Origin of the sequence: Bacillus sp. MYb78 (genome assembly GCF_002975115.1) — a bacterium.
GTDB lineage: Bacteria > Bacillota > Bacilli > Bacillales > Bacillaceae_G > Bacillus_A > Bacillus_A cereus.
This window is the reverse complement of record NZ_PCOB01000001.1, coordinates 173,015-288,357: the sequence shown is the minus strand read 5'-3', so window position 1 is coordinate 288,357 and position 115,343 is coordinate 173,015. Positions and strand designations below refer to the sequence as shown.

Sequence of the window (115,343 nt, the reverse complement as noted above, 5' to 3'; positions counted from 1 at the left end):
AAAAATGTTACAATACACTCAAATTTATACTATAAAATCATTTTAATATGAAAAATTGGAATGAAAAGAAAGGAGAGGAATATGAATAAAGATGTCGCTTTGAAATGATTAGTATCATTTCATTAGGAGTTGATGTAAAAAGATGAAGAGATACGAAGAATTGGACTCTATAAGAGGGATTTCTTCATTAGTAGTAATGATTGGTCATCATTTAATGATTTTTTCAGCATTTCAAAATTACAGTTATGAAGATAATAAACCATTTGTTGTGTATCTATTAAAAGAAACGCCTGCTCGTCTAATTTTTAGTAGTGGTAACGAATCAGTTATTATCTTTTTTGTTTTGAGCGGATTTGTTTTGTATGAATCTATTCAAAAAAACTATAGTAGCTATGGGTCATACCTTTTAAAACGTATATGCAGAATATATATTCCTTATATTGTGGCAATAATTATAGCGATTATATGCCAGACTACAATTAGTGAATATGGTATTTCTTATTTAAGTGAATGGTTTAATCGCTCATGGACGATTGAAAGTTCTTCAAGCTTAATCGCACAACATATTTTATTGGTTGGGAAATATAATACAGATGCATATAACGGTGTGATTTGGTCGCTTGTCCATGAAATGCGAATATCAATAATTTTCCCGTTAATTTTGATGATTTGCTTACGAAAAACGTTAAGGGGTTCATTACTATTATTGTTTAGTTTTAGTATATGTTCTGTCATCATATTATTTTTGTTTCGTTCGGGCTTAACATTAACAAGCTATGCATTAACTTTGCATTATACGGTGCTATTTTTACTAGGAGCACTAGTTGCGAAGTATAAAAATAATTTAATAGTTTTTTATAGTAATTGTACTAAAAACACGAAAATTGCATGGTTTTTATTTGCGATTTTACTTTTTATGTATGAAGGGCTTATTGGAGAAATGAAAGTGCTCAATAATTTTATATTTCGAGACTATGTAGTGGCGATAAGCGCATGTCTATTTGTCATATTAAGCTTGTCAATATCAACTTTGTCGTCCTTACTACGTAATAAATACTTGTTATATTTGGGGAAGATTTCTTACAGTCTTTATTTATATCATATTATATCGTTATTTTCCCTTATATACATGCTCCATAAAATATTACCGTTGCCTATTATTTTAATTTTTTCACTTGTTTTTTCGTTTATATTTGCAATGCTTTCGTATATATATGTAGAAAAATTTGCATTCAGAGTCGGAAAGTATGTAACAAAACAAGTGGATAGAAAGAAGAGAGGGGTATCTGTAAAGAGTGACTTGCAGGATGTTATTCAGAAAAGGGCGGTGAAATAATTGAAGCAAGAAATGAGTATAAAAGATTTTCAACAATTATTGAAAAGAAGATTCGTAACGATTATTTTAACGATGTGTTGTTTAACCGCTTCTTTAGTTCTTATCTCTATGTATGTTTTAAAGCCGTCATATCAATATTCAACGCAAATTCTTGTTGGGAATTTAGATGAGTTTAATAAGGAAAATTCAACAAATAAAACACAAGAAAATAAGCAACTAGTAACATCGTATGTCGATATTTTAAAAAGCCCATTAATTATATCAACAGTCAAAAAAACTTTGAAATTAGAGCAATCAAGTTATGAATTAGCACAAAAAATCTCGGTGGTGAATACAGACAACTCACAAATTGTAACTGTTACAGTAAAAGATTCCAATCCGAAAGTCGTGAAAGACATTGTAAAGACATTGGCAGAGCAATCACAACAAAGTTTTCAACAGTACACAAATGTACAAGGTGTGAAAGTGTTGACGGATCCTGAGTTACAGGAACAGGCTGAAAAATTGTTTCCGAAATTTCAACTGATCATTCCTATTTCTTTAATTGTTAGTTTTTTTGTTGGGATAGGTTTAGCTGTATTTCGAGATTATTTTGATGAACGTATATACACGGAACAAGATTTAGAGAAAATAACAACAGTCTCTGTTATTGGTCACATAAATGTGAAACCGAATAGAAAACAGAAATCTACAGAGATTGATAAACAATCATCTATATATCGAGGTGAACATGTCGATGTTTAGAACAAAGAAACAGCTGCCATTCGATTTGCATGATGATCTGATGAAAGAGCAGTTTTATACGGTGTATCACGAGCTGAGAAAATCTGGAAAACAACTATTCACAGTTAGTTCAACGAAGGACAGAGGGGTTGTTGCCTCACTTATAGTAAATATGGGTCTAGTGTTTGCAGAAATGAAGAAAAAGGTGTTACTTATTGATGTGAATTTTTCTGACCCTAAATTACATGTATTATTACAAAGTGATCACATGATAACCGTAAACGATATAATAAGCTCTTTCCCCTGCAATTATGAATCTTTTTCTAGTAATTTGTCTAAATACTTATATTGTATTCCTGCAAAAAAAACAGTACACACAGGGACGCCCTTAGTTGCTATGGATGAATTTGATAATGCGATTGCTAAGTGGAAAGAAGACTTTGATTACATTTTCTTTTATTGTTCTGAAGTATTTGATCTTCCTGCTACGCACATTATTGCAGAGAAATGCGATGGAATGGTCTTAGCAGTTAAAAAGCGAAAAGATTCACTACGTACAGTGCAAAAAGTAATAGCGGATATAAATAGGAAAGAATGTGAATTAATAGGTATAATTTTATATTCTTGAATGTGGGGGTAACGATCCATGATTCGTGAAACAAATCAAGCCAAGTTGTATACGATTCCGGCTCAAGAAAAGCCTAGCATATTGAATCGAAGTGTAAAACGCTTGTTTGATATTATATTTTCAATCATATTGTTACTATTAACGATACCAATTATGTTGTTCTTTTGTATTATGATTACTTTAGAAACATCAGGGGCTCCAATTTACTTTCAAGAACGTTTAGGTATAAACGGGAAGAAGTTTAATGTATTTAAATTAAGATCAATGGTAAAGGATGCTGAAATAAATGGCCCACAATGGGCAAAAGAACATGATTCAAGAATTACAAAAGTTGGATTGTTTATAAGAAAAACGAGAATTGATGAATTACCACAACTTTTAAATATTTTAAGAGGAGATATGTCTTTTGTAGGCCCTAGACCAGAGAGAGAGTTTTTTTATAATGAGTTTGATACGTTTATTCCAGAATTTAAGGATCGTTTAATGGTAAAACCAGGATTAACAGGATGGGCACAAATAAATGGAGGATATAATCTTGATCCAAAGGAAAAGTTGAGGCTGGACATGGAGTATATTGAAATGAAAACATTTCGGCTGGACATCCGTATTTTATGTAAAACCGTTTTAATTGTATTGAACGGTAATGGTGCAAGATAAATATATATGTAAACAAACAACATATGTAAGTAGGTTACTTGCAAAGGAGAACTTGTATGGGTAGATCTATTCTAAACAATATTATCCATCTATTTTATAGTACGATTTTAGCTAACCTTCTTCAGGCCGTCAGTTTAATTGTTTTAGCAAACTTTTTTAACGCACAACATTATGGGATGTTTAGTGTTGCCATAGCAGTGACGTTTGTTATGTTATTTTTTACAGACTTAGGACTTAGTAATACGTTTCTTCGAGAAGGGGCAAAGGATGGAGCAGATTTAGAGAAGATTTTATCATCGTATATAAAAATAAGGATGATTCTACTTATTCTTATTTCTATAATCGGTTATATTGTTATTCATTATATGTATGCGGATAAAAATTTAATTTATATGATGATAAACGTAATGTTTTTCATGTTAATAGGATTAACTTGGCAAAACATAGGAATTGCCTATTTTCAACTGACGGAACGTATGAAGTATATAGCGCTCATTAAAGTTGTATCAGCATCGGTTGTCATTATAATTACATGTTTTTGTATTTTCGGAGAGTTACCGGTGTATGTAACGGCTCGCTTATATGCTTTTGGGTATATGATCGGTGGTTTATTCAGTATATATATCATGAGAAGAAAGACGAAAATGAATATGAAAGTCGTAATTCATAAAGCTTTATTTTGGCAATTAACTCCCTTTATTATTAGCGGTTTTTTAATAATGAGTACGCCACAATTAGCACCTATCTTGCTTAACTATACATTGCCATTAAGTATGGTAGGTGTTTTTGCAGTGGCGTACCGGATGCCGGCAGCTTTATATCAAGTACCAGGGGTAATTGCAGGTGCATTTTTTCCAGTGCTCTTTAAGCATTATAACCAGAATAATATAGAAGAGCATACGAAATTAAATTTGCTTCAAATTAAATCAATGGCGATTGTAGGAATATGTATGACGATCGGTTTATATCATTTAGCACCATACTTTATTTCTATATTTTTTCATGAAGAATGGAGCAATGCAGTAGAGCCACTCCAAATATTATCATTTCTTATTGTGCTACAAAGTTTAAATATTGCTATTGCTGACGGTTTAACGACGAGTGGATGTCAAAATAAGAGAACTGTTGTGCAGTGTGTAGCATTGGTGATCGGTGGAGTTATGCTTTATAGCTTTAGTAGTCTTGGTGGAGTGATAGGAGCGGCATACGCTATGGTTTTATTTGAAATAGTCGCTTTAGTGGGATATATAGCGGTAAGTGTAGTGAAGAAAAAAATTGTATTCCAAATTGTAATACCGTATACAATTTATTTTGGTGTAACCTTTATTGGAGTGCAATATATATTACATACATATCATTTAATTGCGCTTGTTCTTAATATACTAATTGTAGTAGCTGCCATATTCCTATATGATTATGAGCTAAAAAAACTTCTTCTTTCTTTTATAAGAAAAATACGCAAAAAGGATTATATTACGAAACAGGGGATATAGCCTATGGAAAATAATATGAAAGTATCGATGGGATGGATTATTCTTCTAATATTATTTGTTATGTTAAGTAAATACAATTTATATATTGGATTTTCATTGAAAATATATATGATTTTTTTAGTCATATATTTTTGTTTAACAATTAAAGACTTTCATATTCAAAAGTTATATTTTCATGAAGTTATATTTTTACTGTTTTATTTCATTTATTGTTTGAGTGGAATTCTTTCTATGTATTTAAATGCTAGTATTCGTATGATTTTTGGCGTGCTACTTGTTTTAGGATGCTATTTTATAATGAGGAATTTATTGGGAAATACTGAAATAGTGGTACTTGAATCATCTATTGCTTATGTAGGAGTAGTATTTAATGTAGTAAGTCTAATACTCTATATAATCGGTTTACAATACTTTAGTTTATACGGTGGAGAAGAGAGAGAAATTTTTGCCGGGTTATTAGTTGATAGAGGATATCCACGGTTAATTGGATTGCTAGATGATCCTAACATTTTTATTTTCTATAATACAATATTTTTTATGTACTATATGACGAATTTACAAAATATTACTAACATCCTAGGGTTAATTTTATGTGTTACGACGAGTTTATTAACCTTTTCAAGGGGCGGTATATTAGCGCTTGTACTTGTCGTATTTGTATATATATGTATATCTAGTTTCGCCAAAAAAATAAAAATAATTATGAGTTTAGTATTGTTTAGTGTAGTTATTTTTAGTTTATCGAATAGTGTAATGGGGGGCCAATTAGATGACATATTAAATAAACGAATTTCTGATTTTTCCCATGATAATGGAAGTGGTAGATTTACATTATGGGAAGCTGCTTTTAAATATTATTTATCCAATCCATATATCGGAATCGGTGCTTTTAACTTTTCGAATTATTATGAGTATCAATTTAATGAAAAATTATATGTACACAATACATTTTTAGAAATTTTGTCTGAATCGGGTACAATTGGTTTTCTTCTATATAGTGCGTTTTTATTCATATTAATGTTCAAGCTAGCGCAGCATACTTTGTTTCGTGAAAAACCATATCTTCTATTGACTATGATTGCATTTTTATTTCAGATGATGTCATTGTCACTCATTATTAACGAAGCGTTCTTTTTATTTTTAGCAGTTGTTGTGAAGTATATTTCAATATATGAAGGAAGGGGAAAGATAGATGGTAAAATGTCTATCAGCACATAACGAGCCGCCTTATGTTTCTGTAATAACACCTTCTTATAATAGTATACGATTTATAGGTGAGACAATTTCATCTGTACAGAATCAATCGTATGAAAACTGGGAAATGATTATCGTTGATGACGGTTCAACCGACCAATCTGCCGCAAAAATTAAAGAGATAATAGAAGGAGACTCACGAATTAGGTTATTATCATTAAAAGAAAATGTTGGTGCTGCTAAAGCTCGGAATTTAGCGATCCAAGAGGCAAGAGGAAGGTATATTGCCTTTTTAGATAGTGATGATATATGGTTGCCGCATAAATTGAAGACACAATTGTTATTTATGGAAGAAATGAATATAGCTTTTTCATATGCGTCGTATAGTTTAATTGATGAAAATGGTAATGAACTAAATTGCGAAGTGAGTGTACCAAAATCTGTTGACTATCATTATTTAGTAGGAAATACAATTATCGGTTGTTTAACAGTGATGATTGATCGTGAAAAAATTCCATATGTCGAAATGCCTAGTATACAGCCGGAAGATACAGCGTTATGGCTGAACTTATTACATGAAGGGTATGAAGCAAAAGGGATACAGCAAGTGTTAGCAAAATATAGAATTGTTACAAATTCTGTTTCTAGAAATAAAATTAGAGCAGCTTTCCGGTATTGGAAATTGTTAAGGGAACAAGAACGACTGAATTCGATGCAAATTTTTTACTATTTTAGTAAGTATGCTTATCATGCTTATAAAAAAAATAAAATCAATGTAGTTGGGAAGACGCAATTATGAATATACTGTTGATGACAGATAAATTGATAACTGGCGGAGCCGAGAGCTATTTCTGTAAATTGGAAAGTAATTTGCGTTATGATGATTTTAAGATTTATACAGCTGCAGGTGATGGAGAACTATATGAATCTCTTACTAGAAAAGAAAATTTTATATTACTTAGTCGATGGAATCATTTGAGAAATATTTATTATTTACGAAACGAAATTTGTAAACGAAAGATAGAACTTATTCATGCAAATAGTTTGCGAATGGTATTATATGCTTTTCTAATTCAAAAGTTTATTAAAAAAAAGATGAAAATTGTTTATACGAAACATAATGTAACGATATTAGAAAAGAAAATGCCAACGCTTTTTCGTTATTTCATGAATAAATATGTAAACAATATTATTACAGTAAGTGAGTTTGAAAAGAATAATTTAATTTCAATTCATGTAGCAGAAGAAAAAATAAATACAATTTATAACGGTGTCGATATTGAAAAGTTTTTATTCCAGCAGAAGAAGAAAGAATCTACATATAAAATAGGGATATTAGCTAGATTATCCAAAGAGAAAAACCATCAACTATTTGTCAAAATTGCAAATGTGTTGAAAAAGAGAAATGATTTTATGTTTTATATTGCTGGTGATGGACCAGAGAAAGAATCGATTATGAAAGAAATAGAAAAATATGGATTGCAGCAAAGGGTGAAGATGCTAGGGAATATTTCAGAGCCGCATGAGTTTATAGGGAATATGGATGCCTTACTTTTATTATCTTTTCGTGAAGTGTTTCCAATGGTAGTAATTGAAGCGATGGCTACAGGGACACCAATTGTTTCAATTGATGTTGGCGGAATACATGAAGCGGTAATAGATGGAGAATCAGGCATTTTGATATCTGAATATTGCGAATCTGAATTCGCAAGTGCACTTGAAGAACTACAAGGGAATGAAGAAAGGGTAAATGATATTAGATTGAAAGCACGAGAGAAAGCAGTGAGGTATTTCTCGTTAACTAAAATGATAGAAGAAACGAAAAATATATATGAGTTAAACAAATGACCGGGTAGGTCGTTTGTTTTTTTTATTATAGAAACTTTTAAGAGAGAACTCACATATTATATGAAAAAAGGTAATATGAGGAGTGAATTTATTTTGTCAGAATATATTTCTTCCCAAGAAGATTGTGCGCCAGAAAGTAGCGTTCACATTGATTGTTTTGGCGCAGTTCCAAACTCGGGAAATGATAGCTCATTAGCAATTCAGCAAGCTATTGATTATTGTGTAGCGAATCGAATTTCGACGGTTAGAATTACAGGGGTAAATACGTACAAAATTGTAAAGCCGATTGTTATTAAATCAAACGTAAGATTAGAGTTAGATCCTACCGTAACGCTGCAAATTGATGGGGATTTTAATGCATTTGAGCTACAAAGTAACGCTTCGATAGTTGGTGGTACTATTCAAGTTATAAATTCATTGTTTCAATCTGCTGTTATTTATGTTTCTGGTTCACAACAAATCGAAGTACCTAATCAATCTGTTATATCAAATATAAATATAATAAATACAACTCCATCGTATAAAGGAAAAGCTATACATTTTTATTGTCAAAAGGCATGGGATTATATTAGTTTCTTTCAAGTTAAATTTATTCAAATTAAAAACTTTCAAACTGCAATATATTTGAAAACAGAGTATATAGATGATATCAATACACCTTGCTGGATTAACGCCAATGTATTTCAATCTATATTTATTGATGGATGTGTGTATGGGATTGAAGTAGATGGAAATAGTGATTTGCCAAATGAAAGTTCAGGAAATACGTTTCATGATATTCAAGTGCAATGTAGACAACAAACGAAAAAAGCAATTCGTTGCTCAGGTGCGTATAATACATTTGATTGTATGATTTGGGATACGTACCGGATGAGTAGTGAACAGATTGTCATTGAATTTTCTTCTAATTCGCATCGTAACTACCTTTTTTCAAATTTACTTTCTACAACTATTGTAGATAAAGGACAATACAATGTTTGTAAGTCTACCTATGAAGAATCTCTTCGAATTCAGTTACCGATTACGTTAAATAAACCACATTTAATAGGGAATCAAGATGATATTTTAGTAAATGCTCAGCAGAAGTATACGATTAAGCAAGTAAGTGGGAAAGTGCCTTACGGGGGGAATCTCGCAAATTGCTTTAATTTAATAGATGAACAAAGTGTAAACTATATTGACGTTCCAGATAGTAATCCAGTTGTAATTGAACTGGATTTTACGAAAAAACCAATACAAATGTTAAATTGTTTTGGAATGTATTTTGGGTGGGGAGAGAGCCCAAAGAAAATTAAAATTGAATATGCATTAAGCGCAACTGGAAGTTGGGTTATCGCGTTGGATGTTCCGTTAAATGTTGGCGATACAATTATATCGAATATGAAGGCGAGTCAGATATATAAAGTTAGAATTACATTAAGTGGTTATTCTCAAGATCATAAGCGTTTTCGAATTAATCGTATTTTTGCAAGGTCTTCTATGGAAAACGGGAACGCTTGGTTAGCGACAACTGGTGGAAGAATGTTTGGAGATATTGAAATAGAGGCAAGTAAAGGTATAATCATGAAGACTGCTAGTGGAGTGAAATGGAAAGTTACTATTAATGAAGCTGGCCAACTTATTACGACTAAGATAACTTGAGATGTTGTTTAATTGTATATCCTTGGACGAGTTACAACGTAGTGGGATATAGGTAATGAAAAAGAGATTGTAATTTGGTTTCAACCAAACTACAATCTCTTTTTTGTTTCAATTACTTCCACCAAATCCAAGTCCAAAGGTAATTTCGTACATTTCGAGGAGTAATGCGAATGAAGCGTTCACCGTCAAAGAAGCAATTTAAATTTGGAAGTGTTTCATCTGGATTTTCTGGAACAAAAGTGACGATGTTTTCGTTACTTGTAACGGTTACTGTAATTGGTGGGTCGGTAGGCGAGACTTGAAGTTGTAACGAAATATTGGCCGTATTTTTAAATTCATTATTAACAGGTGGACTTATTACTTGTACTGTGAATAATACGATAATTGTTTCGTTTGGTTCCAAATTAGTGGCAACTAGGAAACCGATATTCGGATTCGCTAGTGGAGAGCGTTCACCGTTAATAAAGACAGTGCCGTTTATAAATTGTAAACCTGCTGGAATGGTATCTTGTAAAGAAATATTTGAGAGTGAAATTTTGGAAGTATTTGTAATGCGTACCGTGTAATCAAAATATTGATTTAAATAAGCTGAGCTGACGGAAGCATTTTTCGTGACTGTTACAGTTATAAATTGAATTGGTATACGAACGATATTTGAATTAACAATGAAAGTAATAATTGGATCCTGTGGTGTCAATTGAAAGGCAGCGGTAACTGTTGCAGAATTTATAATTGTACTGTTTGAAGGAATAGAAGTTACGAGAACTTGAAATGTTATAGTTGCTACTGAATCTGCAGGTAAAGAGCCGATATTAATACCAGTGTCTGGACGAACATTTGGAACGGGAGTACCGTTAATTGTTACGCTGTTTTCTATAAATGTTGTACAAGCTGGAATTGTGTCTATAACAGAAGTACTGATTGTCGGAATTGGGGAGTGATTAAATACCGCTAATGTGAATGTAATGATATCTCCTATAACGACAATAGATTTGTCAGCTGTTTTTTCAATGTCAACCATCGGCTCAACGACTGTCGTTGTAACGGTATTTGTTTGCTTTGTAATCGTGATAGGTGATTGGATTGGACCGACAATAGGCGTATAGGAAATAGTAGCATCGTTATTGATTGTAGATTGAAGAGTAGAAGAAGAAATTGTCACTTGGAATGTAATAATAACAGATTCATTTGGAGCAAGATTTCCTAACGTAATACCATTTTCCGGATTCGCATTAGGTTGATTGATTCCGTTAATCGTAACACTACCAATAACAAATGTCGTATCTGCTGGTGCTGTGTCTACTAAAAGAAGGTCTTCGATAATGATATTACCATTATTAGTAATCGTGATGGTATACGTTAAAGTTTGACCGGGTAAGGCACTTGTGAAATCAACAGCTTTTATCGCAATGACATTATCATTTTGGACAGTAGTTGTGACGGTGTTTGTTGTAGTCGTATTTGTAACAGGTACGTTATTTGGGTTGACTATATAGTTAAAAGTAGTAATTGCGTTGTTGTTTAGTTCATTTGGTGTTGGAATAGAAGTCACAGTTACTTGGAATGAAACGATAGCATCTTCACCAATAGTTATAGTACCAATTGGTATGCCGCTTACTGGAGTCACTCCTGGAAGAGTTTCTCCGTTTACAATGACGCTATTTTCTATAAACGTAGTACCTTGAGGAATAATATCTTGAATGATTACATCATTTACTGCAACATTACCGGTTTGATTTAGTGTAATCGTATACGTTAACGTATCACCAACCGTTGCAAATGCAAGGTCAACAGCTTTATTACTATTCAAATTTGCGTGATTAATTTCTGTTGCGGCAGCTGATGAAATAATAGTTTCGGTAATAGGTGGTCGATCTGGTACCGTGTATTCATATTCAATTGTACTCGTGTTAGAGATTGGATTTGTTTGTGGAATCGAAGTAACCCGTACTTGGAATAGAATGGTTGCTGTCGTATTAGGTGGAATAGTATCAATTTGTATACCGTTAAGAGGGTTGTCATTTGGCCGAGCGTTGCCGTTCACAATAACACTATTCTCTATAAAGCTCGTATTTGCCGGGATAATATCTGTAACAATAATGTTTTCGACTTGTATATTTCCGTTATTTATGATGGAAATTGTATAAGGGATGATAGTTTGTAAGTCAGCATATTGGATAGGTGTTGTTTTTGTCGCAATTACATTAGCGGAAATAACTTCAGTGAAGGTAATATTGCTAGTCGATATTTGTTCTTCCACGTTTATTGTATAACGAGAAGTTGATTGATTTTGAACATGACCGCTAGCAGGAAGAGCTACGACGGTAACAGAAAATGTGACTGGGATAGAAATGTTAGGAGCAATCGTTCCTACAAGTATACCTACACTTGGATTGGCGTTAAGCTGAGGAATGTTATTTACTAAAACGCTACCGTCAATAAAGGTTGTTCCATCAGGTATATTGTCTGTAAATACAACAGCAGTGGCATCCGTATTCCCTGTATTCGTTAAAGTTGTTGTATAAGTTAAAATGTCACCAATCGTTACAGAGGTTAAATCAACAGTTTTAAGTGAAACGATATCAGCATCATTAATTTGAACGAAAGTAGTATTGGAAGTAGTAGATTTTTGAATTGGTGCAAAGTCAGGATTGAAAATAAAGTCGTAGACGATGTTTGCAGTATTAGGTGTTGGATTTACAGTAGGTAAATTCGTAACGGAAACTTGGAATGTTATTGTAGTCATTTGACCTGCTGCGACATTAGGAATGGAAAAGCCGATATTCGGATCTGCTGCAGGAAGTACAGTATTATTAACTATTACACTTCCTGGAATAAATACTGTTCCATCTGCTATAGTATCTGTAAAAAAGATGGAGTTAGTTGTAGCCGATCCATTATTTTGAATGAATACTGTATATTCAATGGTTTCATCAATAGTAGCTAATACAGTATTAGCAGATTTTGTAGCAATAAGAATAGCATCAATAAATTGTATGTTTGTAGCATTGGAAGAGGTCGTTTCTGAAATTGGTGGTGTGCTTGGGTCTGGTCGATACTCATAGTGAATGACGGCGATATTATTAATGTTATTTTGTGGCGGTATAGAAACTACGCTTACTTGGAACGTAACAATAATCGTATTATTTGGAAGAATTATATCAAGATTGATACCGGTAATTGGATTTTCGTTAGGTCTTGGTACGCCATCTACAAGAATGCTATTTGGAACGAATGTGGTGCCAGAAGCAATTGCGTCAAGTAGGAGAGTATTTGTAATAGGTATTGTACCGGCGTTTGTAACTGCGACTGTATATGTGATGATTTGACCGATACGTGTAATGGATCTGTTAGCGGATTTAATTGCACTAACATTTGCCGTTCGCACTTCAGTATTTACGGCATTTGATAACGATCTACGCTGAATAATTGGAGAACTAGGTTCAATTTGGTATTCGTACGAAGTGTCTGAAATATTAATGACTGTATTGCCCTCTGGTATATTTGTAAGTTGTACTTGGAATGAAATAGTGACTGTTTCATTTGGTTGTATCGTGCCGAGAGTTACTCCGTTTTCAGGATTCACGCCAGGCTGAATTACATTATTTATTGCTAAGCTATCTTCAATGAATATAGTACCCTCTGGAATGTTATCAATGAACACGATATTGTTAGCCGGAACGGTTCCTATATTTTGTAGTGTATTTGTGTAGGTAATCATTTGCCCGATTGATACGAAATTTACATCCGCACTTTTAACAGAAATAATATTTGCATTTTGAAGTGATGTTGTAACAATGTTAGAATTTGCAGAGCGATTTACTGGTGGGGCTGTAGGAATACTTACATATTGGTAAGTTGCTAAAGATTGATTTACAATTTCAGTTTCATTCGGTGGATTATTTGTTTGCACTTGAAATAGTATCGTTTTGGAACTGTTTGCTGGAATTGTTCCAATCGGTATACCGTTTTCAGGATTTACATCTGGCTGAAGGACACCGTTAATTGTGACACTATCGGGAACGAATGTAGTCCCAGCTGGGATAGAATCTGTGAAATTAATATTTATTGCGTCAACATTACCGATATTTTTCACTTCAGAAATATAAAGTATAGTTCCACCGATATCTACAGTTGTTGGATTGGATGTTTTTGTAATTGTCAATTGTGCTTGCACGAAATTTGTAATGACGATATTACTAGTAGATGTTTCAGTAATAGGCGGTTGCCCTGGGTCTGGTTGGATTGTATATGTTGTATTGGATTGATTTGTAATCGATTTTTGGGAGAATGAATCGTTAATAAGAATTTGGAACGAAATAAGGTGAGTAGCGTTTGCTGCTAAAGTAGGTAAAGTAACACCTACATTTGGATTGGCATCAAGTATAGTTGTTCCGTTAAGTGTAAAACTATTTTCTACGAATGTAGTATCTTGGGGGATCGTATCTGAAAATATGAGATTAGTAGCTGGAATATTTCCGGTATTTTCTAGTGTTATTGTGTAAGTCAAAATATCACCTGTTGTTGCTTGCTGTGCATTGACTGCTTTTAAAGAAAGGATAGTCGCATCCGAAATTTGTGTGAAAGCAGGATTAGACGTAATTGTTCGAGAGATGATAGGAGCAGTTGGATCAGCGATAAAAGTATAGTCAATACGGGCTGTATTAGAAATTGGGTTTACGCTTGGAATAGATTGAACGATAACCTGGAATGTTACAGTGACGATTTCTGACGGTGTGATGGAGTTTAATGGTATTCCTACGTTAGGATCAGCATCTGGAACGGAAACGCTATTAATAGTTACGCTATTCGGAATAAAGGCAGTTCCTTCGGGGACCAAATCTGTTAAAGTAACTGTATTTGCAGTAGTATTTCCGTTATTTTGAACGACTACTGTGTAAGTGATTGTACCGTCAGTAGATTGTACGAGAGAATCTGTACTTTTAATTACGGATAACGATGCATCAACAACAGCTGTATTAATCGTATTAGACGAGGATGTTGCTGTAACAGGAGGTTGACTTGGATCGACAATATACGTGTAACTTGTAAGTGCTTGATTTATAATTGCTCCTTGTGGTGGAATAGAACTTGCAAGAAATTGGAACGTAATAGTAGCGGAATCACCTGGTGCGATAATACCAACGGGAATACCGAGAGTTGGACTTGCATCTGGAAGTGAAATCCCGTTGAGCGTAACACTATTTGGAACAAATAATGCTCCTTCAGGAACTCCGTTAATGAGTAATACAGAGTTTGCAGGGAAGTTTCCAGTATTTGTTAATGTTGCTGTATACGTAATTACATCCCCGATAGACACAATTGAACGATTTGCTTGTAAAACAGTTGTAACAGTCGCGTTATTAATTTGTGTTGAAGCGCTATTAGAATTTATCGTGCCTGTAACAGGAGGAGAGGCCAGATCAACGATGAATGTGTATTGAATAGATGCTACGTTTGTAATCGGATTTGAAGGTGGAGTTGATGTAACTATGACTTGGAAAGTAACGGTTAAGGAACTATCCGAGCTAATTGTTCCGATATTCACTCCGTTATTTGGATTTGCACCTGGAATTGTACTCCCATTTACAGCAAAACTATTTTCAACAAAGGTTGTTCCTGCTGGAACTGGGTCTGAGAAATTTACATTCGTAGCGTTTGTATTGCCGCTATTTTGAATCAAAACTGTATAAGTGATCGTATCTCCAATATTTGCAAAGGCTGTATTAGCAGTTTTTACAGCTGAAAGTATTGCTGTATTAATAGAAGTAACGAAGACATTCGTTTCCACATTGCCAGGCTGAGCCAGTAATGCATTGCCTACGTTATATTGGAAGTTAACAAATCCTAAGTTTTGGAGTTCAGGTGTGAACGTTGTTGGATTACTTACGATTTGTACTTGGAATATGATTGTAACAGTTTGATTTGGATTGATTGTATTTATGCCAACACCGTTAATAACCGAAGCGGATGGTAATGGAGTGCCATCAACAATAACTGATCCTGCAACAAATTGTGTCCACGATGGTAAAGGGTCTGAGAATATAGCGTTGTTAGCAGGAATATTGCCTGTGTTCGTAATAGTCGTTGCATACGTAATCGTATCACCAATCGTTGCAAAAGTTTTATCTCCTATTTTAATAGTATTTAAAATAGCACTTTCAATTTTTGTTGTAACGTTGTTAGAAATAATATTTTTTGAAACTGGAGGATTAGCTGGATTAACGATATGTTGAAAGCTAACGCTAGCTTGATTAGTAATTGGATTTATAGGCGGAATTTCATTGGCGATAATGTTAAATGCTACGATGACAGATTCGTTTGGCGCGATATCACCGATTGGAACGCCTGTAATGATATCTGCATTTGGGATGCTAGTTCCGTTCAGTGTAAAGCTATTCGGTTCAAAGGAAGTTCCGTCTGGAATAAGGTCGGTAAAAATAACATTCGTTGCACTCACATTTCCGCTATTTGTAATTGTAACGGTGTAGGTAATATCCTGCCCGATATCTACCGTAGATACATTTGAATTTTTTTGTGCAGTAAGGATAGCGCTATTAATTTGTGTTGTCGTTGTATTAGATTGATTGGAAGTTGTAATAAGTGGCTGGCTAGGATCAACGACATAATGATATGTGGTTGAAGCAGAGTTAGAAATGGGATTCAGTGTTGGAAGTGTAATAACAGTTGCTTGGAATGTAACGATTGCTGTATTACCACCATTAATGGAACCAATATTTACACCAGTTGATAAATCGGCGTTTGGAATGGTTTGCCCATTAGCTGTGAAACTATTTGGAACGAAACTTAAATTGCTATCAAGAATATCGATAATAGTTACATCAGTTGCGGTCACATTTCCGGTATTAGGAAGGTTAAGTGTAAATGTTATTGTATTACCAACATCCGCAAAAGTAAGGTTTGCTGTTTTGGTACTAATAATAGTTGCGTTGTTTATTTGAAGGAGTGTAGTGTTGGAAGTAGTTGCACTTGAAACGGGAGGATTAACAGGATCAACAGTAAATTCATACGTCGTTGATGCTGTATCTGGTGCTGGGTTATTAGGGGGAATATTGTTTACTGTAACTGGAAAGACGATACTATATATTTCATTTGGTGGAAGTGTTGCAAGTAATACACCTGTATTTGGATCCGCGTTAGGTTGTAAAACGCCATCGACAGTTAATGTGTTAGGAACAAATGTGAGTCCACTTGGTAATGTATCTGTGAATACAATATTAGTTGCATCGGTATTGCCTACATTGGTAATAGAAGTAGTATAAAAAGCAGTTTGCCCGATATCTGCAAAGGATACACTTTCATTTTTCGTCATAGACAATATTGCTTCGTTAATTTGGGTTGAAACAGGATTACTAATTGAAGTTTCTGCATCAGGTGGTGAGACTAATTGATACGATGTTGATGAGAAATTTACAATTGGGTTTTGGTTTGGTAATGATGTTACAGTAACTTGGAACGAAACTGTTACTGTAGTCCCGGCTGTTATTGTCCCAATATTCACACCGTTCGATGGATCCGCCCCACTTTGAGGAACTCCATTAATAGAAAATGTGTTTGCAATAAATGTAGTGACGCTTGGCACTGTATCTGTAAATATAACATTTTGTGCAGATGAGTTTCCATTGTTTGTTAAAACGACAGTATAAGTGAGTGTGTCTCCAATACGACTAAAGGATTTATCGACTTGTTTTAATGAAAGAATGTTAGCTGTATTAATCGTAGTAAACACTGTGTTTGAAGTAACGTTTCTTGAAACAATCGGTGCATTTGGATCAGCGATAAATGTGTAAGAAGCAGTAGCGGAATTGGCTACAGGATTTTGGTTTGGTGTAGAAGTAGCAGTAACTTGGAATGCGATAGATATTGAGTTGTTAGGAGCAATTGATCCGATTGTTATACCTGTATTAGGATCGAGTCCGATGTGTGTACTGCCATTGATTGTGACACTATTCGGAATGAAAGTTGTGCCGTCTGGAATAAGATCAGTGAAAGTAATATTAGTTGCATTTGTATTGCCATTATTCGTTAAAATGGTTGTATAGGTAATAGTATCACCTAGTGTAACAATTGTTTGATCGACCGATTTTACCATCGTTATCATAGCATCTAGTACCGGGTTTGTAACGATATTCGTGGAAGTAGAAGTTGTAATAGGAGTTCCGTTTGGATCGACAGTATAAGAATATAAAATTGTGTCATTACCCATAATTGAACTTGAAGGGGGAACAGAAAGAACATTTGCTTGGAAAGTAACGGTTACTGTTTTACCAGGAGCGATATTTGGTATAGTTACTCCAAGTGCTGGTTGCGCACCAGATTGCTGAACCCCATTTATTTTGACTGAGTTTGGTATAAAGGTAGTGTTAGCTGGAATTGCGCTCGTGAACGTTATATTCGTTGCAGTCGTATTTCCTGTATTTGTAATAGTTGTTGTATACGTAATCGTATCTCCAACAGAAATGATAGATTTATCAACGCTTTTTTTGGTCGTTAATATTGCACTATTAATTGTTGTCGAAACAGCATTAGATACGTTCGTTTGTGTTACGGCAGGTTGGCTAGGATCAACTACATGTGCAAATTGTACAGAACTAAAATTAGAAATTGGATTTATACTTGGAATGTTTGTAACAAGTACGTTGAGAGTAATTACGGCCGTTCCATTTGGGTTTATATTTCCAATCTGAATCCCGTTAGATGGATTTCCGATTTGCTGTGTACCAGAATCGTTTGTAAGAGTGCCAGATATGAATGTCGTCCCATCAGGTAAAGTATCCGTGAAAATTATATTTTGTGAAGTGACATTTCCAGGGTTACTTAATGTAATTGTATAAGAAATTGTATCACCAATCGTTGCGAAAGTTTTATCTACAGATTTGATTGCCACAATTTCCCCAGAATTTATTTGTGTCGAAACAGAATTAGATGTCGTATTTCGTGAAACAAGTGGTAAATTAGGTCCTGTCATAAATTTATAATCAATAGAAGCGCCGTTTACAACCGGTGAGTTTGGTCCGCCTGGTCCAATTGTGAAAATTGGATTTGGAATGCTAACTACTTGCACACGGAAGGTAACATTTATAAAATCTCCTGCAATAATATCCCCAATTGGTATCCCGTTCGCTGGATTTACTCCAGGTAATAAAACTCCGCCTACTCGAACGCTATCGTCTATAAATACTGCGTTATTTGGAATCGGATCTGTAAAAATGATATTCGTAGCAGTTGTGTTTCCTACATTTTCTAATAAAACTGTATACGTTAAAAATGAATTTCCAGGTGCTATGTCAGAAAATAGCCGATCCACACTTTTCGTTGCTTGAATAATCGCTTCGTTAATTTGAACTAAAGTTGGATTACTTGTAGCTGTTTCTGTCACCGGCGGCTGGGTAGGATCAACAATGATCGAGTATGTCGTGCTAGACTGGTTCAAAGTTGGATTTATAACTGGTATTGAGCCAACGATAGCTTGAAAGCTAATTGTTGTCGTTCCTCCAACTGGAATTGAGTCTAAAGAAATCCCGCTATCTGGTCTAAATCCAAGTTGTGGGATGGTATTAATTTGTACGCTATCAGGAACGAATGAAAGTTCAGGTGGTAATATATCGATAAAAACAGGTGTGTTTGCGGTAGTATTTCCGCTATTGGTGAGGGTAGTTGTATACGTAATTGTATCTCCAACAGCAGCAAAAGCACTGCTTGCAGTTTTTGTTGCGATAACAGAAGCAGTATTTACTTGTGTAAAGGTTTTATTAGATTGAACTGTTCGTGAAACTGGCGGTTCATTTATATCTACAATAAAGCTATATTGAAGCGATGATTTATTCGGGATTGGATTAGGGTTTGGAAGTGTTGTAATGTTAACTTGAAAACTGAGTGTAGCAGATGCATTTGAATTCAAGTTACCAATATTGATACCGTTTTGTGGATTTGCATTCGGAACGGTTACACCATTTATCTTAAAGCTATTTGGGATAAAGGTAGTACCGTTTGGAATTGTATCAGTAAAAATAATGTTGTTCGCAGTAGTATTTCCGTTGTTTGTAACAGCTGAAGAGAATGTAATTGTATCACCAATTGTAGCGAAAGTTGTACTAGCGCTTTTATTTATTACTAAAGTAGCGTCAATAATTGGTGTAACTGTTGTATTTGTTACGGTGCTACCAACAGCAGGAGATTGGTTTGGATTTACGGTATATTCATAATTTACAAGAGCATTATTTGTTAATGTGCCACTAGGTGGTATCGCTAAAATTTGTGCTTGAAAAGTAATGAATACAGTATCTCCTGGCGAAATATCTGCCAAGTGAACACCAAGTGATGGATCTAATCCTGGTTGTGGAACATTATTGATAGTTACGGAGTTCTGGATAAATGAAGCTCCTGCGCCAAGCCCATCTGTTAAAACAGTTGCACTAGCAGGGATATTACCTGTATTTGTTACTGCAATCGTATAAGTAACAATATCACCAATTGCAGCTGTCGGTGTATTCACAGACTTAGTAGCGACAATAGTAGCGTTATTAATTTGAGTTGTTATTACGTTACTTAACGTATTGGCGGATGCTGGAGGTAAGTTAGGATCTACGACATACTGGTACGTTGTATTACTTTGGTTCGGGATTGGATTTGGATTTGGGATAGAATTTACTTGTACTTGGAATGAGATGATTGTATTTGCATTCGGATTTATTGGGTCGATTGCAATTCCGCTTGCTGGATTGACATTAGGCAGTGTATTCCCATTTACAGTAACACTATTAGGAATAAACGATGTTCCGTTTGGAATTACATCTGTAAATATTACATTTGATGCAAGTGTGTTCCCGTTATTCGTTAAAGTAGTCGTGTACGTAATAATATCATTTACGTTAGCAAACTGTTTATCTGCAGATTTAGTAGCGGCAATTGAGGCGTTATTAATAGTTGTCTGTACAGTGTTAGAAGCAACCATCTGCATCACAGCAGGTTTGGATGGATCATACGTATATTGGAATGTTGTGCTTGATTGATTTGTAATTGGGTTTACAGCAGGGATAGTTGGTACAAAAACTTGGAATGCAACGGTGCTTGATGAACTCGCTCCTATCGTACCAATTGAAATGCCGTTAGCAGGATTTGCATTAGCTATAGGGACATTATTAATCGTTACAGTATTAGGAATGAAGAGGGTACCCGCTGGAATGATATCTGTAAATGTTACATTAGCAGCAGGGGTATTCCCGTTATTCGTTAAAATAGTCGCATATAGTATGACATCACCAATATCAGCGAAGTTTGTACTCGTTAGTTTTGTAGCAACGATATTAGCAGTATTAATTTGTGTAGTTACTATATTGCTAGCAGTGTTTCTAACAAGAGCAGGTAAGTTTGGATCAGCGATAAAGCTATATTGAAGTGCAGCGCTGTTTTGAATTGGGTTTGGTGAAGGTAGCCCATTTGTACTTATTTGAAAAACAATCGTTGTAAAACCACCTGAAGGAATGGAGCCGACTTGAAGACCGGTACTAGGGTCTGCACCTTGTTGTAAAGTACCACCTATAAAAATACTATTTGGTACGATAGTGGAGCCATTAGGGATTATATCGGTAACAATAACATTATTTGCTGTAGTATTGCCAAGATTAGCTAAAGAAATTGTATATGTGATTGGTTGCCCGACATCGGCGATAGTTAAATCTACTTCTTTGACAATCACTACATTTGCTAAATTAATTTGTGTACTTACAGTGTTACTTACAGATGTTTCTATAGTTGGTGGATCGCCCGGATTTAGAATAAAGCTATACTGTGTACTAGATGAATTTAATGTTGGGTTTTGTGTTGGTAAAGAGTTGACGGTTACTTGATAAGAGACAGTAAGTGAGCCATTAGCAGCAATGGAAGGTAGCGGAACACCTATATTTGGATCTGCGTTATTTTGAAGTACACCATTAATAAGAAAAGTATTTGGAATAAAGGTAGTACCGTCTGGATTCGTATCTACGAAAGTAGGACTATCAGCAGAAACACTTCCTGCATTCGTCAAAGTAACAGTATAAGTTAATATATCCCCTACGGTAGCGAACTCTCGATCCACTGTTTTGGCTGAAATGACATTTGCATCGTTTACTTGAGTAAATGTAGTGGTTGAAGTAGTGTTCTTACTTACAGGTGAAGTGTTTGGATCAACGATAAAGTTATAGGAGATGGAAGCGCTATTTGAAATAGGGTTTGGATTTGGAATGCTAGTTATTACTACTTGGAATGAAGCTGTAATTGTAGTATTAGCATTGATGCTACCAATATTGATGCTAGCTGGTGTAACGCCTGGCTGAGTAACACTGTTAACTATAACGCTGTTTGGGACAAAGGCGGTTCCATTCACAATTGAATCAGATAGTAATACATTGTTCGCTGCAACATTTCCATCGTTAGTAAGAGCAAAGGTGTAAGTTAATACATCGCCAACTTCCGCAAACGTTTTATCTACAGATTTATTAACATGGAGATTTGCTAGTCTAATTGTTGATGTAACAGAATTAGAATTTGCTGTTTTTGAAGTCGGTGGCAAACTTGGATTTACAGTGTAAATATAAGAGGCGAAAGCGTTATTAATAATAGGGTTTTGGGCAGTAATGTTAATGACTGTTACTTGAAAGGATAAGGTAAAAGTAGCTCCACCAGGAATTGTGCCGATAGGTAAAGCAACGAGAGAATCTACATTTTGTAAAACTCCGTTTAGTGTTACAGTACCAGGAGTCAATATCGTTCCGTTTGGAAGTGGATCAGTTAGTTGCACGTTATTAGCGGCTGCATTTCCACTGTTTGTAATAAGGATTGTATAACTTATCGTTTCGCCAATTGTGGCAAATTGTTTGTTAGTTGATTTTGTTAATGTTACATTCGCATTGTTAATTTGAGTGGAAACGAGATTCGAAGAAATATTTTTTGTAACAGGTGATTGGCTAGGATTGACAGTATATTGATAAGAAGCGCTTGATCCATTAGATACGACATTTGACGTGGGTATTGTGTTTACTACTACTTGAAATGCAACATTTTTTGTTGTGCCGCTTGTTATGGATCCAATGTTCACGCCGGTAGCGGGATTTGCGCCCACTTGTGTCGTGCCATCTATTGTTAAACTGTTTAGAACGAAAGTTGTTCCAGTAGGGATGACATCTGTAAAAATAACATTGTTCGCATTTGTATTACCTGTACCTGTAAAGGAAACAGTGTACGTTAGTGTATCACCAATATCTGCAAAATTTTTATCTACTGCTTTCGTCATTGTTACAGTAGCATTATTCACTTGAGTGGAGACAATATTTGTCGTATCAGTCCCACTTACTGCTGGTTGATTAGGTACAGGAATGTATTGATATGTTGTTGTTCCACTATTTAATATTGGGTTTGTTTGAGGGATAGAAGGAACGAGCACTTGGAATGAAATAGTAGTAGTGGAATTTGCGGCAATTGAACCAATTGGTATACCATTAGCGGGATTTGCGCCAGCTTGAGTAACTCCGTTCACAGTTACACTCCCTGGAATGAAAGTAGTCCCGCTAGGAATCGGATCCGTATATATCACATTCGTTGCAGCGATATTTCCTATATTAGCTAAGGCAATACTGTAAGTTAATGTTTCACCAATATCGGTAAAAAGTTTGTTAACTGATTTTGTTCCATTAATATCTGCAAGGTTAATTTGTGTTCCAGCAGAGTTACTTGTTGCAAGACCATTAAAAGTTGTTCCTCCGGCGATTGGTGTATATTGAAATGTAATATTAGCAGTGTTAGAGATAGGATTTTGACTTGGAAGAGAAACGACAGTAGCTTGGAAAGTTACTATACGAGAAGCACCATTATTAATTGTTCCAAGAGATATACCAGCGGTAGGATTTGCATTTGTTTGTGGTACGTTATCTACTGTTACAGTGCCGGGTATAAAAGAAGTACCGTTAGGGAGACTATCTATAAAAATAGCGTTATTGGCAGGAAGAAGCCCGGTGTTAGGGATAGTAACTGTATAAGTGAGAATGTCTCCAATTGCAGCAACGCTTTTATTCACGCTTTTCGTTGCTTGAATATTTGGTGAGTTTATATTAATTTGTAAGCCGACTGTATTTAACATGTATGCATCTCCGTTAGTAGTTAAACGGATTGCGGCGGATACTTGTGAGTTTGTTAAATAAGAGGAAATATCAATGGAAGTAATGTCCCAGCCCTGTCTTCCTGCGGAAATGTTTGTACTTGTAGAAGCACTTTGATTTCGCGTTCCAAATGTCCCTGTTGTATCTAAGTTTCCTGCAGCATTATTAACTTGAGAACCGAAGAAATTATTTATGGCATTGTTTGGTCCAGATAAAGCATTTAACGAACTGAAATTTGGTCCAAATAAAGCTTGATCCCCGGTTAAATCTGCATCTCCTTCGGTAGAACTTAAAAATAATCTCCCGCTTACTGGTCCACCTGAAGGTGTTAAAAATCCAGAAACAGATACATCAGCACTACCAGTTTCTGCAGAAACACGGTTACCAGCTACATAAATGGTTAAGTTTCTTGCTGGCAATGTCCCGTTTTGATAAGCGACGATAAGCGTCCATCCAGCCGAATTAATTGTTCCATTAGAAGCATCTATAGGATCTACAAGTCCAGGAACCGCTCCTGTAGTATAGGAGCCAGAACCGCCCGCTTGAATAAGAGTTGTTACGTCTGCTGAACGAGTGTAAAAGCCAAATGTAATAGAGTTTGAAACGAATGTTTGATTTGAAGCTGTAACAGCTGAAGGAGTAATCGAGTATGTTGAAACAGGTGTTGTAAAAGAAACTGGGTTTCCTAATACACTCGTAATGTTTTGATCACGAGATAAATAGTTTCCACCCCAAACGAGTTCTGCGTAAAGAATAGTACTACCAGCAGGGATATTTAAAATAGCGGTAGAACTATTTTGTGTATAGTTTAACGTTGTACCAGCAGGAAAAGTAGTTACTTGTAAAGCAGTATTCGTAGTTACGAATGCACCAATTGCCCCGATTGTACCAGCACGGTTTTGATTACTAATTTTACTTAAGCCTAAAGTATTGCCTGTAATAGCGAGTGCGCCGTTAGTGGTGGTAGAAAATCGATTCGTAATGGGCATGTTGTCACCTCATTTACAATATAGTCTTGGTCAAAATAACATATGTGTGTGACAAATAAAGGGAAACATGTACAAGTTGATTTCGTAATAATGATTTAAATGTCTAGATAAGGGGATGGAGTATGGTTGAATTAGAAATTAGGGTGGAGTGTCTTAGGAAAGAACAAATAGGCGATATTGTAGCATTATCTTCTTATATTGGATGGGATTATAACAGAGAAGAAGTTGAAACAATTTTCAACTCAGGTATTGTATACGGTGTATGGAATGAGAGAAAAGAACTTATTGCTAGCGCAGCAATAATATTATATGGGGAGGCGTTAGCATCTATCGGAATGGTAATTGTACATTCAGATTATAAGGGAAGAGGAATTGGAAAGATGATAACAGATTCATGTATTAAGAGTGTACTAGCTCATACTCCCATTATGTTGATTGCTACGGATGAGGGAAAGCCTTTATACGAAAAGTTAGGATTCAGGGAAGTAAGCTATGTTTCTAAATATATATGTAACTCGTACAATGCGAATAATCATTGTATAAAAAATGAAGATTATATGATGAATTATGAAGAGTGTGATTTAGAAAAAATAATAAAAATAGATGAAAATGCGTTTGGAACAAATCGAAAGGTGTTTTTAAAGAAAAGGATTATGCAAAGTGAACAATGCAATGTTGTGAAAGATAAGGAGCAAAATGTACTAGGATATGGTTTGAGTATACAAACGCCAGAAAATAAAATAATAGGACCAGTCGTTGCTAAAAATAATGCGATGGCAATGAGAATAGTACATGATTTAGCAAGAGGGCATAATGGAAAATTAAGAATGGATGTACCAGAAGGAAAGAACGATTTTATGAAAGAATTAGAGATTGCTGGTTTTAAAAAGGTGAATACACCACCAATTATGATGAAAAATAGTAATCGGTTATTAAAAAGAAATGGTGAACTATATAGTATTGCAGCACAAATTTTTGGATAAAAAAAGAATCCTTTTAAATGAAGGATTCTTTTTTTATCCCGCTATTTGCCGGGCAGTAAGACTCCCACCCAAAAAAATCAGCGGAAGCAAAGAAGTTAGGTGGGGGATCAACAAACCACCACTGATTAAAGTTTCACTTTATCCAATTTAATCACGATATTGGTCATGAGTTGGCTGAAAGAGGTCTTCCTCGATATCTCTCACCATAGAAAAATTATCAACGTTATAATGACCGTGTAAAGTTTTATTGTGATGACCAATAATTTGTTCTGCAGACAATACGTTAGAATCAGTTGTTGAATGCCCGTTTTTAATTAATGTAACGTCAAATCCTTGTACAGTTGCTGTCCTAACCGCAGTGTCAATGCAATGTTCGGTTTTACATCCGCCTATAACAATATGATTAATGTTTTCTTCTTTTAAAAGTTCAAGTAAAGAAGTGCCGTAGAATGAATTGGTTGCTGCTTTATTAATAAGGATTGCAGACTGGGGTACTTGAATTTGATTATGTACTTCAAATCCTTCGCCACTACCAGAAGCAACATCGATATCTCTTACGAAAACAATAAGAGCATTTGAATCTATTGCTTTCTGCAGTGCTATATTTAGTGTAGATAATAGCTCGGTTTTACGAAAAACTGCATTTTCTTGCTCATTTCCATCAATTAATTCTTGTTGAGCGTCGATAATTAATAGTGCTTGTTTCATCGTGTCTCCCCTTTAATATGAAATAAGTTCCACTTTACATATTCCTTCAGATTGTTAGAAAATCCTCCATTGTAAGCGAAGTAGAAGATTGATTTACAAAGTTGTCAAAGAAATTTCATTCTCATAGTGTGTAAAAACATGTATGATAGGAGATGGAGAATTTTTGAGTAGGTGGGAATAACATGCAAACAGTAGAAGATTATCTTTCATTCTTACATACGAAAGGATTTAAATTATCAGAGGAAGCGCAAGGGTTTATTATGTTCGGACAAGGATATACTGGTGCGTCTGATGGGATTGTGAACGCAGCAATAGAAGCGACAATTAAACATCAATTGCAGTTTGATGGTAGTTATTTCGTTGCGTTATTAGAACGATTGAAAGAAGAAGAAATTACAGATAAAAAAAGCGCTAAGGCTTTTATGCGGAAGTTACAAGCGTAACTTCACGCAGCCTGCGCTTCTTTTTTTGTTTTGGAAGGTAATTCAACAAAAATCATGCCTAGGAAAATACATAGACATCCGATAATAGCAGAAATAGAAAGTTGTTCATTTGCAACGAGAACGCCTGTTAAGGCAGCAAAAACGGGCTCCATTGCGAAAATAATTGCTACTCTCGTTGGAGAAGTGTGTTTTTGTGCCGATGTTTGAATGAAAAAAGCAATAGATGTTGCAAACAGGGCAGTTAGAAAGAGTGCGAATAAAAAGGATTGATTCGTCCATAGTGATACTGAAAATAACTTTTCCCAATCTTCAAACAAGAAAGCGCAAATAGAAGAAAATATACCAACAGCTAATACTTGAGATGTGCTTAATAATAAAGGTGATATTTTCTTAGAAAAGAAGCCGTTAATAAGAATATGGGCAGCGAAAGCGACTGCACAACCGAGAACAAGTATATCTCCTATATTTAATTGGAAAGAATCAGCAGCTGTTAATAAGTACAAACCTGTTGTAGCTACAGCAATACCAAGTACGATGAAAATGGTAGCTTTTTGTTTTAAAAAGATAAATGATAAGATTGGGACCATAACAATGCTTAGCCCAGTTAAGAAACCTGCTTTTGAAGATGTTGTATAGAGTAAGCCAAATGTTTGCAATAAATAACCGACAAATAAGAAAAAACCAACGATTATCCCTGCCGTGCTACTATGTTTTATATCTTGTTTTGAAGTTTTTTGTGAGAAAATAATTTGAACGAATAATAAAATAATTCCAGCGAATAAAAAGCGAATACCATTAAACGTAAATGGACCAACGAAAGACATAGCGTTTTGAACGACAACAAACGTAGCTCCCCAAATAAAAGAGACAAATAATAAAGCAAGAGGAGCAATCCACTCTTTTTTCACACTCATACCCCCGTTAATTTTGTAAGATAGCTTTTCTAGCTAATTCATCAGCTACTTTATTTTGACTACTTGGAATCCACTTAATAAAAAAGAGATCGAAGTTTTTTATGTACTGCAGCGCTTCATCTAAAAGAGGTGCAAATATTTTATTTTTTGCGTATTCCTTTTCAACAGCCCGTTCGACAAGCTGGGAATCTGTACGAAAAGAGACAGTGCTATAATTATGCTCGATGCAATATTTTAATGCTAGAAGTAAAGCGCGGTATTCTGCTTCATGATTGGACATTGTTCCAAGTGGTAATGATAATTGTACAGGCGGCTGAACGCCTTTAATAAACACTCCTGCACCAGAAGGACCAGGATTTCCTTTTGATGCACCATCAATATATACTTCAATCAAAATGAGAAACCTCCAAATTATAAGATTATCCCCTACTTAAATATTTTTTGAAGTAGGGGATAGAGTAGTTATCCGATTGTGATGCTATAACGACATGTAAATGTTTCATTCGCTTGTAAAGATTGAATTCCCTTTTTGTCCTTGAAATCTTTTGCTGGATTTATTTCATCAGCGATTCCATACCAAGGTTCAATACATAAGAAAGGTGCGTTATCCCCTGGTGTCCATACGCCAACAAATGGGAAGCCATCAAATTCTACTTTTACAAATTTATTATGTTTATGAGAACGGATCGAAATTTCATTCGTATTCATATTTTCAAAAATAAGCGCATCATTTTTGAATAAATCATATGTAAGTGGCAATTCAGTTGTATTTTCAGCGATTAATTGCTTTTTGTTTGAAAGATAAGGTCCTTCTAATACGCTTGTTTCTAAGCGTTCCGAACCATTAAATGATAAATGATAATCTGTAAATGATTCACTGTCCAATAAGGGGAAGTTGAATCCAGGATGTGCTCCGATTGAGAAGAACATCTCTTTAGAAGTAGGATTGTTTACTTCATATGTTACATGAACGCTTTGTCCATCTAGCTCATAAGAAACGAGTAATTCGAATTCGTATGGGTATTTTTTTAATGTTTCTTCATTACTAGTAACGATATAAGTGATTTTTGTTTCGCTTTGTTCTTTCACAGAGAAAGTAAGATCACGAGCGAAACCGTGTTGTGTTAATGAATATGGTTTATCGTCTACGTAGTATGTATTATCTACTAATCGGCCGACAATTGGGAACAAAATTGGTGCACGGCGTCCCCAATAAGTAGAATCACCTTGCCATAAATATTCTGTGTTGTCTTCTTTTAAGCGAACGCTCTGTAATTCTGCACCTTTGTCAGAAATGGAAACGATCACTTTTTCATTTTGAATTGTTGCTGTCATGAAGTGAAACCTCCTAAATCTTTCATATGTTTCATTATACGTTGTCTAAAAGGAAAAAGGTAGTTTATGATAGGAATCTATTGACGAAAGAGGGGCTACCACGTAAAATATAATCTTGTTGCTTAAAAAACGAATAACGTGGTTCGAAACCATCCCACGTAAAAAAACTAAGGAGATTTTGTCATGAATATTAGAACTTTAGTCGGTAATGGTATTTTAGCGGCATTATATATTGCTGTTTCTATGCTTATTCAGCCATTTGGCTTTACGAATGTACAATTTCGTATTTCAGAGATGTTTAATCATCTCGTTGTATTTAACAAGAAAGCAATTTACGGAATTGTATTAGGTGTATTTTTAACGAATCTCTTTTTCTCACCTATGATCGCTTACGATTTAGTATTTGGAGTAGGGCAATCTATTCTTGCGTTAGTTGCAACGATTATTTCTATGCGATTTATTAAAGGTGTTTGGGCTCGTATGATTTTTAATACAGTTATCTTTACAATTACAATGTTTATGATTGCAATTGAACTTCATCTTGCATTGGGTTTACCATTTATGTTGTCTTGGTTAACTTGTGCAATTGGTGAATTTGTTGTCATGGCGATTGGTATGCCTGTAATGTACTGGATTAATAAGCGAGTACAATTTGAAAGATTTATGTAATAGATGAAAGAGCTATTCCTATAGGGATAGCTCTTTTTGTATGTAATCATATTGAATATAATGCTGTGACTCTAGATAAAATATAATAAAATAAAGTGAGGCTTCAATTAGCCGGATATATATAAGAAGTCTTACATAAGGGGAATGTAGTATGAAATATAAAATTCATTGGTTGTATAAAACGAAGCGTGGATTGCAGACGGAATTAACAACAGAGTATATGAACATAGAAGAAGTACTTCAATTTGCAGAGGATTTTGAGAAAACAGGAAGAGCTAAGGAACTTTTATTTTACGATGAAATGGACGCAGAATGGTCATTAAAAGAGATGAAAAAGTTAAGTAAGCAAGTAGAGGAAGAGCCCCAAGAAATACTAGTTTATTTTGATGGGGGGTATGATGTGCAAACGAAAGAAGCTGGCGTTGGTATATGTGTGTATTATAAAAAAGGAAATACAAACTACCGCATTCGCCGCAATGCATATATAGAAGGTATATATGATAATAATGAAGCGGAATATGCATCATTATTATACGGTATGAATATACTCGAGGAACTAGGGATTAAGTATGAAGCAGTTACACTTCACGGAGACTCACAAGTGGTACTGCAGCAATTAGCCGGAGAATGGCCTTGTTATGATGAGCATTTAAACCATTATTTAGATCAAATTGAACAAAAGGCGAAGCAAATGAAATTAAAACTTGTATGTGAACCGATATCTAGAAAACAAAATAAAGAAGCACATCAATTAGCAACGCAAGCATTAGAAGGGACAGTCATTGATAGTCATAAAGAAATAACCGAATAGAGAGGTGCAAAGGTGGATAAAAAGCAACTCATTACAGAGGTAAATGACTTATTAGAAACATATTGTGAAGGATGTTTCTTGCGAGAACATAATCGAAAGACAAATAGTAAATATTATGCTCATTCATTTTGTATAAGACAATGTACAGTTGGAGAAACATTGAAAAAGTATGGAGAACAGTTGTCATAAAAAAACATCCAGAGAAAATTCTCTGGATGTTTTTTTAGTGCTTTGCTTCGTTTAATTGCTGCTCGCATTTGCTTAGTTTCTTTTCCTCGTTCATTAAAAATGGTTCATCTAAATCTACTGCAACAGATTTCATAATTTCAAGCTGTGAGCGAGCTGCTGCTACTGCAGTAGTAGCATGCTCTAATGTATCTGGATCCATTGAAATTGTTGCTGATCCTACCATTTTTTGTGCTGTTTCTACACGGAATTTTACTTCTTCAAAATCATTTACTTCTGATCCCATTGTTACTGCCTCCTTTGTATATTGCGCATTTCACATAGTTTTTGCTCTGTAAAACGGAAATATACAAAGGAATAATAAAGGAGGTTACCAAGTAAGGTAACCTCCTGTTATATGTTGGATTAAAGTTTTACTACGTTAGCAGCTTGAGGTCCGCGGTTACCTTCAGTAATGTCGAAAGATACTTCTTGACCTTCTTCTAAAGCTTTGTAGCCGTCTCCTTGAATAGCAGAGAAATGTACGAATACATCGTCAGCGCCTTCCATTTCGATAAATCCAAAACCTTTTTCGTTGTTAAACCATTTTACTTTTCCTTGCATGTTATAATTCCTCCTAAAAGCGTTTACTATTTTCATTTAGTGAAATTCATTTAAAAAATAATATAAACTAAAAATGCTATATTCTTGAATATTCTGCTAAATGATTAATTTAAATATACACGAATTGGGAGAATTTAGTCAAGTAAGCGATTTTATTTTTTGTATTTTTAAATAATTTTTCAGTCAAATTTTTAAATAGGTATAGGACAGGCCGAGTATGTAATATTCTTAATTGAATGCTATACATAATGAGGTGAAAGAATGAATAAGTCTTATTTATTAGATAATGAAGGAATAAGAACGAGAACCGACATACCGGATTGGGTTGCAAAAGAATTTGAGATTTTTTCAAGTGTCGTGTTAGAACCAACTTTTCCATGTTATTTCGGTTTAACAGCTTTGAAAAAGAATGAACTTCGTTATTCATTTCTTTCTCATAATGATTGGAGTCATTTGCCGCATACAATGTTATCTTTTTTAGAGTTAATGAAAGAGAGGCCGATTGTAAGAAGGGGCTTTTTCCTTTTTATAGAACCGGAATGTGAAGAACAATCACTCGAATATTACCGCGATTATTTTTGGAAAGTGCTACAGTATTTGCATGAGAACGATGATCAAGCATGGCCAAAGCAAATTCCTGAAGAGCCAGACCATTATTTATGGGAATTTTCATTTGGTGGTGAGCCAATATTCTCATTTGGAAATGCGCCAGCTTATAAACAACGAAAAACTAGACATTTAGGGAATGCTCTCGTTATTGGGTTTCAGCCACGCACTATTTTTGATGGATTAGAGGGAGATCGTCCTAAAGGAGCATATTCAAGACAAATGGTCCGTGAGCGAGTTGAAAAGTGGGATCAATTGCCGAAACATCCTAACATTAGTCATTATGGTGACCCAGAGCATCGTGAATGGAAACAATATTTCATAGGAGACGATGTAGAACCAATAAAAGGGAAATGCCCTTTTCTTCATAAGATAAAAAAGTAAGAGCCATCACCTAGATGGCTCTTTTGTATATTTTGGATAAAAAAGGGTATTTTATTACGAAAGCTAGTCTATTTCTTCAAATTATATCATTAACTAGTAATAAAGAGAGTAGAAAGGATAGAGCGATGTTTGGAGCAATTATACAGCAAATCGTATTAGGTATTTCATTAGCTGCACCAGTAGGGCCGATTAATATTGAAATGTTAAAACGAGGAATTGAACGTGGGTTTTGGCATGCTTGGGTTGTTGGAATTGGTGGAATGACTGCAGATGTTTTATTTATGTTACTCATTTATTTCGGTTTATCTTCTGTGTTTATGTATACATATGTACAAGCCTTCATGTATTGCACGGGTTTTTTCTTGTTATTTTATTTAGGATTTCAAAGTGTAAAACAAGGAATTTTCCACTCGAATATGGAATATAAAAAAGAAGAGGTAGGTGGCCTTAAGCAATCGTTTATGGCAGGATTTTTAATTGCGATATCCAATCCATTAAATCTTGTTTTTTGGTTTGGTATATACGGAAGTACACTTAGCTCATTACTTACGAAGGTAACGAAACAAGAAGCTTTTTTGTACAGTCTTTGCATTATTGCTGGCATTATTTTATGGAATTTAAATATTGCTTTTTCTGTACATTTTGGAAGAACTTTATTAAAACCAAAAGCACTTGGCTACATAACAGCTGGAGCAGGTATTATTTTAGTAGGTTACTCTATACATTTTGCATACAAAGCTTTACAGTTGTTCACATAAGATTGAAGGGGAGATTTTTATGTATCGAACCACTATTGACGGAAAAGAAATTATCATTACGTTAGCGCCAAAAATCCGAAAAGAAATTACTGATAGAAATCCACTATATGAAGCGGTATTTCATAATGCTGCAAGATTGCTACAAACAAAGCAACCGACGTTTGCAGTAAATCATGAAATATTTGGTCTCATTATTGGAGAAGTGCAAAGAGGAGAAGTAACAGTGTTTGCAGTGGAACATATTATTCCGAAGCAAAATATATTTGGACCAAATAATTTTTTCTCGACAATAGAACAGCAGGCAAATTTGTAAAGTGAATAGAATAAGAATAGAAAAGAAATAGTCGTAACGATATGTTGCGGCTGTTTTTTGGGAAAAGGGGGAAACAAGATGAAGAAAGTGGGGAAAGAGTTCTTTTTACAACATGATATCGTTATTATGTATAGCATTCTATTTATTTTCATTATTATTTTAAAAATGCAATTTTTCTCTTGGGTTGGCATGTTAGCATGTATGTTTGGGATTGTTTTCTATACACTTAATGAATATATGACACATCGTTTTTTATTCCATATAAAGCCACCTAAAAACACATTTCTATTAAAAATGTTAAGAAGATTACATTATGATCACCACGTATATCCAGAGGATTTAAAACTTTTGTTTTTACCTGTATGGTTTAGTATACCTAGTTTTACTATTTATTTGCTTATAGCATATGGTATTACAAAAAGTGTTACTATTACACTTTCATTTGGAATCGGAATGATTATCATGCTGCTCGTTTACGAATGGAAACATTATATTGCCCATAGACCGATTCGTCCCGTCACTAAGTTTGGAAGATGGCTAAAAAAACAACATATATTACACCATTATAAAAACGAAAAGTTTTGGTTCGGTGTTTCAAATCCAGTATTCGATTTTATATTTGGAACACTTAAAGACGGAAAAGATGTTGAGTTAAGCGAAACAGCTCGTAATTTGGAAAAGGAAAAAAAGACAAAAGTAGTGCGTTAAGCGCTGCTTTTGTCTTAATGAAGAAAAAAAGTAAGGTGTCACTTTATTTTGAAAAAGTATATTAAAAATTTGGGGGGAATTGCCGAAAAATGTCTATCGAAAAATCTTTGCATGAATGTATGGATTGTCTAAAATAAGTATAAGTTTCTGAATATTTATAAAATTTAGTCTTTAGGTATGCAAGGGGGAAGTGTATTTCAAGTAAGAGAGGGGATCGGTTAATGAAACGAGATGATACGTCAGCACGTAAGTTGCAAAATGAGGTGAATTATACAGAGGTTGTTCAGTCGGAAGAATTTCAATTGTTATTAAATACGAAAAAGAAGTTTATCATTCCAATGAGTATTTTCTTTTTTAGTTTTTTTATCGCATTACCTATTTTAACGTCGTATTCAAAGGTGCTTAATACACCTGCATTTGGTGACGTTACATGGGCGTGGGTATTTGCTTTTTCCCAATTTCTTATGACATGGGCACTATGTATGATTTATAGCAAAAAAGCAGAGTCATTTGATGAAATCTCCCAAAAAATTCTGCAAGATATGCAAAAAAGGAGGGGCTGAACTTGAATACTACTGCATTTGCACTATTTTTAATTATTGTTCTTGGTACGCTCGTCATAACATATTTTGCATCGAAAAAAACGAAAAATGCGAGTGAATTTTATACGGCCGGAGGGGGATTAACTGGTTGGCAAAATGGTTTGGCCATCGCTGGAGATTACATGTCTGCTGCTTCATTTCTTGGTATAGCCGGAGCAATCGCATTAACTGGGTTTGATGGATTCTTTTATAGTATCGGTTTTTTAGTTGCTTATTTAGTTGTACTGTATCTTGTGGCAGAACCGCTTAGAAATTTAGGAAAGTACACTTTGGCGGATATGATTGCAGCACGCTTTGATGCGAAAAAAGTTCGCGGAGTTGCAGCTCTTAATACGATGACGATTTCTATCTTTTATATGATTGCACAATTAGTTGGCGCGGGTGCACTTATTAAATTATTATTAGGGATTGAATATACGACATCTGTATTAATCGTTGGAACACTTATGACGGTGTATGTTATTTTTGGAGGTATGACAGCAACGAGCTGGGTACAAATCGTAAAGGCTGTATTACTTATGGCTGGTACGTTTATTATTTCTGTTATCGTTTTCGCAAAATTCAACTTCAGCGTGACTGAAATGTTCGCTCAAATGAAAACAGCTACACCTTTAAAAGATTCATTTTTAAATCCAGGTGTAAAGTATAAGGATGGTCTTGATACACTTTCTTTAAATTTAGGGCTAGTACTTGGTACAGCTGGATTACCACATATACTTGTCCGCTTTTTTACAGTACGTGATGCAAAAACTGCGCGTCAATCTGTCGTATATGCGACGTGGTTAATTGGTGCATTTTATATTATGACGATTTTCTTAGGATTTGGTGCGGCAGCGTTTGTAGGAAATGAAGCGATTATTAAAGCGAACCCAGCTGGTAATATGGCGGCACCTTTATTAGCCAAAGCGTTAGGTGGAGACTTCTTATTTGCTTTCGTATCAGCAATTGCTTTTGCAACGATTTTGGCTGTAGTGGCAGGTCTTGTATTAACAGCAGCATCAGCATTCGCTCATGATTTTTATAATGAAATCATTCGTAAAGGAAAATCAACGGAAAAAGAGCAAGTATCCATGGCTCGTTATGCATCTATTGGAGTAGCGATACTATCTATCATACTTGCATTATTTGCCCAAACATTAAACGTAGCATTTTTAGTATCATTAGCATTTGCAGTTGCAGCGAGTGCAAATCTACCAGTAACTTTATTTACAATATATTGGAAGCGTTTTAATACAACGGGTGCTATTTCGGGTATGATTGTAGGTCTCGTATCAGCAATTGTTCTCGTAGCGTTGAGTCCGAATGTTTGGAACCCTGTAGCTGGAAAAGCTATTTTTGTTGGGGAAGCGTTATTCCCATATACGACACCAGGAATTATTTCAATTCCACTCGGATTTCTTGCAGCATATTTAGGAACGGTTTTATCTAGTAAGAAAGAAGATGAAGCGAAATTTGATGAAATTCTAGTGAAATCTAATACTGGTCATGGCATTAGCGATGCGTCTTCACATTAAATAAAAGAGGAGCTTTTCGATAGATAAGAAAAGCTCTTTTTTCTTTTGTCATTTTCTTGTAAATATTACTGATTTGTAAGTAGGATTTGTCTTAATTTTGTGGAATGAAAATAGCAGGGAGAAATTTAAGTCATCATGGCACCAGCGCAGCTTTTGTGAAAAATAAGTTGTTATGGAAGGTGGAAGTAATGATGAAAACGAAGCAAACTGATGAATTATTAGCAAAAGATGAGCAATATGTTTGGCACGGAATGCGTCCTTTTAGTCCAAATAGTACAATGGTAGGGGCAAAAGCTGAAGGGTGCTGGGTTGAAGATATACAAGGAAAAAGATATTTAGATGGTATGAGTGGCCTTTGGTGTGTGAATAGTGGATATGGAAGAAAAGAGCTCGCAGAAGCGGCTTATAAGCAATTACAAACATTATCATACTTTCCAATGTCACAATCCCATGAGCCAGCTATAAAGCTTGCTGAAAAGTTAAATGAGTGGCTTGGGGGAGAGTATGTTATTTTCTTCTCAAATAGTGGTTCAGAAGCGAACGAAACAGCTTTTAAAATAGCAAGACAATACTATGCTCAAAAAGGTGAACCACATCGTTATAAATTTATGTCACGTTACCGTGGGTATCACGGGAATACAATGGCGACAATGGCAGCGACGGGACAAGCGCAGCGTAGATATCAATATGAGCCGTTTGCTTCAGGTTTTTTACATGTAACACCACCGGATTGTTACCGTATGCCTGAAATTGAAGGACAGCATATTTATGATGTAGAATGTGTGAAAGAAGTCGATCGTGTTATGACGTGGGAATTAAGTGAAACAATTGCTGCGTTTATTATGGAACCTATTATTACAGGCGGGGGCATATTAATGCCACCACAAGACTATATGAAAGCTGTTCATGAGACGTGTCAAAAACACGGTGCCTTGCTTATTAGTGATGAAGTGATTTGCGGTTTTGGACGTACAGGAAAAGCATTCGGATTTATGAATTATGATGTGAAGCCAGATATTATTACAATGGCAAAAGGTATTACGAGCGCATATTTACCATTATCTGCAACAGCTGTGAAAAAAGAAATATATGAGGCTTTTAAAGGTAAAGGAGAATATGAATTTTTCCGCCATATTAATACATTTGGTGGAAATCCAGCAGCTTGTGCATTAGCACTTAAAAATTTAGAGATTATGGAAAATGAAAATTTAATTGAGCGATCTGCACAAATGGGTTCCCTTTTATTAGAGCAACTAAAAGATGAAATTGGGGAACATCCACTTGTTGGGAATATTAGAGGAAAAGGTCTATTAGTTGGGATTGAATTAGTAAATGATAAAGAGACGAAAGAGCCAATTGATAATGATAAAATAGCAAGTGTTGTAAATGCTTGTAAAGAAAAGGGCTTAATTATAGGACGAAACGGTATGACAACAGCAGGATATAATAACGTTTTAACATTAGCTCCGCCTCTTGTTATTTCAAGTGAAGAGATTGCTTTCGTTGTTGGAACGTTGAAGACAGCGATGGAGCGTATTTAATAAATAGAGAGAGGAGCGAGCTGTAATATAAGGCTCGCTCTTGTTTAGTAGGAGGGGACTTTTAATGGAGAAATATGATCCTAACAAACATTATCACATCGGATATTATGAAGACGGATATGATTTAGAAGTGACGGCGTACAAAAGAATAAATGAACCAGTTTGGGATGCTTATATTCCGCACTATGAGGCAGACGATTTTTATAAGAAAGTGGAGGGAATGAAGCTAGGTAAATATATAGATGATTATGGCATTATGGTGTATTCATTTGGGAATGATATTGATGATGATGAAGCACGAATTATTTTTGAAAAATGGTTAAAAAAGAACGGGATTGTTTAAAGATAAAACAAAAAGGAGATTGCTATCTTATAAAATAGCAATCTCCTTTTATTATAGTAAATTTATTTACTTGCTTTCATTGCTTTATCTTTTGCACCAAAAGTGTATTTTAACATTGGTGGTGTAATCATTGTAGTTAAAATAACGACAATAACGATTGCTGTAAAGTAATCTTGTGCCAATAGACCTGAAGAAAGTCCTGTTCCTGCGATGATAAGTGCAACTTCACCACGAGAAACCATTCCAGCACCGATAATTGCAGAAGACTTAGCGTCAAATCCAGTCATTCGTGCACCGAATCCACAGCCGATTAATTTCGTTAATACAGCGATAACAGTTAATGCTAAGATGAACCAAATTTGATTGCCGATACCGTCAAATGTAATATTCATACCGATACTAACGAAGAATACGGGAACGAACATAGCGTAAGCAATTGGTTCTACTTTCTTTTCTACTTCATGTTTGTAGTTTGTTTGAGAAATTGCAATACCAGCAGCGAAAGCACCGATAATACCAGCAATTCCTAATAATTCGCCGAAATATGCGAATGAGAAACAGATGATAAGAGCCGCGCTCACGATAGACTCAGATACGCGCAGTGGTGATAACCAGCGCATAATCGCAGGAACACCTTTCCATCCGATTAAAATAATAGAAGCGAAGAATACTACTTTCTTCAAGATAACCATTGTTAAGTTAACATCATCAGTACCTAAGAAGCTCATTGCAAATGCTAATAAAATAACAACAAGAATATCATCAAATACAGCGGCTCCAAGCATCGTCGTACTTTCACGTGTTTTCATTTTACCTAAATCACGAAGTGTTTGTACGGAAATACTAACACTTGTCGCACATAGAAGTAATCCTAAGAATACAGCGTTTCCTTGTTCCATTCCCATCACAAGACCGGAAACGTAACCACCTACGAATGGAAGAATGATACCTCCGAGTGCAACTGCTAAAGAAGAATTACGATTTGCGTTTAATTCTTCTAAGTCTGTTTCAAGTCCAGCCATAAACATTAAAAGAATAACTCCGACATTACTTAATTGAGTTAGAAGCTCTGAATTTTCAATCCAACCTAATACAGCTGGACCGATAACGATACCGACAATTAATTTACCTAGTACAGAAGGTTGACCTAATCTAACACTAAGATCACCAGCAAGCTTTGTACTTAATAAAATAAGTGCAATCTGAAAGAAAAATTCGAATTCCATCTGATCCTCTCCTCGTCATTTTTAATTTTATCATACGATTTCTCGGAATTTGCCTAATGAAAATATGTAAAACCCATTAAACAAAAGGGTCTGATTACAAGTTCTTTTGAACTCGTAATTTGAACCTGTAATTAATATATAATAAAATTTATTAAAAATCAATGAAAAAATAGCAGATTTTCATGATGGAATTTGATTTAGGTATGAAGGGAATGGCTATATAATAAGAAGAAATAAGGCAATATTTTTAATGAATTGGAGAAGGAAACATGTTATTAAATAAACGCTTTACAATTGGAGAAATGGCAAAAATGCATAATATCGCAGAATCTACATTGAGGTATTATGATGAAAAAGGAATTTTTCATCCGTCCATTGTTGATCCTCAAACGAATTATCGTTATTATACAATCGATCAATTTTCACTGTTAGATACGATTAAATTTTTACGCCAGTTAAATATTCCGTTAAAGGAAATTAAGAAATATATTGATGAAAGAAATCCAACATACGCACTCAATTTACTGGAAAAACAACAAGAAATGATGCTGAAGAAACAAAGAGAAATTGAATATGCCTTAGCAAAAATGGAACATAGAATTCATTTAATTAAGGAAGCAACAAAAGCAAAAGCTGAACAAATGGTAATTAAAGAGATCCCGCAGCGGAAAATTACAGCAATTGCGGTTGCTCCAAATACGACGGATGATATGTTTGAGTACTACATCCATTCGTTGCAAAAAAATATGAGGCAAATGGATGATAGTTTATTTTCTGGAGATATTGGTGTAACTGTTGCGAAAAAAGGATTAATGCAAAATGAGTTTCAAGCATATAGTAGTGTTTTCATTCTTTTGGATTACATGCCCTTTCAAGTGAATAGTTCAGATGAAATTAAAGCAGGTATATTTGCCTGTGTATATCACCACGGGCCATATGAAGAAACTGATGAAACATATAAGAAATTAATAAAATATATTGATCAAGAAGGATATGAAATAGACGGAGATTCGATTGAGATTGCATTAATTGATTGGTCTGTAACAGAAAATCCAGAGGAGCAAGTAACAGAAATTCAAATTCCTATAATGAAAAAACAAAGCAATAAGTTATAGGACTCGTATAATTACAAATGAGCATCAAACGCGATAATTAAGTTACCTATTTTTTAATTCTCTATTGACCTTCAAGTTACTTGAAGGTTTAAACTGAGGAAAGAGAGTTGAAAAAAGGAGCATATTAGAGTATGGAAGCAACAGAAAAATTAAGAGAAAAACCGATAAAAAGTTTATTTATTTCTTATTTAATACCAGCTGTTCTAGGAATGGTATTAATGTCAGTTAATATTGTAATTGATGCGGTCATGATTAGTAGAGGAGTTGGGGCGAATGGTTTAGCAGGAGTAAACGTGGCTATTCCAGCGTTTTCGATTTTTTTCTCTATTTCATTATGGATCGGAATGGGCGGGGCAACGTTATATTCCATTGCATTAGGTGAAAATAAACGAGAAAGAGCAAGGTCTATTTTTACTCAATCCATGACGGTAGCAGTTGTTATCGTAGGTGTTTTAGCGGCTATTTGTTTATGGAGAATAGAAGATTTAGCGTACTTATTTGGTGCAAATGAAGTGATTTTACCATATGCGTTAGACTATTTACACGTATTATTAACATTTGGAATGATATACGTTTTAGAAAATATTTTAAGTACATTTATACGAAATGATGGAAATCCTAATTTAGCAATGGCAGGTCTTGTTGTAACGGCTGTATTAAATATAGTATTTGACTATATCTTTATTTTTATCTTTGGATGGGGGGTAACAGGTGCTGCTTCAGCGACTATTCTTTCGGCAGCGATTGGTTTTCTTGTATTATTAACTCATTTCTTTAGAAAAAGTAGTATTTTAAAATGGACGAAATTCCATTTTGAATGGGATACTGTCAAACAAATTATGGTGATTGGTTTCCCAAGTTTTACAGCAGAAAGTACGGTTGCAATCGTAACGATTGGTTTTAATATCGCATTCGTCCAATATGCAGGAGAAGTAGGAGTAGCTTCCTATGCGATGGTGAATAGTATTCATGCAATGGCATTACTATTATTCTTCGGTGTAGGTGCTGCATTGCAACCGATTGCTAGTTTCCATTACGGGGCAAACTTATCAGAAAGATTGCGTGAAGGATTGCAGTTTGCTGTGAAAATTGCTGTTGTACTTGGGGGCATTGCGATAATTGTCGGATTATTCTTCGGGAAATATATCATTGGTCTATTTGATGTCCAATCTCCAGAATTATTGGAGTTAACATTAACGGGTATTAGCTTATTCTTTATTCAATACGTATTTTTAGGCTATAACATTGTGTATGGAGAGTACTTCCAATCAGTGCGACAAACGAAGAAATCAGTACTGATTATAATGAGCCGAGGGTTACTATTTATCATTCCATTGTTATGGATTATGCCGAAATTATTTGGGATAAACGGAATTTGGCTCGTTATGCCAGTTGCTGAAGTAATGACAGCAATTATCGTATTTACGATGAATCGTATGAAACATCCTGTTCCATTAAATATGGCAGGAGAGAAAGAAGCGATATGATGAAGAAAATCCCCTTAAGCAATTAAGGGGATTTTTTTATTCCTTTAAACTAATCGCAAAAGATCCATCCGTTTCTTGAACAGAAGCGAAAGCAACGTTTTTAATATTTGTAATTCCTTTTTCTTTTAATTCTTTATATAACCATTTTTCATCTTTATGGATTAACTTTAAGTTATCGTATTGAATTTGTGAATCGACGATAAGTGCAATTGGTAATCCAGCATACTTAACATCTATGTTTAAATCTTTTGGAGTTAATGGTACAAGTTCTCTTTTTGGTAAAATACTAATAGCTCCGTTCGCTTCTAAAATGGCGTATTCAATTTCATGAACACTCGGATATCCTGCAACGCGAAGATTAGAAAGTAGTTCGGCAATGGGATATCTACTTTTTTGTAAGTTCTCAAAAATAATATCACCATGTTTAATTAAAATGATAGGGTGTCCGAGGATAAAACGATTTAGTTTGTTGAATAGGCTTAATTTTGTAAGGAGTAAATGTAAACATGTAATAACAACCATACCGAGAAATGCTTGTAAAGCACCAGAGACGGGTATGGCCTGGAAAGCTAAATAAGATAAAAAGATTATAGCCCCAAAATCATGAGGAGTTAGTTGTGCTAACGCGGATTTACCGAGTAACTTAAGCGATAGTAAAAATAAGATGAAAAAGAACGACACGTTACATAAAAAGAGAAGCAATAGAGACACTCCTTGGTGTAAAGTTGTACTTACTATTCCCGAAAGTAATATAAATATTACCTTTCAGAGGATAATTTAGGGTTTATTGGAATTTGTCTGTATACAAACAAATAAATGGATATTATCATGAAGGAAGTAAAAGAAAATAGGAGTATATGAGTATGAGAAAGAAGAAAATAATAAAGTGTATTTTAGTTGTTATAATGATTTGCGCCGTATATGCGGGGTTTTTACAATATCACATTTATAAGCATGGACATATGAATGCAAGTGAAGATGCTGAGTACATAATTGTACTAGGATCGAAAGTAAATGGAACGAAACCATCTTATTCATTGCAATATCGTATTGATAAAGCAGCTGAATATTTAAAATCACATGAGAAAACAATCGCTATCGTATCTGGAGGACAAGGAAAAGGTGAAGACATTTCAGAAGCATTAGCAATGAAACAAGGACTAATAAAACAAAACATCGCAGAAGACCGTATTATAATGGAGGACAAATCTACGAGTACAGATGAGAATATTACATTCTCAAAACCGTTAATTCCAGCCGATATGAAAAAAGGTATGATCGTAACAAACGATTTTCATATGTTTAGAGCGAAAAAAATAGCTGCCAAACAAGGTTTACAATTAGAAGGTCTTCCGGCAAAAACACCGAGACCAATCATCATTCCATCGAATGTACGAGAATATTTAGCCATTACACAGTATTGGTTTATGAATCGAATATAGTGAAAGTGATCCCGTCTGAAACTTCAGACGGGATTTAATTTGAGGAAAATCTTACAAATATGTCACGTTAGTGAAAGGTAAAGCGATAGTTTCTAGAATGATTTCCTGACATAATGAAAGTAACAAAAACTATTTAGAGGTGAATCGGATGAAAGGAAATAATATTTTATCTTCGTTATGTTACTTTAGTATCTTTTTTGCACCATTTTTACTACCAATTATCGTGTACTTTGTTGCAGAAGATGAAGTGAAGTATCACGCGAAAAAAGCATTTTGGTCACATGTTTTCCCATACGCAATCTTATTTGGAGGACTAGCAGTATCAGGAATGTACGGTTTAGGTTTCAATCAATCTGACGGTGCTGGAATTGGAATGATTATCACATATACAGTGTTCATTCTTGTAGGAATGTACTACTTCATTTGGAATATCGTAAAAGGTATTAAAGTCTTGAAAACGGCGTAATAAGACAAGAAAAAATTTCATTTAAATTACCGTTAATATAATTTCATTTACCGTATTCATAGACGTTTTAAAAAAAGAGCACTTCAAAAAGAATTGCTCTTTTTGTGCTTATAAGTTGTGAATATTGAAAAAGATGTGTTAATTTTTCATTATGAAGAGAAAAAGGAGTGATTTTCATGAATGAGATAATACATAAGATAGAGCAACACGTTTCAGTTCGTAAATATAAAGAAGAATCAATTCCGAAAGATGTAGTAGAAAAAATGGTGCACGCTGCACAGCATGCGGCTTCATCACATTTTGTACAGGCGTATTCTGTCATATATGTAACAAATCAGGAATTAAAGGCTAAATTAGCAGAGTTATCCGGAAATCGCCATGTGAAAGACTGCGCAGCATTCTTTGTTTGTTGTGCAGATTTAAAACGACTTGAAATTGCATGTGAAAAACATGGTACAGAGATAAAGCATGAAGGGGTGGAAGACTTTATCGTTGCGACGGTAGATGCTTCACTTTTTGCGCAAAACTTAGCGTTAGCAGCAGAGTCATTAGGATACGGTATTTGTTATATTGGTGGTATTCGTAATAATCCGAGAGAAGTGAGCGAATTGCTTCATTTACCAGATAAAGTATATCCTGTATTCGGAATGACAGTCGGTGTACCAGATGAAGAACATGGAGTTAAACCACGCTTACCGGTAGCAGCGGTTCTTCATGAAAATGGATATGATGAAAAGAAATATGATGAATTATTAAATGAATATGATGAAACGATGAACTCGTATTACAAAGAAAGATCATCAAACAAGAAAAGCGTAACATGGACGGAATCAATGAGTTCGTTTATGTCTAAAGAAAAAAGAATGCATATGAAAGAGTTTTTAAGTGAAAAAGGATTAAATAAGAAGTGAGTAAAAGGGTAAACCTGAATGCGGGTTTGCCTTTTTTGAAAGGAGAAATACCTAAGATCAGAAAGTTGTCTATTCTTTCTGATCTTAGGTATTTCGTTTGTTATCATATATATAGAAATAAAAGTTAATAAATTTTTACAAAAGTGATAGAAAATGAGAATGAAATACCAATAGTAAGTAAAGGCAGCTGCTAAAGGGGAACTGAGGAAGGAAGATGCATATGATTTTCGATTCTGAAGAGGATTTAATTATAGCTATGAAAAAACATGATCAAGATGCTTTGAAAGAAGTGATTGATCAATATGGAAAATTAATTTTATACATTATTCATAAATCATTAAGTACCCCTACTGAAAAACAATATGTGGATGATTGTTATAACGATGTATTTACTGTTATTTGGTTTAATATCGACCAATTTGATACAGAAAAGGGAAACTTAAAATCTTGGATGATTGGTATTACTAAATTGAAGGCATTGGAATATAAAAAGAAAGTATATAAAGAGAATAAAATCGATAAGGACGTAGAAATAGATACAAGTGTCCATGATAGGTATGAAATAGAACAAGAAGAAGAGATTATGGAAATTGTTCAAGATTTAAATAAGAAAGATCGATATATCTTTTTAAAGAGGTATATTGATGGATATTCCATTGACGATATTGCAAAAGAATTAAAAGTAACGGCAGATTATATATACAATCGAATTTCTCGTGGGAAGAAAAAACTTCAAAAACTGTGGAAAGGGAGTGTGTAATATGGATAAAAGATTATTATCGATGTTAAATGAGCTCCAATATTCAGAGGAAGAAATTACACGTTTAGAGAAAGAAGCGAATGAATCTATAAATATAGATAAGTATTATGTGAAAAACGGGGAGTTATTGAAGAAATTAACGGTGCAAATGTTGGAAGAATCAGTTCGGAAAGAGTTGCAAGAAGGAGAGGAAATACAATGTGAAATATTAGTGGAAGAAGGAAGTCTTGTAAATTCTAAAGTTATACCTAATATATTAACCACAGGTGCTACATTTTATTATTACATTGTTTTAACTAATACAAGGTTACAAATTATAGCGTTAGATTGTTATTTTAAAAAGTTAAATGAATACAGTGTATTAGTAAACTCAATTCAAGCAGTTTCGCAACATAAAAAAATGAAAAATGTATATGGAATTAAAATAAATAACAATTATATACAATTAGGAAGTAAAGAGTATAATCAAGAATTAACAGTTTTAATTGGAAAGCTAAAACAATGTGGAGTGAAAGAAGAGAGATATAAAGATTTCGAAAAAAGTTGGATGATTTTTTTCAATGTGTTTGTAATAGCGATAGCTGGGCTTCTAGTTTTAAAATATTTAATGTGAAAATAAAAAGCGGCATAATAGCCGCTTTTTATCGTTTGGTTAGTATTTTATTTATGATTTTGTATTTTGAAAAACTTACTTATAATAAATGCAAACTTTCAATAAGAAGATACATACCCGTGCAACTTAAAAGGATGTACGTAAATATTTTGAAAATTCGTTGATTAAGCCATTTGAAAATAATTTGCCCTATATACAAACCTAGAAATACGATTGGAATAGCGTAAAAACTTGATTCCCAAATTGTTTTGTTTGTGCCAGTAAAGAGTATTTGAGTTAGTAGGCTAATGAAATATATAAATAGATAAAAAGCTAAAGTAGTTGCTCTCAATTTCTCTTTTTTCGTATCAGTTCCTGTAAAGTAAAGTAACAGGGGTGGTCCTGGCATACCGATACTTGTCGTTAAAAGACCGGATAATCCGCCCACTAAGAAATCTCTAGATTTTGTTGATTTAATCTTAAAGTTGCATATTAGCATCAACGTTAATAGTAAAAGCAGGATGCTAATTGCTAATTTAAAAGTGTTGATGTTAATGGAAGTGAAAATGAAAATGCCAAAAGGAACACCAACTATACTTCCGAAAATTAATCTTTTCAGTAGTATAAAATCAATATCTATTCTTATTTTCCAAATGAGTGATATGGAAATAATTAATGATAAAATGATATTTATTTGTATAGCTTCTTGTGGTAGAAATAACATGAGTAAGAAAGGTGTTGCCATAATAGAAAAGCCAAAACCTGTACTTGTTTGTAAAATAGAAGCTACTAATATAATACATATGAAAATGAATATAATTTCCAAAATAGCCCCCCTACATAATCAAATTTAATAAATATTTTAACATAAAGTGAAACTTTAATCAGTGGGAGGCTTACTGCACGGCAAATAGCCGCTTTTTATGTTGCATTTAATATTCTAATGATGATCCTGTAGTTTTAAAGTATTTTTCTCGTGAAGGAGTCATTACCCGGATTGCTAATAAACAGGAAAGGAAAAGAATGAGTAACGAGCTACTTATTACAGTAAATTGAACGGAAAGAAATTGTGCGGATGCCCCAATTGCTAAAACGAAAAAGATTTGGATGAAATTTTTTATGGAATCAAACACGCTATCGATACGTCCTATCATATATATAGGGATGTTATTTTGATAAAATGTTATAAAGCCAGTACCAGCAAATGATGAAGAAATACCAAGTAAAATGAAACCACCTGCTGCGACTATAAATGAATTTGAAAAGGCGAAAATTACATAGCCTATTGCTGTGAAAATCATACCTAATCCGATACAATGTTGAATTGGTAATCGTTTGGCAAAGAGAGAGACGAGAAATGAACCGGAAACGTAAGCAGCGCCAGTTATACTAACAAGCATACTGTATTCTATATCGGTTAAAAACAGTACTTGCCTCGTAAAAACAACTTCTTGTGAATCGAGTGCCATAGAAACAAGCATAGTCGCTTGAAATAAAACGAATATGAGAATAATGTACGTTTCTGTTCGAGCGAACGAAAAAACTTGTTTCCAATCACTTCGTAATGTTTGTACAAAAGTATTTGCAACTTCTTCGTTTTGCTTTGTTTGTAATGTAATGTTTGGCAAGAAGTAAATGAGAATGGTAGAAAGTAGAAATGAAAGTGAGTTGCAGTAAATAACAAAGGCTGCTGAGTACGTGGTGAGAAGTATTCCAGCAAGAGCTGGACCGATAATAAAAGCCCCGTTTGTACATAGGCTATTCCATGCATTAAATTGAGCGCGCTCTTCAGCTCGTATGAGCATTGTTTTATAAGTAAATGAAGCTGGATCGAAAAATGATGTAGCGATGCGAGTTAAAAAGATGAACATATAAATGGCCCAAATAGAATCAAATAATGGAATACAGCCAATGAGAGCTGCTCGAATTATATCTGTGATGAGCATAATGGACCGTTTGTTTAATCGATCTACTATACTACCAGACCATATTTTTGTAACAACAGTGGCGATTGGACCAACAATCCATAATCCTGCTACAGCAGCAGGTGAGTTTGTGCTATTTAACACCATTAAGTTTAGAGCGATGAGATACATAAAATCACCTAAACGAGAAATTCCTGTTCCCGACAATAATAATAATTTATTTTTCATGAATAAATGGTCCTTTCTTTCATTGTTTTTTAATCCTGCAGGAAATAGCGTATTCCTCTTCAGAGTTTGATTGACGAGCGGTTTTGTTTTCCCAGCGTAATAAAACTTGTGTAATCTCCCAAGTAAGCTGTTGTAATTCCTCTGGAGTTAAAAATAAATGAGATACAATATGACTACCTGTATTCGTTCCTTCTGTGCCGCTTTCTTCAATATAGAAATGAGCAGCTTTTGCTTTATAATATTTTTCAATAATCCCTCGTTTTTCCTTCGTTTCTACTAATTCAAGCAACCCTCCATCATATAAAATTTGAACGTGATAATGTACGCTTCCAGCAGATTTATTTAGTTTAGTAGCAACTTGTTTTGCAGTAAGTGCTTCATCTTTTAAAAGGTGAAGAATTTGAATGCGAGTTGCATTGGAAATGAGCTTCTGCTGCTCAGCTGAAATAGTAAGTCTATCGTCAAACATTATGGCACCCCTTTTCTTATAATCTAAATTTATTGTACATTCTAAAAAATTAGAACGTAAGGAAAATAAATCGTCTTTTTCCTCTGTATTTCGACATAAATAAAAATAGCATGTTTATAAACATGCTATTAAGTAGAAGGAGATTCTTCATTAAATTCCCCGCGATAAAATAAAAACAGCCATATAAAACTTACAAAAATACAACATATAGCTAATAAACTGCCAATCATTTGAGGAGAAAGAATTTCTAACAGCCCTCCTGTAAAAAACATCGATAACTGAATAAGAGATCCGTAAATAGAATAATGGAATGAAAAAACTTTACCTATCATATTTTCGTGTGTGTAAGTTTGAAGTAATGTCGTATCAAGTGGAACGATGATTCCTCCTGCTATACGCATACAGAATAAAGTAATGATACCGATAATAAGTTGATCGGATAGAATGAATCCGAGAAAGAAAATTCCTTGTAATAAGTAGGCCCAACCGAATACTTTTTTCATTTTTTCTTTATTATGGGATATATAAAGATTAACGAGAAGGCTTCCTATCATAAGTCCAGCCCCTTGAACCGTATATAAAATCCCAATGTTCGTATGGAAAATTTTTCCGGCATAGATCGTTAGAAGTAGTTGATAAGCGCCTCCAATAATCCCCCATGAAATGCCGACAAGAATTAATGTTAAAATGATTTTTGTTTGTAATATGTATGTATAACCACCTTTTATATCAGTGAAAAATGCATTGTTCTTGTTACAAGTATCATGAGCAGGAATACTCATATTATAAATAAAATAGGCTGAAAGAAAGTATGATAGGCTATTTACTAAAAAAGCGAACTCAATATGTAAAGATTGTGCAATTACTCCGCCCAAAGAGGCCCCCATAATAGACATAAAACCATTAATTGTACTAGAAAGAGAGTTAGCAGTTACGAAATGATTTTGGTGTACGATATTTTTTAGGGTTGCTTGTTTAGCCGGTTCAAATAAACAAGCAAGTACAGATAAACATATATTAGCAATGAAAATAATCTCAATTTTATAGCCTGCGAGTAAGTATGTAAGGACTAGAATTCCCCGTGTAATATCGGTAAAAATCATAATATTCTTTTTAGAGAAACGATCTACAATTCCGCCTATGAATGGACTAAGAAGAAGCTGTGGTAAACCTTTACTTATAAAAGTAAGTGCGATTATAAACGGCGATTCCGTTATGCTGTAGACAAATGTTAATAAAGCTACCGTATGGAACCAATCCCCAAGTACACTTAATGTTTGCCCATAAAATAGTTTATTGAAGTTTTTATTTGTTTTAAGAAGTGTGGAATAAGAAACGGACATAAATAGATTATTCCTTATGTAATGACGATGTTTGAATTTGTTCTTTCCACTCACTCAAATACACTTTTTCCGCTGTAGGAAGTCCAACAGGTAATTGTGCAATCAATTCTAAACTATTTCCATCAGGGTCGTTAAAGTATACGGCTGCATGTGCTAATTCCGGAAAAACAATCGGTTCAATTGGTTCCATTCCAAAGTCTTTTCGTGCTGAAATTCCTTTTTGATTTAGCCAATGAATCGCATTTTCTAAATCATGTAAACTTACTTGAAAGGTGATATGTCGTAAAGAGGGGTGATAATTCACTTTGTATTCTGTGCCTTCCCAAAGGCCGAGCCAACTCTCATTTTCTTTAATCCAAAAGAAAGCAATATTATCTCCTCTTTTATATAATTTTAGCCCTAGTGATTCATAGAAAGGTATTGATACTTTTAAGTTGCGGACAGGTAAATGTGCTTCGTAAAGACCTCTAATCATTGTAATCCCCCTTAGTAAAAATGTTTCTTATTCCATAGTAAACAATATGTTGCTAGTTGAAATCGCAAATAAGAGGGATATAAATTCATACGAAAGTATGAAAAAAACAGCTCAAATATGAGCTGTTTTTCTATAGTTTTTAGTTCATTTGTCAAGGATAGGATATATTAATATCCGTATCCGCCGCCACCCCAACAGCTACATCCGATGATGATTAGAAGGATGAATAGTACGATAAGCAAAGCAAATCCACCGCCGAAACCAGCGCAACTTCCACCATAACTCATATGTTTTCCTCCTTTTTAGTAAGTTAATCTATATGGTTCATGGACTACTATATACAGTATGTTTTTTGTATAGAAAACGAGCCAGTCTCATTTATAATTAGACAAATGCCTGTAGATTCATTAGGATTGTATGTTAGTGATTTGTAAATAAACCTTTACATGATTCGTAATTTAGGCATAGAAAAATAAAAAATTGTAAAAAAAACCATTTTTTTATTTTTTTATGAGAGAATATGTACTATAATTTTACAAGTAATATTATGGGAAAAGGGAGTTTTAGTATAGAGATGGAGATGGGACAATTACAAAATAAAATAGAAAACAAAAAGAAAGAATTAATTCAACTTGTTGCGAGACACGGATTGGATCATGATAAAGTTTTGTTATTTAGTCGTGATTTAGATATACTAATTAATAAGTTTATGAATATAAAAGACAAAGTGCATAAATAAAAAATTTATAGTTTTTTATATTAAGATGTTTCACAGAAAGGAGAGGACAGTAATTGGAACATTTACAGGAAGAATTGTATAAACAAATAAAAGAAGAAAAAGGTACAGTTACAATTTTCTTAAAGAGTGGCGTTAGAATAGTAGGAGAAGTTGTTGGAGTAGATAAATTTACAGTTTTAATTTTAGTGGATGGAAAACAACAGCTTATTTATAAGCAGGCTATATCAACAATAATGAAATAAGACACTCTTGTTGAGTGTCTTATTTCATTATTGCTTGCATGCCCCAACATCAATGCCGGCAGCAATTAACTTCTTTTCTCCATCTTGTTCAATAATTTTTTGTAATTTAGATAGGAAAGAATCAAAGTTTGTATGCTTTGCTACTTGGAATGTCATTTTATGTTCAATTGGTAGCCACGTATCAATATCAGCTTCGTTATGCTGGATTTTCACCTCAAGTTTATCGAGTGCATTAGCAACTTTTGCTTCGTACGTTTCTTTTGCTTCAAACTCCATCCATAAGTCATATAATTCCTCACCGAGAGAACCTGTTAACGTTTGTTTAATATTTAAAATAGCTTCTAGTTCATTTTTTTGTTTTTGTAGCTGTAATTCGTGACTATTCATCGTATCAAATGCAGGGATATCACCAGCTTCGGCTTCGACTAGGTCGTGAATAATAACCATTTTAAGTAATTTCTCAATATTTACTTTTTGATCCAAATAAGGTTCAACTAAAATGGCCATTAGAGACATACGCCATGTATGTTCGGCAACACTTTCTTGACGCCCGTTGGAAAGCCAGCTATGTCGCATTTCATATTTTAGTTTTTCTGCTAATGCAATGACTTGTAAAATGTTGTGTTCCATCGTGAGCCTCCTCATGTTTTTATACCATAATTCTAATATAGAAATGAAATGTGTCAATTTCATGAGTATATTGCGATAAACAGATGATAAGCGTATAATACATGTTATATGTGAAAACGTATTATTAAAATAAAAAAATGTTATATGAAAATGGAAAGGAAAGGGCAGAAATATGGGAGAAAAAAATCAAGTATTAGCTAGACCACAAAGAAGAAAAAGGAAGTTTGATATTTCTAGCCCAGTGGGCATTATAGTAGGTTTCATCATAGTGATAGCGGCGATTATGCTTGGCGGCGGTGGAATAAAAGCTTTCAAAAACTTTTTAGATATTTCATCTATTTTAATTGTCATAGGGGGAACAACAGCGACAATTGTTGTGGCATATCGATTTGGAGAAATAAAAAAATATACGAAAAGTATTTTCACTGTTTTACATAGAAGAGAAGAAGATTTAGAACAGTTAACGAATTTGTTTGTTGATTTTTCGAAAAAGTCTAAAAAGAACGGCTTGCTTTCTTTAGAGGTTGATGGAGAGCAAGTAGACAATCCTTTTATTCAAAAAGGAATTCGATTAATGTTAAGCGGTTACGATGAAGATGAATTAAAAGAAGTGTTATTGAAAGATATTGAAACGGAAGTGTATGAGTTAAGAAAAGGAGCGGCATTATTAGATAAAATTGGTGATTTTGCTCCAGCTTGGGGAATGATTGGTACGTTAATCGGTCTTATCATTATGCTCCAAAACTTACAAGATACATCGCAAATTGGTACAGGGATGGCAGTTGCGATGTTAACGACATTATATGGGTCTGTACTTGCGAATATGATTGCAATCCCTCTGTCGGAAAAAGTATACCGTGGTATTGAAGATTTATATACAGAGAAGAAGTTTGTAATAGAAGCAATTTCAGAATTGTATCGCGGACAAATCCCTTCTAAATTAAAGTTGAAACTGGATACATACGTATACGAAACAAAGGTAAAAAAGGTAAAAGGAGCAGCCTAATATTTCAAGGAGTGGTATGATGAGTAAAGGACCGCAAAAGGGATCGCCTCGTTGGATGACGACTTTTACAGATTTAACGATGTTATTATTAACTTTCTTCGTATTACTAGTTGCTACATCAAAGCAAGATGCAGTAAAATTGTCAAAGATGCTTGAAAAGTTTAGTGATACGGGGCAAGTAGATGCAAAAGTAATGGAAAATACAATACCAGATATTTCACATGAAAAAAATGATGAAAAAATGATTTCAAAAAAGAGAATGGATGAATTATATAAGAAGTTGAAAGCGTATGTAGATAATAACGGTATTAGTCAAGTGAATGTATATCGAGAGGATACAGGGGTAAGCGTCGTTATAGTAGATAATTTAATATTTGATACAGGCGATGCGAACGTTAAGCCCGAAGCGAAAGGGATAATAAGTCAATTAGTTGGATTTTTTCAATCCGTACCTAACCCAATTGTTGTAGAGGGACATACAGATAGTAGACCTATTCATAACGAGAAATTCCCTTCTAATTGGGAGTTATCTTCAGCACGAGCGGCAAATATGATTCACCATTTAATTGAAGTGTATAATGTGGATGATAAAAGGCTAGCTGCAGTAGGATATGCAGACACAAAGCCAATTGTACCAAATGATTCACCGCAAAACTGGGAAAAAAACCGTCGCGTTGTTATTTATATAAAAGAGTAGTATATTATTATTTTAATAATAAAATAATAAAAATACGAAAATTCTTTTAAAAAAATATTAAATTTTATCATTTTATTTTGTATAATGAGTGAGAATGATAAGGTGAAATATTAAGATATATTTATACATAGAAGGAGAGAATTAAAAAGAATGGCACATAAAATTTTAGTAGTAGACGATGCGATGTTTATGCGAACGATGATTAAAAACTTATTAAAAAGTAATGCTGAATTTGAAGTTATCGGCGAAGCAGAGAATGGGGTAGAAGCAATTCAAAAGTATAAAGAACTTCAACCTGATATTGTAACATTAGATATTACTATGCCAGAAATGGACGGGCTTGAAGCATTAAAAGAAATTATTAAAATTGATTCAAGTGCAAAGGTTGTTATTTGTTCTGCAATGGGACAACAAGGTATGGTATTAGATGCAATTAAGGGCGGGGCAAAAGACTTTATTGTAAAGCCATTCCAAGCGGATCGTGTAATTGAAGCTTTAACAAAAGTAGCAAATAGTTAATATAGAAGGGGTGCCACAAGGAATCAAAACAGTGATAGCGGATCGACGTGTGGCCCCCTTTTTTCTCATTGTAAAACACTAAATTGTTATACATAAATGAAATGTTTGTTAGACAGGTAGGGGATAAAAATGCAAACAGATCTATTAAATATATTTTTCGAAGAGTCAGAAGAACATTTACAGTCGCTAAATGAAAATGTGCTAGTGTTAGAACAAAATCCTGCTGATATGGATGTTGTAGGAGAAATATTCCGATCCGCTCATACATTCAAAGGTATGTCTGCGAGCATGGAATTTACGGAAATGGCTGATTTAACGCATAAGATGGAAAATGTGTTAGATGAAATTCGTCATGGAAATATAGTTGTAAATGCGGATATTATTGATGTGATTTTTGAGTGCATTGATAATTTGGAGAAGATGGTTGCAGATGTGCAACAAGGTGGAATGGGCAATATTGATGTAGCCTCAACTAAACAGAAATTAGAAGCATTATTGAACGGTAATGTAGAAACTCCTACGGAACATATAGAGCAAAATCATATAGACACCGATGATGGAGTTTCGCATGAAGTGCATATAACAGTTGAACAGCAAGCGATTTTAAAAGCAGTACGTGCCATTATGTGTATTGAAGCATTGCAAAATGTAGGGAATATACAAAAAACAGCTCCGAGTATTGAAGAAATTGAAGCAGATGCTTTCGGATTTGAATTTACAGTATTTATGGATACGGATTGTAGTATAGAAGAGTTGAAACAAGTAGTACTTCATGTTTCTGAAATTGAGAAAGTGGAAGTAAAGCAAGGAGAACCTATATCGAAGGAAGTAGCTTCTAAAAAAGTCGTGACACAAGAAGTTGTGCAAGTAGAAGAAAAGCTACAACCTGCTGTGGTTACGCAAGTAAAATCACCGATAGAGGCAACGAATCAACCTTCAAGTACTATGCCAGCTAAAAGTACTACAAAAACGAAAAATGCTAAAGTGGAGAATCGTTCAATTCGTGTTCAATTAGAGAAAATCGAAAGATTAATGAATATGTTTGAAGAAAGTGTAATTGAACGTGGGCGCATTGATGAATTGGCTCAAATAATTCAAAACAAGGAGCTAATTGAACATTTAAATCGATTAGGCGATATTTCAAAAGATATTCAAAATGTACTATTAAATATGCGTATGGTGCCGATTGAAACTGTGTTCAATCGTTTCCCGCGTATGGTACGTATGTTAGCGAAAGATTTAGGGAAAAAAATCGATTTACAAATTACAGGTGAAGATACTGAAGTAGATAAAATTGTTATTGATGAAATCGGCGATCCGCTCGTTCATTTAATTCGAAATGCAATCGATCACGGTGTTGAAACTGTTGAAAAACGACGTGATGCAGGTAAAAATGAGACAGGTACGATTAAATTAGAAGCCTTTCATAGTGGAAATCATGTCGTTATTCAAATTACGGATGATGGAAACGGTATTAATAAAGGGAAAGTATTAGAAAAAGCGATTAAAAATGGCGTTGTAACTGAAGCGGATGCGAATAGATTAACAGATCGTGAAGTGTTTGATCTTATTTTCCAACCGGGATTTAGTACAGCTGAAGTTGTATCAGATCTTTCTGGACGCGGTGTCGGATTAGATGTTGTAAAACATACGATTCATAGTTTAGGTGGACATTTAATTATTGATTCTGAGGAAGGAAAGGGAAGTACATTTAGAATTGAACTTCCATTAACGTTATCTATTATTCAATCTATGCTTGTTCAAACGAATGATAAGCGTTATGCTTTACCTCTTGGAAATATCGTTGAAGCAATTCGAATTAAGAGAGAAGACATCCAATCCTTACAAGGAAAAGATGTGTTAAATTATCGTAATCAAATTATTGAAGTGAAACATTTAAGTACTGTATTTGGTGAAAAAACAGTAGATGAGGCGTTTGCGTCATATGATGGTCAAATGGTTCCTGTGTTAATTGTTCGTAATACACATCGCAGCTATGGACTTATTGTAAACACAATTATCGGTCAAAGAGAAATAGTCTTAAAGTCATTAGGTGACTTCTTTGCAGAGAGTTCTAACTATTTCTCTGGTGCGACGATTCTCGGTGATGGACGAGTGGTCCTCATTTTAAACCCAGAAGGTTTATAATAGGAATGAAGGAAAGCTCCCCACTTGTATACAATTGGGGAGCTTTTTGGCTAATCGTTACTAATCTAATAATGGGAATACATACATATTAACGTTTTATATAATAAGTTTGCTAAAATCAAATGAGAGTTTATATTATTTGATAGAAAAACAGAAATGAGGAGGCAGGGAAAATGCCTGAGCAACACACAAAAGGGGATACGAGCACGATTGTGCTAGAAAAAGAAAATGAGCATTTAACGCCTCAAGAATGTGATATTCTTGGCGAAATTGCAAATATATCATTTGGTTCAGCTTCGACTGTATTATCAACGATTTTAAATAGGCAAGTAAGCATTACTGCTCCTCGCATAGAGTTGGTAGATTTATATGATTCAAGAGATGTCGAAGTTCCACATGTTGTATTAAACATTCATTTTACAAAAGGATTAGATATGGAAAATCTTCTTGTTCTTAAACAAGATGTTGCATTGTCCATTGCTGATTTAATGATGATGGGAACAGGTGAAGTGGAGGATGGAAAAGAACTTGGTGAATTAGAACTAAGTGCTGTACAAGAAGCGATGAATCAAATGATGGGATTCGCAGCTACATCTATGTCTGAATTCTTCCAAGATACAGTAGATATGTCTCCGCCGACGATTAATGTTGTAAAGTTATCAGAAGAAATGGAGAAAATCTCTGAAATCGATGGGAATCATACGATTGTTAAAGTGTCGTTTGATTTAAAGATAGATAATCTTGTAAACTCTAAACTTGTACAAATTGTTTCAGTTGAGCATGCGAAACAAATGGTAAATAAATTAATGCAATTATCTGGTGGAGTAGAAGAAAAAGACGAGCCAGCAGAAGTAGTGGAAACTGAGATTGTAGAAGAAGTTGAAAAAGAGCATTTAACACAAGAAGAGAAAGATGTGCTTGGTGAAATTGCAAATATTTCAATTGGTTCCGCTTCAACAGTATTGTCAACGCTTTTAAATCAGCCAGTTACAATTAGTACACCAAATGTGGAAGCAATCAATGTTCGTCATTATGATGGAGTACCAGTGCCATTTGTTATTTTAAATGTTGACTTTGTTGAAGGGCTAAAGAATGAGAATGTATTCGTATTTACGAAAGATGTCGCCTTAACAATGGTAGATTTAATGATGATGGGAACAGGGGAAGTTGATCCGGAAAAAGAGCTTACTGAATTAGAACTGAGCGGTATTAAAGAAATTATGAACCAAATGATGGGTCACGCTGCTACGGCGATGTCAGAAATGTTCCAAGAAAAAATGGACATGACGCCGCCAAATGTTAAATTTGTAACGTTAAAAGAAGAAATGGAGTATTTGGGAGAGTCAATGGAAGTGGACGAACTCGTTCAAATTACGTTCAATCTTGAAATTGGTGATCTGCTTCAATCGAAAATGTATCAAATTTTGCCAATTTCTGAAGCGAAAGAAATGGTAAGGCGACTTCTGTATCCAATGGTGGAAGAAGAAGAGATTGCCACAGAAGAAATTGAAGAAGAAAAAATTGTAGAACCAGTTGTGCAACCTATTGAATTTAAAGAAGTAAAACAAATGGAACCAGTATATATGGACACGTCCATTCTACAAAATGTAGAAATGAACGTGAAATTTGTATTTGGAAGTACAGTGAAAACGATTCAAGATATATTAAGTTTACAAGAAAATGAAGCAGTTGTACTAGATGAGGATATTGATGAACCAATTCGTATTTATGTAAATGATGTATTAGTGGCGTATGGTGAACTTGTAAATGTAGATGGATTTTTCGGAGTAAAAGTGACGAAATCACTATAAGGCATTGAAATAGGAGTTTGAACTAGTAGATGAAAAACGTAAAGTTTTTTCTAATGAGTTGGCTATGCATACATGTGTGCTTGTTCTTCCCCTTGCAAAGTCAGGCTGAGGAACAAATTGAGCCAGATCAAAAAATAAGTGAAGTGAATGTACAAGAAGAAAATAAGGAATCTCAAGAACCGCCAGAGCAAGTGGAAACGAAACAAGATGAAGAGAAACAAAAAGAAGCAGAACAACAAGAAGTAGCAAATAAACAATTGAGTGAAAGAAAGATAGAAACAGAACAGGGAATTATTACAGTAAATAAGCTGGAGCTTAAAGTTGGCGAAGAGGTGCGAATTGCTGTAGAACCAAATGGGAAAAACATTCAAAGTATGAAAGGTATATTGCAGTTACAAAAAAATGGCGAGCAATATGCGCAAGAAAGAATGTTATCTTTTGAGTATGATGAAGGAACGAAGAGCTGGGTTGCTAACTATAAAGCAGGGGATTTTGATTTGCAAGGTGATTGGAATCTTCAGCTCGTTCAAAGTTACAAAGAGAATGAGAAAGAAGAGCTCATAAAAAATGAAGTGAAAGTCCCGCTCATTCGTATTAAAAATGAAACGCCAACTATAGATAAAGAATTGCCAAAGTTACAGAAAGTTACTATTGATGAAGTAAAAGAGAACTTAGTTGAACGAAAACAGGGAGATTCTATACATATACGAGTAAAAGCGTCAGATATAGAATCGGTTGTAAAAGAAGTGCGCGTTACATTAAAAGGGAAAGAAAATAAAGAGCTTTCCTTTTTATTAGACTACAACAAGCATGATATGGATTGGCAAAAAGTATTTGAAATAACAGAAGCATTGCCGGCTGGGCCATACGAATTACTTGTAGAGATAATAGATGCAGCAGGTAATAAACTTGTTGAGGAAAGTGAATATACCATTTCTGTTTTGGTGCCAAAAAACGAAGATGATAAAAAGATAGAAGAGAAAGAAAAAGAAGAAAAATTAGATAATAAACTAGAAAATGAATTAGAAGATAAGAAAGAAAATGAGAAACAAGAAGATTCGAAAGTCAAAAACCCGCTTCCAGAAGAAAATTTGCCAGTTGTTCAAATTCCGAAGCAAGATGAGATAGTAAATAAGTTTATAAAAGAACCGTTGAAAGAGAAAGAGGAATTTACTTACGTTATAAAAGAGCCGTTCGAAGACAACAAGGAAGTACATAAGGGGAAGGACCAAAAAGAGAAAAATAACAAACAAGTTGCCTCTAAAAAGAAAGAACAAAAAGAAGAACCGAAAGACAAGAAAGAAGAAAAAGGTGAACAGGGAGTGCAAGCTTCTGATGTGTTTACTATCATGTCAGGTTTATTCGTACTGTTTTTAGTTTTAAAGAGTAATAAAGAATGGGGCTAATTATTTCATAGTAGTGGAGGCGCTTAAATGGAGATTAAACGTACGACAATTGAAGATAAGGCGTTACAACCATTAAAACAGCCTGCAGCTATTTCGGAGCATGAAATCCAGAAAGAACGAAAGCGTAGCAATTTAGTGTTTACTGGACAGTCTAAAATTATTTCGAAAAATAATGAAATAGGTATTTTACTTGCAAGTTTAAGTGATGGAAAGATTATGAAGGAAATGCTTTCTAAAGAGATGGATACAGTGTTACAACTTTTTAAAAAGCTACATACGTTATCTGGAGAAGGTAAGCAAACAGAAAGAATATTTGAACAAGTAATTAGAAGCCTACAAGGGCTTGTTAAGCAGGCGCATATAAAAGAACTTCCTTTGTTAGATGGAACGTATGATTTCGCTGAAGTACAACTATCATTTGGTAGAAAAGTACATATTCCGTTACTAGATGTGAGTGCACTTATCTCTAGAGTGGAAAGTGATTCTTCAGAAGGGAATATAAATTTGATGGTAACGGTTATTACTGCTTATATAACGAAACTGTCTAACGAAACAATTTTAATTAGCGTTACAGACCGTATTGCTAAAGATCGGGATGTAAGTGTATGGAGAGCGCTTGCGGAAATGAACATGACACAATTGTCACAGGCGTTGAAACATACGGTGCAAGAACATAAATGGTCTATGACGTTTCTTTTTCTCTTTATATGGATTGTCGGTATTATTTTAATTCGAGTTATGTAAAAAGGTCGTCACTCCATTGTGACGACCTCTTTTATATTTTTTCGTAGAAGAATGTATCAAATCGCTGAAGATTATAACGTTCGGGTGTTAAAATTTGTTCCGTACTACCAACAAATAGTACACCGCCTTTTCGTAAAGAACGACTAAATTTTTCATAAAGTTTTACTCTTGCTTCTTCTGTAAAATAAATCATTACGTTACGACAAATAATCAAATCATAATTTGTATCGAACGACTGCATTAAAAGGTCGTGCTGTTTGAACGTAACGTTTTGTTTAATGTTTTGATGCAATGAATATATATCATTCTCTTTTGTGAAATGACGTTCTTTCAAATCATTAGGTAATTCCTTCAGAGAACGTTCTGTATATTGACCGCGTTTTGCGGTTTCTAAAATATGAAAATCAAGATCTGTTGCTTGAATTTCAAAACGAAATGGAGCTAGATGCTTTGATAAAATTAAAGAGAGTGTGTACGGTTCTTCACCAGCAGCGCAAGCGGCACTCCATACCTTTAATTTTCCGCTATTTTGTTCGAGTAATTTTGGTAGTGCTTTCGACTCTAAAGTTTGCCAGCGCTCTTTATTTCTAAAAAACTCTGAAACGTTAATTGTAATATAGTCAATAAAATTTAAAAATAAATTTTGATCAGCGCGTAATTTGTTTAAAAAATTAGTGTAGTTTTCGAAGCCTTTTCTCGAAATGAAAGCATCGATTCTACGGCGCATTCTATCTTGTTTATAAGAAGCGATATCCATATTGAATTGTTGTTTAAAACTCGCGATAAAATGATCATAATCTTGTTCAATTATCATATTTACAATGGGCACAATAATGATATTGTGCCTCCCCCTTTACATCATACGAATTTTTTGTTCAAAGCTTTTTTTCATTTGCTTTTCATGTAATCCTGGTAAATCATAAATGACAGCATCAATACCTGCTTCTTTTGCAACATCGACAGGGATGACAGATGTATGTTTGTCCCCATTATAAAAACAGAGAACTAAATCAGTGTCTTCAATAATTTGTTTAACAAAAAACATATAATCTGATCGGTAAATGGAGTCAGAAGGATGATCAAAAGCAACATATTCGGCTCCGTGTTTTTTTAAGTAATCAACGACTTCTTGAAATTCATCTGTTATTGCTTGCAATGGTTGCAGCGTGTAAAGGCATAAATTTTGAGCGAGTCTTTCATTCTCAACGAAAAAACGAAGAACCTCATTTTCAATAGATTTATAACATAATATGTAAATTTTATGTTTGTGAGCATAGTCAGTTAAAAATTTTTTAATTTCTTCTTGATCTAATGCTGTTAATTGATTTGAACCACAAAGGAAAATATTCATAGAATTGTGCCACCTCATGCTAAATTGTAACATATCTTTTATAAAAAATAACTGCAAAATATTACTGTTCAGAGTATAATTATAAATAACTGGATTTTACGATTAAGTTTAGGAAGAAATAAAAAAATAAATAGGTGATATATATGCTACGTTCTATCTCGCATAATCCAATTTTATCGCATATACCGCCTGCTACTCAAATGCCGAAAGAAGCAAATGTCAGGACAGGACTTGCATTTTCGGATAATTTGCATGCAGATCCGAAAAAAGATAAATTAATAGAACAAATGGAAGCGTTTGTCGATAATATTGGAGAAATTAAAGAGAAAATTGAAATGGAATTAACGCTTGATAATGTAATGGAATACAAAAATACAGTAAAATCATTTTTGAATTTTTACGTTGATAATGTATTGCAGTATAAAGATGTCATGTCTCGTCACCCACGTTACGGATATTCACAGAAAATGACGATTGTGAAACAGGCAGAAATGGGATTGAATGAATTAGAAGATGTGATGAATTTAATTAATACGAAAACAGGACATTTAGAAATGTTAAATCAAATTGGAGAAATCCATGGTTTAATTGTGAATTTAGTCTTGTAAAAGGAAGGAAGCTATATGTACATACAATTATATGAAAAACTCGTTATTATTCAAAAAGCGTATGAAAATATTCAAGCGCTTGGAGAGCAAATATATGAGAATTTAAAAAATAAAAATGTAAATGCAGTTCAAAAGTTGCAAGTAGAGCAATTGCAGTACATTGATGGTTTAAAAGGGTTATCAAGCTCATTTGAAGAAATGGTTGTTCAGTTCTGTAAAGAACAAGGAGTTGAATCGTTTCGTGTAAGTGCGTTATTTTCGTATTTTTCTCAAGAAGAAATTGAAAAAATGGAAGAATTACAAAAAAACGTAACTGAATTAGAAGAGAATGTAAAAATGATTCTTTTGAAAAATCAATATTACTTAAACGTACTATTAAAAACTACAGAAAGTATTGTGGATTCTGTTTCTGAATATAACTTAGAGCGAAACAATAATTCGCAAATCTTTATGAACGAACTATTGTAAAGGAGAAGTGAAGCTTTATGAGATTATCTGATTATAATACACCGCTATCGGGTATGTTAGCGGCTCAAATGGGGTTACAAACAACGAAACAAAACTTGTCTAACATTCATACACCGGGTTATGTGCGTCAAATGGTGAATTACGGATCTGTTGGAGCAAGTAATGGTCATACGCCAGAACAGAGAATTGGTTACGGTGTACAAACGCTAGGTGTTGACCGTATTACTGATGAGGTAAAAACGAAGCAGTTTAATGATCAATTATCTCAGCTCTCTTACTATAACTACATGAATTCGACTTTATCACGTGTAGAGTCTATGGTTGGAACGACAGGAAAGAATTCATTATCTAGTTTAATGGACGGTTTCTTTAATGCCTTTCGTGAAGTAGCAAAAAATCCAGAGCAACCAAACTACTACGATACATTAATTTCTGAAACTGGGAAGTTCACAAGTCAAGTGAATCGTCTTGCGAAAAACTTAGATACAGTGGAAGCACAGACAGCAGAAGATATTGAAGCGCATGTTAATGAATTTAATCGTCTTGCTGCTAGTTTAGCAGAAGCGAATCATAAAATTGGACAAGCGGGTACACAAGTGCCGAATCAACTTTTAGACGAACGAGATCGCATCGTTACAGAGATGTCTAAGTATGCAAACATCGAAGTATCTTATGAATCTATGAATCCTAATATCGCGAGTGTTAGAATGAATGGTATTTTAACAGTAAATGGACAAGATACATATCCACTTCAATTAAATAAAGAGAAAGACCCAATGTCAGTTGAGATTTACGGTTCAGAAATCAATGTAACTAGCGGAGCGATAAAATCAGCGATTGACACGAAAGCGAAGATAGTTGATTATAAAAAAAATCTTGAAGACTTAATGAGTTCGATGAAAAATCAAGTGAATACAGTGATGGGAAAAGATTTCTTCGTTGGAGATCATGCGAAAGATATGAAGTTAAATCCAGAATTCCAAAAAGATATTTCGAAAATGAAAATATCTGCTGAAACAGCAAATAAACTAGCAGCAATTACAGATGGAGATTATAAAGAAGGTCTTTCTTATAAAGCAGCATTAGACCAATTTATAGTTCGTGTTGCATCTGATAAAAGTGCAGTGAATGGTTATCAAAAAATTCATGGGGACTTACTAGAAGGAATTCAGCAAGAAAAAATGAGCGTCGAAGGTGTGAATATGGAAGAGGAAATGGTAAATTTAATGGCCTTCCAAAAATACTTCGTCGCAAACTCTAAAGCTATTACTACGATGAATGAAGTGTTTGATAGTCTATTTTCGATTATTCGATAAGTGATAATAATTGATTGGAAATATATAAGGAGGAGATAGAAATGAGAGTATCTACATTTCAAAATGCAAACTGGGCAAAGAATCAGTTAATGGATTTGAATGTGCAACAACAATACCATAGAAACCAAGTAACTTCAGGGAAGAAAAATCTTCTTATGAGTGAAGACCCACTTGCAGCAAGTAAATCATTTGCGATTCAACATTCATTGGCAAATATGGAGCAAATGCAAAAAGATATAGCGGATTCGAAAAATGTACTAACACAAACTGAAAATACTTTACAAGGTGTTTTGAAATCTTTAACGAGAGCAGATCAATTAACAGTACAAGCATTAAGTGAGCAAAATGGTGAAAAAGAATTGAAAGCAATCGGTGCAGAGATTGATCAAATTTTAAAACAAGTTGTATATTTAGCGAATACGAAAGAGCAAGGCCGTTATATTTTCGGTGGTGATAGTGCAGAGAATCCACCATTTACAGAAGATGGTACATACCAGGGCGGAAAAAATGATGTGAACTGGCAACTAAATGACGGTTATGAATTCAAGGCGTTCCGTAACGGAGAAGCATTATTATCCCCGGTTATAAAAACGCTAAAACAGATGAGCGAAGCGATGCAAAAAGGTGACCAAAAAGCGTTACAACCGTTATTAGGGGAAAATAAGAAAAACTTAGATGGCATCATTAACCGTACAACTGAAGTTGGTTCAACAATGAACACGATGGAGACGTTTAAAACAATTTTAAGCGAGCAAAACTTAGCGCTTCAAGAAAACCGTAAAGAAATTGAGGATGTCGATTTAGCGGTCGCGATTTCTGACTTGGCATATATAAATGCAACGTATGAAGCGACGCTTAAAGCGGTTAGTACGATGAGTAAAACAAGTATTTTAGACTACATGTAATCTATAAGGAGTGAGAAAAATGGCAGGAACAACGATGACAGGTATTGGTGGTAGACAACAAATTTGGAACCTCGGAAATAATATGATCGATACTTCTAACCTAGTAGAATTAGAGATGCAAGCGTTAGATATGAGAAAAACACCGTATACTACTGAGAAGCAAAAACTTACGCAAGATAAACAAGTATATGCAAGTTTAAAGACACAATTTACTCCTTTTACTCAAGTGTTTAAAGATTTAGCAGCTTTTAAAGGGAATGAGAAAAAAGTAACGACAACACAAGACGGCTACATTAATGTGAAAGCTGATGGTGGGGCGATTGCAGGAACTTTTAATATGACTATTACACAGCTTGCGCAGCGTCATCAAATAGCTTCAAATGACATTAAAGATATAAATGCGAAGCTTCCTAAAGATGAAACATTAAAACTAGGTGGTAAAGAACTAAAAGTAACAACTGATATGACATATAAAGATTTAATTAATAAGATTAATGATGGAGATTATGGCGTATCAGCTTATACACTTGGAAATAAAATTTTCATGACCTCGAAAAAAGAAGGAACAGATGGAGTAATTAAGTTTGAGGGGAACACATCTACACTATTTCAAGATATTGGTTTAGCTAATGCGGATGGTACAGCGCTTAATACAATCAATGAAGCACAAAATGCCAAATATAGTATTAATGGTATTGAAGCTGAAAGTTTTACTAATACAATTGAGGCTCTTCCGGGTGTGAAAATTGAATTGTTAAAAGTAACTGAGCCGAAAGTAGAAGGGACACCAGATGCCGGTACAACAACAGATCCAAAAACAAAAGGTGTAGAATTAAAATTTACGGTAAGTGATTCTAATGTAACAGACACAGCCAATATTATTAAAAAGATGGTAGCAGAGTATAATAAAGCAGTTTCTACAGTTGACCTTTTTGCTGGGAAAGATGGAGTTTTCCAAGGGCAGGTAATTATGCAAAGCGTACGTCAAGCGATGAACAATGTTGCAACATTTTCTCAAGATGGTAATTATTTATTCACATTCGGTATTCAATTAAAGCAAGATGGAACGATGGAAGTTAATGATGAAAAATTAACACAAGCATTAAAAGAAAAACCTGATGCAGCGAAGCAATTTTTCTTTAGTTCTAACGGTTTAGGAAAAATGATGGAAGAACCGCTTGATAAACTATTCGGTGATAAAGGTGTAGTCGGCGAGAGAGTAAAAAACATTGATTCACGTGTAAGTGATTTAGATAAAAAGATTAAAGATATTGAAACGCAAAACTTGCAAAAGCAAGATGAAATTGTGAAGAAGTATCAAAAGTTAGAAAGTACATTGGCGGCGCTTGATAGCCAACTAAAAACAATTAAAGCAATGACAAAACAAAAAAGTGATGATTAATGAAAGTTGAGGAAGTGATCGTATGCAAGCATGGCAACGTTATATGCAAAATGATATTATGACGAGTAATCCGATTAAAAATACAATTTTTATTTATGAAAGATGTATTGTAGAGTTTCGTAATTTAGAAGAACTTTTACATACTTTTAAACTACAAGAAGGGGACGCACTTCTTGAAAAATTAGAACGTATTTTTGAAGAACTAAAGCTTCAATTAAATCCTGAGATTACGAAAGATTTATATGATAGTCTATATGGTTTATATGACTGGATTAGCATTCAAATTCAAACGATGAAAGTAACGCGTGAAGCGAAAGATATTGATGCAATTGTGAAAGTGTTACAAGATTTAATAGACGGTTACCGCGGAGCACTTGAAAATGAACAATGATATTTATCGGACGTTTGTCAGCTGTTTTAATGAAATCGGTGAATTGCAAGTGTCAGACAGAGAGTTTGCTGAGAAGAGTGAGATGTTAAATCGCTGGATGATGACATTGGATGAAGAAACGCGTGCGCAAGTTGCAGCAGAAGTAAGCCCATTCATTATTAAGGCAGCTCAGCATATTCGAGATAAGCAAAAGATTTTGGAAGAAATGATTATGACAAATGATGGGCGAATGAAGGCTAATTCATTTTACGGTAAATATTAATAATAACGTCTGGAAGCAGATCCCCCTTTTAAAAGGGGATCTATTCCTTCGTTTACATAAAGAAATCCGCTGATTGAGGTTTCATTTTATGACTGTGATGAAAAAATAATAGTAATCTAAATAATAGAAAAATGGACTTTAGTTTGTAGTTTATATATTGAAATGTTCTATAGATTACTAAGTGTATACAGTTTTTTTGCATTCTTTTTTATATTTTTGTATTTTTCTAAAGACAATAATGAAAAAATGGAATAAAATATGTAAGGGTACATAATAGTAAATATTTTAATAAACGCATATAAGAAAATAAATAATGAAGTGAAACTTCTATCAGTGGATCATTACGTTAGAAAAGGAAGGGTGTGGAATATGCCAGATTTAGTGAGTGATGTAAGCCATTATATGAATTATTTAGTGACGAAACGAAATACTGTTTCTAGTAATATTGCAAATGCGAATACACCTGGCTATAAAGCACAAGATGTAACATTTGCTGAGCAGATGAATAAAAGTAGTGCATTATATAAAAACAATGCGGCTGATTTAAAGAGCAATCCAGATTTATATCAAACGAATGAAATGCACTTGCCGACAGTAAATACGAAAAATACATATGCAAAGATTCAAACAAAATCAATGCAAACGAATAAAGACGGAAATAGTGTGGATGTAACGACAGAAATGCTAGATTTAATGAAAACAAATCAGTTATACGGTATTTCAGTTAACGCAATTAATACACAATATGCAATTAACCAAGCGGCACGCGGACGTTAAAAGTAGAAGGAGAGACAACGGATGTTTCAGGCAATTAATGCAAGTGGCTCAGGGCTAACGACAGCGAGAAAGTGGATGGAAGTTACTTCTAACAATATTGTAAATGCAAATACGACGGCGGCTCCGGGGGCAGATTTATATGAGCGTCGTAGTGTGGTGCTAGAATCAAACAATAGTTTTGCAAGTATGCTAGATGGGGCTCCTACTAACGGAGTGAAGATAAAAAGTATTGAAGCAGACAAAACGGAAAATTTAGTGTATGATCCGACGCATCCGCACGCAAATGAAGAAGGATATGTACGTTATCCAAATATTGATGTAACTGCTGAAATGACGAATGTTATGGTTACTCAAAAAATGTATGAAGCAAATACGAGTGTATTAAATGCAAATAAAAAAATGCTTGATAAAGATTTAGAAATCGGCCGAGGATAAGGGGGAAGATAGTAATATGAAAATCCAACCAATGTTACATACACAACCATTTGGAGCAATTCAGTCAATTGGTGCATCGAAAACTTCTCAAACATCTGTAGTTGAGGGGAAAAAGTTTATTGATTTATTGGAAGATATGAATCAAACGCAAAACAATGCGCAAACAGCAGTATATGATTTACTAACTAAAGGGGTAGGAGAAACACATGACGTTTTAATTCAGCAAAAGAAAGCTGAGTCTCAAATGAAAACGGCTGCTCTCGTACGTGATAATCTTATTGAAAATTATAAGTCACTAATTAATATGCAAATTTAGGAAAGTGGACGGGTGTGTTTAAATGGAAAAGATGAAAAATGTTATCCAATCGTTAAAAACGTGGCATAAGTTAGTAATTGGTGCTGCGCTTTTAGCGATTGTAACAGGAGCACTTTTATACTTCACCTTGCCAGATAAATATGTTGTTGTATATCAAAATTTAAATGATACAGATAAACAAGAGATTACAGCAGAATTATCGAAGTTAGGTGTCGATTATCAATTAGCGGCCGATGGTTCGATTCGTGTGCAAAAGAATGATGCTCCATGGGTTCGAAAAGAAATGAATGGGATGGGCTTACCGTTTAATTCTAAAAGCGGTGAGGAAATTTTATTAGAAAGCTCGCTCGGTTCAAGTGAGCAAGATAAAAAAATGAAGCAAATTGTCGGTACGAAGAAGCAATTGGAGCAAGATATTGTAAGAAACTTTGCGACAGTTGAAACGGCAAATGTTCAAATTACATTGCCTGAAAAAGAGACAATTTTTGATGAAGAAAAAGCAAAAGGAACAGCGGCGATTACGGTTGGAGTGAAGCGTGGCCAATTGTTAACAGCTGATCAAGTTGCAGGTATACAGCAAATGATTAGTGCAGCAGTTCCTGGCGTGAAGGCAGAAGAAGTAAGCGTTATTGATAGTAAAAAAGGTGTTATCTCAAAAGGGACAGATGAAGCACATTCTAGTAGTTCTTCTTCTTATGAGAAAGAAGTAGAGATGCAGCATCAACTTGAAGGTAAATTAAAGCAAGATATTGATGCAACGTTAATGACGATGTTTAAACCGAATGAATATAAAGTGAATACGAAAGTATCTGTAAACTACGATGAAGTTACACGTCAGTCAGAAAAGTATGGTGATAAAGGTGTACTTCGTAGTAAACAAGAGCAAGAGGAAAGCTCTACTGCGCAAGAAGGGGCAGATACGAAGCAAGGTGCTGGTATTACAGCGAACGGTGAAGTGCCAAACTACGGTACGAACAATAATCAAAATGGTAAAGTTGTCTATGATAATAAAAATGGTAACAAAATCGAAAACTATGAAATAGATAAAACAGTTGAAACAATTAAGAAACACCCAGAATTAACGAAAACAAATGTTGTTGTATGGGTAGATAATGATACGTTAGTAAAACGTAGAATGGATATGACAACTTTTAAAGAAGCAATCGGAACAGCGGCAGGACTTCAAGCTGATCCGAACGGTAACTTTATAAATGGTCAAGTTAACGTTGTAACTGTTCAGTTCGATCAGCCGAAAGCCGAAAAAGAGAAAGAGCCAGAAAAAAGTGGTATGAACTGGTGGTTATTCGGTGGAATTACAGCTGGCTTATTAGCAATCGGTGGTCTAGTATGGTTCTTATTAGCAAGACGTAAGAGAAAGAAAGAAGAAGAGGAATATGAAGAATACTTAGCAGAAGACGAAATTGCTGCAAGTAATGAAAGTATCTTGGAAATTCCTGAAGAAAAAATAGTGCCAGAGCCAAAACCTGAACCAGAAGAACCGAAAGAACCAACGTTAGATGAACAAGTGCAGGATGCTACGAAAGAACATGTAGAAGGAACTGCAAAAGTAATTAAAAAATGGTTAAACGGACAGTAAGGGAGGAACAACGATGTTAGATGAAATCTCCTCCAAAGAAAAAGCTGCCATCCTTATTCGTACATTAGAAGAAGGGGTGGCAGCAAAAGTCATTGAATATATGACAGCTGAGGAAAAAGAAGTATTACTTCGTGAAATCGCAAAGTTTCGTGTATACAAACCAGAAACGTTAGAAAATGTACTAGGAGAGTTCTTATATGAACTAAATGTAAAAGAATTGAACTTAGTCACTCCAGATAAAGAATACATTCGTCGCATATTTAAAAACATGCCAGAAGACGAACTGGAAAAATTATTGGAAGATCTTTGGTATAACAAAGATAATCCATTTGAATTCTTAAATTCACTTACAGATTTAGAACCACTTCTTACAGTGCTTAATGATGAGTCACCACAAACAATTGCAATTATCGCTTCTTATATTAAACCGCAACTTGCGTCTCAATTAATTGAGAGATTGCCAGATCATAAACGAGTAGAGACGGTAATGGGTATTGCGAAGTTAGAACAAGTTGATGGTGAATTAATTAATCAAATTGGTGAGTTGTTAAAATCGAAATTAAATAATATGGCATTCAGTGCAATTAATAAAACTGATGGCTTGAAAACAATCGTAAACATTTTAAATAATGTTTCACGTGGTGTTGAAAAAACAGTCTTCCAAAAGCTGGATGAAGTCGATTATGAGTTATCTGAGAAAATTAAAGAAAATATGTTTGTCTTTGAAGACTTACTTGGTCTTGAAGATCTTGCGCTTCGCCGTGTATTAGAAGAAATTACAGATAACGGTGTTCTTGCGAAAGCACTTAAAATTGCAAAAGAAGAAATTAAAGAGAAATTATTTACATGTATGTCTTCAAACCGTAAAGAGATGATTCTAGAAGAATTAGATGGCTTAGGACCGCTTAAGATGACGGATGCTGAAAAAGCGCAGCAAACGATTACTGGTACAGTGAAAAAGCTAGAGAAAGAAGGAAGAATTATCGTTCAAAGAGGTGAAGAGGATGTCCTTATTTAAAAACAGAATTCCGAAGAATTCTGTTTCTTTTTCTGAAGAAACGTATGAATTACAATTTCCAAAACCAGCTTCAGTCCAAATAGAAGAGGAAGAATTACAAACTGATCATGCAGAGCTTCGCGCCCAGCAAGAGTCATTACATATGGAAATGAATCAGCTAAGGCAAGAGAAGCAAATGCTAGAACGAGAGCGGCAGCAGTTATTACAAGATAAAGAACAATTTCAAATGCATATTCATGAACAAATGGAACAGATGGAAGCAGCGCGTGTGCAGTTTCAAAAAGAACAACAAGAAACAGCATATGAATGGACAGAGTTATTATGGGATCAATCTTTTCATCTAGCAGAAAAAATCGTGAATCAAGCGGTAGATTCACGATCGCTTGATGTGTTACCTATTTTAACTGGCATCGTGCAAACATTGCCAACTTCGTTTGAAAAATTAATCATTACAGTACATCCAGAAACGTTTGAACGTATTCAAGAAGAGAAGGAGAATACGAAAGAATATTGGTTACTACAATTAGTAGAATGGAAATATGATTTCTCCCTGCAGTTTGGTGAATTTGTTCTGGAAGAAGAGAAAGAGTTCTTTGAATTTAAATTTGCACCTATATTTGCGAAACTTCGTCAGAAATGGGAAGAAGAGAAGTTATTTGAGGAGCAAAATGTATGAGCCGCCTGTTAATGAATGAGAACGAAAAATGGAATAAGTTCATTGAAACACCGCTGTATACGAAAGTAGGCAAAGTTCATAGTGTACAAGAACAGTTTTTCGTAGCAAAAGGGCCGAAAGCGAAGATCGGAGATGTTTGCTTCGTTGGAGAACATAACGTCTTATGTGAGGTGATTGCCATTGAAAAAGAAAATAATATGCTACTTCCATTTGAACAGACAGAAAAAGTATGTTATGGAGATTCAGTGACATTAGTTTCAGAAGATGTTGTTGTACCACGTGGTAATCACTTGCTCGGAAAGGTGTTAAGTGCAAATGGTGAAGTGTTAAATGAGGAAGCTGAAAACATTCCATTACAGAAAATTAAACTAGATGCACCGCCTATACATGCATTTGAACGTGAAGAGATTACCGATGTATTTGAAACAGGAATAAAATCAATTGATTCTATGCTAACAATTGGTATCGGTCAAAAGATTGGTATTTTTGCTGGGTCAGGTGTTGGTAAATCTACTTTACTTGGAATGATAGCAAAAAATGCAAAAGCTGATATAAACGTTATTAGTTTAGTAGGAGAACGTGGTCGGGAAGTAAAAGACTTTATTCGAAAAGAGTTAGGCGAGGAAGGGATGCGAAAAAGCGTCGTTGTTGTAGCGACGTCAGATGAAAGTCACCTTATGCAACTTCGTGCCGCGAAACTCGCAACGTCTATTGCTGAATACTTCCGTGATCAAGGCAATAACGTATTACTTATGATGGACTCTGTTACTCGTTTCGCCGATGCACGAAGAAGTGTTGATATTGCTGTTAAAGAGTTACCGATTGGTGGTAAAACACTGCTAATGGAAAGTTATATGAAGAAGCTGTTAGAGCGGTCTGGGAAAACACAAAAGGGATCTATAACAGGTATTTATACGGTGCTTGTTGATGGGGACGATTTAAATGGTCCCGTACCAGATTTAGCACGTGGTATTTTAGATGGACATATTGTATTAAAGCGTGAGCTTGCAACGCTTAGTCATTATCCTGCAATTTCAGTATTAGATTCAGTAAGTAGGATTATGGAAGAAATTGTTTCGCCACATCATTGGCAACTTGCAAATGAAATGAGAAAAATTTTATCAATTTATAAAGAAAATGAATTGTATTTTAAGTTAGGAACGATTCAAGAAAATGAAGAAAATGCTTATATTTTTGAATGTAAAAATAAAGTAGAAGGTATAAATACATTTTTAAAGCAAGGTCGATCGGATAGTTTCCAATTTGATGATATCGTTGAAGCGATACACCATATAGTATAAGGCCTCTGCCGAAGAGGTCTTATTTTTTTGTTTTTTAATATTTCACAGATTTTTTTGGAAAAAAACTATATAATAGAAAAAGAGAACGTTATAATAGGAAGGGGCTATGAAAACAGGTGGATAAACAGCAGTACGACACAATAAAATTGCAAATAAATCAAGAAAAAGAACATATTTTAAAAGAAGTGTATGAATTAACAGCTGAAAAAAGAAAAATAGAACAAAAAAAAGAATATGATTTATATGTTGTGAAATCGCGTAGTAAAGTCGTACAAACTGGGCAACGTATTATGGCGGGCATGCTTTCTTCACATACGTTTTCACCTGAAAGAATAGAAGAATGGAATCGAAAAATTAAAAAAACGGAAGGTTTTATTCAAAAAAATGAAAGCCTTTTAGAGCAAGTAAAAGAAAAAGAACGTGTCATTGATGAGATGTATCAAGAAAATTGCAAAAAGCTTGCGAAAGCACAAGAAAAGCTGGAAGAAAAAATGCTTCTGGATTTGAAAATGTGTATGAATGGATGAGGTGAATGTAGTGATACAGTCTGTATTACCGGTGCAACAAAGTTTACCTCCGCAAAAAGAAAAAGGGCTAGAAGTACAATCAAAAAATGAAGATTCTTCATTCGATCGTACGATGAGAATGGAAAATAAAAAACAGCCGCAAACGGAGAAAACGAAACGAGAAGAAGCACCAACAGAAGAGAAAAAAGATTATATTCTTTCTAAAAAATCGGTAACGAAAGAAGAACCAAATGTAAAGAAAGAAGAAAAAAAAGAGACAGAACAGTTGTTATTAGCTGTATCTGAGCAAATGGTTGCAATTGAGCAATTACATGTGCAGCCGGAATTGTTATATCAATACATACAAAAAATACAAGAGCTATATAAAGAATATGGCAATATTAAACTTAATGAATTACCTGCAGCTGAATTACAACAATTACAAGAACTTCTTTCAAATATGAATATCAAAAATGCTATATGTTTAGAAGATACAATGCAAATGGTATTAGACAAAATGAAGATGCCAGAGCAAACGATGCAAGCATTGAAAGTTGTAGAAACAGAAACTTGTAATATTGCAAAGGAACAAGAAGAGTCTAAAGAGGTAGATCTTCCGAAACTTGAGAGCGATGATGCAAAGGTAGAGTTGCCAGAGGTTGATGCATTAAATGATTCGAGCTCTGCAGGTGCAGAGTTATTAAATAAAACGACGAGTACCGAACAAATAGGGAAATCAAATAGTGGTGCTGAGAAAGTTTCATTACCTGACTTAGGAAAGAAAATGGAAGCGCAAGTAGAAGCGCTGCAAAAATTTGTAGTGAAACAAGAACGTGTTTTATTCCAGTTAAATCCAGAAAAACTTGGTACATTAACAGTGTTTATGAAAAAACACGGAGATCAAATTGACGTTCACGTAGAAATGGAAAAACACGATGCGAAAAAACGTGTTGAAATCATTTTTGATGAATTGAAATTAAAGTTAAAAGAAAAAGAAATCAATATTCAAATTAGCTATTCAGATAAAGATGAAAATCGAAAAGAACAGCGAGAACAAGAGCAAAGGCAAAAACAGAAATTAGCAAATACAAATCATGAAAAACAACAATCAACAGAATTTGCGGGATTATTGGAGGAATAAAGCGTGCCAACAGTTGGATTAAATACAACGAGTACAAATCATATTCCGTTACAAGCAGGAGCGCAAAAAAGTAATGTACCTGTTAATGGTGTACAATCGCCAGTGCAACAAAGTAATGGAGTTTCGGCAGGAGCGCAAAAGACTCCTGGGGTAATGGGGAAAGATGATTTCCTAAAATTGTTTTTATCAAGTTTCCAACATCAAGATCCATTTAATGCGATGGATATGAATCAAATGATGAATCAGACAGCGCAGTTATCTCTTATGGAACAAGTACAGAATATGACGAAAGCAGTAGATAAGCTGCAATCAACGATGTATTCAACAGCACTTGATGGTGGAATGAAGTTTTTAGGTAAATACGTAAGAGGTGTTGACGGTGACGGAAACAAAGTAACCGGTCAAGTAGAAACGGTTCGCCTTGCGGAAAATAACGATGTACAGCTCGTTATTAATAATAAGGTTGTATCTCTTCGTTTCGTTGAGAGAGTGTCTGATAAACCGATTGGGGAAACGAACCCAGAAGACGCAAAGAAAGACGATCAAAAAGTAACTGAAGAAGTAAAAACTACAAATTCATAAGGAGTGTCCATACGTTATGATTAAAGCGTTATATACAAGTATTACAGGGATGAATGCAACACAAAATGCATTAAGTGTAACTTCAAATAATATTGCCAATGCACAAACAGTAGGTTATAAAAAACAAAAAGCAATGTTTGATGATTTACTATATAACAATTCGATTGGTGCAAAAGGTGACGGTAAATACGCAGGAACAAATCCGAAAAGTATTGGTAATGGTGTGAAAATGAGTGGTACAGTTACGGATTATAGTGATGGTACAATTACGTTAACAGGTGGCAAAACACAAGCCGCAATGGAAGGTAATGGTTTCTTCGTTGTAGGTGATTCAAAAGGCGGAAATATGGAATTTACTCGTAAAGGTACGTTTGGGATATCTTCAGATTACTATATTACGAATACTGAAGGTCAATATGTATTTGCATACCCTGCGAATGAGGCAACTGGTGAAGTTGATTTATCTGGAATTCCAGGACCGTTGCAAATTCCAATGGGAACAGCAATTGGTGGTATTCGAACATCGAAAGGGACAATTAAAGGTAATATTCCAACTGGTGAAAAACAAATTACACAAGATTTACCTGTATATGATAATGCGGGGAATACATGGACAATGCGTGTCGAGTTTAAACAAACGAGCGAACATAATTATACATATAAAGTACAAATGCGTAATGACTCGAAAAAAGAAACAGAGTTTAAGGATGTTCCAGGTGCAGGTGGTAATATGACATTTGATGCTGTTGGAAATCCAAATCCGAAAGAGCAAGGGGCCAATATTCCATTTGATGGCGGCTCTATAAAATTAGACTTAAGTCATTTAACAAACCATCCAACAGATAAAACATTATCAGTAACAGACGTAGATGGTAGAGCAGCAGCGACGGTTAAAGATTGTTTCATTGCTGACGGTGGATATGTGATGGTAAAATATTCTGATGGAAGTATGAAATCAGCTGGTCAATTAGCTGTTGCGATGTTCCCGAACGAAGGCGGACTAATGAAAACAGGTAATGGTAACTATACAGCGACGAATACAACAGGTATTTTAGCTCTTGGTGCATCTGGTCAAAACGGTGCGGGTAAAGTACGCGGTGGTGCACAAGAAGGTGCAAACGTAGATTTATCTGTAGAATTTGTTGACTTAATGTTATACCAACGCGGATTCCAAGGAAATGCGAAAGTAATTAAAGTTTCAGATGAAGTATTAAATGAAGTTGTAAACTTAATTCGATAATATATCGTAAGGAAAAAATGTAATGGAGTAGAAAGGGTTTTTTATTCGTATGACAAGACAAGAGCGAATTTTACAATTGCCTTTTTTCGAAAATAAACGTGAACTTGCCGAGCAAGTATTAAAAATAGAACGAGAAGAGCATGTATATTTACCAGATCAATTTGAAATTAAGCAAGTGCCTCCGTATTCATTTGGTGAAAAACAAGCGATCATTGGCCGTATCCATGAGTTTTATTTCATAAGTGTTGGTAGTGATAGCGTTTGGAAGTATCAACTGTTTAAGGATGAGATGAAGTGTCGTGAGTTTTTTGTTATGTTGCCAAATATTACGGATCAGCAAATAGCGTTTTGGTTTAATAACATAGAGTTATTGAAAAGTTCTTAAAAAGATCTAAAAAGCTCTTTTTAGGGTTGACGAGAGGACCCAGCGTTGTTTTTGAGCGGTTAGTGCCTAATAGGGCCTCGACTGGTGTGTAAGGACAAAGGTATGGAGAGTTACTAAGGTAGTATAAAAAGAGGTAAGCAAAGTTTAGTGTGCATAAACAGTTATGGTCCAGAAGAGCTCCTAGTTGTAAGAATAGAGCTATGGAGGCGTAATGAGATAGTTGGGGATGAGATAATCATTTCATAGTAGGCAAGTGCCTTCTGGATAGTATGTAACAATAGATTTTTATAAAAGGAGAGGTGAGGAGGATGGCGCAAAATAAGTATCGCGTTACATTCATTTCGCCGAGTGAGGTTGAGCAGCGAACTGTAATGGCGGCGAATAGTTTGCCAGATTTAATTCGTAAAGTAGAAAGTATTATCGCAGATCCAAACGGTTATTTTGTGAATGATAAAAAAAATAATTGTTATTTTAAAGTGATTAAAGAAAATGTTACGTTTATTCAATATGAGTTACTATTTTCGGATAAGGAAATTCATATTGAAAAATTAAAACATATAGCACCGGTAGTATTAAAACGATTATTCGAAGAAATAAATGACCCGGAATTATATGCACTTGCGCTACTTGATGTTGATATAGCAACGAAAGAATATGTGTTAGCAGAAATGAATTCTGAGCTGAGAATAAGAGTAGAGACCGAGCTTTCGAAAAAATGGGAAGCAATGCCGACGGAAGTTGTAGGAGCACAAGAAGTGTTATTAGAGGCACTTGCTTCGTTTATACAAGAATAATTGTTTTTTTTATAAAATGAATCGTTCGACTATCTATATTTTTTATATAGGTAGTTGACTTTTTCGCTTTTATAAAGCTTAATAATTAGATATACGGAATTAATGGAAGGGGAGCGACATCTTTATGTCACAAGCACAAAGTATTTTATTAGAAAGCGGAACAAATGAATTAGAGATTGTTACGTACACTGTTGGTGAAAACCTATTTAGTATTAATGTAATGAAAGTACGTGAAATCATTAATCCATTCCCTGTTACAACTGTGCCAGAATCTCATCATGCAGTTGAAGGTGTTGTTCAAGTACGTGGTGAAATTTTACCTGTTATTAACTTGGCAATGGCTCTTAATTTAAAGTCAACAAAGCCACTTGATCAAACGAAGTTTATCATCTCAGAATTAAACCAAATGAAAGTTATTTTCCGCGTTGATGAAGTGCATCGTATTCAACGTATTTCATGGGAACAAATTGATGAACCAGCTTCATTATCTATGGGACTAGAAGAAACGACATCTGGTATTGTAAAACTAGATGGCAAAATCATTTTACTATTAGATTATGAAAAAATTGTATGTGAAATTAGCGGCACTGGTTATGACAATAAATCAATTGCAGGGTTAGAACAAAAAACAGATCGAGCTGAAAAAGTAATTTATATTGCAGAAGATTCAGCGATGCTTCGTCAAATATTAGAAGAAACATTATCATCAGCTGGATATACGAAAATGAACTTCTTCAGCAATGGTGCAGAAGCGTTAGCGCAAATTGAAAAATTAGCGAAAGAGCAAGGCGAAAAAATGTTTGAACATATTCACCTGCTAATTACGGATATTGAAATGCCAAAAATGGATGGACATCATTTAACGAAAGTGGTTAAGGATAGTGAAGTAATGAATCGTTTACCAGTCATTATTTTCTCTTCATTAATTACAAATGAATTATTCCATAAAGGTGAAGCTGTAGGAGCAAATGCTCAAGTAAGTAAGCCAGATATTCAAGAGCTAATTGGTTTAGTTGATAAGTTAGTACTTTAAAAGTTTCTATTTAGCCGGAATAGAAGCTCTAGCCAAGTGTTGAGCGGTCAGTGCTTAATAGAGCCCTATGAGATGTTGAGACCAGATATATGGAGTGGTTATAGGTAAGTAGAAGAGCTGGTGTATAACATTTTTCTATTTAGTAGGAATAGAGGAATTACTTATGTAAGGAAGTTTTCAGTGCTTAATAGAGTCTCATGCGATGTGAGTTCAGAGGTATGAAGTAGTTTTAGGTAAGAAGAAGAGAGACTTCGATTGAGGATTTGAAGATTGGGTTTATAACTCTATTCTGTTAGAGAGAGGAAGGAATTAGCCATATGTATCATTGGCTAATTCCTTTTTAGTATTCTATACTCTAACCGGGCAGAAAAATGAAAGGTTTCTGAGATGTTTGGCGCTGTATGTATGAAAAAATCTTCAAATAAAGATTTTTGATTTGAAAATATAAGCAAACGTATTTTCGATGGTTATTTTAGTAATATTTCGTGGTAACGCAAATTTTTTCGGTGAAAAAATATTCAAAATACCATATAATATAATTAAATGTAATTAATATGTAATTTTGCATATTAATAAAAAAACATTTTCCAAATTTTTATACTTTCTATACATTTTTGTATGTTTATTATTTGACAGATAATTTCGAACTGTTATAATATGGATATGTAAAAATTGCTATTTTCTTAAAAGACATGGGAGTCAGATGAGAATTGTGAAAGGATGAGGGGGAGTGGCACAGATTATGTATCACCACACAGCAATTAATGTATTAGGTCTTTTGCAAAACATGTCAAATAATAAAATGAACGATATGCAACTAGAGGTGGAATTAAAAAAAATAGAAAAAGAATTCCAAGTGAAGTATGAAGAATTAGTTGATTTACATAATAGAATGGTATTATTTCAAATAGATATAGAAAAAAATGGCGGGATGCGAGCATATGAAAAATCAGCAATTACATGGCTGAAGTCTGAACTAGAGCTACTGTATGAAGTGTATCAATTTTGTCAACGTCACGGTTTAAACATTTTAAATATTTCAAAATACGTAAGTAAAAATGAACTAAATCTTTTTCCAAAAACAGAAAGTCAATTGCAAAATACGTATTATAAATTGAAAAAACGTGAAATACCGTTTGAAAATATTGAAAAACAGAAACCAGGACGAAAGCGAAAATATATACCAGTAAAAGAGACAATCGTTACAAGAAAACAAGAAAACGAGTACGAATTAAAAGAAGAAATCCAGCATAAAGAGGATGAAAAAAATCTTGTAACAGTTATATCTGGTATTGTTGATAACTTTGAAACAATTAATCAATGTAGTGAAAGGAAAGAAGACGAACTACATCAGTTTATGGAAGGTATTTATAAGCTTTCTAGCATGGCAGCAGGGCGTTCTAGAGAAGCAAAGAATACACGTAGCTTAGAAGGTGAATTGCAGTCGTTACAACTAGAAAATGAAAGGCTAAAACGAGAGAAAGAAGAGCTTGTACAAGATATTAAAGGTATGACGCAGCTTTTAATTCATTTCATTACAAGTTCTGATATCGATCAAATTCGTAAATTACCAACTTTCGTACAAGATTGTAAAATGGAATTACATAAACTAGGGCTATATAATGCACAAGACGGTAAAATGAAAATTATGGTTGATCGTAGCGGACAAGTTATGACCGTAACACAGTAATAAAAATTGGGTACAAAATAAAAGGGAGATACATAGTTTATATGTATTTCCCTTTTATTTTGTATGGAATCGTTCCGAAGAAGGAAGATGAATTTTACGATTGTAGTAGTTTAGAAACTATTTGCGGAATTTGATTCGCTTGTGAAACCACACTAAGGGCAACTGCAGTTAATAATTTGAACTTTAAAAAATCACTTATCTCCTGCGCCATGTCTGCATCTTCAACTTGAGATGCAGTATCTATTAACGCCATACTTTGGCTATTTAAATTTTCAATATTGAACTGTAAACGATTTATCATAGAGCCAAGGTCGGCACGATGAAGTGATACATTTTGTAAAGCTTCTTCAATTTTACGGATTGCCGCTCTTGCTTCTTGTTCTGTTGAAATCTTGATGTCATGTTGTGTAGGGGAAGGGGGAATATGTTTCGTCATATTTATTGTATGACCGATATCGTCTAATGTAATAGGGCGGTTTTGACCGTCAAATACGGATAAATCATTAAACTCAGTCGTCTCGCCAATATAGCCAATTGGTTCTGTTAAAGACTGAAACTCTTTATTAAGTGAATCACGGTTTGTATTTGAATTTGTACCGTTCGCAGATTGAATGGCAAAATCACGCATGTGCTGCAAAATATTCGTAACAGTTTGAAGTGCAGCTTCCGCTGTACGAAGCATTGATATCGCATCCTCATTATTACGAATCGCCACACGCATACCACTTGCTCTCGCATACATACGAGTCACAATTACAATATTAGCGGGATTATCCGAAGCGTGGTTCAACTTCTTACCAGTCGCCAAATGCTCCATCGCAACATTCATACGCTTCTCATTCTCATACAACGACTGCCTAGCATTCATACTTAAAACATTCGTACCAATACGCATAATAGACACTCCTTATAAATTGATATAGTTAGTGTTCTAAAGCTAATAAACGGATATGGAAGGATCAAAGGGTTTGTACTTACTTTATCTTTTTGTTTTCATATACAGGACTAGGCTACAATCAGCTCTGACCGCTTCTAAATATGGATAAATCTTCTCTTCCAGCTAAGGAAAGCATTTAATCTATCTATATAGAAAAAATAAACCTCTCCGCAAGCAGAGAGGTTTATTCATGAAACTAACTCAAATGGCTTATTGTAATAATTTAGAAACCATTTGTGGAGTTTGGTTTGCTTGAGAAAGCATGCTGATACCAGCTTCGTTCAAGATTTTGAACTTAGTCATTTCAGACATTTCTTTCGCCATGTCAGCGTCTTCGATTTGAGAAGCAGCTGAAGCCATAGAAGAAGATTGGCTCTTAAGGTTGTTTACGTTAAAGTCAAGACGGTTTAATGTAGCACCTAGTGTTGCACGGTTAGATGCGATACTTTCTAATGCAGCATCAATTGATGCAATTGCACTAGAAGCATTTGATACATTTTTTGAATAAGTTTGATCTTTAGCAATTGTAGTAGCTAAATCAGATGTAAGGGCATCACCGATTGCTTTTGCGTTAGCAAGACTTTGATCACCATCAAATTTTGTTAATGCTTTTTCAATATTTGTTACTTCTGTAGAACCCATAAAACCTTTTACTTTATCAAAGGCCGCTCTAAAGTCTTGAACGTCTGTTTTAGCAGCAGTTAAATCACCTGTAGTAACATTTAACCCTTTTAGTGTTCCGGCTTTAGCCTTTGCTGTAGCATTTGCAGTACCAACTGCTAGCATATCATCAGCTGTGATAGTGAATGTTTTAGAAGAACTTCCTTCAATACTTAACGTATCAAGTTTTAGTTCTTTCGTAGAAACATTGGATAATTGAATATCAATTTGTTTGTTTGTATCAGCATTGTCAAGTGTTTGAATTGCGATAGATTTTTTAGAACCATCTAATAATTTTTGATCGTTAAATTCAGTGTTTTTAGAAATGTAATCAATTTGATCTTTTAATGCAGCAAATTCTTTATCTAATGCTGATTGGTTTTTATCTGTGTTCGTACCATTCGCAGATTGGTTAGAGATGTCACGCATACGAAGTAAGATGTTAGATACTGAGTTCATTGCTGAGTCAGCTGTACGGATTAAAGACATACCGTCTTGTGTGTTGTTAGCTGCAACTCCTAATCCGCTTTCACGTGCACGCATACGAGTTGCGATTGCAAGACCTGCTGCATCGTCAGAAGCGTTGTTGATACGTTTACCGCTTGATAAACGGTCCATAGCGTTGCTCATTTTAGCTTGGTTTTGGCGCATGTACTCTTGAGTACGCATGCTGTTAATGTTTGTATTAATTCTCATGTTAAGAAACCCCCATTTTTTTATATTGACTTTTCTGCAAATTGAAAAACGGTAATATGCGAAAAAATCAATTTCGAGATTTATTGTAATCCTTGCCACAACGGGTGTCAACTAAAAATTCGAATTAATAAATATAAAAAAATAACAGTTTAACAATATATTCATTTTTTTATTACATAATTATTAAAAGGATTATTGCAAACTTTAAAAAAAAACTCTAATATTAGATTATCTTTGTTTACCGAAAAGGTGATATTATGATAGTTGGAAATATAGTAAAAGAAGTGCTTGCATATAAGAAAGGACAAATTCAGCAAAAGCTAAGTAGTCCACAAGCATTCGTTAGTAGTCGTTTTCAAGAGAAGTTGCAGAGTGAGCCTGCGAAGGAGACGAAAGAAACTACGCAGCCGGCAAACATAGAAGATATGAGTCAGCCGGTACAATCTACGAAAATAGAAGCGGTTGTTAATAAACCCGTAGAAACTATTAATGTAGAGGAAGCGAATAAGCCTGAAGAAAAGGCTGAAACGAAGAAAGCAGATGAAGTGCAAGTTGCGCAAAAAGAGTTTGAACGACGTTTCCCAGAAACGAAAAATGAGGCCGCTGATACGTGGGAATTAACGAAGAAGTATAATATTCAAAAAATACGTTCTTCCAATGAAGGGAAGTATGAGGATATTATTGATCGAGTAAGTCGTACATATGGAATTCCAAAAACGTTAATTCAAAAAATGATTGAAGTAGAGTCTAATTTTAATCCGAAAACGGTATCACATGCAGGTGCGATGGGTCTTATGCAGCTTATGCCAGCGAATGTGAAGGAGATGGGTGTGAAGAATCCATTTTCACCAGCTGAAAGTATTGAAGGTGGCGTGAAAGAGTTAAGCGGTTATTTAAAGAAAAATAACGGCGACTTAGTATTGGCGCTTGCTTCTTATAATGCTGGTCCTGGTAATGTGAGAAAGTACGGAGGCGTACCGCCATTTAAAGAAACGCAAGGATATATTAAAAAAATATTAAATATCGACGTTTCAAAATAAGAAGTTTCATATATAGAGAGAACATGAAATTTTCGTGAACATGATATGGGAGTTGGCTAGATTTGAAATTACAAGATGATATTCCGTTAACAATTTATTTTGAAATCGGAAATACGAAAAAGAAAATTGAAGATCTGCTTCATATTACGAAAGGTACATTGTATCGTCTTGAAAATTCAACGAAAAATACGGTGCGTCTTATGCTTGAGAATGAAGAGATTGGAACCGGAAAGATTTTGACGAAGAATGGGAAGATGTACGTTGAAATCGTTGAATTGAAAAGGTAGGGAAGGGGATTGTCATGAGTGGCGAAAAATTAAGCCAAGAGCAAATTGATGCCCTGCTGAAGGCGGTAAATGAAGGCGAGGAAATGCCAGCTTTCGCACAAGAAGCAGGAAAGCAAGAGAAATTTCAAGAGTATGATTTTAATAGACCAGAGAAGTTCGGTGTTGAGCATTTACGTAGTTTGCAAGCGATTGCTTCTACGTTTGGGAAACAGACGTCACAGACGTTATCAGCGCGTATGCGTATTCCAATTGAACTAGAGCCTTCAACGGTTGAGCAAGTTCCATTTACGAGTGAGTATGTGGAGAAAATGCCGAAAGATTATTATTTATATTGCGTAATTGATCTCGGTTTACCAGAGCTTGGAGAAATTGTTATTGAGATTGATTTAGCATTCGTTATTTATATTCATGAATGTTGGCTTGGCGGAGATAGTAAGCGTAACTTTACGATGCGCAGACCGTTAACAGCATTTGAGTTTTTAACGCTTGATAATATATTCTTGCTTCTTTGTAAAAATTTAGAGCAATCATTCGAAAGTGTTGTTGCGATTGAACCAAAATTTGTAACGACGGAAACAGATCCGAATGCATTAAAGATTACGACAGCGAGCGATATTATTTCATTACTTAATGTAAATATGAAAACAGATTTTTGGAATACGACGGTGCGTATCGGAATTCCGTTCTTATCTGTTGAAGAAATTATGGATAAGTTAACGTCTGAAAATATTGTCGAACATTCTTCGGACAAACGTAGGAAGTATACGTCTGAAGTGGAAGTGAAAGTAAATCAAGTGTACAAACCTGTTCACGTTGCGATTGGTGAGCAGAAAATGACAATGAGTGAGATTGAACAAATTGAAGAAGGCGATATTATTCCGCTTCATACGAAAGTTTCGGATGAATTACTTGGTTATGTAGATGGAAAGCATAAATTTAATTGTTTTATTGGAAAAGATGGAACGCGTAAGGCGCTCCTATTTAAAAGTTTTGTAGAGTAGGAGGATCCATATGAAGCATGAAGTATCTCCCGTGTCATTAATGGGATTAGAAGATTTTGCAGGAAAGCGAAATGAAGCAGGTAAAGCACATATTGATACTGTTTCAGATATTTCGATTGAACTTGGTGTAAAGCTTGGAAAGTCATCTATTACGCTTGGTGATGTAAAGCAGTTAAAAGTTGGCGATGTTCTTGAAGTAGAGAAAAACTTAGGACATAAAGTAGATGTGTATTTAAGTAATATGAAAGTCGGCATCGGTGAAGCAATCGTAATGGACGAGAAATTCGGTATTATCATTTCTGAAATTGAAGCTGACAAGAAACAAGCGGCGCTTATGAAAGCGCAAAGTCAAATGCAAGATAAAGAGTAGAGGAGGAGTCATATGTCGTATATGACGACCTTATTTCAAGTCGTTTTACTGTTTGGTGCGCTCGGTTACGGTGCATATTATATGACAAAAAAGACGCGCAAACAGCAGTTTTTTAAGCAGGGTGAAAATGGCCATATTCAAGTAAAAGACGGCGTGTATTTAAATCATCAAACGAGTGCCTTTTTATTTGAAGTGGACGGAAAGCAAGTGTTCACTGTTATTAGTAATAACGGTGTACAGTCTGTGCAATTAACCGGAACAGGAAATCAGTTTCAACAAGCACTAGAAGACGCGGTGAAGACTGAAACGAAAAAAGTAGAGGATCCATCATGAGAATAAAGAAACAGTTATCATTATTAGCCGTTATTTTCGTATTTTCTATCGTTTTTTCAATTATTTTTGTAAATCCAGCGTATGCGGCCCCGAACGGTTTTATTAATTTCGAAAATGGAAAAGAGTTTACGAGTAATTCAAGTGTACAACTATTTGCGCTCGTTACCCTTTTATCATTATCTTCTTCTATCGTTCTATTATTTACACATTTTACTTATTTTATGATCGTTCTTGGGATTACACGTCAAGGACTTGGGGTAATGAATTTACCACCAAACCAAGTGCTTGTTGGACTTGCATTATTTTTATCACTCTTTACGATGCAGCCTGTACTCGGGCAACTGAAGAGCGATGTGTGGGATCCGATGACGAAAGAGAAAATAACAGTAAGTCAAGCTGCGGAAACGACAGCTCCTATTATGAAAGAATATATGTCAAAGCATACGTATAAGCATGATTTGAAAATGATGCTGAAAGTACGCGGAGAAGAGTTGCCGAAAGATTTGAAAGATCTTTCCTTATTTACACTTGTACCATCCTTTACGTTAACGCAAATTCAAAAAGGTTTACTAACAGGGATGTTCATTTATTTAGCGTTTGTATTTATAGATTTGATTATTAGTACACTTTTAATGTACCTCGGGATGATGATGGTACCGCCGATGATTTTAAGTTTACCGTTTAAAATACTCGTTTTCGTATATTTAGGTGGATATACAAAAATTGTCGATATTATGTTTAAGACGGTCGCCTGAAGCGCTTGATGCTATGTGATAGGAGTCATATAAATGAATACGTCACCAATTATAGATATTTTCCAAACCTTTTTTTATAAAGGGGTTATGATTTTAATGCCGATTGCCGTTGTAAGTCTGATTGTCGTTATTATTATCGCGGTTATTATGGCAATGATGCAAATTCAAGAGCAAACGCTGACGTTTTTACCGAAAATGGCGAGTATTGTCCTCGTTATTATCATTTTAGGTCCGTGGATGTTCCAAGAGTTAACGATGCTTATTTTAGATTTATTTGATAAAATCCCATCGCTATTGCGTTCGTACTAAGATAGGTGAACTGAAATGAATATGGAATTATGGGCGGCGACGTTTTTTGCGTTTTGTCGCATTACTTCATTTTTATATTTTCTACCGTTTTTCTCAGGCCGATCCATTCCAGCAATGGCGAAGGTTACAGTTGGACTTGCTCTTTCAATTACAGTGGCCGATCAAGTGGATGTCTCTCACATCAAGACAGTTTGGGACGTTGCAGCTTATGCAGCAACGCAAATTGTAATTGGTTTATCACTTTCAAAAATTGTAGAGATGCTGTGGAACATTCCGAAAATGGCAGGGCATATTTTAGACTTTGATATTGGTTTATCACAAGCAAGTTTGTTTGATGTAAATGCAGGGTCACAGTCCACTTTGCTATCAACAATTTTTGATATATTTTTTCTTATTATTTTTATTTCACTGGGCGGCATTAACTATTTCGTTGCCACTATTTTAAAGTCGTTTCAATATACAGAGGCGATTTCAAAATTGTTGACGACTAGTTTTTTAGATAGTCTACTCGCAACGTTATTATTTGCGATCACATCAGCGGTTGAAATTGCTCTGCCGCTTATGGGAAGTTTATTCATCATTAATTTTGTTCTAATTTTAATTGCAAAAAATGCTCCGCAATTAAACGTTTTTATGAATGCATACGTAATTAAAATTACGTGCGGTATTTTGTTTATTGCGATGAGTGTACCGATGCTCGGTTATGTGTTTAAAAATATGACGGATGTATTACTTGAAGAGTATACGAAACTATTTAACTTTTTCTTAACGAAGTAGGGGGACGCGCATGGCAAAGGATAATAAAACAGAAAAGGCCACCCCGCAGAAGCGTAAAAAATCGCGTGAAGAAGGGAATATTGCCCGGAGTAAAGATTTAAATAATTTATTTTCCATTCTCGTATTAGCAGTTGTCGTTTATTTCTTCGGAGATTGGCTAGGTTATGAGATTGCAAATTCCGTAGCGGTGCTGTTTGATCAAATTGGAAAAAATACAGATTCAACCGAGTATTTTTATTTAATGGGGATTTTATTACTGAAAGTATCGGCTCCGATATTAATACTCGTATATGCTTTTCATTTATTCAATTATATGATTCAAGTCGGCTTCCTATTTTCTTCTAAAGTCATTAAACCGAAAGCGTCACGTATTAATCCGAAAAACTATTTTACGAGATTGTTTAGTCGTAAAAGTTTAGTAGATATTTTGAAATCACTGTTTTATATGGGATTAATCGGTTACGTTTCGTACGTTCTCTTTAAAAAGAATTTAGAGAAGATTGTTAGTATGATTGGATTTAACTGGACAGCGTCACTTACTGAAATTATTAGCCAAATTAAATTTATCTTTTTAGCCATTTTAATTATTTTAATCATTCTTTCTATTATTGATTTCATTTATCAAAAATGGGAGTACGAACAAGATATTAAGATGAAAAAAGAAGAAGTAAAAAGGGAGCATAAAGATAATGAAGGGGACCCGCAAGTAAAAGGGAAACGAAAAAACTTTATGCATGCAATCTTGCAAGGGACAATCGCGAAGAAGATGGATGGCGCAACGTTTATTGTAAACAACCCGACTCATATTTCGGTCGTACTTCGTTACAATAAACACGTTGATGCAGCACCAATTGTCGTTGCAAAAGGGGAAGATGAGCTCGCATTATATATACGAACGCTTGCCCGTGAACAAGAAATACCAATGGTGGAAAACCGTCCGCTTGCTCGTTCTTTATATTATCAAGTCGAGGAAGATGAGACGATTCCAGAAGATTTATACGTAGCTGTAATTGAAGTTATGCGCTATTTAATTCAGACGAATGAACTTGAAGTATAATAGCGCGTTTGGAGGAGATCTCTTTGTTTAAGATAGATTCTGCAAGAACCTATTTTTCTATCTTTTTAGCAGCGTCATTCGTAGTGGCGCTCTTAATTCCACTTCCACCATTTATACTTGATATCATTATCGTTTTTCTACTAAGTATGTCAGTACTTATTTATATGCGAGCGACAAGTATTAACGAGTGGGATGAATTAAAGTCATTTCCGACGATGTTGTTATTAATCGGGATTTTCCGCGTATCGATTAACGTTTCGACGACGCGAGCGATTTTGACAGACGGAAATGCCGGTCATGTTATTGAAGAGTTCGGCCAGTTCGTAATTGGCGGAAACTTATTAATTGGTATCGTTATTTTTACAGTATTAATCATATTCCAGTTTATCGTTGCAAACGGTGCATCTCGTACAGCTGAAGTAGCAGCTCGTTTTACACTTGATTCTTTACCGGGGAAACAAATGTCTATCGATGCTGATTTAAACCAGCGTATTATTTCAGAAAAAGATGCACAGGCAAAACGTAAAAAATTAAATATGGAAACAGAGTTTTACGGAGCGATGGATGGTGCCGGGAAGTTCATTAAAGGGGACGTTATTTTCGGGATTGTCATTTTATTCGTAAACATTATTTTCGGTTTAATTGTCGGAATGATGCAGCAAGGAATGAGCTTTGCAGATGCAGCTCTTCATTATACACAGTTAACTGTCGGTGACGGAATCGTAAACCAAATCGGTTCATTAATGCTTGCAATTTCAACAGGTATTATCGTAACGCGTGTATTTGACGGCTCACCGGATACAGTAACAGAAGGTATCTTTAAAGAGTTATTAGCGCATGAAGTCGTTGTATATGCACTAGGTGGTTTATTTATCGCAATGGGTATTTTTACTCCGCTACCGTTTCTACCATTCGCACTCGTTGGTGGAACGATTATCTTCTTAGGCATTCGTAATAAAAATCGAATAAAGAAAGAAAAAGAAGACGAGCTCCAAAAAGAATTAGAAATGATTCAAGGCGAAGATGAGCAATTACAACAAGTGGAAGATTCATTCGGAGTATTTACGGATAAATATCCAATTATAGTAGAGCTTGGTTTAGATTTAGCAGCACTTGTAAAGCAGAAAATTAACGGGGAAACAGCTCGTGATAAAGTTGTTCTTATGCGGAAGTCGATTATTACTGACCTTGGTATTAACGTTCCTGGAATTAACTTTAAAGATAATACGAGTTTTAGACCACGTGGTCGTTACATTATTCGTATTAAAGGTGCGAAGGCGGCTGAAGGTGTTTTAAAATCAGGTTATTTATTAGCATTGAAAACACCGAACGTAATGGCTGATTTAGATGCAGAGCCAGCGAAAGATCCAATTTTCGGTGAAGATGGATATTGGATTTTAGAGCATATGGTGCAAGATGCACAAATGAAAGGCTATCAAGTGTTAGAGCCACTTAGCATATTAATTACACATTTAGATGTTATCGTTAGACGTAATCTTCATGAATTAATTCAGCGTCAACATGTAAAAGACTTAATTAACTCGCTTGAAAATGATAATGGCGTTCTATTAGAAGAGATTAAGAAGAAAGAAATTGATTTATCACTCGTTCAAAATGTTATTAAACAACTTCTAAAAGAAGGTATTTCTATTCGTGATTTACCAACAATTATTGAAGGTATTATTGACGGAAAAGAAGTGTATCAAAACCACGTTGACGGTGTGACATCATTTGTTCGTGAATGTATTTCAAAAGTTATTTGTGAAAATGCGAAAAATCCGGACGGAAAAATATATGCAGCGCTCTTCTCTGATTCAATTGAGTTAGATGCGGATGTTGTGAATAATTCATATCAAGGTTACTTATTAAACTGGGATTTAGATTTAGAAACACGTGTCGTTGAGCAAGTGCAACGCGTCTTTAAGCAAGCACGTTTAATGGGAAGAGAACCAGTGTTATTAACACGTAGAAAAGATTTTAGATTTGCGATTGTAAGACTGCTAGAACGTTATCAAGTGGAAGCACAAGTACTTTGTATTAGCGAATTAGCACCAGAAATTGTTGTGGATCAAATTGCCTATATTGAATAGTAGGGGGTGAAGTAATGGAAAGTACAGAAAAGAAAGAAGCGTTAATGCGAATAAAAGCAGCTTCGAAAAATGAATTGTATCGAAAGTTATTTGACCAATATGGTACAGATTATTATTACGTTGTCGATGAAAGTGTAAAACGAAATATACCGTTTTTCTGGAAAAAGGATTATGAAATGTTAGTTGCTTTTCCAGAAGAAAAACAGGAAGAAGTGAATGAAGGTACAGCACAATTTCATGAACAGTTAATGGATGTCGTGAATGATCCTTCAGAACAAATTGTGAAGGCGAATGGAATTCAATCAGTACTGCACAATTTAGAAAACGTAACGACTTCTATGTCATACGCGGCAATGCAAACAGGAAATAGTGAAGAATGGGCAAGAAAAAAAGAAAAACTATTAAAGCTGTTTGAAAAAGGGATTGTCGTGGTGAAACAGACGAAAGAAACGGAAGTACCGAAAAAGAAAAAAGTTGTGAAACAAGTCGTTCCGGTAAAGAAAGAAGAAGTAGTTCCAAAGAAAGAAAATCAAGAATCTGTACCGTTTATTATTCAAAAAGTAATTCGGATGCTAGAACAAAACGATGTAGAACAATATTTCATTTATGCATATGCTGAAAAGTTAAAAATAAAGTTTGAAAATGCAACGATGATTACGGAAGAAGAAGTTATTAGGTACATATTGGAAGATATGAAATCTCATTTCAATACGGAAAACGTCTTTGAAAAAGAAGTACAAACAATTGCATTAATCGGTCCAACTGGTGTTGGTAAAACGACGACGCTTGCGAAAATGGCATGGCAATTTCACGGTAAGAACAAAACAGTTGGTTTTATAACGACAGATCATTCGCGCATAGGGACAGTGCAGCAATTGCAAGATAACGTAAAGACAATTGGATCGGAAGTAATTGCTGTGCGTGATGAAGCTGCAATGACAAGAGCGCTTACGTATTTTAAAGAAGAAGCGCGCGTCGATTATATTTTAATTGATACAGCCGGAAAAAATTATCGTACGTCAGAAACAGTAGAAGAAATGATTGAAACGATGGGACAAGTAGAACCAGATTATATTTGTTTAACGTTATCAGCTTCGATGAAAAGTAAAGATATGATTGAAATCATCACAAACTTTAAAGATATTCATATAGATGGTATTGTGTTTACAAAATTTGATGAAACAGCAAGTAGTGGTGAATTGTTGAAAATTCCAGCAGTATCATCAGCTCCTATTGTATTAATGACAGACGGCCAAGACATAAGGAAAAATATACATATCGCTACAGCTGAACATTTAGCGAAACAAATGTTACAAACATCGTAGAAAAGAGGTGAAGAATAAGGCGCTTGCCTTATTCAAACGAATATGAACGGTCTTTATATAGGTTCTATGGGTATGATGAACTACATGCAGCGAATTAATGTTCATTCGAATAACGTTGCAAATGCTCAAACGACAGGATTTAAAGCAGAAAATATGACGTCTAAAGTATTTGATGTACAAGACACATATCGCCGCGGAGATGGGGTGGTAACAAATATCGGTTCGGTCGATTATGCTGTAGTACCAGCTGCAACACATGTGAATTTAGTACAAGGAAATATACAAATGACAAATAGCGCTACAGATTTCTTTTTAGATGACGGCGCAGCCGGCACAACATCATTTTTCGTTACTTCTAAAAATGATGAAACGTTTTTAACGAGAGATGGTAGTTTCACATTAAATAGTGATCGTTATTTACAAACATCTTCAGGTGCTTTCGTAATGGGAGAGAATAATGAGCGTATTCGTATTCCGGAAGGAGCAAAGGTTGCTGTACAAGCAGACGGTACATTATATGATGAAATAACACAAAATAATATTGCTCGTTTGCAAACAAAAACAGTAGATGCAGAAACGAATGCACGTCTCGTGCAACGTGAAAATAAAAGCTTTACACTAGCAGAAGGAAACATTGCTAATTTACCGAACGGAACAGGAATAGTAAAAAATCATATGCTAGAAAATTCAAATGTAGATATGACGAAAGAGATGGCCGATCTTATGACGGATCAAAAGATGATTCAAGCATCACAGCGCGTTATGACTTCATTTGATAAAATTTATGAAAAAGAAGCGAATGAAATATTGAGATAAAGGACTTCCAAAAGTGGGAGTCTTTTTTGTTATTGCTTTTATTACAGTTACATCATAAAATGATAATGATTATCAATATCATTTATCCATTTTCATAAGAATAGAATTTCATAATGACAGCAACATTTGTTTAACTAAGTGAATTAAAAACAAGGGGATGGTGTATATATGTCTACAAAGAATCAACTTTGCATTGGATTATGTTTAATTTCTAGAAAGAAAGAAGATGGGAATGAGTTTAATTCCGGAATTGATGAACAAGTAGAGTTGGCACTACAGGCAGAAAAGGCTAAGTTAGATTTTGTTTTTAAAGCCGATTATTTAGTGGCGCACCCAGATTTAATTGCTCGTAATAAAGGGAGTGTCATTTTAGACCCGCCGTTACTGTTTACTGCTATTGCTTATGCGACAGAAAAAATTGGAGTCGTTACAACTGCTTCAACTTCGTTTTATCCACCATATATATTAGCAAGGCAATTACAATCGTTACACTGGATTAGTAACGGCCGAGTAGGGTGGAATATTGTTACATCCATTGACGGTGCTGAAAACTTTGGTGAGGAAGGGATGCCATCATCTGAGGAACGATACGCGAAAGCGGCAGAATGTACAGAGTTAGTAAGAAAACTTTGGAGGAGTCACCCTAATGAAGTATTGAAAGTAGATAATCCTGATGTTATTAGAGAGATGGTAAAGCCTATTGAGCATAATGGTGAGTACTTTAAGGTAAAAGGTCCACTGAATATCCCACAGCATATATCAGGAGAAATGCCATTATTTCAAGCCGGTGCTTCAGAGTCTGGTCGGAATTTTGCTGCTTCTGTTGCTGATGCAATTTTTGCCGCAACGCCTGATATAGAGTCAGGAATTGAACTTCGTCAAGATTTAAGAAGAAGAGCAGAACAGCATGGCCGCAAGCAAGATGCTATACGTGTATTACCTGGATTATATTTCTTTATAGGTGATACATATGAAGAAGCGTTAGAAATGCATAGGCAAGCTCATCAACATCTCACAAAAGAGAAGAGATATACGTTACTTGAAATGGTTCTCGGATTAGATGCGAGAGGGATTCCGCTAGAAAGTAAAATTACGGAAGAGATGCTGCCAAGTCGGGATCAAACTGTACGTAGTAAAACTCATGCCGAGTTATTACGGAACTTCATTATTAAAAATGAACCAACAGTTGAACAAATACTAGAACGACCAGAAGTTGTTGGATCGGCTCATTGGGTTGCGGTTGGTACACCAAAAGACGTTGCGAAGCAAATTATGGATAGGTTTGAGGCAGGGGCGTTAGATGGATTTATTGCCATTCCAGGAGGACCTCCAAAGTCACTAGATCTATTCTTTAGTGAAGTCATTCCTTTATTTGTGAAGGCGGGTGTATTTAGGGAAGAGTATACAGGTTGTACTTTACGGGAGCATTTGGCGGGGAACATATTAAATACTTTACAGTTAAAATAAATAATAGTATGTAGAAAAAAGCCTTATTATAAAAGGCTTTTTTTATTTAAAATTAAAAATTCTGAAATATAAGTTGACTGTATGAATGTTATTTTTTATATTAGTAGGTATAACTATAACTACTAAAGAGGTGAGAGTATGACAACGGCATTATATTTAGAAGATGCATACAAAACGAGTTGCGAAACAGAAGTGATAAAAGTAGAAGGGAATAAAGTATTTGTAAAAGAAACAGTTTTTTATCCAACTGGTGGAGGGCAGGAATGTGATACGGGTGTCATTGTACAAGATGGGTCTGTATTTGAAGTTGAAAAAGTAAAGAGGGAGCAGGGAGAAATAGTTCACTATATAAAAGATGAAGCTCAAGTAAAATTAGGTCCAGTTAAATTAGAGATGAATTGGGAAAGACGTCATAATTTAATGCGTCATCACTCTTTACTGCATCTTATCGGAGCTGTTGTTTATGAAAAGTATGGAGCACTATGCACCGGAAACCAAATTTATCCTGATAAAGCCCGTATCGATTTTAATGAGTTACAAGAGTTATCGAGCGTGGAAGTAGAAGAAATTGTTGAGGAAGTGAATAAACTTATTGAGCAAAATAAAGAAATTTCCACTCGCTATATGAGCCGCGAAGAAGCAGAAAATGCTGTAGGAATGATTAAAACAGCAATAAATCTCCTGCCAACTACTATCCGAGAAATCCGCATTGTTACAATTGAAAATTTAGACGAACAAGCTTGTGGAGGCACACATGTGAAAAATACGAGTGAAATAGGAACACTTGTTATTGATAAAGTAAAAAGTAAAGGGAAGCAAAATCGTCGTTTTGAAGTAAGGGCGATTTAGATTGTGAGGGGTTACCGATGGATGAAATTATAAAGGAATTACAAAAGTTAGGATTTTCCCAGTATGAATGTAAAGCGTATATTGGATTGTTAAAACACTCCCCAGTAACAGGCTATGAAGTGAGTAAACAAACAGGAGTACCTCGTTCTATGATTTACGAGGTACTCGGTAAGTTAATGGATAAAGGAGCGGTGCATATTGTACCTTCTGAACCAGTTAAATATGTACCAGTACCAGCTACCGAATTAATGAATCGAATGCGAAAAGACTTTGAAAAATCCTTTGAATTTTTAGATGAGAAACTAAATTGTTTAGAACAAGAGCGACAAATAGATGTAATTTCGCATATTCGCTCAAATGATCGTGTTTTAAAAGAAATATGCAATATAATTAATAGGGCAAAGGAAGAATTATGGATTTCTGTATGGGAAGATCAAGTGCATGAAATTGAGCCATACATTCATCAAAAGAAAGAGGAAGGCGTACATATATTTTCAATCTTATTTGGAGCTCCAGAAACAAAAATAGGAGCGACGTTTCATCATAATTATATGACGCCCCACGTTGTTGAAAAGAGAATGGGTGGTCATTTAACTGTTATTGCTCGTGATGGAGAGGAAGTATTAATTGCGAACTTCTCAAATGATAGCACTTCATGGGCCGTTACAACGTATGACCCAGCGCTAGTTCTCGTTGCGACAGAGTATGTGCGGCACGATATTATGGTTGAAGAAATCACAAAGGAATTTGGAGCTGATAAGTTAGATACGTTATGGCGTGAAAATATAGATTTAGTTCATGTCGTAACAGGAAAACGAACTTTAGAAGGAATGGAGGATGATAAGGATGAGTAAAGCTGAGGCACATGTAGCTTTGCAGAGCGATGATACATTTCAGCAAGGAGTAAAAGATTGTTTACCAACTGTATTTGGTTATTTGAGCATCGGTATAGCAGCTGGTGTAATTGCAAAAACAGCAGGTTTTTCTATCATTGAAATTGCATTTATGTCCACTTTAATTTATGCAGGTTCTGCCCAATTTATATTAGCTGGTATGTATGCAGCCGGTGCTCCTGCTTCCGCAATTATTTTCACTGTATTTTTTGTTAATTTACGCCATTTATTAATGAGCGCAGCGCTTGCACCGTACTTTACGAAAATTCCTCTATTTAAAAACGTAATCATCGGTTCTCAAATTACAGATGAAACTTTCGGCGTTGCAGTGCAGCATGCAGCGCAAAAAGGATATTTAGGTGAAAGGTGGATGATTGGGCTTAACGTAACAGCGTATTTAAATTGGATTCTTGCTACTATTATTGGTGGGCTGTTTGGTGAGTGGATACCAGATCCACATACATACGGGATGGATTATGCATTACCAGCGATGTTTATCGGATTATTTGTTCTTCAGCTCATAAGTAGTAAACCAACACTAGTAATTCATTTAAGTGTTGCAATTGTATCGATTATTATCGCATACGTTTCACACCTATTTATGCCAGATAGTATAGCGGTTATTATTGCAACATTACTAGCTGCGACGATTGGAGTGGTGATTGAAAAATGGAAATGAGATTAGATGTATTATTACTTTTACTAGCAGCAGGAGCTGTTACACTCGTGCCACGTATTTTACCTCTACTCGTATTTAGCAAACTACAAATTCCTGACTGGGGTTTAAAATGGTTAAATTACATACCAATTGCGATATTAGCAGCGCTTTTAGCACAAGTTTTATTTATGCATGAGACGATGCAGTGGGATTATCTTATTGCAGCAATTCCAACATTTCTTGTAGCAATATATACTCGTAGTTTATTAGGTACAGTATTAACGGGAGTGGTTGTGATTATTTTGTTACGTTTCTTTTTCTAAAAAGGATTACGCTCATATAATAGCGAAAAGTGTAATAACATGAAAAATATAGGGGTGGTGTTATGATACTTTTAACGATAGGAGCAATTTTGTTAACGTTGTTTATTTTCTTTATTCTCGGTTTTATTACATTTATGATGTTTGTTGATAAGGCGACGCCTCAAATATATTATACACCTTGTGAATCAGTGACAGTGAAAGCTAAAGGTAAACATAGAAGGAAGAAAAGTTGAAAGTTGGCTTTTCTTCCTTCTTCTATTACATCCCCGAAAGAACTAACAACAACAGCCCAAATATAAAACTAATAAAGGAAAGAAAACCAATACATATCGAGAACACACGATTATTTCTCCATTCGTGCCAAAAAGCGATAAATCCTAAAATACAAAGGAAAAACCAAATGGGCAGGAATATGAACTCGCTAACTTTCTCGGGGAGTAACGAATAAAAAGTTGTTACATATAAAATCCAATTTGTAAAAAATAAAATGCAAATGATAATAGATTGTAAGTAGGGGCGGTTGAAAAATATCCTTTTTTTACGGTTTTAAAAATGATAGTTAGCGCTGAGATAAAGGCAATGAGTATGAAAACAAGTAAGAGTAATGTCAGCGTCATTTTGAGTCTCCTTTATAAGATTGTTTTTATCACGCATGGGCAGTAAGACCCACATCTTAAAACTCAACGTAAGAAAAGAGATTAGGTGGGGGATGAACACCCCCAACTGATTGAAGTTTCACTTTACAAGAAATGAATCTATTAAATGGTATGCTTGCTTTGTAGAGTGCCCGTTATATTTTTTAGTGTACGGATTTAGAAATCCATGTTCACCGTGTAGTTGTTTTATTTCTAATAAAGGATTATTTTGTTGCTGCAATGTTTGAATTAAAGAGGATACTGAAAAACTAGCTTCTTTTTCAGGAAATATAAGTAGTGTAGCGCATGTAGGCTTTATGTGAACATAGTCGCGTATACGAGAACCGTAACATCCGATAATAAAATCTATTTCCGGATTGTTACTACATAGCCATGAGATGGTAGCTCCAACACTAAAGCCGATAAGTCCAATATGTGTATAACTACTAGAAAGATGAGAAATGAATTCTTCAATTTGCTTTTTTCCATAATCAAATCCAATATGATTTACAAAATGTTCATATGCTTTTTCTTCATCACTATAATGAAATGCATGTTGCGATTGTAGAAGGTTAGGACAGAATACGTCTATATGAGATGAAGTAAAGTGGTTGGTAACGTGATGCATATGGTCGTTCACACCATATATTTCATGAACAATAACGAGAGCTACTTTTTTCTTCATAGTTATATTGTGCCTCTTTGAAACTTAAATTCTTTCTCAACAAGGCAGATACGCAGGTGGAAGTTTTCATACCATTGCTCACGACCTCTTTTTTTCGCTTCTTTATGTAAGGCGTTCTTTTTCCAATTTTCAATCGCATCAAGTGATTCCCAATAAGAAATTGTTATTCCGAGTCCAGAATTACCTCGTGCACTTTCTACACTTAAAAATCCAGGTTGTTGCTTTGCAAGTTCCTCCATTTTTCCGGCAACGGTATTATAGTCTGTTGTATCATTTGATAAATTAGAAGTGAATATCACCGCATAATAATGATTCGCCTTTTGTGAAGCATTTTCCATATAAATTCCCCCTTTAATAAGTATTTTAGCATGTAAAAAAGAAAAGAAGCAGTACGCTTCTTTTCTTTTTTTACGCTGTGAATTTTAATCCAGCATATATTTTACGACCCTTTTTTTGAATCCAACATACTTGTGCATTTCTCTTTTGAATATTACGTTCTTCCATTGTTACTTGTATAATTTGGTCAATCACAAGAGGGATGTTCGTTTGTACTTGGCACCCACCTGTACTATAGTCGACAATGGTCGCTTCAATCGGCATCCCATTCATATGCAATGTTCCAGAAGACATCAGTTGCTCACGTATATGTTGCCTGCGAAATTGTCTTGGTGCTTTTTTGGTATTTTTTATGAAAGATGCAATTGCTAGTGTAAGAAATGCTTTATCGTACACCTTTTCCACCCGGTCATTAACCGGTTTACTAAATAGATGAAGAATGAGTTTACAATATTGCTCATGGGATACATCATCAAATGATACACCAACTTGTACAGAATTTTCTTGTCTCCGAATCCATTTTTTTGTACTATGAATCTTTTCTACCTCGCCAAAAGATAGCGTATAGGAAGATAGACTTGATAAAGTTTCAAATGGAATGGAGGGATCTAATTCAAAACGTGCCCCCGTTTCACTAATATCAAGGACATGGCAAGAAATGATCATATCTTCGGCATATAAAGTACCTGGTAAATTTACTACGAAACGTTCTGAATTTCGAAAACGCGGTCTTTCAAATGCTACAAATAGTGAAGTGACAATAGCTATCCCGTTGTATAGTACCCAGAAAATATTAATATATAAGCTCTCTCTTTCAATATGATATTGCTCAGGATATAAGAGCATAAGTGTTGCCCGAATCAGTGCAATAATTGTTAAAATGAGTAATACGAGGTGAGGGACGCTTGCAATCCATAAAAAATGCCTTGTATTATTTTGAACTCCCTTTCTTGTCACATGAAATTGAAATTTTTTACGTAAGAAAGTTTCTGATAAAATAGCAAATCCCATATAAGGAGCCATAGCAACTTCGTACACATGACTCCACGTAGTTGTTCGTTTTTTATTAGAAACAGCTTTGAAAATAAGCTGTGATGTTAAAAAAGCAGGTGCCCAGAACATAAATAAGTGCATAAAATTAATTTCTAAACTATAAATATCAAATATTAAAAACAATAGCGGTGCTAGTAAAAATATCATTTTATAAACACCGAAAAACCAATAATGAATTCCATCTGCATATAAAAGACGCTGCATAAAAGATAATCCTTTTATAGTGAAAGGATTCCACTTTTTTACGACTTGAATATTCCCTCTACACCAGCGGTCCCGTTGTTTTAATAAATCACTAAATGTTTCTGGGGATAATCCAACAGCAAGTGTTTCATTGACAAATATAGTTTCCCATTTGTTAGCTTGTAGTAGCATACCAGTTGCCATATCCTCAGTAATAACTCCAGTCGCAAATCCTCCAATTTCTTCAAGAGCGGTGCGGCGAAATAGAGCGTTACTACCAACATACATCGTAGCATTAAAGCGATCTTTTCCTTCTTCTAACTGGCGCATAAAGAAATCTTGTTCATTGGCGATGTTATCTTCAAAAAACAAATTATATTGGAAAGGATCAGCATTGTAAAAAACTTGTGGTGCTTGAACGAATACAATATTATTTTTAGAAAAATAACCAATCGTTCGCTCTAAAAAGTTAGCTCGTGGTATCATATCAGCATCCATTGTTACGATAATATCACCTTTTGAATGAAGCATCGCATGATTTAAATTTCCAGCTTTTGCATGCTTATTTTCGGTGCGAGTTATGTGATGAACAGAAAACTCTGCCGCAAGTTGCTTTACACTTTCACGGCGCCCGTCGTCACAAATATAAATGTTTAGTAACTCTTTCGGATAAGTAATCAACGTACAACCAGCTATAGTACGTTTTAACAAATCGATCGGTTCATTGTAAGTTGCAATAAATATGTCGACAGTAGGTAGTTTTTCGAAAGTGGATAATGGTACTTCTTTCCGTTTATATGGCTTCCATGAAACAATGCTGAAAACGATAGATTGTAAGTAACCAGCCCATTCTGTAATTAACAATATAATACCAGCGATAATACTTATGAGATTAATAGTTGGTAACGAATAAAAAGTTCGCCAAATAAGATAAATAGCATTACAAATGAGAAATAGAATAATAAGTAATTTTTTTGACCATAAATATTTGTGTGCAAGGGCGTAAGTCATAATGATTACGAAAAAAATAATACCTAAACCTTCGTATATAGAAAGGCTCATACAATTCCTCCTTTATGAATAGAGTGGGAAATAGGAAAAAACTTTATATTATTCATCTATAAAGATTTAGTTATTTCCAAGTCAAACATTATCACAAAATATAGGTTTAGAGTATAAATTTTACATTTTCTTATTATAAGCTTAAAAAATTAGAAGAAATAATAGTTGTATTTTTGATTCATAAGAAAAATGCCACTTCAAAAGAGAAGTGGCATTTCTTATATTTCCTCTAAGCTATTAACTGGAACAGTTAATTCGCGTTCTGGGTTTTTTACTTCATATATGCGGGCGGTTTCATTGCTTTCATCGACGTGTTGAATCATAACAGGCATGCCTTGAAAACTGACATTGGCTTGTTCCGCTGACACAGAAAGCTCTATTGCACGTTGTATATTCATTTATATTCCTCCCATCATTATTATCTTTGCTAAAAAAGAGGAATAATATACCATTTAGAGACATTCTTAAAGTTTTTGTATTATTTGTAATGTTTCTTTAATAAATGAAGAAAAGATGGAATCAGGATAACCATCTATCGTTTGAACTGCTTCTTTTGCTTCTTTCAGAGCAGCTGGTTTATCTTGAAGTTCTATATGACACAGGGCACGATATGAGCCAGCTGTTAATAACCATGACTGATCAAGTGGATGACTCATATAATCTGGAATATTAGCACGTTTTAATGTTTCCAAAGCTTCCTCGTAACGTTTTAAACCATACAGAGATTTTCCTTTTTCAAGATAATACAATCCATCTTCTTGAAAAATCGGTACATCTTTTAGTTTTTCTCGGAATTGTTCTAAATGTTCTAATGCAATTGTATATTCGTTTGTAACGGTATTGTAGTAATAAGCTTTTAATATATCTATATTTGCAGCGGATAAAGTATCTTCTGTAAAAATGGCAAATTGCTCCGATTTTTTTATGTAATATAAATATCGTTCTTTATCGGTTGTAATGATTTTTTGATAAGATAAAATACGGTAAAATTCATCTGTTTTATAATACACTTGATGTTTTTTTGAAAATGCAAGTGCATCTAAAATGATTTTTTCACATTTTTCATAATTACCATATGCGAGTAAAATAATTGCTTCTTTTAAATATAATTGTATATGTGTAATAAGATCCATTTCTAAATTCTTCGTTTTATATTCATCGCGAATTTTGGTAATCAACTGTAAACATTCTTTATATTTTTTCCGTTTGTAGAGTATATAGTAAAACAGTAGTTTCGTTTCAGTACTTTCACGATACAAAGTATATTTTTCAAATATAGAAACAGCTGTTTCAACGTAATATTCAATATTATAATCGTTCATAATGGCCGCTCCAGTTATGAACTGTTTATATAAACGTGCTGTGTTTAAAGTAAGGGGTAGTTCTTTTTGAACGATAGGTAGTAAAGTCTTGTATACTTCATCGCATTTATTTGATTTTATTAATGGCTCCATTTTTTGAATGAGTTCCACAATTTCTTCTTCATCTTCTTCTAATAAAAAGCTAGTTTCACATTCAAGTTTTTCCGCAATATATTGTAATGTTTTCATAGAAGGTGTAGCTTTTCCATTTTCAATTTGACTAAGCATACTTTTTGTCAGTTCCGAACCTGCCAGTGCTGTTTGCGTAAGCTTTTTTTCTTTTCGTAATGCTTTAATTTTTTCACCGAGAGTTGCCATATTATTGCTCCTTTATATTCAAAAAGTTTAATTGTATTTAACTTTTTATTGTGAAAATTGGAAAGTTGATCATATAATAAGTTTAACACAATTTAACTTTTAAGGGGAGAGAGTCAAAAATGGGAGATATAAGTATAGGACAACATGATTCAAGAATGAAGATTGCAACTAGAAATATCATTTTAATGATGATTGGAAAAATGACGTCTTTATTAGGCGCAGGTATTTATACGTTCGCAATGGGGTTATATGTATTAAAGACTACTGGTTCAGGGATGGGGTTTGCAATTACGCTCGTTTGCGGATCACTTCCAAGGATGATCTGTGGCCCAATTGCTGGTGCTGTAGCAGACCGTGTGAATCGAAAATGGCTTGTCATTGGTACTGATTTATTAAGTAGTTTAACGATGCTTAGTATGTTTATTCTTGCTACTATATTTGGGCCATCACTTCTTTTTATTTATATTTCAGCAGCATTATTATCAATTTGTGCAAGTTTTTATTCTGTTGCATTAACTTCGTCTATTCCGAGTTTAGTAGATGAAGGACGTATTCAAAAAGCGAGTGCTTTAAATCAAACGGCAGCTTCTTTATCAAATATTTTAGGACCGATTATTGGCGGAGTTGTATATGGTTTCTTTTCAATTAAATCGTTTTTCCTATTAAATAGCATTACGTTCTTTTTAGCGGTTATTTTGCAATTATTTATCGTATTTGATTTATATAAAAAAGAAGTGGCTGAAAGTACAGAGCATTTCTTGATGAGTATAAAAGAAGGTTTTTTATATGTAAAAAGACAACGTGAAATATATGGTTTAATGAAAATAGCATTGTGGGTAAACTTTTTTGCGTGTGGTCTAACAGTTGCACTTCCGTACATTATCGTCCATACATTGCATTTATCTTCAAAGCAACTCGGTACTGTAGAGGGAATGTTAGCAGTCGGGATGCTAATGGGAGCGATTGCTTTATCAGTGCGTAAAGAAGTGAATAATCCGTTTCGTTCTATTTATACTGGACTGTTTTTGTTTGCAGGTTTAAGTTTATGTACAGTCTTTCCGTTGTTAGTTATCATTCCAAAAGTAGCAAGTTTTATTTACTATATTGCTTTTATGATGTTAACTGGTATAGCAATTATGATTGTAAACATTCCAATGCAAGTACATATGCAAAAAACGACAGATCCGAGCTACCTAGGGCGTGTGTTTGGCCTACTTGAAACAATTGCGACTGCAATCGCACCACTTGGTATGATTGTATATGGACTACTATTAGATATGTTGCCAACTAGCATTGTTATGATGACAATAGGCGGAGGGTTATTGTTAGTTGTATTAGTTGGAGTAAAGCAACATATGGCGAAAAAACAAGTAGATGTGTCCGCTTAAAAATAAGAAAATAATAAAAATTTGACTTATCATTATAAAAATGACTAAATTAGTATTTTAGTTTTTGAAACTCTTTTTCATGTATGTTAAAGTAAAGTGAGCTTGCAAAGAAAAGGAGACAACAGCATGAAAAAATTAAGTTTTGTTATGCTTTTTCTATTAGTCGTAATGGCTGGATGTAGCAATTATGACACATATATTGAAACAGGTATGCAATCATTGAAAGATGAAAAGTATAGTGATGCAACAATGTGGTTCGAAAAAGCAGAAAAAGAGAAATCAGGAAATGAAGCGAAATCATATAAAGAAGTTGCTGAGAAAATGGATCACGGAGCAACAGCATTAAAAGATGGTAAGTATTTAGAAGCGAAAGACATTGCAAATGAAGTGTTACAAAAGAAAAAAGATGCTGAACTTGAAAAAGCTGTAACATCAAATGCAGAGAATATGCTTCAAAAAGCAAAAGATGTGGAAGAGAAAGTAAATGAAAGAGTGGCAAAGCGTAGAAAGGTAGAAGAAGAAGGAATCGATAAAATTATTAAAGCTGTCGATAGTATAGATGAAGTGAAAGAAAAAGAGAAGAAAGTATCAGAAGCATTAGATAAGGCTGAAGAGGCGCAAGCAAAAATTGAGGCAAAGAAAAATAAATAGATTTATAGTTTGAAAGGCTGTCGTGCATAACGACAGCCTTTTAATTTTTTGTTGCAAATGAAGTGATGCTATGTAGTAAAAAAGAAATGATTTTAGAATTCCATCTGTCCTCATGATGAATCGTATAAATGTTACGCTGAAATTCAAATTCAGGGATTGGTATATAGCATAGCTCATTTCGTTGTATTTCTTGTTCGATAGCAAGTTTAGAAATAAAGGCAATTCCATTACCATATTTTAAAATTTGTTTCATCGTTTCTAATGAGTCTAATTCAATTTCAGATTGGAATGTAATGTTGTGCGCCAACGTCCATTGTGTAAGTAAATCTCTCGTTGTAGATGGATTACGATGCAATAGTATGCGTTCCTTTTCGATATTTTGTAACGATACATTGTCTTTCTTTGAAAAATGATGTTCTTTGGAAAAGGCAAGAACAAGTGTATCGGGCATTATATTCGTTTGTTTTAAAAGTGGTTCATCAAATGGAGCAGCGGAAATTATCCCAAGATCGATTTCGTGATTTTGTAGCATCATTCGAATTTCAGGGGCTGTTTTCACTAGTAGCGTTATTTTTATATTGGGAAATTCACATTGAAATTGATGAACGACTTCTGGCAAAAGATAAGTCGCTGGTACATAACTAGCGCCGATTGTTATAGCACCTTTATGAAAATCTTTAAACTCTTGCGTGACACGTCTGGCTTCTTTCATAAGTGCATCTATTTTACAAGCATAATGGTGCAAAGCCTCACCAGCCTCTGTTAAGAAATACCTTCCAGAACGTAATTCGAATAGAGATACACCGAGTTCTTCTTCTAAGCTTTTTATATGAAATGTAATAGTTGGTTGTTTAACGCCAAGTTTTTCTGCAACGATTGTAAGCTTTTTGTATTTCTTAATAAGTACTACAATTTCTAATTTTAAGAGATTCATTATGAATTGCCGCCTTTTTTATTTTAACTATAGAAAAAATCTATAGAAATAAATAGTTTATTAGAAGTTTTTTAATTTAATCTTTACAGTACATTAACATTCAGTATAAATCTTCCATATAGAATGAAAGCAGGTTAAGAATGAGGGGAGAGAGGTGAAGCAATGGATATTACAATTAGTGGATTAGAAAAGGCATTTGGAAAAATACAGGCGTTAAAGACGTTGCAGATTGTAATGAAACAAGGGGAATTCACTACACTTTTAGGACCTTCGGGGTGTGGAAAAACGACTTTACTTAGAATGATAGCAGGGCTTGAAGAACCAGATAAGGGAGAAATATATTTTGGAGACCAGTGCATGTATTCTGCTGCAAAAAAGATAAAGACATCTCCTCATGAACGGAATATCGGTATGGTATTTCAAGATTTTGCTTTATGGCCGCACATGACTGTTTTTGAAAATGTTGCATTTGGTTTAAGAGCTACAAAGCAAACGAATCAATTGCGAGAAAAAGTAGAAGATGCGATAAAGCGAGTTCGCCTGCAAGGTAAGGAGAAAAGGTATCCACACGAACTTTCTGGTGGACAGCAACAACGTGTCGCATTCGCTAGAGCAATTGTAACAAAACCTCATTTTATTTTGTTTGATGAACCGCTAAGTGCACTCGATGCAATTTTGCGAGAAGAAATGAGAATAGAGCTTATGGATATCGTTCATTCCATTGGTTTAACTGCACTGTATGTCACTCATGACCAAACAGAAGCAATGTCAATGTCAGACCAAATTATTGTCATGAAACAAGGAGAAGTATTACAAAAAGGAACACCGGAAGATATTTATGTGAAACCGTCTCATAAATTTGTTGCCAAATTTGTTGGTAAGGCGAATTGGCTTGTAGAGGGTAAAAAAATGGTTCGTCCAGAGCATGTGAGCTGGACGAAAAATGAAGTGTGCGAAATGTATACAGGTGAAATTAAGCACGTTACATATGTAGGAGAACGGTATGAAATAAAAGTAAACATGGGGGCACTCGGAATATGGACAGCTTATCACAATAGTAAATTAAGCATCGGTAAACCAGTATCGTTATATGTGCCAAAAAAATGTATTCATCATATAGGGGGAGAATCATATGAAGAAATTCAGTTCGCTTAAGTCTTTATTTGTATGTACTTTATTATTTTCGGCTGTAGTAACAGGGTGTAGTTCAAAGACAGGCAATGCAGATGCAAAAAGTAAAAATACGACTGAAAAGAAAATTGTTGTATATAGTGCAGGGCCAAAAGGGTTAGCAGAAAAAATTCAAAAAGACTTTGAAAAGAAAACTGGTATAAAGGTGGAAATGTTTCAAGGGACAACTGGTAAAATTTTAGCGAGAATGGAAGCTGAAAAGAAAAATCCAGTCGTTGATGTAGTCGTACTTGCATCATTACCAGCGATGGAAGGATTAAAGAAAGAGGGTCAAACGTTAGCTTATAAAGAAGCGAAACAAGCTGATAAGCTGCGTTCTGAATGGTCAGATGATAAAGGACATTATTTCGGGTATAGTGCTTCAGCATTAGGGATTGTGTACAATACAAAAAATGTGAAGACAGCGCCTGAAGATTGGAGCGATATAACGAAAGGGGAATGGAAAGGAAAAGTGAATCTTCCAGATCCAGCACTTTCAGGTTCAGCTTTAGACTTTGTAACTGGATATGTGAAAAAGAATGGAAAAGATGGATGGAATTTATTTGAACAACTTAAGAAAAATGAAGTTACAGTAGCAGGAGCAAATCAGGAAGCGTTAGACCCAGTTGTAACAGGTGCGAAAGATATGGTAATTGCGGGTGTTGATTATATGACGTACAGCGCAAAAGCAAAGGGTGAACCTGTTGATATCGTATATCCAAAAAGCGGAACAGTTATTAGTCCACGCGCAGCGGGAATTATGAAGGATAGTAAAAATGTAGAAGGCGCAAAAGAGTTTATTGATTATTTATTATCCGATGATGTACAAAAACAAGTTTCTAAAGCGTATTTATTGCCTGGTAGAACAGATATAAAAGCTGAAAATAGACCAAATGTAGAAGAGATTCCAGTATTAAATATTGATTGGAAAACAGTTGAGAAAGAGCAAGATGAAATAGGAAAACAATTTAAGAAAGTATTTCAATAAGATGGTGATTCCATGGTAAATCGATTCGTATCAGTAAGACAAGTTGGAATGACGGTAGCGTTATTGCTTGTGGCGATGTTAATCGTCATTCCCCTTTTTCTTATTTTATTTTCTAGTATATATGAAAATAGCAGTTGGAACTTTTTAAAGCCTTTTGAAGTGATGCAGAGTGGTGGATTAGCTGGGATTTTTCTAAATTCGATGCTTCTAGGTGTACTCGTTGTAATAGGAGCTACAATATTTGCATTTCCATTGGCATTTATTATGAGCAAAACAGATGTAGGAAAGTATAGTAAGTTAGATATTGTTTTTATGATTCCATTTATGACACCGCCGTATATTGGATCGATGGGCTGGATTTTGTTCATGCAACCTAACGGCTATTTTGAACAATTTTTTCCGATGCTAAAGACGATTTCATCATCGTTTTTTAGTTTAGGAGGTATGGTCTTAATTATGAGCCTGCATTTATTCCCATTCCTTTATTTCATGCTGAAAAATACGTTACTTCAGATTGGGAGTAGTAAAGAAGAAGCTGCAGCAGTTCATGGCGGAAGTTTTTTCTATCGTTTAAGAAAAATAATATTGCCGTTATTAGTATCAAGTTATGTAATGGGTGCTTTACTCATTTTCGTAAAGACGATTGCTGAATTTGGAACACCGGCTACATTCGGACGTAGAATAGGATTCCACGTGTTAACATCAGAAATCCATAAATTTATTTCGAGTTGGCCAATTGATTTTAGTAGTGCAACAGCATTATCTTCTTTATTACTTAGTGCTTGTATGCTTATTTGGTATATGCAAAATGTATTGAATCGAAAGTATTCATATGCAATGGTTAGTGGAAAAGGTGTGAAATCTAAAAGATATACTTTGTCTATATTTACGCGCGTTGTAGCATGGATGTATGTAATTGGTTTATTAATAGTATCAATTGGAATTCCATACTTTTCTATACTTATTGCTTCTTTGTCAAAATTAAGAGGCGGCGGTTTACATGTAAATAACTTTACAACAAGCCATTATGAGGCATTGTTTACAATAGGATCTCCGGGATTAGAGGCTTTATGGAATAGTTTTCTTTTTTCACTCGTAACAGCGATTATCGCGGTAATGATTGGAGTCTTTTTGGCACTTATGATTCGAAAGGGGAAAAAAACCTCTGAAAAATGGCTTGATATGTGCGGTATGTTACCGAATATGGTACCAGGAATCGTTATGGTTGTAGGTCTTATTCTATTTTGGAATTCACCATATATGCCTATGTCAATTTACAATACACCAATCATGGTTATCGTAACGTATGTTGTTCTGTTTTTACCTTACACGGTGCAATATGTAAAATCATCACTCGGACAAATTGATGATTCTCTCATGCAGGCAGGAAGTGTTTTTTCTGGAAATTATATTTATATTTTTAGAAAAATAATATTGCCTCTTATTATCCCAGGCATTCTTGCTGGATGGGCGATGACATTTACAATTTCGATAAGAGAGTTAGTAACATCGCTTCTCGTATTACCTCCATCAGTAGAAACGTCAGCAACGTTTATTTTTGCTCAATTTGAACAGGGGGAAGTATCTATAGGCATGGCGATGGCCGTTGTTTCTGTTGGACTTACAACAATATGCTTATTACTGCTGCAACATATGGAGCAAAAACGAAAAGGGGTAGCATGATGAGAGTAGAAGTATGGGGAGGAGCTGGAGAGTACGGTCGCTCCTGCTATTTTGTAAAAAATAAAGAGACGAAAATAGTATTTGATTGTGGTATTAATCGATCTTATGAGGATAGTTATCCAAAAATAGAGAGAGAAGCTGTTCCATTTTTAGATGCAGTATTTTTATCACATATTCATGAAGATCATACGATGGGTTTACCTTTATTAGCGAAGTATGGCTATAAGAAAAAAATTTGGACGACTCGTTATACGAAGGAGCAACTGCCGTTATATTATGAAAAATGGAGAAACTATAATGTGATGCAAGGGTGGGATTTACCTTATAACGACCAACACATAAAAGATTTAAATTATGTATGTATTGATGAGATTAGCAATCCAAATGAATGGGTACAAATTACTCCTACATTGCGGTTTCAATGGGGATATAGTGGGCATGTATTGGGAGCTGTTTGGTTTTTAGTTGATATGTATAATACATACGTATTTTATTCAGGCGACTATTCAGCAGAGTCTAATATACTACGAGCTAATTTACCTGAGAAATTGGGCCACAATATAAAAGTCGCAATTGTGGATGCCGCTTATCACACAGATGATGTTTCGCAAAATGAACGTGTAAACGAACTATGTGCAGAAATTGAACGAGTTATGCAAAATAAAGGAATAGCATTATTACCGCTGCCACAACTTGGTAGGGCGCAAGATATAGTATTGTATTTATATGAACGATATAAAGAATTTCCTCTTATAGTAGATAAAGAAATTTTGGCTGGATTTGAAGAGATGTTCGCATATAAAGATTGGATAAAAAATAATAAAGAACTTAAATGGGTTATGAAGAGTTTAAAAAGAAACATAATAGTGATGGATAATGACATTAGTATGCAAAATAGTTACGGAATAGTTGTAATGAGTGATGCGAATATGCAAACGAAACGAGCACAGTTATACTATGAACAGCTTCGGAATGAAAAGCGGAATGCCGTTATTTTTACTGGGCACATTGCGAAAGGGAGTTTTGCAGAAAGAGTTATGAAAGAACCTGTAAGGAGTACATGTAGGGTGAAGCGAGTTCCGTATAAAGTTCACCAAAGTATAAGAGACGTTAAAGAGATGTTAAATACATTATTACCAGAACATACGGTGCTAGTACACGCTTTGAAAGAGGATACAGATCGATTACAACAAAAGCTAAGTACAGCAGGATATGAAAATGTATATTCACTTGCAATGGAACGTATAGAAGTCATTTAAAATACAAAGGGGATAGGTATATGAAAAAAGTATTTGTATTCGTAAGCATTTTCTTTTGTTGTTTCCTTTATAACGTTAAGGAAGGGTTTACTGCTAGTCCAATGAAACCTAGTTTTGAAGTGAAGTTATTATTAAAGCCAGAACAAGTATTAGGTTATAACAAAGAGATGAAGCAAGAGGTGCTAGAACATTTCCAGGCTGGTACAAAATATGAAAGAATACAAGTGCAATTTTTAGATACTGCAAATAAAAGTTTAAGTGATGAAGGTTGGTTTGCTAGAATTCGAAAGAAAGAATTTAGTAAAGATTTTGAACTAACATATAAAAAAAGATATCCTATTCAAAATGGTGTAATTCAAGATGCACTAGAAGTAGCTAAAAAAGAAGGATTCGATAGTAATACGGATAGTTATGAGGCGGAAATAGATTGGGGATTTGAGAAGAAAACATTAAGCATTTCAAATAAGAAAAGTTACAGTGCTAAAGGATATGGGATACTTGATTTACCAAATAAACAAGCTGCTCAAAACATGTTAATAGAAAAATTACCAGGGAAAATGAACAAATGGTTGTATACAAATTGGGGAGAAGAGATGTTAAAGAATTCCCGTATTTACGGTCCTGTATTAATGAAGCGATATACAGGAGAGTTTGAAAACATAAAAGCAAATATTGAAATTTGGCCATTAAGTAATACTGGGAAATTAGAAGATGACTTCGTAATAGAAGTGTCATTTAAAACAAATGAAGAAAGTATTGCGACAAAACAAAGGGAATTATTAATGGCGAGTTTAGAGAAAAAAGGCTGGTTGTTACCGAAAGATAGTTTGAAGACAGAGCTTATTTTTCAGTAAATAGTAAAAAGGAATCCATATGCCATGGATTCCTTTTTATATATGAGCATTAAGCTAAATCATGTACAGAGATAATAAAGTTGTTTAATTTACAATAAAGTCATTTAAAAAATAATATAGTTGTTTAAAAATCCTTCTTCTACTAACGAGGCAGGTTAGTGGAAGAAATAGCAAGTGGGTTTAACTAGGAGAAGTGTCTTCTGTTTTTTAAATTAAAAATATCGATAAATTAGGATTTATTTACTTAACATTATACTTATTTTCGGACCGAGGCATCTAATCGGTGAGTATATACAAACCAAGTAATGCTTGCTGTTAATAATGTTGACGAAATTAAAGCTGTAAGAACACTATATGTTTGCCAAATAAGTATCGTTGACCAATCGAAGGCAAAAAACATTATACACTGGGCAATCGTAGCGATTAGGAAAATAATTGTTACGATTGTTCTCTTTTTTGTCATTGGCTGCTGCTCATTCGTTTTCCTTTTTCTTAATCCTAAGAAAAATAACAGAACGGCTAATAGGCAAAGAATAATTGTGGTAGACGACAAAATGATGTCCAAAAGCTGTGTGCCGCTTATCTCGTATGACTGAGTTAGATTGCCGCTTAATATATTTTTAACTTTTAGTACCAGGTTTATATTGGTATTTGCGCCGTTGCTCAGTAAGCAGATGGCTGTTCTTTCATTTGGCAGTATGGCTACTTCGGTACTAAAATTTGGATTACCCCCAGTGTGTTCTATAAACGTTTGTTCGGCGTTTACCGACCAACCTGCCGCATAATACATATCATTGACAGCCGAAACAGACATATCACCCCTATGTGATTTTTCGATAGCCCTGTGAAATATTTCGGGTATGTCCTGCACAATACCCATCTGTATGCCCATCCAACGCGCCATATCTTTTGTATTAGAAATGATATAGCCGGCAGGTTTATTCCCAGCATAATCCGGAGCGTTAAATGGAGTTGTTATAAAAAAGGAAGAACGGTAGCCCTGTGCTAACTGTCCAGTGGCTTGAGCATCTTCTTTATAAACATACGTCTGGTGAAGACCTAAGGGTATAAATACCTGTTCCTTCATAAAGTCTTCATAGCTTTGTCGTGATACAATCTCAATAACCAAACCCAATACGTCATAATTAACGGTTCCATAGTTATATTGTTCACCGGGAGAGAACGCCAATTCTGCATCTACCAGCTTTTCCACGGTCTTTTGCAACATATCAGGCGTATTACCTTGTGGAATATTTTGGATATGTCTAATATTTGTTAGGCCGCTGGTATGGTGAAGAAAGTTATTTAGTGTAAGGTTTTGCATATCAACAGGTTTACCTTGATACTTTAACGTAAACCAAGGTAAATATTTTTGGATAGGGTCAGTCATTGATAGCAGCCCTTGCTCTTCCAATAGCAAAATCCCCATACCAGTAAAAGCTTTACTCACCGAGGCCAACTCATAGAGTGTATTTTCACTTGCAGACAATCCCTTTTCAAGATCTGCATACCCAGAAGAAAAGTAGAACACTTCACCATCAGCAAGTATTGAGATTGACATTCCAGGCACACCTGATGTACGACAGGCATCATCTAGCAATGCTTGTATTGCCTCAGATTTCGAATCTGACAACGCATAACTTTGTGTTGCGAATCCTGGGAATAATATAAATATCGTTAATACAAAAACAATAGTCTTTTTCATACACTCTCCTTTTTGAAGAATTATAAGGATATAAATAACTTATTTTTATAACTATAAACTAAATTCTAATTTATCTTTCTATTTACCTATATAATATGAAATAATTGTGAAGAGTTACACTTAAACTAACGGGGGCGTTAGTTCAATAAGAAGTAAACAACTTTATTATTCATTTTTTAAGCATTACATAAGCAGATGGATATAATTTGAAACAACTTTAAAGAGGCTTGCTGCATATAGAATGTAGTAAGCCTCTTATCTTTTTTAGTCAAAATTCAATAACTTTATTATCACTATACAAATCAGCTGACACGAACATATCACTATTTTGAAGATTTTTAGAGCGTAAACTATAAGCAACTACCTTCTTTTTATATTGTTTTACAACATCAACATGCTCTTCATGACTGTAAATATAAAATGTGAAATCTTTTTTACCACGTTTTGCATTGATAATTAAAGGAGTGCCTTCATTATGGGGTGGTGCATAATAGCGATCTAAAAATAAACCTTCGTTAAAATCATGAATAATTTTTGATTTCTTTTCGCCTTCTACGTTATTTCCGTGAATTGTAATAGTCACATTCTCTTCGTTAAGTTGTGGATGTGTTTCGTACTTGCTAATAATGGATTCAATAACAGTGTTAGGAAGGCTAGAAACGATAATTTTAAATGCTCCAAATACAACTAACATCACAATAAACCAAGTCGTCATAGTATATCATCCCCTTTATTCTATTTAATAATATAACTCATATGGTAATAGTACATATGGTGAAGTTTTGTATAATTTGTGAAAAATATGCCATTTTTACGAACAAAATATTAGAAAAATCAATTTTGTTACAAAAAGTTGAAATCGAAGTATTTTAAAAGAAAAAGGTTTATAATAAAAATATAACTAATAACCACATTACTAATTATAAGGAAGTGTAACTATGAGTACTGTAGCAATCGTATATGGTATTATTCTTTCCACAATTATTGTTTTGTTTTTCGTTGGGGTTTCACGTTATATTCATAAATGGAAAGAAGGCGTTGCGAAATTAAATCACATTGAAGAAGAACTTAGTGATTTAATGTTACATCATGGTAAATAAAAAGATAATTTTTTAACGAAACAATGTGAAGAATATCACAAAACATGCTCTCATCATGAAAGCATGTTTTTTTGTTATGTGAATGTTAGACATATTCATGAGATTTTTTCGTGCAATACAGTGTGAAATAAAATAATAATTCTTTATGTGTAGGAAGAGTTATTCTGTTTTGTATAATTTTGTAATTTAGTTCGGTATAATTATGATATAGAAGGAAATTTGTTAGAGGAGGTATATTGTGAACATATTAAAGATTATAGGAATTGTTGCAGGAGTGATTATAGTAGCAATTATAGCTTTCTTTGTCATAATGAAGTATTATTTGTCAAAAAAAGATTCTGATTACGTATTAACCTATATAAAAGAACATAAAGACGATGAGACATGTTCATTACTGATTAGAAAAAATGGTGAGATATTAACATCTATAAATGAAAATAAAAAATTGCCATTAGCGAGTACGGCAAAAATCGTAATAGCAGTTGAATTTGCTAAGCAAGTGTCAGAAGGAAAAATAAGTCGTGATGAACAAATTTCATTGCACGAGCTAGAAAAATATTACGTTAAAGATACTGAGGGTGGAGCACATCCTAACTGGTTAGAAGATGCCAAAGCGAGAGAATTAGTGAAAAATGGACAAATCGCTTTAGAAGAAGTCGCTAAAGGAATGATTC

General features: G+C 34.5%; 116 protein-coding genes, 1 pseudogene and 1 riboswitch (1 of these 118 cut by a window edge). Of the genes and pseudogenes, 88 read left to right on the top strand and 29 right to left on the bottom strand.

What is annotated here, in order from left to right:
- The first annotated feature begins 142 nt into the window (after nt 1-142).
- The 9 genes from CQ064_RS01470 to CQ064_RS01430 all read left to right on the top strand — a co-directional run bounded on the left by CQ064_RS01470 (nt 143) and on the right by CQ064_RS01430 (nt 9,520).
- Nucleotides 143-1,336, top strand: coding sequence for an acyltransferase family protein (locus tag CQ064_RS01470; protein ID WP_000833051.1), 1,194 nt, complete (start codon nt 143-145; stop codon nt 1,334-1,336).
- Nucleotides 1,337-2,080, top strand: coding sequence for a YveK family protein (locus CQ064_RS01465; RefSeq protein WP_000807062.1), 744 nt, complete (start codon nt 1,337-1,339; stop codon nt 2,078-2,080). It begins immediately after the preceding gene.
- Nucleotides 2,067-2,687, top strand: coding sequence for a CpsD/CapB family tyrosine-protein kinase (locus CQ064_RS01460; RefSeq protein WP_015055103.1), 621 nt, complete (start codon nt 2,067-2,069; stop codon nt 2,685-2,687). The genes CQ064_RS01465 and CQ064_RS01460 overlap by 14 nt, the downstream gene beginning before the upstream one ends.
- 18 nt (nt 2,688-2,705) lie before the next feature.
- The gene (locus CQ064_RS01455; protein ID WP_000617645.1) at nt 2,706-3,344 is read left to right on the top strand and encodes a sugar transferase; all 639 of its coding nucleotides are present in this window, start codon (nt 2,706-2,708) and stop codon (nt 3,342-3,344) included.
- A 56-nt stretch (nt 3,345-3,400) separates the two neighbouring features.
- Nucleotides 3,401-4,837: an oligosaccharide flippase family protein gene (locus CQ064_RS01450; protein ID WP_000533733.1), complete on the top strand. Its 1,437-nt coding sequence runs from the start codon at nt 3,401-3,403 to the stop codon at nt 4,835-4,837.
- A gap of 3 nt (nt 4,838-4,840) precedes the next feature.
- Entirely contained in the window at nt 4,841-6,055 is a 1,215-nt protein-coding gene (locus tag CQ064_RS01445) for an O-antigen ligase family protein (protein WP_000429873.1), read from the top strand.
- Complete coding sequence (locus tag CQ064_RS01440) at nt 6,030-6,830, top strand: glycosyltransferase family 2 protein (RefSeq protein ID WP_000237685.1); 801 nt, start codon at nt 6,030-6,032, stop codon at nt 6,828-6,830. The genes CQ064_RS01445 and CQ064_RS01440 overlap by 26 nt, the downstream gene beginning before the upstream one ends.
- Nucleotides 6,827-7,879: a glycosyltransferase family 4 protein gene (locus CQ064_RS01435; RefSeq protein ID WP_001023702.1), complete on the top strand. Its 1,053-nt coding sequence runs from the start codon at nt 6,827-6,829 to the stop codon at nt 7,877-7,879. The genes CQ064_RS01440 and CQ064_RS01435 overlap by 4 nt, the downstream gene beginning before the upstream one ends.
- A gap of 93 nt (nt 7,880-7,972) precedes the next feature.
- Complete coding sequence (locus CQ064_RS01430) at nt 7,973-9,520, top strand: glycoside hydrolase family protein (protein WP_000006059.1); 1,548 nt, start codon at nt 7,973-7,975, stop codon at nt 9,518-9,520.
- A 112-nt stretch (nt 9,521-9,632) separates the two neighbouring features.
- Here the strand turns inward: CQ064_RS01430 and CQ064_RS01425 are convergent, their stop codons facing one another.
- Nucleotides 9,633-24,665: a DUF7507 domain-containing protein gene (locus CQ064_RS01425; protein ID WP_001123155.1), complete on the bottom strand. Its 15,033-nt coding sequence runs from the start codon at nt 24,663-24,665 to the stop codon at nt 9,633-9,635.
- A gap of 122 nt (nt 24,666-24,787) precedes the next feature.
- On the opposite strand from CQ064_RS01425, the gene CQ064_RS01420 reads away from it, so the two are divergent.
- Entirely contained in the window at nt 24,788-25,648 is an 861-nt protein-coding gene (locus CQ064_RS01420; protein WP_000229748.1) for a GNAT family N-acetyltransferase, read from the top strand.
- A gap of 147 nt (nt 25,649-25,795) precedes the next feature.
- On the opposite strand, the gene CQ064_RS01415 is transcribed toward CQ064_RS01420, so the two are convergent.
- Nucleotides 25,796-26,356, bottom strand: coding sequence for a cysteine hydrolase family protein (locus CQ064_RS01415; protein ID WP_000806310.1), 561 nt, complete (start codon nt 26,354-26,356; stop codon nt 25,796-25,798).
- A gap of 182 nt (nt 26,357-26,538) precedes the next feature.
- Here CQ064_RS01415 and CQ064_RS01410 point away from each other — a divergent pair, with 182 nt between their 5' ends.
- On the top strand, nt 26,539-26,799 hold the full coding sequence (locus tag CQ064_RS01410; protein WP_001195212.1) for a DUF6123 family protein: 261 nt from the start codon (nt 26,539-26,541) through the stop codon (nt 26,797-26,799).
- 2 nt (nt 26,800-26,801) lie between these two features.
- Here the strand turns inward: CQ064_RS01410 and CQ064_RS01405 are convergent, their stop codons facing one another.
- The 3 genes from CQ064_RS01405 to CQ064_RS01395 form a co-directional block, all read right to left on the bottom strand.
- On the bottom strand, nt 26,802-27,707 hold the full coding sequence (locus CQ064_RS01405) for a DMT family transporter (RefSeq protein ID WP_000712599.1): 906 nt from the start codon (nt 27,705-27,707) through the stop codon (nt 26,802-26,804).
- Nucleotides 27,708-27,720: 13 nt separating this feature from the next.
- A complete protein-coding gene (locus tag CQ064_RS01400) occupies nt 27,721-28,107 on the bottom strand; it encodes a reverse transcriptase-like protein (RefSeq protein ID WP_000573877.1) in 387 nt (128 codons plus the stop codon).
- Nucleotides 28,108-28,175: 68 nt separating this feature from the next.
- A complete protein-coding gene (locus CQ064_RS01395) occupies nt 28,176-29,048 on the bottom strand; it encodes an aldose 1-epimerase family protein (RefSeq protein WP_000127400.1) in 873 nt (290 codons plus the stop codon).
- A 132-nt stretch (nt 29,049-29,180) separates the two neighbouring features.
- Nucleotides 29,181-29,225: riboswitch (PreQ1 riboswitch) on the top strand.
- 6 nt (nt 29,226-29,231) lie between these two features.
- Here CQ064_RS01395 and CQ064_RS01390 point away from each other — a divergent pair.
- The 3 genes from CQ064_RS01390 (at nt 29,232) to CQ064_RS01380 (ending at nt 30,717) form a co-directional block, all read left to right on the top strand.
- Nucleotides 29,232-29,717, top strand: a complete 486-nt coding sequence (locus tag CQ064_RS01390; RefSeq protein WP_001026474.1) for a QueT transporter family protein — start codon at nt 29,232-29,234, stop codon at nt 29,715-29,717.
- A 151-nt stretch (nt 29,718-29,868) separates the two neighbouring features.
- The gene (locus tag CQ064_RS01385; protein ID WP_000875546.1) at nt 29,869-30,528 is read left to right on the top strand and encodes a ribonuclease H family protein; all 660 of its coding nucleotides are present in this window, start codon (nt 29,869-29,871) and stop codon (nt 30,526-30,528) included.
- Nucleotides 30,529-30,540: 12 nt separating this feature from the next.
- Nucleotides 30,541-30,717, top strand: coding sequence for a zinc-finger domain-containing protein (locus tag CQ064_RS01380; RefSeq protein ID WP_000358801.1), 177 nt, complete (start codon nt 30,541-30,543; stop codon nt 30,715-30,717).
- 34 nt (nt 30,718-30,751) lie between these two features.
- On the opposite strand, the gene CQ064_RS01375 is transcribed toward CQ064_RS01380, so the two are convergent.
- Both CQ064_RS01375 and cspB read right to left on the bottom strand, forming a co-directional pair.
- Entirely contained in the window at nt 30,752-31,000 is a 249-nt protein-coding gene (locus tag CQ064_RS01375; protein WP_000534390.1) for a DUF2564 family protein, read from the bottom strand.
- 119 nt (nt 31,001-31,119) lie between these two features.
- Nucleotides 31,120-31,317 carry a cold shock-like protein CspB gene (gene cspB, locus CQ064_RS01370; RefSeq protein WP_001161731.1) on the bottom strand — a complete coding sequence of 66 codons (198 nt, stop codon included), beginning with the start codon at nt 31,315-31,317 and terminating at the stop codon, nt 31,120-31,122.
- Between the two features lie 261 nt (nt 31,318-31,578).
- On the opposite strand from cspB, the gene CQ064_RS01365 reads away from it, so the two are divergent.
- From CQ064_RS01365 to CQ064_RS01330, 8 genes are all read left to right on the top strand, one after another.
- Entirely contained in the window at nt 31,579-32,307 is a 729-nt protein-coding gene (locus CQ064_RS01365; RefSeq protein WP_001043752.1) for a YqcI/YcgG family protein, read from the top strand.
- 14 nt (nt 32,308-32,321) lie between these two features.
- On the top strand, nt 32,322-33,065 hold the full coding sequence (locus CQ064_RS01360; protein ID WP_001196848.1) for a LysE family transporter: 744 nt from the start codon (nt 32,322-32,324) through the stop codon (nt 33,063-33,065).
- Nucleotides 33,066-33,084: 19 nt separating this feature from the next.
- On the top strand, nt 33,085-33,378 hold the full coding sequence (locus tag CQ064_RS01355; RefSeq protein ID WP_000286361.1) for a hypothetical protein: 294 nt from the start codon (nt 33,085-33,087) through the stop codon (nt 33,376-33,378).
- Between the two features lie 78 nt (nt 33,379-33,456).
- Entirely contained in the window at nt 33,457-34,086 is a 630-nt protein-coding gene (locus tag CQ064_RS01350) for a sterol desaturase family protein (RefSeq protein ID WP_000755393.1), read from the top strand.
- A 221-nt stretch (nt 34,087-34,307) separates the two neighbouring features.
- Entirely contained in the window at nt 34,308-34,649 is a 342-nt protein-coding gene (locus CQ064_RS01345) for a DUF485 domain-containing protein (protein WP_000817367.1), read from the top strand.
- Between the two features lie 2 nt (nt 34,650-34,651).
- Nucleotides 34,652-36,202, top strand: a complete 1,551-nt coding sequence (locus CQ064_RS01340) for a solute symporter family protein (RefSeq protein WP_001098242.1) — start codon at nt 34,652-34,654, stop codon at nt 36,200-36,202.
- Between the two features lie 191 nt (nt 36,203-36,393).
- Nucleotides 36,394-37,743, top strand: coding sequence for an aspartate aminotransferase family protein (locus tag CQ064_RS01335; protein WP_000850962.1), 1,350 nt, complete (start codon nt 36,394-36,396; stop codon nt 37,741-37,743).
- Between the two features lie 64 nt (nt 37,744-37,807).
- Nucleotides 37,808-38,086, top strand: coding sequence for a DUF3986 family protein (locus tag CQ064_RS01330; RefSeq protein WP_000417068.1), 279 nt, complete (start codon nt 37,808-37,810; stop codon nt 38,084-38,086).
- A 62-nt stretch (nt 38,087-38,148) separates the two neighbouring features.
- On the opposite strand, the gene CQ064_RS01325 is transcribed toward CQ064_RS01330, so the two are convergent.
- Nucleotides 38,149-39,312, bottom strand: a complete 1,164-nt coding sequence (locus CQ064_RS01325) for a cation:proton antiporter (RefSeq protein ID WP_000393901.1) — start codon at nt 39,310-39,312, stop codon at nt 38,149-38,151.
- 269 nt (nt 39,313-39,581) lie between these two features.
- Between CQ064_RS01325 and CQ064_RS01320 the strand changes: the two genes are divergently transcribed.
- Both CQ064_RS01320 and CQ064_RS01315 read left to right on the top strand, forming a co-directional pair.
- Nucleotides 39,582-40,427 (top strand): MerR family transcriptional regulator, encoded by an 846-nt coding sequence (locus tag CQ064_RS01320; RefSeq protein ID WP_000925940.1) that lies wholly within the window; start codon nt 39,582-39,584, stop codon nt 40,425-40,427.
- Nucleotides 40,428-40,558: 131 nt separating this feature from the next.
- Entirely contained in the window at nt 40,559-41,914 is a 1,356-nt protein-coding gene (locus CQ064_RS01315; protein ID WP_000388396.1) for an MATE family efflux transporter, read from the top strand.
- A gap of 36 nt (nt 41,915-41,950) precedes the next feature.
- Here CQ064_RS01315 and CQ064_RS01310 read toward each other — a convergent pair whose 3' ends face one another.
- Entirely contained in the window at nt 41,951-42,616 is a 666-nt protein-coding gene (locus CQ064_RS01310; RefSeq protein ID WP_000923922.1) for a DUF421 domain-containing protein, read from the bottom strand.
- A gap of 161 nt (nt 42,617-42,777) precedes the next feature.
- Here CQ064_RS01310 and CQ064_RS01305 point away from each other — a divergent pair, with 161 nt between their 5' ends.
- The 5 genes from CQ064_RS01305 (at nt 42,778) to CQ064_RS01285 (ending at nt 46,106) form a co-directional block, all read left to right on the top strand.
- On the top strand, nt 42,778-43,356 hold the full coding sequence (locus CQ064_RS01305) for a YdcF family protein (protein WP_001227658.1): 579 nt from the start codon (nt 42,778-42,780) through the stop codon (nt 43,354-43,356).
- 148 nt (nt 43,357-43,504) lie between these two features.
- Nucleotides 43,505-43,822: a magnetosome magnetite crystal formation protein family gene (locus CQ064_RS01300; RefSeq protein WP_000678057.1), complete on the top strand. Its 318-nt coding sequence runs from the start codon at nt 43,505-43,507 to the stop codon at nt 43,820-43,822.
- Nucleotides 43,823-43,998: 176 nt separating this feature from the next.
- Nucleotides 43,999-44,733 carry an oxygen-insensitive NADPH nitroreductase gene (nfsA, locus tag CQ064_RS01295; RefSeq protein WP_001002379.1) on the top strand — a complete coding sequence of 245 codons (735 nt, stop codon included), beginning with the start codon at nt 43,999-44,001 and terminating at the stop codon, nt 44,731-44,733.
- A gap of 214 nt (nt 44,734-44,947) precedes the next feature.
- Entirely contained in the window at nt 44,948-45,493 is a 546-nt protein-coding gene (locus CQ064_RS01290) for a sigma-70 family RNA polymerase sigma factor (RefSeq protein WP_003274080.1), read from the top strand.
- Between the two features lies 1 nt (nt 45,494).
- Nucleotides 45,495-46,106 (top strand): flagellar motor switch protein FliG, encoded by a 612-nt coding sequence (locus CQ064_RS01285; protein ID WP_000361356.1) that lies wholly within the window; start codon nt 45,495-45,497, stop codon nt 46,104-46,106.
- A gap of 79 nt (nt 46,107-46,185) precedes the next feature.
- On the opposite strand, the gene CQ064_RS01280 is transcribed toward CQ064_RS01285, so the two are convergent.
- The 6 genes from CQ064_RS01280 to CQ064_RS01255 all read right to left on the bottom strand — a co-directional run bounded on the left by CQ064_RS01280 (nt 46,186) and on the right by CQ064_RS01255 (nt 50,812).
- Nucleotides 46,186-46,911, bottom strand: a complete 726-nt coding sequence (locus tag CQ064_RS01280) for a sulfite exporter TauE/SafE family protein (protein WP_000402526.1) — start codon at nt 46,909-46,911, stop codon at nt 46,186-46,188.
- Nucleotides 46,912-47,017: 106 nt separating this feature from the next.
- The gene (locus CQ064_RS01275; protein WP_000791674.1) at nt 47,018-48,238 is read right to left on the bottom strand and encodes an MFS transporter; all 1,221 of its coding nucleotides are present in this window, start codon (nt 48,236-48,238) and stop codon (nt 47,018-47,020) included.
- A gap of 19 nt (nt 48,239-48,257) precedes the next feature.
- Complete coding sequence (locus CQ064_RS01270) at nt 48,258-48,707, bottom strand: ArsR/SmtB family transcription factor (protein ID WP_000459089.1); 450 nt, start codon at nt 48,705-48,707, stop codon at nt 48,258-48,260.
- Between the two features lie 128 nt (nt 48,708-48,835).
- Nucleotides 48,836-50,050 (bottom strand): MFS transporter, encoded by a 1,215-nt coding sequence (locus CQ064_RS01265; protein WP_000117054.1) that lies wholly within the window; start codon nt 50,048-50,050, stop codon nt 48,836-48,838.
- 7 nt (nt 50,051-50,057) lie between these two features.
- Nucleotides 50,058-50,525: a VOC family protein gene (locus CQ064_RS01260; RefSeq protein ID WP_000617956.1), complete on the bottom strand. Its 468-nt coding sequence runs from the start codon at nt 50,523-50,525 to the stop codon at nt 50,058-50,060.
- Nucleotides 50,526-50,692: 167 nt separating this feature from the next.
- Nucleotides 50,693-50,812, bottom strand: coding sequence for a YjcZ family sporulation protein (locus tag CQ064_RS01255; RefSeq protein WP_000120179.1), 120 nt, complete (start codon nt 50,810-50,812; stop codon nt 50,693-50,695).
- A gap of 233 nt (nt 50,813-51,045) precedes the next feature.
- On the opposite strand from CQ064_RS01255, the gene CQ064_RS01250 reads away from it, so the two are divergent.
- Together CQ064_RS01250 and hfq are read left to right on the top strand one after the other, a co-directional pair.
- Nucleotides 51,046-51,264 (top strand): aspartyl-phosphate phosphatase Spo0E family protein, encoded by a 219-nt coding sequence (locus tag CQ064_RS01250; protein WP_000291691.1) that lies wholly within the window; start codon nt 51,046-51,048, stop codon nt 51,262-51,264.
- A gap of 53 nt (nt 51,265-51,317) precedes the next feature.
- Nucleotides 51,318-51,506, top strand: coding sequence for an RNA chaperone Hfq (hfq, locus tag CQ064_RS01245; protein WP_000400665.1), 189 nt, complete (start codon nt 51,318-51,320; stop codon nt 51,504-51,506).
- Nucleotides 51,507-51,533: 27 nt separating this feature from the next.
- Here the strand turns inward: hfq and CQ064_RS01240 are convergent, their stop codons facing one another.
- Nucleotides 51,534-52,136 (bottom strand): HD domain-containing protein, encoded by a 603-nt coding sequence (locus CQ064_RS01240; RefSeq protein WP_000400767.1) that lies wholly within the window; start codon nt 52,134-52,136, stop codon nt 51,534-51,536.
- Nucleotides 52,137-52,308: 172 nt separating this feature from the next.
- Between CQ064_RS01240 and CQ064_RS01235 the strand changes: the two genes are divergently transcribed.
- The 7 genes from CQ064_RS01235 to CQ064_RS01205 all read left to right on the top strand — a co-directional run bounded on the left by CQ064_RS01235 (nt 52,309) and on the right by CQ064_RS01205 (nt 60,467).
- On the top strand, nt 52,309-53,142 hold the full coding sequence (locus CQ064_RS01235) for a MotA/TolQ/ExbB proton channel family protein (protein ID WP_000504188.1): 834 nt from the start codon (nt 52,309-52,311) through the stop codon (nt 53,140-53,142).
- A gap of 19 nt (nt 53,143-53,161) precedes the next feature.
- Nucleotides 53,162-53,839, top strand: coding sequence for an OmpA family protein (locus CQ064_RS01230; RefSeq protein ID WP_000033627.1), 678 nt, complete (start codon nt 53,162-53,164; stop codon nt 53,837-53,839).
- Between the two features lie 150 nt (nt 53,840-53,989).
- The gene (locus tag CQ064_RS01225) at nt 53,990-54,358 is read left to right on the top strand and encodes a response regulator (RefSeq protein ID WP_000940568.1); all 369 of its coding nucleotides are present in this window, start codon (nt 53,990-53,992) and stop codon (nt 54,356-54,358) included.
- Between the two features lie 129 nt (nt 54,359-54,487).
- Complete coding sequence (locus CQ064_RS01220) at nt 54,488-56,506, top strand: chemotaxis protein CheA (protein ID WP_001192617.1); 2,019 nt, start codon at nt 54,488-54,490, stop codon at nt 56,504-56,506.
- Nucleotides 56,507-56,679: 173 nt separating this feature from the next.
- A complete protein-coding gene (locus tag CQ064_RS01215) occupies nt 56,680-58,317 on the top strand; it encodes a flagellar motor switch protein (protein WP_001115016.1) in 1,638 nt (545 codons plus the stop codon).
- 29 nt (nt 58,318-58,346) lie between these two features.
- A complete protein-coding gene (locus CQ064_RS01210) occupies nt 58,347-59,723 on the top strand; it encodes a hypothetical protein (protein WP_000800070.1) in 1,377 nt (458 codons plus the stop codon).
- Nucleotides 59,724-59,750: 27 nt separating this feature from the next.
- Nucleotides 59,751-60,467 (top strand): hypothetical protein, encoded by a 717-nt coding sequence (locus CQ064_RS01205; protein WP_000403953.1) that lies wholly within the window; start codon nt 59,751-59,753, stop codon nt 60,465-60,467.
- A gap of 31 nt (nt 60,468-60,498) precedes the next feature.
- Here the strand turns inward: CQ064_RS01205 and cheR are convergent, their stop codons facing one another.
- Together cheR and CQ064_RS01195 are read right to left on the bottom strand one after the other, a co-directional pair.
- Nucleotides 60,499-61,281 (bottom strand): protein-glutamate O-methyltransferase CheR, encoded by a 783-nt coding sequence (cheR, locus tag CQ064_RS01200; protein WP_000582875.1) that lies wholly within the window; start codon nt 61,279-61,281, stop codon nt 60,499-60,501.
- A gap of 39 nt (nt 61,282-61,320) precedes the next feature.
- Complete coding sequence (locus CQ064_RS01195; RefSeq protein ID WP_001020110.1) at nt 61,321-61,818, bottom strand: flagellar motor switch protein FliG; 498 nt, start codon at nt 61,816-61,818, stop codon at nt 61,321-61,323.
- 143 nt (nt 61,819-61,961) lie between these two features.
- Between CQ064_RS01195 and CQ064_RS01190 the strand changes: the two genes are divergently transcribed.
- The 22 genes from CQ064_RS01190 (at nt 61,962) to CQ064_RS01085 (ending at nt 80,661) form a co-directional block, all read left to right on the top strand.
- Nucleotides 61,962-62,426: a YaaR family protein gene (locus CQ064_RS01190; RefSeq protein ID WP_000946319.1), complete on the top strand. Its 465-nt coding sequence runs from the start codon at nt 61,962-61,964 to the stop codon at nt 62,424-62,426.
- A gap of 15 nt (nt 62,427-62,441) precedes the next feature.
- Nucleotides 62,442-62,894, top strand: a complete 453-nt coding sequence (locus CQ064_RS01185; protein WP_000275878.1) for a hypothetical protein — start codon at nt 62,442-62,444, stop codon at nt 62,892-62,894.
- A 17-nt stretch (nt 62,895-62,911) separates the two neighbouring features.
- Nucleotides 62,912-64,210: a flagellar hook-associated protein FlgK gene (flgK, locus tag CQ064_RS01180; protein ID WP_001239707.1), complete on the top strand. Its 1,299-nt coding sequence runs from the start codon at nt 62,912-62,914 to the stop codon at nt 64,208-64,210.
- Between the two features lie 41 nt (nt 64,211-64,251).
- On the top strand, nt 64,252-65,115 hold the full coding sequence (locus CQ064_RS01175; protein ID WP_001266416.1) for a flagellar hook-associated protein 3: 864 nt from the start codon (nt 64,252-64,254) through the stop codon (nt 65,113-65,115).
- A gap of 19 nt (nt 65,116-65,134) precedes the next feature.
- Nucleotides 65,135-66,517, top strand: a complete 1,383-nt coding sequence (locus tag CQ064_RS01170) for a flagellar hook-associated protein 2 (protein ID WP_000929309.1) — start codon at nt 65,135-65,137, stop codon at nt 66,515-66,517.
- Between the two features lie 22 nt (nt 66,518-66,539).
- Nucleotides 66,540-66,908 (top strand): flagellar export chaperone FliS, encoded by a 369-nt coding sequence (locus CQ064_RS01165; protein ID WP_001149516.1) that lies wholly within the window; start codon nt 66,540-66,542, stop codon nt 66,906-66,908.
- Entirely contained in the window at nt 66,898-67,170 is a 273-nt protein-coding gene (locus CQ064_RS01160; protein ID WP_001058088.1) for a hypothetical protein, read from the top strand. The genes CQ064_RS01165 and CQ064_RS01160 overlap by 11 nt, the downstream gene beginning before the upstream one ends.
- Before the next feature lie 318 nt (nt 67,171-67,488).
- On the top strand, nt 67,489-67,947 hold the full coding sequence (gene flgB / locus CQ064_RS01155; RefSeq protein WP_074789290.1) for a flagellar basal body rod protein FlgB: 459 nt from the start codon (nt 67,489-67,491) through the stop codon (nt 67,945-67,947).
- Between the two features lie 21 nt (nt 67,948-67,968).
- The gene (gene flgC / locus CQ064_RS01150) at nt 67,969-68,382 is read left to right on the top strand and encodes a flagellar basal body rod protein FlgC (RefSeq protein WP_000484681.1); all 414 of its coding nucleotides are present in this window, start codon (nt 67,969-67,971) and stop codon (nt 68,380-68,382) included.
- A gap of 16 nt (nt 68,383-68,398) precedes the next feature.
- Nucleotides 68,399-68,698 carry a flagellar hook-basal body complex protein FliE gene (fliE, locus tag CQ064_RS01145; protein WP_000701674.1) on the top strand — a complete coding sequence of 100 codons (300 nt, stop codon included), beginning with the start codon at nt 68,399-68,401 and terminating at the stop codon, nt 68,696-68,698.
- Nucleotides 68,699-68,720: 22 nt separating this feature from the next.
- Nucleotides 68,721-70,295, top strand: coding sequence for a flagellar M-ring protein FliF C-terminal domain-containing protein (locus tag CQ064_RS01140; protein ID WP_000413958.1), 1,575 nt, complete (start codon nt 68,721-68,723; stop codon nt 70,293-70,295).
- 13 nt (nt 70,296-70,308) lie between these two features.
- Nucleotides 70,309-71,313, top strand: coding sequence for a flagellar motor switch protein FliG (gene fliG / locus CQ064_RS01135; protein WP_000883364.1), 1,005 nt, complete (start codon nt 70,309-70,311; stop codon nt 71,311-71,313).
- Entirely contained in the window at nt 71,300-71,989 is a 690-nt protein-coding gene (locus CQ064_RS01130; protein ID WP_000051703.1) for a FliH/SctL family protein, read from the top strand. Before fliG ends, CQ064_RS01130 begins: the two co-directional genes overlap by 14 nt.
- On the top strand, nt 71,986-73,290 hold the full coding sequence (gene fliI, locus CQ064_RS01125) for a flagellar protein export ATPase FliI (protein WP_000088692.1): 1,305 nt from the start codon (nt 71,986-71,988) through the stop codon (nt 73,288-73,290). Before CQ064_RS01130 ends, fliI begins: the two co-directional genes overlap by 4 nt.
- 116 nt (nt 73,291-73,406) lie before the next feature.
- Entirely contained in the window at nt 73,407-73,817 is a 411-nt protein-coding gene (locus tag CQ064_RS01120; RefSeq protein ID WP_000360860.1) for a hypothetical protein, read from the top strand.
- Nucleotides 73,818-73,827: 10 nt separating this feature from the next.
- The gene (locus CQ064_RS01115; protein WP_000616458.1) at nt 73,828-74,937 is read left to right on the top strand and encodes a flagellar hook-length control protein FliK; all 1,110 of its coding nucleotides are present in this window, start codon (nt 73,828-73,830) and stop codon (nt 74,935-74,937) included.
- 3 nt (nt 74,938-74,940) lie between these two features.
- A complete protein-coding gene (locus CQ064_RS01110; RefSeq protein WP_001143462.1) occupies nt 74,941-75,519 on the top strand; it encodes a flagellar hook assembly protein FlgD in 579 nt (192 codons plus the stop codon).
- 16 nt (nt 75,520-75,535) lie between these two features.
- Nucleotides 75,536-76,759, top strand: coding sequence for a flagellar hook protein FlgE (locus CQ064_RS01105; RefSeq protein ID WP_000588320.1), 1,224 nt, complete (start codon nt 75,536-75,538; stop codon nt 76,757-76,759).
- A 49-nt stretch (nt 76,760-76,808) separates the two neighbouring features.
- A complete protein-coding gene (locus tag CQ064_RS01100) occupies nt 76,809-77,144 on the top strand; it encodes a DUF3964 family protein (RefSeq protein ID WP_000198167.1) in 336 nt (111 codons plus the stop codon).
- A gap of 308 nt (nt 77,145-77,452) precedes the next feature.
- Nucleotides 77,453-77,938 carry a hypothetical protein gene (locus CQ064_RS01095; protein WP_000068300.1) on the top strand — a complete coding sequence of 162 codons (486 nt, stop codon included), beginning with the start codon at nt 77,453-77,455 and terminating at the stop codon, nt 77,936-77,938.
- 124 nt (nt 77,939-78,062) lie between these two features.
- Complete coding sequence (locus CQ064_RS01090) at nt 78,063-78,971, top strand: chemotaxis protein (RefSeq protein WP_000075943.1); 909 nt, start codon at nt 78,063-78,065, stop codon at nt 78,969-78,971.
- Between the two features lie 742 nt (nt 78,972-79,713).
- Nucleotides 79,714-80,661, top strand: coding sequence for a DNA-binding domain-containing protein (locus tag CQ064_RS01085; RefSeq protein ID WP_000274695.1), 948 nt, complete (start codon nt 79,714-79,716; stop codon nt 80,659-80,661).
- 94 nt (nt 80,662-80,755) lie between these two features.
- On the opposite strand, the gene CQ064_RS01080 is transcribed toward CQ064_RS01085, so the two are convergent.
- Complete coding sequence (locus CQ064_RS01080; protein WP_001219698.1) at nt 80,756-81,556, bottom strand: flagellin N-terminal helical domain-containing protein; 801 nt, start codon at nt 81,554-81,556, stop codon at nt 80,756-80,758.
- A 252-nt stretch (nt 81,557-81,808) separates the two neighbouring features.
- A complete protein-coding gene (locus CQ064_RS01075; RefSeq protein ID WP_001222355.1) occupies nt 81,809-82,954 on the bottom strand; it encodes a flagellin N-terminal helical domain-containing protein in 1,146 nt (381 codons plus the stop codon).
- A 257-nt stretch (nt 82,955-83,211) separates the two neighbouring features.
- Between CQ064_RS01075 and CQ064_RS01070 the strand changes: the two genes are divergently transcribed.
- From CQ064_RS01070 to CQ064_RS00985, 18 genes are all read left to right on the top strand, one after another.
- A complete protein-coding gene (locus CQ064_RS01070) occupies nt 83,212-83,994 on the top strand; it encodes a lytic transglycosylase domain-containing protein (RefSeq protein ID WP_000635235.1) in 783 nt (260 codons plus the stop codon).
- A gap of 62 nt (nt 83,995-84,056) precedes the next feature.
- Nucleotides 84,057-84,281 carry a flagellar motor switch protein FliN gene (locus CQ064_RS01065; protein ID WP_000775712.1) on the top strand — a complete coding sequence of 75 codons (225 nt, stop codon included), beginning with the start codon at nt 84,057-84,059 and terminating at the stop codon, nt 84,279-84,281.
- A gap of 14 nt (nt 84,282-84,295) precedes the next feature.
- Nucleotides 84,296-85,282: a flagellar motor switch protein FliM gene (fliM, locus tag CQ064_RS01060; RefSeq protein ID WP_000012361.1), complete on the top strand. Its 987-nt coding sequence runs from the start codon at nt 84,296-84,298 to the stop codon at nt 85,280-85,282.
- A 10-nt stretch (nt 85,283-85,292) separates the two neighbouring features.
- The gene (gene fliN, locus CQ064_RS01055) at nt 85,293-85,652 is read left to right on the top strand and encodes a flagellar motor switch protein FliN (protein WP_000680010.1); all 360 of its coding nucleotides are present in this window, start codon (nt 85,293-85,295) and stop codon (nt 85,650-85,652) included.
- Nucleotides 85,653-85,664: 12 nt separating this feature from the next.
- Nucleotides 85,665-85,985: a hypothetical protein gene (locus CQ064_RS01050; protein WP_000121178.1), complete on the top strand. Its 321-nt coding sequence runs from the start codon at nt 85,665-85,667 to the stop codon at nt 85,983-85,985.
- Complete coding sequence (locus CQ064_RS01045) at nt 85,982-86,740, top strand: flagellar type III secretion system pore protein FliP (RefSeq protein ID WP_001220582.1); 759 nt, start codon at nt 85,982-85,984, stop codon at nt 86,738-86,740. The genes CQ064_RS01050 and CQ064_RS01045 overlap by 4 nt, the downstream gene beginning before the upstream one ends.
- 33 nt (nt 86,741-86,773) lie before the next feature.
- Entirely contained in the window at nt 86,774-87,049 is a 276-nt protein-coding gene (locus CQ064_RS01040) for a flagellar biosynthetic protein FliQ (RefSeq protein ID WP_001098080.1), read from the top strand.
- Between the two features lie 15 nt (nt 87,050-87,064).
- The gene (locus CQ064_RS01035) at nt 87,065-87,826 is read left to right on the top strand and encodes a flagellar biosynthetic protein FliR (protein ID WP_001055717.1); all 762 of its coding nucleotides are present in this window, start codon (nt 87,065-87,067) and stop codon (nt 87,824-87,826) included.
- A gap of 10 nt (nt 87,827-87,836) precedes the next feature.
- Entirely contained in the window at nt 87,837-88,883 is a 1,047-nt protein-coding gene (gene flhB / locus CQ064_RS01030; RefSeq protein ID WP_001040120.1) for a flagellar type III secretion system protein FlhB, read from the top strand.
- A gap of 23 nt (nt 88,884-88,906) precedes the next feature.
- Nucleotides 88,907-90,973: a flagellar biosynthesis protein FlhA gene (gene flhA / locus CQ064_RS01025; protein WP_000472535.1), complete on the top strand. Its 2,067-nt coding sequence runs from the start codon at nt 88,907-88,909 to the stop codon at nt 90,971-90,973.
- A 14-nt stretch (nt 90,974-90,987) separates the two neighbouring features.
- A complete protein-coding gene (gene flhF / locus CQ064_RS01020) occupies nt 90,988-92,298 on the top strand; it encodes a flagellar biosynthesis GTPase FlhF (protein ID WP_000446181.1) in 1,311 nt (436 codons plus the stop codon).
- A gap of 42 nt (nt 92,299-92,340) precedes the next feature.
- The gene (locus tag CQ064_RS01015) at nt 92,341-93,114 is read left to right on the top strand and encodes a flagellar basal-body rod protein FlgG (RefSeq protein ID WP_001013959.1); all 774 of its coding nucleotides are present in this window, start codon (nt 92,341-92,343) and stop codon (nt 93,112-93,114) included.
- Nucleotides 93,115-93,282: 168 nt separating this feature from the next.
- The gene (locus tag CQ064_RS01010; RefSeq protein WP_000105082.1) at nt 93,283-94,581 is read left to right on the top strand and encodes an NtaA/DmoA family FMN-dependent monooxygenase; all 1,299 of its coding nucleotides are present in this window, start codon (nt 93,283-93,285) and stop codon (nt 94,579-94,581) included.
- A gap of 138 nt (nt 94,582-94,719) precedes the next feature.
- The gene (locus CQ064_RS01005; RefSeq protein WP_000205392.1) at nt 94,720-95,430 is read left to right on the top strand and encodes an alanyl-tRNA editing protein; all 711 of its coding nucleotides are present in this window, start codon (nt 94,720-94,722) and stop codon (nt 95,428-95,430) included.
- A 17-nt stretch (nt 95,431-95,447) separates the two neighbouring features.
- Entirely contained in the window at nt 95,448-96,284 is an 837-nt protein-coding gene (locus CQ064_RS01000; RefSeq protein ID WP_000343355.1) for a TrmB family transcriptional regulator, read from the top strand.
- Entirely contained in the window at nt 96,277-97,002 is a 726-nt protein-coding gene (locus CQ064_RS00995) for an AzlC family ABC transporter permease (RefSeq protein ID WP_000029964.1), read from the top strand. The genes CQ064_RS01000 and CQ064_RS00995 overlap by 8 nt, the downstream gene beginning before the upstream one ends.
- Nucleotides 96,993-97,304, top strand: a complete 312-nt coding sequence (locus CQ064_RS00990; RefSeq protein WP_000425944.1) for an AzlD domain-containing protein — start codon at nt 96,993-96,995, stop codon at nt 97,302-97,304. Before CQ064_RS00995 ends, CQ064_RS00990 begins: the two co-directional genes overlap by 10 nt.
- Nucleotides 97,305-97,366: 62 nt before the next feature.
- Nucleotides 97,367-97,537 (top strand): DUF3951 domain-containing protein, encoded by a 171-nt coding sequence (locus CQ064_RS00985; protein ID WP_000602245.1) that lies wholly within the window; start codon nt 97,367-97,369, stop codon nt 97,535-97,537.
- 25 nt (nt 97,538-97,562) lie between these two features.
- On the opposite strand, the pseudogene CQ064_RS00980 reads toward CQ064_RS00985, so the two are convergent.
- The 6 genes and pseudogenes from CQ064_RS00980 to CQ064_RS00955 all read right to left on the bottom strand — a co-directional run bounded on the left by CQ064_RS00980 (nt 97,563) and on the right by CQ064_RS00955 (nt 102,937).
- Nucleotides 97,563-97,921, bottom strand: a pseudogene (locus tag CQ064_RS00980) (hypothetical protein).
- Nucleotides 97,922-98,039: 118 nt separating this feature from the next.
- A complete protein-coding gene (locus CQ064_RS00975; RefSeq protein WP_000730922.1) occupies nt 98,040-98,624 on the bottom strand; it encodes a dienelactone hydrolase family protein in 585 nt (194 codons plus the stop codon).
- A 2-nt stretch (nt 98,625-98,626) separates the two neighbouring features.
- Nucleotides 98,627-98,962 (bottom strand): antibiotic biosynthesis monooxygenase family protein, encoded by a 336-nt coding sequence (locus CQ064_RS00970; RefSeq protein WP_000426496.1) that lies wholly within the window; start codon nt 98,960-98,962, stop codon nt 98,627-98,629.
- Nucleotides 98,963-99,032: 70 nt separating this feature from the next.
- A complete protein-coding gene (locus CQ064_RS00965; protein ID WP_000059022.1) occupies nt 99,033-101,258 on the bottom strand; it encodes a glycosyltransferase in 2,226 nt (741 codons plus the stop codon).
- Nucleotides 101,259-101,476: 218 nt separating this feature from the next.
- Nucleotides 101,477-101,656, bottom strand: a complete 180-nt coding sequence (locus CQ064_RS00960) for an H-type small acid-soluble spore protein (RefSeq protein ID WP_001025733.1) — start codon at nt 101,654-101,656, stop codon at nt 101,477-101,479.
- 66 nt (nt 101,657-101,722) lie between these two features.
- Nucleotides 101,723-102,937, bottom strand: a complete 1,215-nt coding sequence (locus CQ064_RS00955; protein ID WP_000212344.1) for a helix-turn-helix domain-containing protein — start codon at nt 102,935-102,937, stop codon at nt 101,723-101,725.
- 119 nt (nt 102,938-103,056) lie between these two features.
- On the opposite strand from CQ064_RS00955, the gene CQ064_RS00950 reads away from it, so the two are divergent.
- Nucleotides 103,057-104,325 carry an MFS transporter gene (locus CQ064_RS00950; protein ID WP_000502472.1) on the top strand — a complete coding sequence of 423 codons (1,269 nt, stop codon included), beginning with the start codon at nt 103,057-103,059 and terminating at the stop codon, nt 104,323-104,325.
- A gap of 126 nt (nt 104,326-104,451) precedes the next feature.
- Complete coding sequence (locus CQ064_RS00945; protein ID WP_000736436.1) at nt 104,452-104,976, top strand: DUF4398 domain-containing protein; 525 nt, start codon at nt 104,452-104,454, stop codon at nt 104,974-104,976.
- A gap of 40 nt (nt 104,977-105,016) precedes the next feature.
- On the opposite strand, the gene CQ064_RS00940 is transcribed toward CQ064_RS00945, so the two are convergent.
- A complete protein-coding gene (locus CQ064_RS00940) occupies nt 105,017-105,910 on the bottom strand; it encodes a LysR family transcriptional regulator (protein ID WP_001050610.1) in 894 nt (297 codons plus the stop codon).
- A 162-nt stretch (nt 105,911-106,072) separates the two neighbouring features.
- On the opposite strand from CQ064_RS00940, the gene CQ064_RS00935 reads away from it, so the two are divergent.
- From CQ064_RS00935 to CQ064_RS00915, 5 genes are read left to right on the top strand one after another with little or no spacing between them, the layout of a single operon-like run.
- Entirely contained in the window at nt 106,073-107,065 is a 993-nt protein-coding gene (locus tag CQ064_RS00935; RefSeq protein WP_000355534.1) for an ABC transporter ATP-binding protein, read from the top strand.
- Nucleotides 107,043-108,068, top strand: coding sequence for an ABC transporter substrate-binding protein (locus tag CQ064_RS00930; RefSeq protein ID WP_000714686.1), 1,026 nt, complete (start codon nt 107,043-107,045; stop codon nt 108,066-108,068). The genes CQ064_RS00935 and CQ064_RS00930 overlap by 23 nt, the downstream gene beginning before the upstream one ends.
- A gap of 12 nt (nt 108,069-108,080) precedes the next feature.
- Nucleotides 108,081-109,751 carry an ABC transporter permease gene (locus CQ064_RS00925; protein WP_000248147.1) on the top strand — a complete coding sequence of 557 codons (1,671 nt, stop codon included), beginning with the start codon at nt 108,081-108,083 and terminating at the stop codon, nt 109,749-109,751.
- Nucleotides 109,748-111,010 (top strand): MBL fold metallo-hydrolase, encoded by a 1,263-nt coding sequence (locus CQ064_RS00920; RefSeq protein ID WP_033794961.1) that lies wholly within the window; start codon nt 109,748-109,750, stop codon nt 111,008-111,010. The genes CQ064_RS00925 and CQ064_RS00920 overlap by 4 nt, the downstream gene beginning before the upstream one ends.
- A gap of 20 nt (nt 111,011-111,030) precedes the next feature.
- Entirely contained in the window at nt 111,031-111,864 is an 834-nt protein-coding gene (locus CQ064_RS00915) for a hypothetical protein (protein ID WP_000755328.1), read from the top strand.
- A 256-nt stretch (nt 111,865-112,120) separates the two neighbouring features.
- Here CQ064_RS00915 and CQ064_RS00910 read toward each other — a convergent pair whose 3' ends face one another.
- Complete coding sequence (locus CQ064_RS00910; RefSeq protein WP_000751382.1) at nt 112,121-113,569, bottom strand: serine hydrolase domain-containing protein; 1,449 nt, start codon at nt 113,567-113,569, stop codon at nt 112,121-112,123.
- Between the two features lie 268 nt (nt 113,570-113,837).
- Complete coding sequence (locus CQ064_RS00905) at nt 113,838-114,284, bottom strand: YfmQ family protein (RefSeq protein ID WP_000214606.1); 447 nt, start codon at nt 114,282-114,284, stop codon at nt 113,838-113,840.
- 41 nt (nt 114,285-114,325) lie between these two features.
- Here CQ064_RS00905 and CQ064_RS00900 point away from each other — a divergent pair, with 41 nt between their 5' ends.
- The 3 genes from CQ064_RS00900 to CQ064_RS00890 form a co-directional block, all read left to right on the top strand.
- Nucleotides 114,326-114,442 carry a hypothetical protein gene (locus CQ064_RS00900; RefSeq protein WP_003270112.1) on the top strand — a complete coding sequence of 39 codons (117 nt, stop codon included), beginning with the start codon at nt 114,326-114,328 and terminating at the stop codon, nt 114,440-114,442.
- Nucleotides 114,443-114,507: 65 nt separating this feature from the next.
- Nucleotides 114,508-114,669 carry a hypothetical protein gene (locus CQ064_RS00895; RefSeq protein ID WP_000108701.1) on the top strand — a complete coding sequence of 54 codons (162 nt, stop codon included), beginning with the start codon at nt 114,508-114,510 and terminating at the stop codon, nt 114,667-114,669.
- A gap of 238 nt (nt 114,670-114,907) precedes the next feature.
- Nucleotides 114,908-115,343 carry the 5' portion of a serine hydrolase gene (locus CQ064_RS00890; protein ID WP_001023310.1) on the top strand. It continues 656 nt past the right edge of the window, so 436 of the gene's 1,092 nt are visible here — the first part of the coding sequence; its start codon is at nt 114,908-114,910; the stop codon falls past the right edge of the window.

What these genes read in the sequence shown, in the direction of transcription:
- CQ064_RS01415 (WP_000806310.1), bottom strand. Translation starts at nt 26,356, where the DNA reads ATGAAACAAGCACTATTAATTATCGACGCTCAACAAGAATTAATTGAT.
- CQ064_RS01070 (WP_000635235.1), top strand. Translation starts at nt 83,212, where the DNA reads ATGATAGTTGGAAATATAGTAAAAGAAGTGCTTGCATATAAGAAAGGA.
- CQ064_RS01260 (WP_000617956.1), bottom strand. Translation starts at nt 50,525, where the DNA reads ATGATTAGAGGTCTTTACGAAGCACATTTACCTGTCCGCAACTTAAAA.
- CQ064_RS01235 (WP_000504188.1), top strand. Translation starts at nt 52,309, where the DNA reads ATGGGAGAAAAAAATCAAGTATTAGCTAGACCACAAAGAAGAAAAAGG.
- CQ064_RS01355 (WP_000286361.1), top strand. Translation starts at nt 33,085, where the DNA reads ATGTATCGAACCACTATTGACGGAAAAGAAATTATCATTACGTTAGCG.
- CQ064_RS01140 (WP_000413958.1), top strand. Translation starts at nt 68,721, where the DNA reads ATGGAAAAGATGAAAAATGTTATCCAATCGTTAAAAACGTGGCATAAG.
- CQ064_RS01420 (WP_000229748.1), top strand. Translation starts at nt 24,788, where the DNA reads ATGGTTGAATTAGAAATTAGGGTGGAGTGTCTTAGGAAAGAACAAATA.
- CQ064_RS01350 (WP_000755393.1), top strand. Translation starts at nt 33,457, where the DNA reads ATGAAGAAAGTGGGGAAAGAGTTCTTTTTACAACATGATATCGTTATT.
- CQ064_RS01175 (WP_001266416.1), top strand. Translation starts at nt 64,252, where the DNA reads ATGAGAGTATCTACATTTCAAAATGCAAACTGGGCAAAGAATCAGTTA.
- CQ064_RS00975 (WP_000730922.1), bottom strand. Translation starts at nt 98,624, where the DNA reads ATGAAGAAAAAAGTAGCTCTCGTTATTGTTCATGAAATATATGGTGTG.
- CQ064_RS01270 (WP_000459089.1), bottom strand. Translation starts at nt 48,707, where the DNA reads ATGTTTGACGATAGACTTACTATTTCAGCTGAGCAGCAGAAGCTCATT.
- CQ064_RS01275 (WP_000791674.1), bottom strand. Translation starts at nt 48,238, where the DNA reads ATGAAAAATAAATTATTATTATTGTCGGGAACAGGAATTTCTCGTTTA.
- CQ064_RS01095 (WP_000068300.1), top strand. Translation starts at nt 77,453, where the DNA reads ATGGCGCAAAATAAGTATCGCGTTACATTCATTTCGCCGAGTGAGGTT.
- CQ064_RS01040 (WP_001098080.1), top strand. Translation starts at nt 86,774, where the DNA reads ATGAATACGTCACCAATTATAGATATTTTCCAAACCTTTTTTTATAAA.
- CQ064_RS01450 (WP_000533733.1), top strand. Translation starts at nt 3,401, where the DNA reads ATGGGTAGATCTATTCTAAACAATATTATCCATCTATTTTATAGTACG.
- CQ064_RS01075 (WP_001222355.1), bottom strand. Translation starts at nt 82,954, where the DNA reads ATGAGAATTAATACAAACATTAACAGCATGCGTACTCAAGAGTACATG.
- CQ064_RS01325 (WP_000393901.1), bottom strand. Translation starts at nt 39,312, where the DNA reads ATGGAATTCGAATTTTTCTTTCAGATTGCACTTATTTTATTAAGTACA.
- CQ064_RS01080 (WP_001219698.1), bottom strand. Translation starts at nt 81,556, where the DNA reads ATGCGTATTGGTACGAATGTTTTAAGTATGAATGCTAGGCAGTCGTTG.
- CQ064_RS01255 (WP_000120179.1), bottom strand. Translation starts at nt 50,812, where the DNA reads ATGAGTTATGGTGGAAGTTGCGCTGGTTTCGGCGGTGGATTTGCTTTG.
- CQ064_RS01185 (WP_000275878.1), top strand. Translation starts at nt 62,442, where the DNA reads ATGTACATACAATTATATGAAAAACTCGTTATTATTCAAAAAGCGTAT.
- CQ064_RS01425 (WP_001123155.1), bottom strand. Translation starts at nt 24,665, where the DNA reads ATGCCCATTACGAATCGATTTTCTACCACCACTAACGGCGCACTCGCT.
- fliM (WP_000012361.1), top strand. Translation starts at nt 84,296, where the DNA reads ATGAGTGGCGAAAAATTAAGCCAAGAGCAAATTGATGCCCTGCTGAAG.
- CQ064_RS01250 (WP_000291691.1), top strand. Translation starts at nt 51,046, where the DNA reads ATGTACTATAATTTTACAAGTAATATTATGGGAAAAGGGAGTTTTAGT.
- CQ064_RS01385 (WP_000875546.1), top strand. Translation starts at nt 29,869, where the DNA reads ATGAAATATAAAATTCATTGGTTGTATAAAACGAAGCGTGGATTGCAG.
- CQ064_RS01160 (WP_001058088.1), top strand. Translation starts at nt 66,898, where the DNA reads ATGAACAATGATATTTATCGGACGTTTGTCAGCTGTTTTAATGAAATC.
- CQ064_RS01330 (WP_000417068.1), top strand. Translation starts at nt 37,808, where the DNA reads ATGGAGAAATATGATCCTAACAAACATTATCACATCGGATATTATGAA.
- CQ064_RS01170 (WP_000929309.1), top strand. Translation starts at nt 65,135, where the DNA reads ATGGCAGGAACAACGATGACAGGTATTGGTGGTAGACAACAAATTTGG.
- CQ064_RS00985 (WP_000602245.1), top strand. Translation starts at nt 97,367, where the DNA reads ATGATACTTTTAACGATAGGAGCAATTTTGTTAACGTTGTTTATTTTC.
- CQ064_RS01050 (WP_000121178.1), top strand. Translation starts at nt 85,665, where the DNA reads ATGTCGTATATGACGACCTTATTTCAAGTCGTTTTACTGTTTGGTGCG.
- CQ064_RS01240 (WP_000400767.1), bottom strand. Translation starts at nt 52,136, where the DNA reads ATGGAACACAACATTTTACAAGTCATTGCATTAGCAGAAAAACTAAAA.
- CQ064_RS01460 (WP_015055103.1), top strand. Translation starts at nt 2,067, where the DNA reads ATGTCGATGTTTAGAACAAAGAAACAGCTGCCATTCGATTTGCATGAT.
- CQ064_RS00935 (WP_000355534.1), top strand. Translation starts at nt 106,073, where the DNA reads ATGGATATTACAATTAGTGGATTAGAAAAGGCATTTGGAAAAATACAG.
- flhF (WP_000446181.1), top strand. Translation starts at nt 90,988, where the DNA reads ATGGAAAGTACAGAAAAGAAAGAAGCGTTAATGCGAATAAAAGCAGCT.
- cspB (WP_001161731.1), bottom strand. Translation starts at nt 31,317, where the DNA reads ATGCAAGGAAAAGTAAAATGGTTTAACAACGAAAAAGGTTTTGGATTT.
- CQ064_RS01130 (WP_000051703.1), top strand. Translation starts at nt 71,300, where the DNA reads ATGTCCTTATTTAAAAACAGAATTCCGAAGAATTCTGTTTCTTTTTCT.
- fliN (WP_000680010.1), top strand. Translation starts at nt 85,293, where the DNA reads ATGAAGCATGAAGTATCTCCCGTGTCATTAATGGGATTAGAAGATTTT.
- CQ064_RS01360 (WP_001196848.1), top strand. Translation starts at nt 32,322, where the DNA reads ATGGCTCTTTTGTATATTTTGGATAAAAAAGGGTATTTTATTACGAAA.
- CQ064_RS01375 (WP_000534390.1), bottom strand. Translation starts at nt 31,000, where the DNA reads ATGGGATCAGAAGTAAATGATTTTGAAGAAGTAAAATTCCGTGTAGAA.
- CQ064_RS01470 (WP_000833051.1), top strand. Translation starts at nt 143, where the DNA reads ATGAAGAGATACGAAGAATTGGACTCTATAAGAGGGATTTCTTCATTA.
- fliI (WP_000088692.1), top strand. Translation starts at nt 71,986, where the DNA reads ATGAGCCGCCTGTTAATGAATGAGAACGAAAAATGGAATAAGTTCATT.
- CQ064_RS01035 (WP_001055717.1), top strand. Translation starts at nt 87,065, where the DNA reads ATGAATATGGAATTATGGGCGGCGACGTTTTTTGCGTTTTGTCGCATT.
- CQ064_RS01320 (WP_000925940.1), top strand. Translation starts at nt 39,582, where the DNA reads ATGTTATTAAATAAACGCTTTACAATTGGAGAAATGGCAAAAATGCAT.
- flgK (WP_001239707.1), top strand. Translation starts at nt 62,912, where the DNA reads ATGAGATTATCTGATTATAATACACCGCTATCGGGTATGTTAGCGGCT.
- CQ064_RS00920 (WP_033794961.1), top strand. Translation starts at nt 109,748, where the DNA reads ATGATGAGAGTAGAAGTATGGGGAGGAGCTGGAGAGTACGGTCGCTCC.
- CQ064_RS00950 (WP_000502472.1), top strand. Translation starts at nt 103,057, where the DNA reads ATGGGAGATATAAGTATAGGACAACATGATTCAAGAATGAAGATTGCA.
- CQ064_RS01105 (WP_000588320.1), top strand. Translation starts at nt 75,536, where the DNA reads ATGATTAAAGCGTTATATACAAGTATTACAGGGATGAATGCAACACAA.
- CQ064_RS01305 (WP_001227658.1), top strand. Translation starts at nt 42,778, where the DNA reads ATGAGAAAGAAGAAAATAATAAAGTGTATTTTAGTTGTTATAATGATT.
- CQ064_RS01265 (WP_000117054.1), bottom strand. Translation starts at nt 50,050, where the DNA reads ATGTCCGTTTCTTATTCCACACTTCTTAAAACAAATAAAAACTTCAAT.
- CQ064_RS01210 (WP_000800070.1), top strand. Translation starts at nt 58,347, where the DNA reads ATGAAAAACGTAAAGTTTTTTCTAATGAGTTGGCTATGCATACATGTG.
- CQ064_RS01215 (WP_001115016.1), top strand. Translation starts at nt 56,680, where the DNA reads ATGCCTGAGCAACACACAAAAGGGGATACGAGCACGATTGTGCTAGAA.
- CQ064_RS00965 (WP_000059022.1), bottom strand. Translation starts at nt 101,258, where the DNA reads ATGAGCCTTTCTATATACGAAGGTTTAGGTATTATTTTTTTCGTAATC.
- CQ064_RS01090 (WP_000075943.1), top strand. Translation starts at nt 78,063, where the DNA reads ATGTCACAAGCACAAAGTATTTTATTAGAAAGCGGAACAAATGAATTA.
- CQ064_RS01410 (WP_001195212.1), top strand. Translation starts at nt 26,539, where the DNA reads ATGCAAACAGTAGAAGATTATCTTTCATTCTTACATACGAAAGGATTT.
- CQ064_RS01315 (WP_000388396.1), top strand. Translation starts at nt 40,559, where the DNA reads ATGGAAGCAACAGAAAAATTAAGAGAAAAACCGATAAAAAGTTTATTT.
- CQ064_RS01010 (WP_000105082.1), top strand. Translation starts at nt 93,283, where the DNA reads ATGTCTACAAAGAATCAACTTTGCATTGGATTATGTTTAATTTCTAGA.
- CQ064_RS01085 (WP_000274695.1), top strand. Translation starts at nt 79,714, where the DNA reads ATGTATCACCACACAGCAATTAATGTATTAGGTCTTTTGCAAAACATG.
- CQ064_RS00960 (WP_001025733.1), bottom strand. Translation starts at nt 101,656, where the DNA reads ATGAATATACAACGTGCAATAGAGCTTTCTGTGTCAGCGGAACAAGCC.
- CQ064_RS01190 (WP_000946319.1), top strand. Translation starts at nt 61,962, where the DNA reads ATGCTACGTTCTATCTCGCATAATCCAATTTTATCGCATATACCGCCT.
- CQ064_RS01100 (WP_000198167.1), top strand. Translation starts at nt 76,809, where the DNA reads ATGACAAGACAAGAGCGAATTTTACAATTGCCTTTTTTCGAAAATAAA.
- CQ064_RS01335 (WP_000850962.1), top strand. Translation starts at nt 36,394, where the DNA reads ATGAAAACGAAGCAAACTGATGAATTATTAGCAAAAGATGAGCAATAT.
- fliG (WP_000883364.1), top strand. Translation starts at nt 70,309, where the DNA reads ATGTTAGATGAAATCTCCTCCAAAGAAAAAGCTGCCATCCTTATTCGT.
- CQ064_RS00895 (WP_000108701.1), top strand. Translation starts at nt 114,508, where the DNA reads ATGAGTACTGTAGCAATCGTATATGGTATTATTCTTTCCACAATTATT.
- CQ064_RS00945 (WP_000736436.1), top strand. Translation starts at nt 104,452, where the DNA reads ATGAAAAAATTAAGTTTTGTTATGCTTTTTCTATTAGTCGTAATGGCT.
- CQ064_RS01225 (WP_000940568.1), top strand. Translation starts at nt 53,990, where the DNA reads ATGGCACATAAAATTTTAGTAGTAGACGATGCGATGTTTATGCGAACG.
- CQ064_RS01390 (WP_001026474.1), top strand. Translation starts at nt 29,232, where the DNA reads ATGAATATTAGAACTTTAGTCGGTAATGGTATTTTAGCGGCATTATAT.
- CQ064_RS01345 (WP_000817367.1), top strand. Translation starts at nt 34,308, where the DNA reads ATGAAACGAGATGATACGTCAGCACGTAAGTTGCAAAATGAGGTGAAT.
- CQ064_RS00970 (WP_000426496.1), bottom strand. Translation starts at nt 98,962, where the DNA reads ATGGAAAATGCTTCACAAAAGGCGAATCATTATTATGCGGTGATATTC.
- nfsA (WP_001002379.1), top strand. Translation starts at nt 43,999, where the DNA reads ATGAATGAGATAATACATAAGATAGAGCAACACGTTTCAGTTCGTAAA.
- CQ064_RS01300 (WP_000678057.1), top strand. Translation starts at nt 43,505, where the DNA reads ATGAAAGGAAATAATATTTTATCTTCGTTATGTTACTTTAGTATCTTT.
- CQ064_RS01285 (WP_000361356.1), top strand. Translation starts at nt 45,495, where the DNA reads ATGGATAAAAGATTATTATCGATGTTAAATGAGCTCCAATATTCAGAG.
- CQ064_RS01205 (WP_000403953.1), top strand. Translation starts at nt 59,751, where the DNA reads ATGGAGATTAAACGTACGACAATTGAAGATAAGGCGTTACAACCATTA.
- CQ064_RS00910 (WP_000751382.1), bottom strand. Translation starts at nt 113,569, where the DNA reads ATGAAAAAGACTATTGTTTTTGTATTAACGATATTTATATTATTCCCA.
- CQ064_RS01015 (WP_001013959.1), top strand. Translation starts at nt 92,341, where the DNA reads ATGAACGGTCTTTATATAGGTTCTATGGGTATGATGAACTACATGCAG.
- CQ064_RS01165 (WP_001149516.1), top strand. Translation starts at nt 66,540, where the DNA reads ATGCAAGCATGGCAACGTTATATGCAAAATGATATTATGACGAGTAAT.
- CQ064_RS01365 (WP_001043752.1), top strand. Translation starts at nt 31,579, where the DNA reads ATGAATAAGTCTTATTTATTAGATAATGAAGGAATAAGAACGAGAACC.
- cheR (WP_000582875.1), bottom strand. Translation starts at nt 61,281, where the DNA reads ATGATAATTGAACAAGATTATGATCATTTTATCGCGAGTTTTAAACAA.
- CQ064_RS01445 (WP_000429873.1), top strand. Translation starts at nt 4,841, where the DNA reads ATGGAAAATAATATGAAAGTATCGATGGGATGGATTATTCTTCTAATA.
- CQ064_RS01045 (WP_001220582.1), top strand. Translation starts at nt 85,982, where the DNA reads ATGAGAATAAAGAAACAGTTATCATTATTAGCCGTTATTTTCGTATTT.
- CQ064_RS00915 (WP_000755328.1), top strand. Translation starts at nt 111,031, where the DNA reads ATGAAAAAAGTATTTGTATTCGTAAGCATTTTCTTTTGTTGTTTCCTT.
- CQ064_RS01230 (WP_000033627.1), top strand. Translation starts at nt 53,162, where the DNA reads ATGAGTAAAGGACCGCAAAAGGGATCGCCTCGTTGGATGACGACTTTT.
- CQ064_RS00930 (WP_000714686.1), top strand. Translation starts at nt 107,043, where the DNA reads ATGAAGAAATTCAGTTCGCTTAAGTCTTTATTTGTATGTACTTTATTA.
- CQ064_RS01220 (WP_001192617.1), top strand. Translation starts at nt 54,488, where the DNA reads ATGCAAACAGATCTATTAAATATATTTTTCGAAGAGTCAGAAGAACAT.
- fliE (WP_000701674.1), top strand. Translation starts at nt 68,399, where the DNA reads ATGAAAATCCAACCAATGTTACATACACAACCATTTGGAGCAATTCAG.
- flhB (WP_001040120.1), top strand. Translation starts at nt 87,837, where the DNA reads ATGGCAAAGGATAATAAAACAGAAAAGGCCACCCCGCAGAAGCGTAAA.
- CQ064_RS00900 (WP_003270112.1), top strand. Translation starts at nt 114,326, where the DNA reads ATGGTAATAGTACATATGGTGAAGTTTTGTATAATTTGTGAAAAATAT.
- CQ064_RS01440 (WP_000237685.1), top strand. Translation starts at nt 6,030, where the DNA reads ATGGTAAAATGTCTATCAGCACATAACGAGCCGCCTTATGTTTCTGTA.
- flgC (WP_000484681.1), top strand. Translation starts at nt 67,969, where the DNA reads ATGTTTCAGGCAATTAATGCAAGTGGCTCAGGGCTAACGACAGCGAGA.
- CQ064_RS01005 (WP_000205392.1), top strand. Translation starts at nt 94,720, where the DNA reads ATGACAACGGCATTATATTTAGAAGATGCATACAAAACGAGTTGCGAA.
- CQ064_RS00995 (WP_000029964.1), top strand. Translation starts at nt 96,277, where the DNA reads ATGAGTAAAGCTGAGGCACATGTAGCTTTGCAGAGCGATGATACATTT.
- CQ064_RS01000 (WP_000343355.1), top strand. Translation starts at nt 95,448, where the DNA reads ATGGATGAAATTATAAAGGAATTACAAAAGTTAGGATTTTCCCAGTAT.
- CQ064_RS00925 (WP_000248147.1), top strand. Translation starts at nt 108,081, where the DNA reads ATGGTAAATCGATTCGTATCAGTAAGACAAGTTGGAATGACGGTAGCG.
- CQ064_RS01195 (WP_001020110.1), bottom strand. Translation starts at nt 61,818, where the DNA reads ATGAATATTTTCCTTTGTGGTTCAAATCAATTAACAGCATTAGATCAA.
- CQ064_RS00955 (WP_000212344.1), bottom strand. Translation starts at nt 102,937, where the DNA reads ATGGCAACTCTCGGTGAAAAAATTAAAGCATTACGAAAAGAAAAAAAG.
- CQ064_RS01290 (WP_003274080.1), top strand. Translation starts at nt 44,948, where the DNA reads ATGCATATGATTTTCGATTCTGAAGAGGATTTAATTATAGCTATGAAA.
- CQ064_RS01395 (WP_000127400.1), bottom strand. Translation starts at nt 29,048, where the DNA reads ATGACAGCAACAATTCAAAATGAAAAAGTGATCGTTTCCATTTCTGAC.
- CQ064_RS00990 (WP_000425944.1), top strand. Translation starts at nt 96,993, where the DNA reads ATGGAAATGAGATTAGATGTATTATTACTTTTACTAGCAGCAGGAGCT.
- CQ064_RS00940 (WP_001050610.1), bottom strand. Translation starts at nt 105,910, where the DNA reads ATGAATCTCTTAAAATTAGAAATTGTAGTACTTATTAAGAAATACAAA.
- CQ064_RS01455 (WP_000617645.1), top strand. Translation starts at nt 2,706, where the DNA reads ATGATTCGTGAAACAAATCAAGCCAAGTTGTATACGATTCCGGCTCAA.
- CQ064_RS00905 (WP_000214606.1), bottom strand. Translation starts at nt 114,284, where the DNA reads ATGACGACTTGGTTTATTGTGATGTTAGTTGTATTTGGAGCATTTAAA.
- CQ064_RS01435 (WP_001023702.1), top strand. Translation starts at nt 6,827, where the DNA reads ATGAATATACTGTTGATGACAGATAAATTGATAACTGGCGGAGCCGAG.